Source organism: Cryobacterium algoricola (assembly GCF_004402485.1).
GTDB classification, from domain to species: domain Bacteria; phylum Actinomycetota; class Actinomycetes; order Actinomycetales; family Microbacteriaceae; genus Cryobacterium; species Cryobacterium algoricola.
The window spans coordinates 796,196-911,057 of the sequence record NZ_SOFG01000011.1; the positions used below are offsets into that span (position 1 = coordinate 796,196).

At 67.8% G+C, this 114,862-nt stretch carries 107 protein-coding genes and 1 tRNA gene (2 of these 108 cut by a window edge); 49 read left to right on the forward strand and 59 right to left on the reverse strand.

All coding sequences use genetic code 11. From position 1 onward, the window contains the following. Both E3O44_RS10420 and E3O44_RS10425 read right to left on the reverse strand, forming a co-directional pair. Positions 1–407, reverse strand: partial view of a cytochrome P450 gene (locus E3O44_RS10420; protein ID WP_241976238.1) — the 5' portion only. It extends 940 nt beyond the left edge of the window; 407 of the gene's 1,347 nt are visible here — the first part of the coding sequence; it begins with the start codon at positions 405–407; its stop codon lies off the left edge, out of view. Between the two features lie 139 nt (positions 408–546). Continuing rightward, positions 547–1,353, reverse strand: a complete 807-nt coding sequence (locus E3O44_RS10425) for an IclR family transcriptional regulator (RefSeq protein WP_134534656.1) — start codon at positions 1,351–1,353, stop codon at positions 547–549. A gap of 110 nt (positions 1,354–1,463) precedes the next feature. Between E3O44_RS10425 and E3O44_RS10430 the strand changes: the two genes are divergently transcribed. From E3O44_RS10430 to E3O44_RS10450, 5 genes are all read left to right on the forward strand, one after another. Next, on the forward strand, positions 1,464–2,732 hold the full coding sequence (locus tag E3O44_RS10430; RefSeq protein WP_134534657.1) for an MFS transporter: 1,269 nt from the start codon (positions 1,464–1,466) through the stop codon (positions 2,730–2,732). 163 nt (positions 2,733–2,895) lie between these two features. Next, entirely contained in the window at positions 2,896–3,768 is an 873-nt protein-coding gene (locus E3O44_RS10435; RefSeq protein WP_134534658.1) for a CPBP family intramembrane glutamic endopeptidase, read from the forward strand. A gap of 9 nt (positions 3,769–3,777) precedes the next feature. Further along, positions 3,778–4,473: an endonuclease NucS gene (gene nucS / locus E3O44_RS10440; protein WP_134534659.1), complete on the forward strand. Its 696-nt coding sequence runs from the start codon at positions 3,778–3,780 to the stop codon at positions 4,471–4,473. Positions 4,474–4,617: 144 nt separating this feature from the next. Then, positions 4,618–5,286: an HAD hydrolase-like protein gene (locus E3O44_RS10445; protein WP_241976240.1), complete on the forward strand. Its 669-nt coding sequence runs from the start codon at positions 4,618–4,620 to the stop codon at positions 5,284–5,286. Positions 5,287–5,387: 101 nt separating this feature from the next. After that, complete coding sequence (locus E3O44_RS10450; RefSeq protein ID WP_134534660.1) at positions 5,388–5,876, forward strand: hypothetical protein; 489 nt, start codon at positions 5,388–5,390, stop codon at positions 5,874–5,876. Positions 5,877–5,934: 58 nt separating this feature from the next. Here E3O44_RS10450 and E3O44_RS19865 read toward each other — a convergent pair whose 3' ends face one another. Then, positions 5,935–8,094 (reverse strand): glycosyltransferase family 39 protein, encoded by a 2,160-nt coding sequence (locus E3O44_RS19865; protein ID WP_134534661.1) that lies wholly within the window; start codon positions 8,092–8,094, stop codon positions 5,935–5,937. Then, on the reverse strand, positions 8,091–9,380 hold the full coding sequence (locus tag E3O44_RS10460; protein ID WP_134534662.1) for a bifunctional glycosyltransferase family 2/GtrA family protein: 1,290 nt from the start codon (positions 9,378–9,380) through the stop codon (positions 8,091–8,093). Before E3O44_RS10460 ends, E3O44_RS19865 begins: the two co-directional genes overlap by 4 nt. 159 nt (positions 9,381–9,539) lie before the next feature. On the opposite strand from E3O44_RS10460, the gene E3O44_RS10465 reads away from it, so the two are divergent. Continuing rightward, on the forward strand, positions 9,540–10,376 hold the full coding sequence (locus E3O44_RS10465) for a CPBP family glutamic-type intramembrane protease (RefSeq protein ID WP_134534663.1): 837 nt from the start codon (positions 9,540–9,542) through the stop codon (positions 10,374–10,376). Then, positions 10,373–10,900 carry a universal stress protein gene (locus E3O44_RS19220; RefSeq protein ID WP_166792610.1) on the forward strand — a complete coding sequence of 176 codons (528 nt, stop codon included), beginning with the start codon at positions 10,373–10,375 and terminating at the stop codon, positions 10,898–10,900. Before E3O44_RS10465 ends, E3O44_RS19220 begins: the two co-directional genes overlap by 4 nt. Before the next feature lie 44 nt (positions 10,901–10,944). Here the strand turns inward: E3O44_RS19220 and E3O44_RS10475 are convergent, their stop codons facing one another. Genes E3O44_RS10475 through E3O44_RS10485 form a run of 3 tightly spaced genes read right to left on the reverse strand, consistent with a single transcriptional unit; the run spans position 10,945 to position 15,163 of the window. Beyond that, entirely contained in the window at positions 10,945–11,547 is a 603-nt protein-coding gene (locus E3O44_RS10475) for a hypothetical protein (protein WP_134534665.1), read from the reverse strand. 18 nt (positions 11,548–11,565) lie between these two features. Further along, on the reverse strand, positions 11,566–13,620 hold the full coding sequence (locus E3O44_RS10480) for a primary-amine oxidase (protein WP_134534666.1): 2,055 nt from the start codon (positions 13,618–13,620) through the stop codon (positions 11,566–11,568). A gap of 58 nt (positions 13,621–13,678) precedes the next feature. After that, positions 13,679–15,163: an APC family permease gene (locus tag E3O44_RS10485; protein WP_134534667.1), complete on the reverse strand. Its 1,485-nt coding sequence runs from the start codon at positions 15,161–15,163 to the stop codon at positions 13,679–13,681. Positions 15,164–15,481: 318 nt separating this feature from the next. On the opposite strand from E3O44_RS10485, the gene E3O44_RS10490 reads away from it, so the two are divergent. Both E3O44_RS10490 and E3O44_RS10495 read left to right on the forward strand, forming a co-directional pair. After that, on the forward strand, positions 15,482–17,005 hold the full coding sequence (locus E3O44_RS10490) for an APC family permease (protein WP_134534668.1): 1,524 nt from the start codon (positions 15,482–15,484) through the stop codon (positions 17,003–17,005). After that, the gene (locus E3O44_RS10495; RefSeq protein WP_134534669.1) at positions 17,002–17,715 is read left to right on the forward strand and encodes an IclR family transcriptional regulator; all 714 of its coding nucleotides are present in this window, start codon (positions 17,002–17,004) and stop codon (positions 17,713–17,715) included. Before E3O44_RS10490 ends, E3O44_RS10495 begins: the two co-directional genes overlap by 4 nt. Before the next feature lie 6 nt (positions 17,716–17,721). Here the strand turns inward: E3O44_RS10495 and E3O44_RS10500 are convergent, their stop codons facing one another. Beyond that, complete coding sequence (locus E3O44_RS10500) at positions 17,722–17,940, reverse strand: three-helix bundle dimerization domain-containing protein (protein WP_134534670.1); 219 nt, start codon at positions 17,938–17,940, stop codon at positions 17,722–17,724. Between the two features lie 146 nt (positions 17,941–18,086). Here E3O44_RS10500 and E3O44_RS10505 point away from each other — a divergent pair, with 146 nt between their 5' ends. Next, on the forward strand, positions 18,087–18,614 hold the full coding sequence (locus tag E3O44_RS10505) for a heme-degrading domain-containing protein (RefSeq protein WP_241976242.1): 528 nt from the start codon (positions 18,087–18,089) through the stop codon (positions 18,612–18,614). Here E3O44_RS10505 and E3O44_RS10510 read toward each other — a convergent pair. The 3 genes from E3O44_RS10510 to E3O44_RS19775 form a co-directional block, all read right to left on the reverse strand. Beyond that, positions 18,601–21,453, reverse strand: coding sequence for a putative bifunctional diguanylate cyclase/phosphodiesterase (locus E3O44_RS10510; protein ID WP_134534671.1), 2,853 nt, complete (start codon positions 21,451–21,453; stop codon positions 18,601–18,603). The genes E3O44_RS10505 and E3O44_RS10510 overlap by 14 nt on opposite strands. Before the next feature lie 122 nt (positions 21,454–21,575). After that, positions 21,576–21,749, reverse strand: coding sequence for a hypothetical protein (locus E3O44_RS19225; RefSeq protein WP_166792611.1), 174 nt, complete (start codon positions 21,747–21,749; stop codon positions 21,576–21,578). Positions 21,750–21,754: 5 nt separating this feature from the next. After that, positions 21,755–21,880 (reverse strand): hypothetical protein, encoded by a 126-nt coding sequence (locus tag E3O44_RS19775; RefSeq protein ID WP_255454363.1) that lies wholly within the window; start codon positions 21,878–21,880, stop codon positions 21,755–21,757. A gap of 302 nt (positions 21,881–22,182) precedes the next feature. Between E3O44_RS19775 and E3O44_RS10515 the strand changes: the two genes are divergently transcribed. Further along, positions 22,183–22,557 carry a hypothetical protein gene (locus tag E3O44_RS10515; protein WP_134534672.1) on the forward strand — a complete coding sequence of 125 codons (375 nt, stop codon included), beginning with the start codon at positions 22,183–22,185 and terminating at the stop codon, positions 22,555–22,557. 72 nt (positions 22,558–22,629) lie between these two features. On the opposite strand, the gene E3O44_RS10520 is transcribed toward E3O44_RS10515, so the two are convergent. Beyond that, the gene (locus E3O44_RS10520) at positions 22,630–23,124 is read right to left on the reverse strand and encodes a four-helix bundle copper-binding protein (RefSeq protein ID WP_241976243.1); all 495 of its coding nucleotides are present in this window, start codon (positions 23,122–23,124) and stop codon (positions 22,630–22,632) included. 90 nt (positions 23,125–23,214) lie between these two features. On the opposite strand from E3O44_RS10520, the gene E3O44_RS10525 reads away from it, so the two are divergent. Continuing rightward, positions 23,215–24,507 (forward strand): ATP-binding protein, encoded by a 1,293-nt coding sequence (locus E3O44_RS10525; protein WP_134534673.1) that lies wholly within the window; start codon positions 23,215–23,217, stop codon positions 24,505–24,507. 38 nt (positions 24,508–24,545) lie between these two features. Here E3O44_RS10525 and E3O44_RS10530 read toward each other — a convergent pair whose 3' ends face one another. Continuing rightward, positions 24,546–26,144, reverse strand: a complete 1,599-nt coding sequence (locus tag E3O44_RS10530) for an HNH endonuclease signature motif containing protein (RefSeq protein WP_134534674.1) — start codon at positions 26,142–26,144, stop codon at positions 24,546–24,548. A 95-nt stretch (positions 26,145–26,239) separates the two neighbouring features. After that, positions 26,240–26,974, reverse strand: coding sequence for a FadR/GntR family transcriptional regulator (locus E3O44_RS10535; RefSeq protein WP_134534675.1), 735 nt, complete (start codon positions 26,972–26,974; stop codon positions 26,240–26,242). A gap of 202 nt (positions 26,975–27,176) precedes the next feature. Here E3O44_RS10535 and E3O44_RS10540 point away from each other — a divergent pair, with 202 nt between their 5' ends. The 5 genes from E3O44_RS10540 to E3O44_RS10560 all read left to right on the forward strand — a co-directional run bounded on the left by E3O44_RS10540 (position 27,177) and on the right by E3O44_RS10560 (position 32,464). Continuing rightward, positions 27,177–28,607 carry a GntP family permease gene (locus E3O44_RS10540; protein WP_134534676.1) on the forward strand — a complete coding sequence of 477 codons (1,431 nt, stop codon included), beginning with the start codon at positions 27,177–27,179 and terminating at the stop codon, positions 28,605–28,607. A gap of 1 nt (position 28,608) precedes the next feature. Further along, entirely contained in the window at positions 28,609–29,226 is a 618-nt protein-coding gene (locus tag E3O44_RS10545) for a gluconokinase (protein WP_134534677.1), read from the forward strand. 186 nt (positions 29,227–29,412) lie between these two features. Next, positions 29,413–29,994, forward strand: a complete 582-nt coding sequence (locus E3O44_RS10550) for a hypothetical protein (RefSeq protein ID WP_134534678.1) — start codon at positions 29,413–29,415, stop codon at positions 29,992–29,994. Positions 29,995–30,109: 115 nt separating this feature from the next. Continuing rightward, positions 30,110–31,402: an aminotransferase class V-fold PLP-dependent enzyme gene (locus E3O44_RS10555; RefSeq protein ID WP_134534679.1), complete on the forward strand. Its 1,293-nt coding sequence runs from the start codon at positions 30,110–30,112 to the stop codon at positions 31,400–31,402. Further along, positions 31,403–32,464 carry a DsbA family protein gene (locus E3O44_RS10560; RefSeq protein WP_134534680.1) on the forward strand — a complete coding sequence of 354 codons (1,062 nt, stop codon included), beginning with the start codon at positions 31,403–31,405 and terminating at the stop codon, positions 32,462–32,464. It abuts the gene before it with no gap. A gap of 104 nt (positions 32,465–32,568) precedes the next feature. On the opposite strand, the gene E3O44_RS10565 is transcribed toward E3O44_RS10560, so the two are convergent. The 9 genes from E3O44_RS10565 to E3O44_RS10605 form a co-directional block, all read right to left on the reverse strand. Next, complete coding sequence (locus E3O44_RS10565) at positions 32,569–33,009, reverse strand: DUF2269 family protein (RefSeq protein WP_134534681.1); 441 nt, start codon at positions 33,007–33,009, stop codon at positions 32,569–32,571. Between the two features lie 24 nt (positions 33,010–33,033). Continuing rightward, positions 33,034–33,672 (reverse strand): hypothetical protein, encoded by a 639-nt coding sequence (locus E3O44_RS10570; protein ID WP_134534682.1) that lies wholly within the window; start codon positions 33,670–33,672, stop codon positions 33,034–33,036. After that, a complete protein-coding gene (locus E3O44_RS10575; protein ID WP_255454364.1) occupies positions 33,669–34,580 on the reverse strand; it encodes an ABC transporter permease in 912 nt (303 codons plus the stop codon). The genes E3O44_RS10570 and E3O44_RS10575 overlap by 4 nt, the downstream gene beginning before the upstream one ends. A 16-nt stretch (positions 34,581–34,596) precedes the next feature. Next, on the reverse strand, positions 34,597–35,580 hold the full coding sequence (locus E3O44_RS10580) for an ABC transporter ATP-binding protein (RefSeq protein WP_134534684.1): 984 nt from the start codon (positions 35,578–35,580) through the stop codon (positions 34,597–34,599). After that, positions 35,577–36,689 carry a LolA family protein gene (locus E3O44_RS10585; protein WP_134534685.1) on the reverse strand — a complete coding sequence of 371 codons (1,113 nt, stop codon included), beginning with the start codon at positions 36,687–36,689 and terminating at the stop codon, positions 35,577–35,579. Before E3O44_RS10585 ends, E3O44_RS10580 begins: the two co-directional genes overlap by 4 nt. 120 nt (positions 36,690–36,809) lie before the next feature. Continuing rightward, positions 36,810–38,396: an AMP-binding protein gene (locus E3O44_RS10590; RefSeq protein WP_198415903.1), complete on the reverse strand. Its 1,587-nt coding sequence runs from the start codon at positions 38,394–38,396 to the stop codon at positions 36,810–36,812. A gap of 112 nt (positions 38,397–38,508) precedes the next feature. After that, positions 38,509–40,260: an aldehyde dehydrogenase family protein gene (locus E3O44_RS10595; protein WP_134534687.1), complete on the reverse strand. Its 1,752-nt coding sequence runs from the start codon at positions 40,258–40,260 to the stop codon at positions 38,509–38,511. A gap of 765 nt (positions 40,261–41,025) precedes the next feature. Further along, entirely contained in the window at positions 41,026–42,501 is a 1,476-nt protein-coding gene (locus tag E3O44_RS10600) for a sensor histidine kinase (protein WP_134534688.1), read from the reverse strand. Next, positions 42,498–43,223, reverse strand: coding sequence for a response regulator transcription factor (locus tag E3O44_RS10605; protein ID WP_134534689.1), 726 nt, complete (start codon positions 43,221–43,223; stop codon positions 42,498–42,500). Before E3O44_RS10605 ends, E3O44_RS10600 begins: the two co-directional genes overlap by 4 nt. Before the next feature lie 175 nt (positions 43,224–43,398). Here E3O44_RS10605 and E3O44_RS10610 point away from each other — a divergent pair, with 175 nt between their 5' ends. Further along, positions 43,399–44,235 (forward strand): undecaprenyl-diphosphate phosphatase, encoded by an 837-nt coding sequence (locus E3O44_RS10610; protein ID WP_134534690.1) that lies wholly within the window; start codon positions 43,399–43,401, stop codon positions 44,233–44,235. 133 nt (positions 44,236–44,368) lie between these two features. Here the strand turns inward: E3O44_RS10610 and E3O44_RS10615 are convergent, their stop codons facing one another. From E3O44_RS10615 to E3O44_RS10655, 9 genes are all read right to left on the reverse strand, one after another. Continuing rightward, positions 44,369–45,874 carry a rhamnulokinase gene (locus E3O44_RS10615; RefSeq protein ID WP_134534691.1) on the reverse strand — a complete coding sequence of 502 codons (1,506 nt, stop codon included), beginning with the start codon at positions 45,872–45,874 and terminating at the stop codon, positions 44,369–44,371. Positions 45,875–46,031: 157 nt separating this feature from the next. Further along, positions 46,032–48,071 (reverse strand): bifunctional aldolase/short-chain dehydrogenase, encoded by a 2,040-nt coding sequence (locus E3O44_RS10620; protein ID WP_134534692.1) that lies wholly within the window; start codon positions 48,069–48,071, stop codon positions 46,032–46,034. 208 nt (positions 48,072–48,279) lie between these two features. After that, positions 48,280–49,446 (reverse strand): L-rhamnose isomerase, encoded by a 1,167-nt coding sequence (gene rhaI / locus E3O44_RS10625; RefSeq protein WP_174775066.1) that lies wholly within the window; start codon positions 49,444–49,446, stop codon positions 48,280–48,282. After that, entirely contained in the window at positions 49,443–49,835 is a 393-nt protein-coding gene (locus E3O44_RS10630) for an L-rhamnose mutarotase (RefSeq protein ID WP_134534693.1), read from the reverse strand. Before E3O44_RS10630 ends, rhaI (E3O44_RS10625) begins: the two co-directional genes overlap by 4 nt. Before the next feature lie 77 nt (positions 49,836–49,912). Then, positions 49,913–51,367 carry an L-fucose/L-arabinose isomerase family protein gene (locus tag E3O44_RS10635; protein ID WP_134534694.1) on the reverse strand — a complete coding sequence of 485 codons (1,455 nt, stop codon included), beginning with the start codon at positions 51,365–51,367 and terminating at the stop codon, positions 49,913–49,915. A gap of 125 nt (positions 51,368–51,492) precedes the next feature. After that, complete coding sequence (gene rhaS, locus E3O44_RS10640; RefSeq protein WP_134534695.1) at positions 51,493–52,566, reverse strand: rhamnose ABC transporter substrate-binding protein; 1,074 nt, start codon at positions 52,564–52,566, stop codon at positions 51,493–51,495. A gap of 2 nt (positions 52,567–52,568) precedes the next feature. Beyond that, entirely contained in the window at positions 52,569–53,723 is a 1,155-nt protein-coding gene (locus tag E3O44_RS10645) for an ABC transporter permease (protein WP_134534696.1), read from the reverse strand. Next, the gene (locus E3O44_RS10650; RefSeq protein ID WP_134534697.1) at positions 53,716–54,762 is read right to left on the reverse strand and encodes an ABC transporter permease; all 1,047 of its coding nucleotides are present in this window, start codon (positions 54,760–54,762) and stop codon (positions 53,716–53,718) included. The genes E3O44_RS10645 and E3O44_RS10650 overlap by 8 nt, the downstream gene beginning before the upstream one ends. Further along, positions 54,759–56,300, reverse strand: coding sequence for a sugar ABC transporter ATP-binding protein (locus E3O44_RS10655; RefSeq protein WP_420897925.1), 1,542 nt, complete (start codon positions 56,298–56,300; stop codon positions 54,759–54,761). The genes E3O44_RS10650 and E3O44_RS10655 overlap by 4 nt, the downstream gene beginning before the upstream one ends. A 227-nt stretch (positions 56,301–56,527) precedes the next feature. Between E3O44_RS10655 and E3O44_RS10660 the strand changes: the two genes are divergently transcribed. Next, positions 56,528–57,538: a LacI family DNA-binding transcriptional regulator gene (locus E3O44_RS10660; protein ID WP_134534699.1), complete on the forward strand. Its 1,011-nt coding sequence runs from the start codon at positions 56,528–56,530 to the stop codon at positions 57,536–57,538. Between the two features lie 93 nt (positions 57,539–57,631). On the opposite strand, the gene E3O44_RS10665 is transcribed toward E3O44_RS10660, so the two are convergent. Further along, the gene (locus E3O44_RS10665) at positions 57,632–58,966 is read right to left on the reverse strand and encodes an MFS transporter (protein ID WP_134534700.1); all 1,335 of its coding nucleotides are present in this window, start codon (positions 58,964–58,966) and stop codon (positions 57,632–57,634) included. A 316-nt stretch (positions 58,967–59,282) separates the two neighbouring features. Here E3O44_RS10665 and E3O44_RS10670 point away from each other — a divergent pair, with 316 nt between their 5' ends. The 3 genes from E3O44_RS10670 (at position 59,283) to E3O44_RS10680 (ending at position 62,852) form a co-directional block, all read left to right on the forward strand. Next, positions 59,283–59,924: a class II aldolase/adducin family protein gene (locus tag E3O44_RS10670; RefSeq protein ID WP_134534701.1), complete on the forward strand. Its 642-nt coding sequence runs from the start codon at positions 59,283–59,285 to the stop codon at positions 59,922–59,924. A 107-nt stretch (positions 59,925–60,031) separates the two neighbouring features. Further along, positions 60,032–61,198 carry an L-rhamnose isomerase gene (gene rhaI, locus E3O44_RS10675; RefSeq protein ID WP_134534702.1) on the forward strand — a complete coding sequence of 389 codons (1,167 nt, stop codon included), beginning with the start codon at positions 60,032–60,034 and terminating at the stop codon, positions 61,196–61,198. Between the two features lie 193 nt (positions 61,199–61,391). After that, positions 61,392–62,852 (forward strand): rhamnulokinase, encoded by a 1,461-nt coding sequence (locus E3O44_RS10680; RefSeq protein ID WP_134534703.1) that lies wholly within the window; start codon positions 61,392–61,394, stop codon positions 62,850–62,852. 167 nt (positions 62,853–63,019) lie between these two features. Here the strand turns inward: E3O44_RS10680 and fucO are convergent, their stop codons facing one another. After that, positions 63,020–64,159 (reverse strand): lactaldehyde reductase, encoded by a 1,140-nt coding sequence (gene fucO, locus E3O44_RS10685; protein ID WP_241976245.1) that lies wholly within the window; start codon positions 64,157–64,159, stop codon positions 63,020–63,022. Positions 64,160–64,408: 249 nt separating this feature from the next. On the opposite strand from fucO, the gene E3O44_RS10690 reads away from it, so the two are divergent. Further along, entirely contained in the window at positions 64,409–65,218 is an 810-nt protein-coding gene (locus tag E3O44_RS10690) for an HAD family hydrolase (RefSeq protein ID WP_134534705.1), read from the forward strand. Next, entirely contained in the window at positions 65,215–67,734 is a 2,520-nt protein-coding gene (locus E3O44_RS10695; protein WP_134534706.1) for a glycoside hydrolase family 65 protein, read from the forward strand. The genes E3O44_RS10690 and E3O44_RS10695 overlap by 4 nt, the downstream gene beginning before the upstream one ends. An 18-nt stretch (positions 67,735–67,752) precedes the next feature. Here the strand turns inward: E3O44_RS10695 and E3O44_RS10700 are convergent, their stop codons facing one another. The 3 genes from E3O44_RS10700 to E3O44_RS10710 form a co-directional block, all read right to left on the reverse strand. Then, complete coding sequence (locus tag E3O44_RS10700) at positions 67,753–69,312, reverse strand: SLC13 family permease (RefSeq protein ID WP_134534707.1); 1,560 nt, start codon at positions 69,310–69,312, stop codon at positions 67,753–67,755. Between the two features lie 12 nt (positions 69,313–69,324). After that, positions 69,325–70,980, reverse strand: a complete 1,656-nt coding sequence (locus E3O44_RS10705; protein WP_134534708.1) for an MFS transporter — start codon at positions 70,978–70,980, stop codon at positions 69,325–69,327. Between the two features lie 98 nt (positions 70,981–71,078). After that, on the reverse strand, positions 71,079–72,104 hold the full coding sequence (locus E3O44_RS10710) for an SDR family oxidoreductase (RefSeq protein WP_134534709.1): 1,026 nt from the start codon (positions 72,102–72,104) through the stop codon (positions 71,079–71,081). A gap of 60 nt (positions 72,105–72,164) precedes the next feature. Here E3O44_RS10710 and E3O44_RS10715 point away from each other — a divergent pair, with 60 nt between their 5' ends. After that, a complete protein-coding gene (locus tag E3O44_RS10715; RefSeq protein WP_134534710.1) occupies positions 72,165–72,575 on the forward strand; it encodes a nitroreductase/quinone reductase family protein in 411 nt (136 codons plus the stop codon). 7 nt (positions 72,576–72,582) lie between these two features. Here the strand turns inward: E3O44_RS10715 and E3O44_RS10720 are convergent, their stop codons facing one another. The 6 genes from E3O44_RS10720 to E3O44_RS10745 form a co-directional block, all read right to left on the reverse strand. Next, positions 72,583–74,994 (reverse strand): ATP-binding cassette domain-containing protein, encoded by a 2,412-nt coding sequence (locus E3O44_RS10720; protein WP_134534711.1) that lies wholly within the window; start codon positions 74,992–74,994, stop codon positions 72,583–72,585. 96 nt (positions 74,995–75,090) lie between these two features. Then, the gene (locus E3O44_RS10725) at positions 75,091–76,152 is read right to left on the reverse strand and encodes a D-2-hydroxyacid dehydrogenase (RefSeq protein ID WP_134534712.1); all 1,062 of its coding nucleotides are present in this window, start codon (positions 76,150–76,152) and stop codon (positions 75,091–75,093) included. A gap of 17 nt (positions 76,153–76,169) precedes the next feature. Then, positions 76,170–77,147, reverse strand: coding sequence for a sugar kinase (locus E3O44_RS10730; RefSeq protein ID WP_134534713.1), 978 nt, complete (start codon positions 77,145–77,147; stop codon positions 76,170–76,172). Positions 77,148–77,157: 10 nt separating this feature from the next. Next, positions 77,158–77,934: a sugar phosphate isomerase/epimerase family protein gene (locus tag E3O44_RS10735; RefSeq protein ID WP_134534714.1), complete on the reverse strand. Its 777-nt coding sequence runs from the start codon at positions 77,932–77,934 to the stop codon at positions 77,158–77,160. Continuing rightward, on the reverse strand, positions 77,931–79,235 hold the full coding sequence (locus tag E3O44_RS10740) for an MFS transporter (protein WP_134534715.1): 1,305 nt from the start codon (positions 79,233–79,235) through the stop codon (positions 77,931–77,933). The genes E3O44_RS10735 and E3O44_RS10740 overlap by 4 nt, the downstream gene beginning before the upstream one ends. A gap of 86 nt (positions 79,236–79,321) precedes the next feature. Continuing rightward, the gene (locus tag E3O44_RS10745) at positions 79,322–80,275 is read right to left on the reverse strand and encodes a LysR family transcriptional regulator (RefSeq protein ID WP_134534716.1); all 954 of its coding nucleotides are present in this window, start codon (positions 80,273–80,275) and stop codon (positions 79,322–79,324) included. A 114-nt stretch (positions 80,276–80,389) separates the two neighbouring features. Between E3O44_RS10745 and E3O44_RS10750 the strand changes: the two genes are divergently transcribed. From E3O44_RS10750 to E3O44_RS10795, 10 genes are read left to right on the forward strand one after another with little or no spacing between them, the layout of a single operon-like run. Further along, positions 80,390–81,343 carry an AEC family transporter gene (locus E3O44_RS10750; RefSeq protein WP_134534717.1) on the forward strand — a complete coding sequence of 318 codons (954 nt, stop codon included), beginning with the start codon at positions 80,390–80,392 and terminating at the stop codon, positions 81,341–81,343. 23 nt (positions 81,344–81,366) lie between these two features. Next, the gene (gene mdcA / locus E3O44_RS10755; protein WP_241976247.1) at positions 81,367–83,028 is read left to right on the forward strand and encodes a malonate decarboxylase subunit alpha; all 1,662 of its coding nucleotides are present in this window, start codon (positions 81,367–81,369) and stop codon (positions 83,026–83,028) included. Next, positions 83,028–83,948, forward strand: a complete 921-nt coding sequence (locus E3O44_RS10760; RefSeq protein WP_134534718.1) for a triphosphoribosyl-dephospho-CoA synthase — start codon at positions 83,028–83,030, stop codon at positions 83,946–83,948. Before mdcA ends, E3O44_RS10760 begins: the two co-directional genes overlap by 1 nt. Continuing rightward, a complete protein-coding gene (gene mdcC, locus E3O44_RS10765; RefSeq protein ID WP_134534719.1) occupies positions 83,948–84,286 on the forward strand; it encodes a malonate decarboxylase acyl carrier protein in 339 nt (112 codons plus the stop codon). Before E3O44_RS10760 ends, mdcC begins: the two co-directional genes overlap by 1 nt. Further along, positions 84,283–85,128: a biotin-independent malonate decarboxylase subunit beta gene (locus tag E3O44_RS10770; protein ID WP_134534720.1), complete on the forward strand. Its 846-nt coding sequence runs from the start codon at positions 84,283–84,285 to the stop codon at positions 85,126–85,128. Before mdcC ends, E3O44_RS10770 begins: the two co-directional genes overlap by 4 nt. Further along, a complete protein-coding gene (mdcE, locus tag E3O44_RS10775) occupies positions 85,125–85,955 on the forward strand; it encodes a biotin-independent malonate decarboxylase subunit gamma (protein WP_134534721.1) in 831 nt (276 codons plus the stop codon). The genes E3O44_RS10770 and mdcE overlap by 4 nt, the downstream gene beginning before the upstream one ends. A gap of 3 nt (positions 85,956–85,958) precedes the next feature. Beyond that, the gene (locus E3O44_RS10780) at positions 85,959–86,627 is read left to right on the forward strand and encodes a malonate decarboxylase holo-ACP synthase (RefSeq protein ID WP_134534722.1); all 669 of its coding nucleotides are present in this window, start codon (positions 85,959–85,961) and stop codon (positions 86,625–86,627) included. After that, positions 86,624–87,529 (forward strand): ACP S-malonyltransferase, encoded by a 906-nt coding sequence (locus E3O44_RS10785; protein ID WP_166792613.1) that lies wholly within the window; start codon positions 86,624–86,626, stop codon positions 87,527–87,529. The genes E3O44_RS10780 and E3O44_RS10785 overlap by 4 nt, the downstream gene beginning before the upstream one ends. 53 nt (positions 87,530–87,582) lie before the next feature. Continuing rightward, the gene (locus E3O44_RS10790; RefSeq protein WP_134534724.1) at positions 87,583–88,152 is read left to right on the forward strand and encodes a PadR family transcriptional regulator; all 570 of its coding nucleotides are present in this window, start codon (positions 87,583–87,585) and stop codon (positions 88,150–88,152) included. A 55-nt stretch (positions 88,153–88,207) separates the two neighbouring features. Further along, positions 88,208–89,905 (forward strand): ABC1 kinase family protein, encoded by a 1,698-nt coding sequence (locus E3O44_RS10795; protein ID WP_134534725.1) that lies wholly within the window; start codon positions 88,208–88,210, stop codon positions 89,903–89,905. A 25-nt stretch (positions 89,906–89,930) separates the two neighbouring features. Here E3O44_RS10795 and E3O44_RS10800 read toward each other — a convergent pair whose 3' ends face one another. Beyond that, a complete protein-coding gene (locus tag E3O44_RS10800; protein ID WP_134534726.1) occupies positions 89,931–90,479 on the reverse strand; it encodes a DUF6611 family protein in 549 nt (182 codons plus the stop codon). Between the two features lie 319 nt (positions 90,480–90,798). Between E3O44_RS10800 and E3O44_RS10805 the strand changes: the two genes are divergently transcribed. The 3 genes from E3O44_RS10805 to E3O44_RS10815 all read left to right on the forward strand — a co-directional run bounded on the left by E3O44_RS10805 (position 90,799) and on the right by E3O44_RS10815 (position 92,946). Then, positions 90,799–91,212 carry a hypothetical protein gene (locus tag E3O44_RS10805; protein ID WP_134534727.1) on the forward strand — a complete coding sequence of 138 codons (414 nt, stop codon included), beginning with the start codon at positions 90,799–90,801 and terminating at the stop codon, positions 91,210–91,212. Positions 91,213–91,405: 193 nt separating this feature from the next. Then, a complete protein-coding gene (locus E3O44_RS10810) occupies positions 91,406–91,624 on the forward strand; it encodes a hypothetical protein (protein WP_134534728.1) in 219 nt (72 codons plus the stop codon). A gap of 59 nt (positions 91,625–91,683) precedes the next feature. After that, positions 91,684–92,946, forward strand: coding sequence for a ferredoxin reductase family protein (locus E3O44_RS10815; protein ID WP_134534729.1), 1,263 nt, complete (start codon positions 91,684–91,686; stop codon positions 92,944–92,946). A 1,019-nt stretch (positions 92,947–93,965) separates the two neighbouring features. On the opposite strand, the gene E3O44_RS10820 is transcribed toward E3O44_RS10815, so the two are convergent. Next, complete coding sequence (locus E3O44_RS10820; protein ID WP_166792614.1) at positions 93,966–94,412, reverse strand: amidase domain-containing protein; 447 nt, start codon at positions 94,410–94,412, stop codon at positions 93,966–93,968. Then, entirely contained in the window at positions 94,409–95,107 is a 699-nt protein-coding gene (locus tag E3O44_RS10825) for a hypothetical protein (RefSeq protein WP_134534731.1), read from the reverse strand. Before E3O44_RS10825 ends, E3O44_RS10820 begins: the two co-directional genes overlap by 4 nt. A 214-nt stretch (positions 95,108–95,321) precedes the next feature. On the opposite strand from E3O44_RS10825, the gene E3O44_RS10830 reads away from it, so the two are divergent. Next, a complete protein-coding gene (locus tag E3O44_RS10830; RefSeq protein WP_134534732.1) occupies positions 95,322–96,110 on the forward strand; it encodes a hypothetical protein in 789 nt (262 codons plus the stop codon). A gap of 476 nt (positions 96,111–96,586) precedes the next feature. Further along, positions 96,587–97,006, forward strand: a complete 420-nt coding sequence (locus E3O44_RS19980; RefSeq protein ID WP_134534733.1) for a DUF805 domain-containing protein — start codon at positions 96,587–96,589, stop codon at positions 97,004–97,006. A gap of 123 nt (positions 97,007–97,129) precedes the next feature. Here the strand turns inward: E3O44_RS19980 and E3O44_RS10840 are convergent, their stop codons facing one another. The 12 genes from E3O44_RS10840 to E3O44_RS10895 all read right to left on the reverse strand — a co-directional run bounded on the left by E3O44_RS10840 (position 97,130) and on the right by E3O44_RS10895 (position 104,657). Beyond that, positions 97,130–97,483, reverse strand: a complete 354-nt coding sequence (locus E3O44_RS10840; protein WP_198415893.1) for a hypothetical protein — start codon at positions 97,481–97,483, stop codon at positions 97,130–97,132. Positions 97,484–97,780: 297 nt separating this feature from the next. Beyond that, positions 97,781–98,125, reverse strand: a complete 345-nt coding sequence (locus tag E3O44_RS10845) for a hypothetical protein (protein WP_134534735.1) — start codon at positions 98,123–98,125, stop codon at positions 97,781–97,783. A 474-nt stretch (positions 98,126–98,599) separates the two neighbouring features. Then, positions 98,600–99,022, reverse strand: a complete 423-nt coding sequence (locus E3O44_RS10850; protein ID WP_420897926.1) for a barstar family protein — start codon at positions 99,020–99,022, stop codon at positions 98,600–98,602. Continuing rightward, entirely contained in the window at positions 99,016–99,252 is a 237-nt protein-coding gene (locus E3O44_RS19985; protein ID WP_420897927.1) for a ribonuclease domain-containing protein, read from the reverse strand. Before E3O44_RS19985 ends, E3O44_RS10850 begins: the two co-directional genes overlap by 7 nt. A gap of 115 nt (positions 99,253–99,367) precedes the next feature. After that, on the reverse strand, positions 99,368–99,619 hold the full coding sequence (locus tag E3O44_RS10860) for a hypothetical protein (protein WP_134534738.1): 252 nt from the start codon (positions 99,617–99,619) through the stop codon (positions 99,368–99,370). A gap of 169 nt (positions 99,620–99,788) precedes the next feature. Then, positions 99,789–99,998 carry a hypothetical protein gene (locus E3O44_RS10865; RefSeq protein ID WP_134534739.1) on the reverse strand — a complete coding sequence of 70 codons (210 nt, stop codon included), beginning with the start codon at positions 99,996–99,998 and terminating at the stop codon, positions 99,789–99,791. Between the two features lie 486 nt (positions 99,999–100,484). Continuing rightward, the gene (locus E3O44_RS10870; RefSeq protein ID WP_174775067.1) at positions 100,485–100,943 is read right to left on the reverse strand and encodes a hypothetical protein; all 459 of its coding nucleotides are present in this window, start codon (positions 100,941–100,943) and stop codon (positions 100,485–100,487) included. A 106-nt stretch (positions 100,944–101,049) separates the two neighbouring features. Beyond that, positions 101,050–101,595 (reverse strand): DUF2247 family protein, encoded by a 546-nt coding sequence (locus E3O44_RS10875; protein ID WP_134534740.1) that lies wholly within the window; start codon positions 101,593–101,595, stop codon positions 101,050–101,052. A gap of 116 nt (positions 101,596–101,711) precedes the next feature. Further along, a complete protein-coding gene (locus E3O44_RS10880) occupies positions 101,712–102,134 on the reverse strand; it encodes a hypothetical protein (RefSeq protein ID WP_134534741.1) in 423 nt (140 codons plus the stop codon). Positions 102,135–102,244: 110 nt separating this feature from the next. Then, the gene (locus E3O44_RS10885; RefSeq protein WP_134534742.1) at positions 102,245–102,604 is read right to left on the reverse strand and encodes a hypothetical protein; all 360 of its coding nucleotides are present in this window, start codon (positions 102,602–102,604) and stop codon (positions 102,245–102,247) included. 137 nt (positions 102,605–102,741) lie between these two features. Beyond that, a complete protein-coding gene (locus E3O44_RS10890; protein WP_166792616.1) occupies positions 102,742–103,191 on the reverse strand; it encodes a barstar family protein in 450 nt (149 codons plus the stop codon). Positions 103,192–103,265: 74 nt separating this feature from the next. Beyond that, a complete protein-coding gene (locus E3O44_RS10895; RefSeq protein WP_134534744.1) occupies positions 103,266–104,657 on the reverse strand; it encodes an RHS repeat-associated core domain-containing protein in 1,392 nt (463 codons plus the stop codon). A 111-nt stretch (positions 104,658–104,768) separates the two neighbouring features. On the opposite strand from E3O44_RS10895, the gene E3O44_RS19230 reads away from it, so the two are divergent. After that, positions 104,769–104,906, forward strand: a complete 138-nt coding sequence (locus E3O44_RS19230; protein ID WP_166792617.1) for a hypothetical protein — start codon at positions 104,769–104,771, stop codon at positions 104,904–104,906. A gap of 234 nt (positions 104,907–105,140) precedes the next feature. Here E3O44_RS19230 and E3O44_RS10900 read toward each other — a convergent pair. Beyond that, a tRNA-Leu gene (locus E3O44_RS10900) sits at positions 105,141–105,224 on the reverse strand. A gap of 281 nt (positions 105,225–105,505) precedes the next feature. On the opposite strand from E3O44_RS10900, the gene E3O44_RS10905 reads away from it, so the two are divergent. From E3O44_RS10905 to E3O44_RS10940, 8 genes are all read left to right on the forward strand, one after another. After that, entirely contained in the window at positions 105,506–106,264 is a 759-nt protein-coding gene (locus E3O44_RS10905) for an FhaA domain-containing protein (protein ID WP_134534745.1), read from the forward strand. Next, entirely contained in the window at positions 106,261–106,878 is a 618-nt protein-coding gene (locus E3O44_RS10910; protein WP_134534746.1) for an FHA domain-containing protein FhaB/FipA, read from the forward strand. The genes E3O44_RS10905 and E3O44_RS10910 overlap by 4 nt, the downstream gene beginning before the upstream one ends. A 4-nt stretch (positions 106,879–106,882) precedes the next feature. Beyond that, positions 106,883–108,112, forward strand: coding sequence for a PP2C family protein-serine/threonine phosphatase (locus tag E3O44_RS10915; RefSeq protein ID WP_134534747.1), 1,230 nt, complete (start codon positions 106,883–106,885; stop codon positions 108,110–108,112). Beyond that, positions 108,105–109,505, forward strand: a complete 1,401-nt coding sequence (locus tag E3O44_RS10920) for an FtsW/RodA/SpoVE family cell cycle protein (protein ID WP_134534748.1) — start codon at positions 108,105–108,107, stop codon at positions 109,503–109,505. Before E3O44_RS10915 ends, E3O44_RS10920 begins: the two co-directional genes overlap by 8 nt. Continuing rightward, positions 109,505–110,956 carry a peptidoglycan D,D-transpeptidase FtsI family protein gene (locus E3O44_RS10925; protein ID WP_134534749.1) on the forward strand — a complete coding sequence of 484 codons (1,452 nt, stop codon included), beginning with the start codon at positions 109,505–109,507 and terminating at the stop codon, positions 110,954–110,956. The genes E3O44_RS10920 and E3O44_RS10925 overlap by 1 nt, the downstream gene beginning before the upstream one ends. After that, the gene (locus E3O44_RS10930; protein ID WP_134534750.1) at positions 110,953–112,680 is read left to right on the forward strand and encodes a serine/threonine-protein kinase; all 1,728 of its coding nucleotides are present in this window, start codon (positions 110,953–110,955) and stop codon (positions 112,678–112,680) included. Before E3O44_RS10925 ends, E3O44_RS10930 begins: the two co-directional genes overlap by 4 nt. A 53-nt stretch (positions 112,681–112,733) precedes the next feature. Further along, positions 112,734–114,458, forward strand: a complete 1,725-nt coding sequence (pknB, locus tag E3O44_RS10935; protein WP_134534751.1) for a Stk1 family PASTA domain-containing Ser/Thr kinase — start codon at positions 112,734–112,736, stop codon at positions 114,456–114,458. A gap of 393 nt (positions 114,459–114,851) precedes the next feature. Then, positions 114,852–114,862, forward strand: partial view of an HNH endonuclease signature motif containing protein gene (locus E3O44_RS10940; RefSeq protein ID WP_134534752.1) — the beginning only. It continues 1,684 nt past the right edge of the window; the window shows 11 of its 1,695 coding nt (coding positions 1–11); its start codon is at positions 114,852–114,854; its stop codon lies off the right edge, out of view.

The following is a 114,862-nucleotide window of genomic DNA, read 5'->3' on the forward strand; positions in this document are numbered from 1 at the left end:
ACGATCGTGCGCATCCGGGTGTGTTCGGGGGGAACGCGGGCAGAGAGGCCGGAGTATGCGGTGAAACCGCCGTCCGCCATGATCTTCGTCGCGGCGGCGCCGCGCGGCCGCACGGGGGCTTGGGCGTTCTCACTGCTGAAGACGACCCAGTTGTCGAAGACGGCCTTGATGTCCGCGTACCGGGAGACGACGTAGTAGCCGATGCGCTCGTCGAACATCACCGGCTCCTCCTCGCGGAGTTCGGCGTATGCCGGGAACGGGTCGTTCATGTCGAACGGTGAATAGCCGTGGTGGCCGGCGGTGCTCTCCGCGGCGGCGGCTGCGGCGAGCGCGCGGTGGTCGACCGGGCACTGCCCTGCGGCGGGCTGGGCTGCGACGGGCTGTGCCGTCACGGGCTGAGCGTTCACGAGTGCTCCTTCTGTCCACGTCTGCGGGGACTGTCCACTTCTGCGGGGATCTGGATCCATCTAATGCTCCCGTGGCTGGGAAACGCAGGGCTTGTCCCACTGGGCGGAAGTGGGGTTGGGTGGGCCCGCTCTGGCCGGTTCAGGGCTGCTGCGGCTTGCGGGCACGAGCGGCCGGTTGCAGTGCGGCTTTCGGCAGGTGCGCGATCCCCGCCTGGATGCGCTCGGCCGTGCCGAGCAGGATGGGCAGGTTGCGTTCGAGCTGGTGCGCCCGCGAGGTCGGCAGCACGATCCCGAGGCCGCCGAAGATGCGCCCGTCGGCCTGGAACACCGGGACGGCGAGCGAGCACGATCCGAGCCGCACTTCCTCGGAGGCGACGGCGAAGCCCTGGCCGCGTACCTTGTCGAGTTCCTTGCGGAGCTGCTCCGGGTCGGCCTTCGTGAACGGGGTGCGCTGCACGAGTGCCGCGCCGAGCACGGCGTCACGCACCCAGCCCTCCTCGAAGGCGAGGATCGCCCGGCCGACCGCGGTCGCGTGCATCGGAAGGCGCCCGCCCACCCGGGAGGCCTGCGGGACTCTCCTGCTCCCGTAGACCCGGTCGATGTAGAGCACGTCCGCGCCGTCGCGGATGGCGAAGTGGGCGGTCTCCTGGGTGAGGCCGAACAGGTCCTGCAGGTACGGGCGCACGACGTCGCGTAGCTGCCGTCCGGCATGCTGGCCGAGTTCCCAGAGCCGGAGGCCGATCTGGTACCGGCCGCGGGCATCACGCTGCACGGCGCCCCACTCCTCGAGCTCGCCGAGCAGCCGGTGCACGGTGCTCTGGGGAAGGCCGCTCTCGGCGCAGATCTCGGAGAGGGTCCGTGCGGAGGGGCTGGACTCGAAGACGGCGAGGATGCTCAGCACGCGCGAGGTGACCGTCTGCCCCGGTGAGGTGGTTCGTCCTGCCACGATTCCCCCCCTCGCGCCCCGATGCGCTCCTAACGAGCCCATCGTACGTCGCCGAAGATCGACTAGCGTTGACGGGACCCACCCCTGTTCGAGTCCGAGAAGGAATTGCCATGACCGCGCCCTCCGAATCCACGGCCGCGGCCGGCGCTCGGCCGGGTGCGACCGATCGCGCGGGAGCCCTCGCCGCGCGGAACGCGGTCTTCGCGGTCTTCTTCGTCAGCGGGCTCGGGCTCGCGAGCTGGGTCGCCCGGATCCCCGCGGTCCGCGACAGCCTCCGGCTCGACACCGCTCTCGTCGGCGTCCTGATCTTCGGCCTCTCCGCCGGCTCGGTGCTCGGCCTCGGCGCGGCGGTGCGCCTGCTCGACCGTTTCGGCACCCCTCGGGCGATGACGATCAGCATCAGCACCTCCGCGATCGGTCTCGTGCTCGTCGGCTTCGGCGCGACCCTGCTCCTCTCGGCCCCGCTGGTGTTCGCCGGGCTGGCCCTGGTCGGGCTCGGGATGGGCTCGCTCGACGTCATGATGAACGTCGAGGGCGCCGCGGTCGAACGCACCATCGGCAGGACCCTGATGCCGCTCATGCACGCGTGCTTCAGCCTCGGCACCGTGGTCGGCGCGCTCATCGGTGCCGCGGCATCCGCCCTGTCGGTGTCGGTCTTCTGGCACCTGCTCGTGATCGCATTTCTCGCGGTCGCGACGGTGGTCGTCGCCGTTCGCTCCCTTCCCCAGGCCCAGGTCACGCTTGCAGCGGGGCCTGCCCACTCGTCCGGCGGCCAGGGTGCCCCGCGCTCGACCTGGCGGACCCGCCTGGCGGCGTCCCTCTCGGTCTGGACCGACGGCAAGATCCTGCTGATCGGTGCGATCGTGCTCGGAATGACGTTCGCGGAGGGTTCGGCGAACGACTGGATCGCCCTCGCCTCGGTCGACGGCCACGGCCTCAGCAACACCGGTGGCGCGATCGTCTTCGGCGTCTTCGTCGCAGCGATGACCGTGGGCCGGGTGCTCGGCGGACCCGTCATCGACCGGTTCGGCAGGGTACCCGTGCTGCGCGCGTGCGCGGTCGTCGGCGTGCTGGGCCTGCTGCTGTTCATCCTCGCGACGGGCCCGTGGATGCTCTACGGAGGCGCCGTGCTCTGGGGCATCGGAGCCTCCCTCGGGTTCCCGGTCGGGATGTCCGCGGCGGCGGACGACACCGAGAACGCCGCTGCCCGGGTGAGTGCCGTCGCCATGATCGGCTACTTCGCGTTCCTCGTCGGGCCGCCGGTCCTCGGCATCCTCGGCCAGGCCTGGGGCATCCTCAACGCCCTGTACCTGATCCTCGGGCTGATGGCCCTGGCCGGCCTCGCCGCGCCGGCCGCCCGTGAGCGCCTCCGGCGCTGACCCCTCCCTGTTGAGCGGACGTTCCAGACCGGCTGATATCGATGCCCTTCCGGCGCAGCCGGTGGGTTGAAGGCACGTTCGCACGGATCATCACCACGGGTGCGGCATACTGAGACCGCCCTCCTCCGGACCTCGTCCGGGTTGGTGCCACTGCCGCACTGCAATGACCTACGTCCTCCTCCCCTCATCGGAAGTGAAGTGCATGAGAAACCGGCGCATTGTTCTAGTACTCGTGACGTTCCTCGTAAGCTCGGCGGTCGCGTCGCCCCTACTATCCCTCCTACAGGTGACAACCGGGGCCGATCCGGAAGTGCTCCGTTTCCCGACGTTTGCTACGGCTGTTGGCGCAGCCGTTGTCTGGCTCATCTGGCGGAAGACCTTCACGTTCCCCCCACAGCCGGTTCGAAGTGAATTTCTCGCTGTAGTGCTCTCCGTGTTCCTGGCCGCCATGACGGCCGCGGTCTTGTTCGCACTCAACGCGACGGAAGGCGACTTGTGGCCTCCGCTCGACTCGTCATCCGTTCCCATTTCATTGGCTGTCATTCTCTTTCTGCAATTACTGGGTGCGGTCGGCGAAGAAGTCGGCTGGAGAGGCGTGGTCCAGCCCCTTCTTGAGAATCGCTTCTCGGTAGTGTGGTCCGGTATCTTCACGGGCCTTCTCTTCGGACTCGGGCACTTTTACGTCCTGTTCGCTGCAGGCCCTATCGTCTACCTCACGTTTGCAGTCGCGGCGATAGGCCTGTCAGTTACGTTGGCCGTATTGACCGCCGGCCGCTCGCTCACTTCTCGAGTTCTCGTGGCGTCCTTCTTCCACTGGCTGGTGAACTCAGCGATGCTCGTGTTCTTCTCAGGTGGCGACGAGTCTCTGCTTTGGACGATCAATACTGCGATCGCCACAGTCGTCGTCGCCATCGCGGCGGTCCTTCTACTCCGCCGAGTGGGCCAGAGGAATACTGCGAAGAATTCCTCAGTGGGCGAGCCACGCGGAACCGCAACTGAGCCCGCCCCAACTTTCAGGGTTGAGCCGACCCCGTAGTCTGAATGGGTGAGACTTGTTATCGCCCGCTGCTCAGTGGACTACGCCGGACGCCTGAACGCTCACTTGCCACTGGCCACCAGGCTCCTGATGCTCAAGGCCGACGGCTCAGTGCTCGTTCACAGCGATGCCCTCTCGTACAAACCCTTGAACTGGATGAGCCCGCCGTGCTCCCTCGTCGAGCAGGTCCCCGACGAGGAACAGACGGATGCCGGCATCACGCAGGTCTGGACCGTCACCCACGCGAAGACGGAAGACCAGCTCGTCGTCAGCATCCACGAGGTCCTGCACGACTCCGCCCACGATCTCGGCATCGACCCCGGCCTGATCAAGGACGGCGTCGAAGCGCACCTGCAGAAACTCCTCGCCGAGCACATCCACCTGCTCGGGGACGGCCACACCCTCGTCCGCCGCGAGTACATGACGGCGATCGGCCCCGTCGACATCCTCGCGAGGGACGCCGCCGGACACTCCGTCGCGGTCGAGCTCAAGCGCCGCGGCGACATCGACGGGGTCGAGCAGCTCACCCGGTACCTCGAGTTGATGAACCGCGACCCGCACCTGGCGCCGGTGGCCGGGGTCTTCGCCGCACAGGTCATCAAGCCGCAGGCCCGGATGCTCGCGGAGGACCGTGGCATCCGATGCCTCGTGCTCGACTATGACGCGATGCGCGGCCTCGACGACACGCAGTCCCGCCTGTTCTGAGCCGCCAGGGAGGGCCCTGATGAGTGTTTTCTTTCGAGGGAGCGCTCTCACGACGGCAGGGGTAGCAGCCCCTGGGATTCCGGCATAAAGTAGAAAATTACCCATTTCGTGGGAAATCGGGGCTCTGGCCTCTAGGATTAGCGAGTGAATTCGACATTGACTCGCACCTGGAGTGCAATACTTTTTGACCTCGACGGAACCATCACCGATTCCGCCCCGGCCATCACCAACTCCCTCGCCCGGACCTTCGCCCTTCTCGGCCGACCGGTTCCGACCGACGCCGAGTTGCTCGCCTACGTCGGCCCGCCCCTCTTCGCCGCCTTCCGTGAGTACGCCGGCATGACGGAAGAGGAGGCAACGGAGGCCGTCGCGGTCTACCGCGCCGACTATCACGGCGAAGCCATGCTCGACACGGCCGTCTACCCGGGCGTCGCCGGTCTGCTCCAGCGCGTGCACGAGGCCGGGATCCCCCTCGCCCTCGCCACGAGCAAGCCGGAGCATGCCGCGATCACCATCCTCGAGCACTTCGACCTGGCCCGGTTCTTCACCGTCATCGTCGGGGCGAGTGATGCGGAGACCCGCAGCGCCAAGGCCGACATCGTCGAAGAGGCGCTGAACCGCCTCGCCGCCGTCGGCACGAGCCTCAGCACCCCCGTCATGGTCGGCGACCGCAGCTACGACGCGGAGGGCGCCGCAGCCCACGGCGTGCCGACGATCCTCGTCGAGTGGGGCTACGGCTCTCCCGCGGAGGCGGCAGCCGCGACCGCGACCGTCTACTCCGTCGACCAGCTCGCCAAGCTCCTCCTCGGCTGACCCGCAGCGGATGCCGCGGCGCGCACCCGACGCTCCGCTCCGGCATTCTGGGCGATCCTGCATACCGGCCGAATGTCGGTGGTCCCTGCGACCCTGTCGCCATGAATACGACTCAGCCCCACATCGACGAAATCCTCCGGGCGTTCTTCGAGCATGAGCTCGCCGGGCGCCGCGGTCCCGTCACGCGCCAGCGCATCACGCGCGTGTACCAGCGCCTCCTGGAGTGCCTGGAAACCGAAGCCGAAGCCATCCTGGCTGACGACGACCGCGTGTTGCTCGCTGCCGAGCGCGAGTTCCAGTCCGTTGGCGCGATGGCCAGAACCATGCACGCCGAAAACCTGTTTGACTGGCTTTTCCTGTTCCTGCTCGAGCCCTGGCTCGATCCCTACAAGCAGGATCGACAGGACCAGCGGGTCCAGTTGCGATTGACCTCCGCGCTGATCGACATGCTGGTGTCTAACCAGCTCATCGATTGGAGCCGGCGCGCACGACTGCTGGCCGAGCTGCGAGCGGCCATCCGCTCCGCCTCGAGAACGCTCAACGCGCGACAGTTGCCGCAGCGGATCCCGGGACAGGATCCGTGGCGCTGACGGGACCAACCTGCCGCCGAGAATCTCGTCAGGGGCAGTGACGGGCCGGCGCCGGATGTCACGAGGAGGCAGAGGCCGCCGCTGTCGTTCCCGCCGACAGGTCGTAGAGCGTGACGCTGTCGACGGTCTCCGCGGTGAAGTTCTCGGCGACCCAGGCCGCGATCTCACTCGAGGCACTCGATCCGCCGTTGGCCTGGCCGGTCCGTCCACCGATGAAGTAGTGGATCTTCCCTGCGTCCACATCGGCCTGGAACTCGGCGAGGGTCGGGGCGGGGTCACTCCCGTTGAAGCCGCCGATCGCCATCACCGGCAGCTGGGTCGCGAGCTGGTAGCCGGCGGCAGAGTCCGACCCGACGGCCGCGGCGATCCAGGTGTAGTCACCGGAATCCACCGAGAGCAGTGCGGCGAGGCTGGCACTCACGCTCGCTGAGCCCATGAGCCCAGCGGGCCCGCCGGTGCCCCCACCCGGTCGCCCACCGGTCGGCAGCGTCCCGGTGGTGCCGTTCGGGACAGTGCCGTTCGGGACAGTGCCATTCGGGACAGTGCCGTTTCCGCCCGTCCCGCCGGCCGGCGGAGTACCGCCGCCGGCGAATCCGCCGGCGTTGCCGCCCGGGAAGCCGGCCCGTCCGCCGGGCATTCCACCGCCGCCCATCCCGCCCATACCGCCGGATACGGTCGGTCCGGCCGTGACGATCGAACCGGTGTGAGCGGTCGACACGGTGTCGATCGTGTAGGCAACCGGCGCGAGCAGTGCGCCGGTGAGGGCGATCGCGACCGTCGTCCGGCGCCCCCACTTCCCCGACAGTCGCCCGAGCCAGGCCGCGCGCGGCGGCACCATCAGCAGTGCTGCCGCGACGAGGCCGAACGCGACGACGACGAACTTCAACCACGGCAGCCAGTCGGCGGCGCGGTCGAGCAGCACCCACGCCCAGGCGCTCGTCGCAAGCATCGCGACGGCCGCCGTGATCCGGGCCCAGAGCGCCGTGCGTTTCATCCAGACGAGACTCGCGCCGATCGCGACGGTTCCGGCGAGCGCGGGTGCGAGGGCCACGGTGTAGTAAGCGTGGAAGATCCCGGCCATGAAACTGAAGGCCAGCGCGGTCAGGATCAGGTAGCCGGCGAAGAGGAGCAGGGTGGCCCTCCGGAGCGAGATCCGCGGGGCGCGACGGAGCACGACGAGGGCAGCGACGACGAGCAGCAGTGCGGCGGGCAGCAGCCAGGTGATCTGGCCGCCGAACTCGCCGAGGAAGAGCCGGAAGATCCCGGTCTCGCCCCACATGCCGCCGGTCGCCGCAGCCCCCGCGCCGCCCGCCCCTCCCGTGACGCTCCCGGTCTCGCTCCCGGTGAGTCGGCCGAATCCGTTGTAGCCGAAGGTCAGTTCCAGGAAGCTGTTCGTCTGCGAGCCTCCGATGTACGGGCGCCAGCTCGTCGGGACGAGTTCGACGATGGCGACCCACCAGCCGGCGGAGACGATCACGGCGCCGAGCGCCGCGAACGAGTGCCAGAGCCGGGTGCGGAACCGGTGCGGGGCCGCGTACAGGTACACGCCCGCGAGCGGCGGCAGGATCAGGAACGCCTGCAGCTGCTTCGTCAGGAACCCGAAGCTGACCATCGCACCCGCCCAGAGCACCCATTTCAGCCGACCGGTCTCGATGCCGCGCAGCGTGAAGTACGTGGCGAGGCTGAGGAGGAGGACCAGCAAGGCATCCGGATTGTTGAACCGGAACATCAGCGCGGCGACCGGGGTCACCGCGAGCGTGGCGCCGGCGAGCAGCGCGGTGCCTGCCGAGAAGCGGCGGCGCACGGTCGCGACGAGCACGCCGACCGAGGCGACGCCCATCAGGGCCTCCGGCACGAGGATGCTCCACGAACTGAGTCCGAACAGGCGCACCGAGAGGGCCATCAGCCACAGGCTCGCCGGCGGCTTGTCGACGGTGATCGCGTTCGCGGCGTCGGAGGATCCGTAGAAGAACGCGGTCCAGTCGACCGATCCTGCCTGCACGGCGGCGGAGTAGAACGAGTTCGCCCACCCGCTCGCGCCGAGGTCCCAGAGATAGAGCACCGCCGTCGCGAGCAGGAGGCCCAGCAGGGCGGGGCGTTCCCAGCGCGCGGAGCCGGCCCTGCCGCGCACGAGGGTGCGCGGCAGGGCGGTGAGACGGGCCACGAAGCGGGCGCCGAGCGGGGAGAGGGCGGGGCGCGGGGAGACCTGGGTCGTCATGAACTGGTTACTTCCTGTCGGGTGGGAGCGTCAGTGCGGGATCCTGCATCGCGTGAGGTCACTTCGTCGCGGGAGGTGCGGGGTTCGATCCGGGTCGGGGCCGGCGTCCGCTGGCTCCGGAAGACCCAGAGCCGCAGCAGCACGAACCGCATCACGGTCGCGAGGAGGTTTGCGGCCGTGAGCACGATGATCTCGGCCTGAGGCCCGGCATCCGCCCGCACCAGATGTAGCACGAGGAGGGAACCGCTCGTCACGAGCCAGGCCAGGCCGAAGATCACGAGCCCCTGCGCCTGGTGCTTGACCGCGCCTCTCCGCCCGCGCACGCCGAAGGTGAGACGCCGGTTGGCCCAGGTGTTCGCGATCGCGGTGATGAGCAGGGAGAGGAAGTTGGCCAGCTGGGCCGGCATCACGTACTGGAGCACGAGGTAGAGCAACGCGAACGCGACGGTCGAGAGCACCCCGATCACGCCGAAGCGCAGCACCTGGCCGAGGAACGTCGGCGGGTTCGGCGGCTCATAGGGCGGCCGGCCGAGTTCGGCGTAGATCTCGTCGACGGGGATCCTGCCGGTCACGAGTGAGTGCGCCACCCGCACGAGCCCCTTGAGATCATCGGCGGCCGTGCCGACCACGTCGACGCGACTGTCGGGGTCGTCGATCCAGTCGACGGGCACCTCGTGGATCCGGAGCCCGGCACGCTCGGCGATGATGAGCATCTCGGTGTCGAAGAACCAGCCGTTGTCCTCCACCAGTGGGAGCACGCGCTGGGCGACGTCGCGGCGCATCGCCTTGAAGCCGCACTGGGCGTCGCTGAATTCGACGCCCATCGTCGTGCGGACGAGGGCGTTGTAGCTGCGGGAGATGAACTCGCGCTTGCCGCCGCGGGTGACGCGGGAGCCGCGCGACAGCCGGCTGCCGATGGCGACATCGGAGTGTCCGGAGAGCAGCGGGGCGACGAGCGGAGGGAGGGCGCGGAGGTCGGTCGAGAGGTCCACGTCGACGTAGGCGACGACCGCGGCCGGCGAGGCGAGCCAGACCCGCTTGAGCGCCCGGCCCCTGCCCTTCTCGACGAGGTGCACGGCGTGGACGCCGGGGAGCTCGGCCGTGAGCGCATCGGCGATCGCGGCGGTGTTGTCCGTGCTCGCGTTGTTCGCGATGGTGATCCGCCAGGGCTCGTCGAACTGGTCGGTCAGGTACGCGTGCAGCACACGGATGCTGCGCGCGAGCGTCTGCTGTTCGTTGTACACAGGCACGACGACGTCGAGGGCGAGAGCTGCTGATCGGGTCATGGTGGCCACTCTCCGCCGCGGGCCTATGCCGGAGCACTGTCCCGGTTATGAGTGCGGCAAGGAGAAACTGTGAAGCGCCTGTGACGTCCTTCCGGACTAGGGTGGGGCCATCCACGGAGATCAGCCGGCGAGAGCGTGCGCGGAGAGGCAGGCCAGATCATGACACCGGAACCGGCCCGCTCGTGGGTGCGCCGGCATCCGCTCGCGGTGTTCTTCGGCCTCGCCTACCTGTTCTCCTGGTCCTGCTGGATCCCGATTCTCGTGTCCGGCGGTACCGTGCGACCGGGAGTCGGCTGGCCGACCGACCTGCCGGGACTCGCCGGTCCCCTGCTCGCCGCGGTCGTCACGACCGCGGTGGTCGACGGCCGGCCCGGCCTCGCGGCGTTCTGGCGTGGCGTCTTCCGCTGGCGGATCGGCTGGTGGTGGCTCACAGTCCCGGTCGTGCTCGCCGCGGGTGCGATTGGAATGCTGGCGACGGGCGCGCCCGTTTCGGCGGCCGGGCTGAGCGAGTACCCCGGCGTGCCGGTCGCCCTCGGCCCCGTGCTCACAGTGGCCGTGGTCTTCGTGTTCAACGGCGTCGGCGAAGAGGCGGGCTGGCGGGGCTTCGCCACCCGGCGGATGCTGCGCGACCGGTCGCTGACGGAGACCGCGCTCCTTCTCGCCCTGGCCTGGATCCCGTGGCACCTCCCGCTGTTCTTCATCATGTCGACCTTTCGGGGTTTCAGCCCCGGCGCGCTGGCCGGCTGGTCGCTGGGCCTGGTCTCCGGGTCGATCGTGCTGGCCTGGCTGTTCCGGGGATCGCGGGGAAGCGTGCTGCTCGTGGCGGCCTGGCACACCGCGTACAACTTCACCTCGGCGACTCCGGCCGCTTCCGGGGTGCCCGCGGCGGTCACGTCGACGCTCGTCATGGTCGCCGCAGCCGTCATCCTCATTCGCGAGTGGAGCATCCGCCGTCGCGTCGTACCTGCAGCACTTCGCCGAGGGAGCCCATCGTGACCACCGGACAACCGAATGACCGCCAGCACCGCGCGCGGATCGTGGTCGGGGTCGACACCGGCCAGCCGGACGCCGTCGTGCAGCAGGCCGCCGTCTTCGCGGAGCACTTCGGCGCTGAGCTCGTCTGCGCCTGGGTCGACACCGGGCGCTACGTGATCGAGGAACACCCGGACGGCACCGTGAGCTCGCTCTCGTTCGATCCCGATGTCGTCGACCTCGCCGACGAGTCGCTCCCGCCACGGCTACTCGCGCGACTCGCGGTGGCGCTCGACGGCAGCCCGGTCGTCTGGAGCACCCGGGCATTGGCCGGGGACCCCGCACTGGCGATCGGCCGGCTCGCCGACACCCTCGGGGCCGCCATGATCGTCGTCGGCACCCGGGAGTCGAGTGTCCGGGCGGGCCTGCAGGCATTCTTCAGCGGGTCGATCGCCGTGCGCCTCGCGCATCGCCAGCACCGGCCGGTCGTGATGATCCCGCTCGCGCCGGTGCCCTTCGAGGAACGCCTCCCCTGGGAGCCCGCCTGACGCCCAGCCCTGCCCCGGCGTTGGTCGGGCGAACCCGGCGTCGGTCAGGCGAAGGGCATCACGGCCATCGCCGCCGTCATCGCCGACATGCCGAGCAGGTTCCCGCGTTCGAGCCGGGTTCGGCTCTCGGTCACGAGCAGCACGAGGGACCAGACCACGAACGCCGCGCCGGCCACGCAGACCAGCGGCAGCAGGAGCGAATCCGAGTGCGTGTGCCCCGCCCCGCCCGCACCGGATCCCGGAGACATCACCGTGTGCGCCATCAGCTGGCCCGCCGTGACCACGAGACCGAGCGGGTGGTGCAGCAGCATGGTCTGCCCGCCCCGGTGCGCCGCGGCCCGTACCGCCCCGCCCTGAGGTGTCGCGAATCGAGGTTCCCGGGCCTCGTGAACGTCGATTCGCGCCCCCTCAGCGAAGACGGCATCGCGGCGGAGCAGCGCCGAACAGGTCAGCCCCCATGCGATCAGGATCGCCGCCCAGGGCAAGGGCCCGAGGCCGAAGACGCCGAACGCGGAGTCCGTCATCGCCGCGAGCATCACGAGGGTGGAGACGACCGCGAGGCCAGACCGGGAGCGCCGGCTGCCGAGCACGCAGCAGAGGTTGAGTGACGCGCCGGCCACCATGATTCCGTGCAGTGCCCAGGTCACCAGCGCTCTCCTCTCGTCCTAGTGGTGCGTGTGCTCGTGGGCCGCGCCGTCGTGCCCGTGCGAGCAGTGCGACACCGGTTCGTTGGCCGGCACGTTCATCGCGGGGTTCGCGCCGAAGAAGCCGTAGGGCTTGAGCGTGAACTTCGCGTAGTCGACCGGCATCACCGGCCAGTCCTCGATCCGCGGGAAGTGGGTCGGCCCGAAGGTGTGCCAGAGCACGATGTCCTCACCGTCGATCGGCCGGTCCCCCGCGATGTACTTCGTGATGCCGTCTCCGCCCGGGTTCTGGTGCACGAAGTCGCCGGCCGCGAACTGCTCTGCCGGGTCGTACTGGGTGACGAAGAGGTGCTTCGTGGCGAATTCGGCGCGCTTCGCGATCGACGATCCCGGGTCGGCCATCAGCGTCGGAGACTGTTCCGGCTGCAGCACGTACCCGGTCGGGCGTCCGAGCCGGTTGGTCTTCTCGGTGTTGATGATGTGCCAGGCCCTCGCGACGGATGCGTCGGCGAGCCGCCCGGAGGAGGCCTCGCCGGTCAGCCGGGTCGTCTTCTTGGTGAAGGCGTTGCCGTGCGGGTTGCCCGGGCCCATCGGCAGCCGCACCCCGTCGATCTCGTCGACGGCGTTGGACAGCCCGTCGACCATCATGTCGAGCCGCGCGCTGAAGAGGTGCTGGTGGTACGGGGCGCCGAGCCCGGGAGCGACCTCGCTGGCATACGCGTAGTCTCCCTCGATCGCGGTCTCTCCGATAGGCTCCCCGATCCCCGGGTACGCGGAGGTGAAGAGGATGCCGGTGAGCTTGGCCTCGCACTCGATGGTGCCGTCGAGGGAGAGGTACCAGTAGAAGCCGTAGTCGTAGTTGCCGACCGTGGTGAAGAAGCTGATCACGAGGCGGCGCTGCCGGCGCACCTCGTTGGAGCCGGTGAACATGTCGCCGTGCTTCCAGAGCGTTCCGACGTCCTCCTCGTGCATGCAGATGCCGTTCTTGATCGTGAACGGGTTGCCGAGTTCGTCGGCGAGGACGGCGTCGAAATACTTGATCTCGCCGACGCAGTCGCAGCCGAGCGCCAGGGAGTTGGTGAACCGGCCGAACAGGTATTCTCCGGTGTCGAAGTAGTTCTGCCAGAACCGCACCGGCGAGGGGTCGCCGTACGGCACGAGCATCTCGTTGATCGAGGCCCGGTAGATGATCGGGCGCTCTTCGCCCGCATCGGTGAACGACAGCTGGCGCAGCACGAGGCCCTCGCGGGTGTCGAAGCCGACCTGGAACTTCCAGTTCGCCCAGCTGACCCACTCGCCGTCGACCGTGAAGCTCGGTCCCTCCGGCTGCGAGATCACGATCGGCTTGAGGGTCGTGAGCGGGGCGCCCTGCACGGCCGGGTCGTCGAAGTTGCCGCCCTCGGCCGGGATGTCCAGGGTGCCGACGTCGATGAGCCGGGTGATGGTGCGGGACGCCGTGTCGACATAGGCGGAGAGCCCGTCGACCGGGTGCGCCCAGGGGTGGTCCTCCGGGTAGTCCTGGCGGAAGGCGAGCACCCGCACGATCCGGCGGCCGACCTCTTCCGGGTAGTCGTAGTGCCCGGCCGAGAGCGGCACCACCACGACCTCGTCGATCGTGGTGCCCCGCGCGGCGAGCGCGGCCACCCAGCGCGGGTCCTCGGCGACGATCCCGGCGATCGCATCGAACTCGGCGAGCAGCACCGGCAGCTGGCCGGCCGAGCCGTCGAGCACGCTCGTCGTGAGCACCGTGCGGCCGGTGATGGAGACGATGTTGTCCGTCGACCGGCCGGTTTCCATGTCGAGCAGCATCACCCGGGCCTGCCGGTCCGGAAGCGGCCCGGTGCCGTCCTGCCAGGCGAGGACCTCACGCTTGTGCGGTTCCCACAGCCCGACATAGGCGAAGCGGGTGGTCGCGTTCCAGTCTGCGCCCGCCGTGACGACGTCGCGCACGGTCTCGAACTCTGCGGCGGTGAGGCTGCCCACCGGGTGGCTCTGTGCCGCCTCCGCGTCCTGGCCGTGCTGAGGGTCGCCGTGTTCGTGGTGGCCGTGCGGGGTGTCGAGATCGGTGATGGTCATGGTTCTCCAGTCGAAGGGTGGTGAGAGGTGAGCGGATGCTGCGGGCGGGGTCAGCGGGTCACCCGCCGATGGCATCCGTGATCTGGTCGTATGCGATCCGGTTGGTGCGCTTGAGGATGAGCGCCTGCACGAGGCCGCCGAGCGGGAAGAGCACGACCAGGCCGAGCAGGACCGCGCTCACGACGCCGAAGACGGGCGCGCCGTCGGCGTCGACGTCGCCGACGAGGAAGGGGAAGTTCGTGGCGATGAGCACCGCGGCGCCGAGCAGCCCGAGCAGCCCGAGGACCGGCGCGATCACCGTGTTCCAGAGCCGCCTGTCCTGCTTGGTGCGGGCGAAGTAGACGACGACCGCGATGCTCGTGACGGCCATCAGGATGGCGATCGCGAGGGTCGCGACGCCGGAGAGCCACGTGAAGACCTGAAGCACCGGGTCGAGGCCGAGCACGGCGAAGACGACGATGAGGATTCCGGCGGTCGCGGTCTGCACGATCGAGGACAGGTGCGGTGCGGAGTGCTTCGTGTGCACCCGGCCGAGGAAGTCGGGCAGGACCCGGGCGTTGGACATCGAGTGCTGGTAGCGGGTGATCACGTTGTGGAACGACAGCACGCACGCGAACATGCTCGTGATGAGCAGCACGTTCATCACGACCTGCCCGATCGGACCGAGGTAGGCGAGGGTCGTGATCAGGATCATCGCGCCCGGGTTCTCCGCGGCCTGGGCGACGACGCTGCCGGGTCCCCACGCCATCACGAGCGCCCAGGAGGCGAGCGTGTAGAAGACGCCGATGCCGATCACGGCGACGTAGGTGGCCCGCGGGATGGTGCGGCCGGGGTCCTTCGCCTCGTCGCGGAAGATCGCGGTGGACTCGAAGCCGATGAAGGCGGCGATCGCGAACATCAGGCCGATCGCCGGGGAGCCGGTGAGCACGTTGTTCGGTTCGAAGGGCGCCAGCGAGAGGCCCTCTGGCCCGCCATTGACGACCACGGCGACGACGAGCGCGAGCACGACGCCGACCTCGCCGAGGAGAAGCACCCCGAGCACCTTTGAGCTCAGGTCGATGTGCCGGTAGCCGAGGAAACCGACGAGGGCGACGGCCGCGAGCGCGTAGAGGTACCAGGGCAGGTCCGGCGCGCCGAGGCCGGTGAGAGTGACGCTCAGGATGTACCCGACGTACCCGTAGACCGCGACCTGGATGGTCGTGTACGTGAGCAGGGCGAGAAACGCCGTGGCGAGGCCGGCCGGTTTGCCGAGCCCGTAGTTGACGAAGGTGAAGAACGCACCGGGCTTGGGTACGTGCCGGGTCATCGCGGCGAGGCCGACAGAGAAGAAGAGCAGGACGATCGCCGCGACGGCGAACATCGAGGGGAAGCCGACGCCGTTGCCGAGCAGGATGCCGAGCGGCGCGGAGCCGCCGATCACCGTGAGCGGCGCCGCGGCGGCGACGACCATCAGCACGATCGACGTGACGCCGAGGGACCCGGTCAGGGACCGCTCGGCGGGGGCGGTGCCCACGGATGCCGTGGGCTCTTTCGTTACGGTCATGTCATCTCCAGCTCGGGCGGGTTCGTCAGGGGAAGTCGGGGGAAGCGGGGGAAAGCGGATCGGGAGGTCTGCGGCCAGCCTGTCCGACCGCTGTTGCCGACCGGTCTCGCCGGGGTAAACGTCCGGGCGGCCCGAATGAGACGCGCGCCGCCCGTCGTCTCACTCGGCGGTCACGCGACCGAAACACGCCCGAAGCACGGTCGCAACGCCGGCTGGTTAGCCTGAGGCTCCGCACCGCCGCCGACCGTGAGACCGCCGCAGGCCATGAGACCGCCGCCGACCGTGAGCATGTGAACGAGAGAGAACGAGGCCGGACCGATGACCGCACTGGCCAGGGCCATCAACGATCCGCAGCCGGTCGACGGCATCGGAACCCGCTCGCCCGTCGATGGCCTCGACCGGCGCAGCGTCGGATTCCTCGACGTGCTCGCGCAGTCCGTGTCCGCGGTCGCCCCCTCGGCGGCTGCCACCACGATCCCGCTCCTCGTCGCCGTCGTAGCGGGCGGCGCGACCGTGTGGTCGCTCGCGACGGCGATGCTCCTCGCGTTCCTCGTTGCGACGACGATCAACCAGTTCACCCGGCGCATCGCGGCGGCCGGGTCGATCTATACCTTCGTCTCTCGTGGGCTCGGCACCGCTGCGTCGTTCGTCGCCGGTGTCGGCCTGCTCGTCGGCTACGGCTTCATCTCGATGTTCGCCCTCGGCGGCGCCGGGTACTATCTCACGATCGTGGTTGCCCGGTTCTGGCCGGCGCTCACCGGGTCCGTCTTCGTCGCGGGCCTGCTCATCATCGTCATGGCGGCCCTGTGCCTGCTCGTGCTGGCCCGCGGCATCCGCCTCTCGACCAGGATCACCCTGCTCGTCGAGGCAGTTTCGGTGCTCATCATCGTCGTGCTCGTCGTCGCGCTGCTCGTGCGGCTCTGGCCGGTGCTCGACTGGTCCCAGCTCGCGCCCGGCGGCATCGACCCCGCCAACTTCGCGGTCGGGTCCGCCCTCGCCCTCACGGCCTTCGTCGGTTTCGAGAGCGCATCGACCCTCGGTGTCGAGGCGAAGCGCCCGTACGCGAGCATCCCGCGCGCGATCGTGTTCACCGTGCTCGGGTCGGGGATGCTCTACCTGCTCGCCTCGTTCAGCCAGCTCGTCGGCTTCTCGGCCCTCGGCGGCACGATCGCGGCGAGCGCATCCCCGGTGAACGATCTCGCCGCCGCATACGGGATCGACGCGATCGGCCTGCTCCTCGACGTCAGCATCGCTACGTCGTTCCTGGCCTGCGCGATCGCCTCGACGACCGCCCTCGTGCGGGTGCTCTTCACTATGGGCAGGGAGGGCCTGCTGCCCAGCAGGTTCGGGCGCACTCACCCGCGGTATCGCACGCCCTTCGGCGCGGCGCTCGTCGCGATGACCGTGATCACGGTCGTGCTGCTCACGACGATCGCGTTGTCCGGCAGCGTCTGGCAGACCATGGAGGTGCTCATCGTCGGGGCCGCAGGCGGCTACATGATCGCCTACCTGCTCGTCTGCGTCGCAGCGCCCGTCTTCCTCAGGCGGATCGGCGAGTCCACCTTCTGGCCGGTGCTGTTCGCGGTGCTCGCCGCCGTGCTGCTCGGGGCCGTGCTCATCACCTACCTCGTCGTCGAGAGCGGCTCGGCCAGGGCGCTCGGGGTCTGGGTCTTTCTCGGCGTGATGGCTCTCGGCCTCGCCTGGTGCGGCCTGCGACTGCGCGGGCGGCCCTGGCTGCGGGACACGATCGGGGTGTACGACGTGCCCGTGACGGGCGACGTTCTCGGCGGGCCGGCCCCGGCGGATGCCGCGGCGCGGGAATCGGACCGGGCCGGCCCGTGACGGGCGCCGCGCACCTCGGTGCCCGCCAGCCGAAGGCGATCCAGAGTGCCCTGACGGTGCTCGAGGAGGTCGCCCGTTGCGGGTCGGGGGTCACCGCGCGGGAAATCTCGGACAGCCTCGGACTCCCGAAGGCGACGGCGTACCGGCTCCTCAACCTCCTGGTCCAGGACGAGTATCTCGTGCGGATGCCGGACCTGCGCGGGTTCGCCCTCGGGCGCAAGGTCGTCGAACTCGCCCGCCTGGTCGCGCCCGCCCAGCCGCCGGAGGCGGTGCGTGAGGTCGTCGACCGGCTGCGGTCCCGCATCCGTGGGGGCATTCACCTCGTCCGCTACGACAGTGAGGGCGTCCGGGTGATCGATCCGGACCCCGACTACCCGCCGAGCGTGTCCGTCAGGAGCGCCCGGGCGCTCGAGACGAGTGCGATGGGTCGGCTGCTGCTCGCCGAGCGCGGTGCGGCCGACTCGGTGGTGCTCGGCGAGGACCCGGAACTGGCCGGGCAGCTCGCCACGATCCGGTCCGACGGCTACGCGCATTTCCTGAGGCCGGGGGCGCCGGGGACCGGCTGTCTCGCGATCCCGATCCGGAACCGGGAGGGATTGCTCGTCGCAGGGCTGTGCCTGTCGGCCCCGGCAGCACGGATCGACGAGCCCGCCGAATTCCTCGCCCTGCTCAGGATGGGCGCGCGGGAACTCGCGCCCCTGCTCGCCTGAGGGTGATCAGGCCGCGGTCGGGAGGTGCAGTGCGGCCCGGCGCAACCGTTCCTTGACCGCGTGCTCGATCAGCACGGGGATGTAGTCCCGCAATGGATTCCGGGCAAGCGCGAGTTGCTGCTCGCGCACGGTCTTCTCAATACTCGTCGGTGGTTCGTTGGGAAACTTCTCTTCCAGTCGGACAATGATCTGCTCGACCGCGCGGTCTTCCTCTTTTCGATTCACTCCTTCAGTCTCTGCCTGCTGCGGCGCTGGGTCAAACGCGGGCACCGGCCCTGGCCGGAATCCCGCCGCGCCCCCAGGATCCATTCCGGGCGACGACTCGGCAGTGGACAGACGGCTCGGCAGTGGAAGACTGTCCGAGGCGGCGCATGCCGCACTTCCTGGAAGGGCTCGAGATGACCGACGCACCGACACTGTCCGCAGAGGACCAGAAGCTGGAGATTCTCCTCGAGCAGGAGCGCAGCATCCAGTTCGATTCCTTCGGCTTCGCGGATGCCTGGGCGGTGGGCTCCCTGCTCGTGGAGCTCGGACTCGAGCGGGATCACCCGATCGCCATCGCGATCATGTTCGGGGACCAGCGGGTCTTCCACGCGTCCCTGCCGGGGGCGAGCGCGGACAATGACGGCTGGCTCGAGAACAAGTTCCGCGTCGTCCGCCGGTTTGCGAGCTCCTCGCTCGCCGTCGGCACCCGCTTCCGCGCAGCGGGCCGCGACTTCGACACCTCCTCCCGGCTCGACCCACGAACGCACGCCGCGCACGGCGGCGCCTTTCCACTGCGGGTGCGCGGGGCGCTGATGGGTGTCGTCGGTGTCTCCGGTCTCGCCCAGCAGCTCGATCACGACCTCGTCGTCGAAGCACTCACGGCGCACCGGGCCCAGCAGCTCACGCGCGGCTGAGCGTCGCCTGCGCGACGGACGCGAATCGGGGCGTCGGCCGGCCGAGCAGGTACCCCTGGGCGAAGGCGCAGCCGGCTTCCCGGAGCGCGGCGAACTGCTCCTCGGTCTCCACTCCTTCGGCGACCACGTCGATGTCGAGCTTCCGCGCGAGCGCGATGATCCCCTCGACCAGGGCGACGGATGCGGGCTCCGGCAGGTTCGCGGTGAAGGTCCTGTCGATCTTGATCTGGTCGACGGGCAGGGTGTTGAGCCAGGCCAGGGTCGAGAACCCGGTCCCGAAGTCGTCGAGCGAGATGCTCACACCGAGCCGCCGGAGTTCCGTGAGCCGTTCCACGACGCCGGGGAGATCGATGAGCGCCCTGCTCTCGACGATCTCGAGCACCAGCCGATCCGGACGGAGCCGGTTGCGGTTGAGGGCTGCGCGCACGGTCGGTATCAGCCGCGGGTCGACCAGGGTGGCACTCGCGAGGTTCACCGCGACGTGCAGGGGCGCCTCCCCGACCGCGGCGAGGTCGGCGGCGGCGCCGAGGGCCGCGAGGTCGGCGAGGGCCTCCCCGAGCACCCAGAGGTCGAGGTCGGCGACGAGGCCGGTCTCCTCTGCGAGCGGGAGGAAGGCTGCGGGGGCCAGCAGGCCCAGGCGGGGATGATCCCAGCGGATCAGGGCTTCGGCACCCAGGACCCGGTCAGGTGAGGACAGCGCGACGATGGGCTGGTAGTGCAGTCGCATCTGGGACCGCCCGAGCGCCTCGGCAAGCTCGCTGTGAAGTGAGGTCGCCGGGTCGGTCCGGTTGCTGTCGTCCGCGAAGGCGACCTGGTTCCGGCCGGTCCGTTTCGCGTCATACATCGCGGTGTCCGCGGCGGCGAGCAGGCGTTCTCCACCGTCCCCCGGGCCGTTGTGCACCGCGACCCCGACACTGGCGGTGATGCGCAGGTCGTGGCCGGAGACGTGGAACGGCCGATTGAGGCTGTCAACGACCCGGTGGGCGAGGTGGACGGCCTCCTCGTGGCCCGGAAGCTCACGAGCCAGGACCGCGAATTCGTCGCCGCCGAGACGTCCGATGGTGGCCTCGGCACCCAGGCACCCGCGAAGCCGAACGGCGATCTGGCGGAGGAGTTCGTCGCCGGCGCCGTGGCCGAGCACGTCATTGACCTGTTTGAAGTTGTCCAGGTCGCAGAACATCACGGCGGTGCACGAGCCCTCCGCACAGGTCGACACGGCGGAATCGAGCTCACTCGCGAACAGCATCCGGTTGGCGAGGCCGGTCAGCGGGTCGTGCAGGGACTGGTGACGGACCGTGGCGAGGAGCCGGGCGTTCTGCAAGGCGATGGCGCCCTGGTGGCTGACGCCCTCGATGCGGGCGAGTGTGCTCGGGGAGATGCCCGACTCGGGTGCGGAACGCCACCCGCCCGCCACGACGCCCATCAGCACGTCGCCGGCGAGCAGCGGCACGATGATCGCCGCGGCCATCCCGCATTCCGCGAGGAGGCCGGCGAGTTGCGGGCTCGCGGTCAGCGTCGAAAGCGGGACCGGCCGCTGGTGGGCGAGGAGCTCGACGAGTTCGGGCGTCTGCGCGGCGAGAATCGGCGACGCGAGCATCCGCTCCCTTCGGGGCGCATCGAGGCCGGCCGTCGCGACCGCCTGCATCACGCCGGGTCCGGCGTCCCAGAGCAGCACCGCGGCGGCATCGCAGCCGGCGATCGCCGGTACCGCGAGGGCGACCGCGTCGGCGACGGCCTCGCTGCCGTTGCTCGTTGCGAGCTCATGGGCGAGCACCAGCATGGCGGCCGCCCTGCTCTCTTCCCGCCTGCTGTCGTCGAGGGCCGTGAACAGGTCGAGCGCCGCGGCGGCGTGGCCGGCGTAGGCCTCGAGCAGGGTCCTGTCACCGTCCATCGAGGTGTGGCCGAGGGAATACAGCGCGGCGAGGCGCCCGTAGGTGCGCCGGCTCGAGGCCACGTCCACGATCACCGCCCGGTCGCCGAGGGCGTCGCCGTGAAGGATTCGCGCGGCGATCCTGGCCGCCTTGGGGGCATCGAGCCCCTGGAAGCGAAGCACGGGCTCGCCGTGGTCGGACGTCATGATGAGCAGGTACGCCGGCGCAAGCACCGCAGACGACGCACGGGCGACGATGCGGGCGAGAACGTCGTCGACATCGTCGCTTCCGACGAGGTCTGCTGCGGCGAGCTGGACCTCCTTGACCTTCTCCCGCAGGAGCACAAGGGACCGGTTGGTGGGATGGGTCCATGACCGCAACGACCACCAGCGGCGCCGGGTCGACCAGGTCACTTCGTAGATGCAGCACTCGTATCCGTCGCACTGGCACTCCGGGTGGACCACGATCGCGGCATTGAGTCCGAACATCGACGGCAGCGCGGCGAACAGGCCCTGGGCGTACTGGCAGTCGAGGCGCGACGGGCGATAGCCCTCGTGCAGCCGGTAGCGGAGGGTTGCCGACGTCCGCCGCACGGAAACGGATTCCATTGTCGACGTGGTCGTGAACTTGGGAATCAATCGTGGCAACTGGCGGTAGACCGCCGCGGGCGACGCGAAGGCGCTCAGGAGCTGCACGAGCACCGGATGCAGCCCGTCGGTGACGACCGTCGAGCCCACCGTGTACATCGTGCGCGGGTCGTCGAGCACGATCGTCGCGGCCTCGAAAAGCCGGATCCTGGTGTCGTAGCTCACCCAGGTGGCCGTGTCCTCGAGCCAGTCGACCGACTCAGTCACTCCGGCCCTGGCGAGGACCTCGGCGACGGCAGCGTCCCCGCCGTGTGCGCGCACATGGCCGAGGAGGAGGGAAATCGTCGTACTCGACGTCTCCCGCAGCTCCAGTGTCATCATCGCCCCCCTGGTTGCATACTATCGACTGCACCCACCGGTGACGGGGGTCTGGAACGGGCGGCTCAGCGGACGACGGCCGAGCATCCGGTCATCCGGCGACCGGTCGATCAGCGAGCACCGGTTCAGCCGGCGGTGTCGTCCGGACTCTTCGCCGCATCCGCAGCGGGAGCGGAGTACCGCATCAGCGACTTGTGCCGCAGGTTGTACTCGCGCTTGAGTTCATTCCAGCGCGGCAGCGAGACCTGGTTGGCCGGCGACGCCGGGTTCGGTTCGCCTGACGACGATGCCTGGGACACGGTCGTCAGTCCTGGTCGTCGTCGTGCGTCGTCGAGACCGGGCCGCGACGCGCAGCGAATTCACGCTTGAGCGCCGACCAGCGCACAGCGGACACGTAGTGGATGGTGGAATTCTTCGTCACGTCGGCCATGGGTTCTCTCAGTCTCAAACGGTTGATGAACGGCGCGCCGCTGAGCCTGGTTCAATGTGTGAGCGATCGAGATTGACACGGTTTCGCATCCGTGGATGGAAACCCGACCCATCACTATCGGTGGACGGGATCGCACTTTCATGGTACATCTGCCGCTCGGAATCCGGTCATCGAGCCAGTCCCGCGCGGCGGCGCGCCATTGTTTCCTTGCGTGACGGATGCCGGGACATCCGCCGGACACCGACCTAGGCTTGCTCTCAACACCGACCGCCGCACCGCGACACGAAGGGACCGAGACCGCGATGACCCAGCAGCACCCCACTCTCCGGAAGGCCCCGCGTCCCGAGTGCTCGCAGGGTCACACCTGCTCCGGCAGCGCCCCGGGTCATGCCCTTCCCTTGATCCAGCAGCGCGTGTCCGCGGCGACGCCGAGCAAGTGGCGGGACGCGATCGTGACCGCGGTCACCCACACGGGCTGGGTCGCCATCACGACCCTCGACGACCATGCCACGGTGTGGGTGTGGAATCATGCGGATCTCGGCTCGTCGGCCTCTGTCGGCGACCCGGTCGCACTGCACGGCGTCTATCACGTGCTCGCGATCGGCGCCGAGCGCGTGAACGTGCTGCTGGCCCCGGCCGAGCTGTCGGGTTTCTCCGGCCTCGCGGACCTGTTCTAGGCGACCTGTCCTCGGCCGTGTCTCCTCGGCCGTGTCTCCTCGGCCGTATGTCTGTCCTACGCCATCGGCGTTCTATGCCATCGGCATCATGGACTTCATGGCGGACATCATCCGCTCGCACGCGGCCGCGCACTGACGGCAGGCCTCAGCGCACATTGTGCACTCTTCGCTCATGTCGGCGTGCATCATGCACTCGTCGGCGCAGGCCAGGCACATCTTCATGCAGGAGTCCATCTGGGCCATCATGACTGTCATGTCGTAACCGGAGGGGCGCAGCATCATGCGCATCATGGTGTGGGTCATGTCGGCGCAGTCGAGGCACATACTCATGCACTTCGACATGCCGGTCATGCCCATGGCCATCATGTCGTCCGCGCAGACCGTACAGGCCTGCTCGCACGCGCTGCAACATTCGATCAGGTCCTGCATCGCCGCCCTGTCGAGGCCGCTCATGCTCTTCATCGCCATCGAGGAGTCCATCATCTGCGCCGTCATGCTCATCATTTCAGTCAACCCACTCCGGAAGCCCGGCGTCGGTCTCTGCCGGCTGATGACCGTGGCGTCCACGTTACGAAATGTTACGCCGCACGCCCGACTCGTCGAAAGGGCCGGTGCCCTAGATTGTGGGGACAGGTTTCCCACGTGCGAAGGAGCACCATGACCGGCTGGCGGATCCGCGACTTCCACGCTGACGACCTCGATGGGATCCTCCGGCTCTGGCAGGAGGTCACCGCGACCAAGACCGAACCGGTCTACGGCCTGTCCGAGGTGCTCGCCTCCTGCCAGAAGGATCACGCCGTCGTCGCCATGCACGGCGACGACGTCATCGGGGCCGCGGTCGGCCGTGCTGCGCATGCCCAGGGCTGGATCGTGTTCCTCGCGACCGCGCAGTCCTGGCAAAGCCAGGGCATCGGCACGGCCATGCTCGCGGCACTCGAATCGAAGATGGCCCCGCACGGCCTGACCAAGCTTTCCGCGCTGATGCCGGAGACCGAGAGCCGCGTCGACGCCTTCCTCAACCGCGGCTTCGTCGTCAAGAAGCAGCTGAGTTACTTCGAGCGCGAGATCCCGGTGCAGCGCGAGGGACTGAAGGCGCTCGGCGAGCTCGGCGGGCGGGTCCTGCCACGCGACCTCTGGGCGGGCGTCGGCGGCATGCGCGCCGAGAAGGAGCTCCTCGAGCGTCGGCTCGTGATGCCGCTCGCCGAACCGGATCTCGCCGAGCAGTTTGGAGTCGTTCCCCCCAAGGCCGTCGTGCTCTTCGGCCCTCCCGGAACGGGCAAGACCACCTTCGCCAAGGCGATCGCCTCCCGGCTCGAGTGGCCGTTCGTCGAGGTATTCCCCTCCCGCCTGGCCGGAGATCCGAAGGGTCTCGCCGGAGCGCTGCGGGAGACATTCCTGAAAATCTCAGAACTCGAGCACGCCGTGGTCTTCATCGACGAGGTCGAGGAGATCGCGGCCCAGCGCGGCGGCGAACCGCCATCCCCACTGCAGGGTGTGACCAATGAGCTGCTCAAGATCATCCCGGCGTTCCGCGAGCGGCCGGGGCGCCTCCTGGTCTGCGCGACCAACTTCATCCGCGCCCTCGACTCCGCGCTGCTCCGGCACGGCCGGTTCGACTACGTCATCCCGATCGGGCTTCCGGATGCCGCGGCGCGCGCCGCTATCTGGGCCGGTTACGTGCCGGCGCCCGTGGCCGGCACGGTCGACTTCGGTGAACTCGTCGCCGCGAGCGAGGGGTTCTCGCCCGCCGATATCGAGTACGCGGCCCGTCGCGCGTCGCAGGAGGCACTCGAACGGGCACTCTTCAACGCGGACACGGTCCACGTGGATGCGCCGAGCGGCCCCCGGACCGAGGACTACCTCGAGGCGATCCGCGCCACCCGCACCACGGTCTCGCCGCAGGTCGCAGCGGAGTTCCTCGAGGACATCGAGCGGCTGGCCCGCCTCTGACCGGTACCGGCAATCGGTCCGGATACCGCCCGACCTCGTCAGGCGTCGCGGAGGATCGGGTTCTTGCTGGTGAGGAGGATGGGTCGCTGTTCGGGGTCGAGTCCGGGTGGCGGGGTGAGCCAGTATCGGCTGGCGTCGTCCCGGGTAATGCGCCAGTGCTCGTTGTGGAGCCGCAGGTGGTCGGACCGGCAGAGCAGGATCCCCTCGTCGAGGTTGGTCTCGCCGGTGTCGTCTTTCCAGTGCTCGATGTGATGGGCTTCGGTCCAGGAAGGTGGTCGGTCGCAGCCTGGCCACATGCACCCGCCGTCACGGATGGCGAGGGCGGCCCGTTGGTCGGGACTGAAGGTGCGTTGCTCCCGTCCGAGGTCGAGGCCGTGGCCGTGGTCGTCGAAGGTGACGTCGAGGAGACCGCTGTCGCACAGGTTTCGCTCCATGGTTTCGGCCGAGACCGTGACCGCAGTCCCCTCGATCACGCCCGCTTGGAGCTGGGGCGCCTCCATACCGGGGCCCGACTCGGTGTCGGCGGTGGGTATCGGGGCCTCGGGGGCTGCAGTCCCGGGTGCACCGCCAGCGGGTGAGGTGCTGGTGGGGCGGATGGTGACCATGCGGACGGCGGGGTTGCGGCCGCCGGCGATGCGTTTCGGGTCGGCTTTCACGCCGAGTTTGGTCAGGGCGAGGAATGCGTCCGCGGTGAGCTGCTCGGTCGTGCGCGGGTCGTCCTGCACCCGTTTCGCCCACGCCGCCTGCGCCTTGTCCACGAATCGGACCCCGCCGCGGCGGGGGCTTGTGATGGCGTCGTAGGTGCTCATCAGGTATTCGCCGTCTTCCGGTGCGAACAGGCCGATCAGGCGTACCTGGCCGGTGTGGAGGCGGTAGAACCGCAGGGACCGGTCGTCGTAGGCAGCCTTCTCCCGGGCGGCGATGCCGGCCTCATCGAGCACGTCCCGCATCCGGCGGGCCCGCTTGAACAGTTGGTCGGCGTTCAGGGTTCGTGCTTCGGTGAGGAGCCGGGCGAGGGCGGTGGCGAGTTTCTCCGGGGTGATCGCCCGGTCCAGGTCGCCCAGGCCCTTGCGGAGCGCGTCGGCCTTCTCCACGCTGAGCCAGCCCTCCCCGAGGGCCCGGCCGATCGGGGCGTGCCACGGCGGCACCGCGGCCGAAGGAATCGGCGGTTGCACCGGCGGCAGGTCTCGAGCAGCCCCATCGAGCGGCGGAGTCTCGTCGAGCAGCTTCTGCGCTTCCGCGGCCTCCCGGGCGGCCTTCTCGGCGGCGTCGGTCTCGGCCACCAGCCGGCCCACTCCGAGGAGCTTGACTGCGTCGCCCTTGCTCGACCCGGAGATCGACTGCAGCAGGTCCTCCGGGCTGCGGAACCCCTTCCGGGCCGCGAGGCCCTTCCCGCCGAGTTCGGGACGAGACCGGCGGGCCAGGGTTGCGGCGAACCACGCCGCCTGGGTATCCAACGCCCGCCGCGCTCCCGCGATCAACGCGTGACCTTCGAGCACCGCTTGGTCGCTGAGCGTGTCGACGGAGGCGGACGACCCGCCCAGCCGCGTGACGACATCCGCCAACGAGCGCAACCCGCCGAGCACGTCGCCGAGCGGCTGATCGGGTGGAATATGCGACTCCGGGAGGTTGGTCATGCCCCCACGTTACGACCGACCACCGACATTCTTCGAGGATGGCTCAGCTCTGTGGAAACGCACTCTGATCAGGCACCTGGCGAGGAGCCACTAGATCAGACCTGACGGGGCGTCTCCGCCATGAACTCGGCGAGGGTCGCCTCGATCGTGGCGAACGACCACCGATAGGCGGCCTCCCCGTCGCGCACTGCGAGCGCATGCGCGAGCTCGTGGTGGCGGTGCGCCGACGGCGGCGTATACGCGGTGATCGTGAACCGTTTTTCCTCTTCGCGGGTACGGAGCAACGCGGCAACGGTGCTCGCGAAGTGCCCCATCACGGCATTCCCGGAGCCGCGCAGGATCAGGGTGTGGAAGTCGATGTCAGCCTCGAGGAAGCCACGACCGTCCCCGGCCTGGTCTGCGACGACCATCGCGTCCGCGGCCGCCGAAACGGCAGCGAGCTGCTCCGGTGTCATCGCCTGTGCGCTCAATCGGGCCGCGACCGGCTCGATTCCGAGGCGCATTTCGAGCATCTCTCGCATCTGGGTGAAGTATTCGGGTCCGCGGCCACGCCAGACGATGATCTGCGGGTTCATCAGCTCCCAGGAGGTACGGGGCAGAACCTGCGTTCCGACCCGCTGCCGTGGCTCGATCATTCCCAGTGACTGCAGCACGCGCATCGCCTCGCGCAGCACCGACCGGGAGACCGCGAAGCTCACACTGAGCTCGTCGAGGTTCAGGATGTCACCGGCTGCGTAGTGCCCGTCGACGATCGACTGGCCGACGGCGTTCACGACCCGGGCGTGCAGGCCACCCACGCGCAAGGAATCCGTGACGGTGCCGCTCTGCATCTGCACTTCTTTCCTTAGGCGGTGCTGGGCGGCCTCGGGCGGACCCCCCACCGAGATCGTACCCACCCAATCGGTACGGCCGCGATTCGGGGGGTGGCGCGTGCGCACATCCTGTGCAACACTCAATTATCTGATTTATCAGACTATTGCTAATTTTTTGACGATGGGGTCGCAGGGACGCGGCCTCAGAATGGAATCTGAGATGAATCTCGCCCTTGCGGTTCAGGCGGCCACACAGTCGACGGTCCAGTTGGTCGTACACGCGGCCGACCCGATCAAACCGGCCAGCAGTGACGCCCAGTTGATCATCGCGGCCGTCGTCGGCATCGCGGTCATCATCACCCTCATCACCTGGTTGCGCGTGCACCCGTTCCTCGCCCTCGCGATCGGCGCCGTCGGCGTCGGCGTCGGCGCGGGACTCGCGCCGAGTGCCGCCGTGACGAGCTTCAGTACCGGCTTCGGTGCGACCATGGCGAGCGTCGGCATCCTCGTCGGCTTCGGCGCCATGTTCGGCAAGCTGCTCGCCGACTCCGGTGGAGCCGACCGCATCGTCGACTCCCTCGTGAGCCGTTCGACGACCCGCACCCTGCCCTGGGTGATGGCGCTCATCGGTGGACTGATCGGTCTGCCGATGTTCTTCGAGGTCGGCCTCGTGCTGCTGATCCCGGTCATCATCCTCGTCGCCCGCCGCAGCGGACTCTCGCTGATCCGCATCGCGATCCCGGCCCTCGCCGGACTGTCCGTCATGCACGGCCTGGTGCCGCCGCACCCCGGACCCCTCGTCGCGGTGACGACCCTGGGCGCCAACCTCGGCCTGACCCTCGCGATCGGCGTGCTCATCGCCATCCCGACCGTCATCATCGCCGGCCCGGTCTTCAGCAAGTTCGCGGCCCGCTGGGTCGACGTGCCCGTACCGGCACTGTTCCTCACCACCGCCGACACCGGCGAAGTGACCCACACCAAGCGCCCGAGCTTCTTCGTGACCCTGTGCGGCATCCTGCTGCCCGTCGTTCTGATGCTCGCCCGCTCGATCGCAGACGCCCTCGCCCCCGGCTCCACCGCACCGCTGAACGCCGCACTCGACTTCCTCGGCACCCCGATGATCGCCCTCGGCCTCGCCGTGATCTACGCGATGATCTTCTTCGCCCGTGGCGGTGGCATGACCCGTGCCGCCGTCTCCACGTCACTCTCCGCTTCCCTCCCCCCGATCGCCGGCATCCTGCTCATCGTCGGCGCGGGTGGTGGCTTCAAGCAGGTACTGATCGACACCGGGATCGGAACCGTCATCGCGAACGCCGTCGCGGGCAGCAGCGTCTCGATCCTGCTCCTGGCCTGGTTCGTCGCCGCACTCATCCGCGTCGCAACGGGTTCGGCCACGGTCGCGACAGTGACCGCAGCCGGCATCCTCGCCCCGGTCGCCGCAACGCTCGGCGCAACGGATGTCTCGCTCATGGTTCTCGCCATCGGCGCCGGTTCGCTGTTCCTCTCGCACGTCAACGACGCCGGGTTCTGGCTCGTGAAGGAATACCTCGGCACCACCGTCGGGCAGACCCTGAAGACCTGGACCATCATGGAGTGCCTCATCTCCGTGACCGGCCTCGCGGGCGTGCTCCTGCTGAACATCGTGATCTAGCATGAGCGACACCGAACAGCTCTTCGAGAACCAGCAGCCCGTACTCGTCATCATGGGCGTCTCCGGCTCCGGCAAGTCCACCGTCGCCGGCCTCCTCGCCGGCCAGCTCGGCTGGGACCTGGAGGAGGGCGACGACCTGCACCCGCAGGAGAACATCGACAAGATGTCGGCCGGGCATCCGCTCGACGACGACGACCGTGCGCCCTGGCTCGAGACGATCTCCTCCTGGATCATCGAGCACACCATGGCCGGCGTGCCGGGGATCATCACCTGTTCGGCGCTCAAGCGCAAGTATCGCGACGTGCTCCGCGAGCACAACGTGATCTTCGTGCACCTGACCCTGTCGACGGACCTGATCCTGCGCCGCCTCGCCACCCGGCAGGACCACTACATGCCGGTCTCGCTGCTCGACTCCCAGGTCGCGACCCTCGAGGCGCCCGGCGCCGACGAACGCGCCATCACAATCGACGCGGGCCGTGCTCCGGCCGCCGAGGCCGCGGAAATCGTGCGGCGCCTCGGCCTGACCCCGCGTCCAGGGTCGTCGAGCCTCGGGGCTCCCGCTCCCGGGCAGTCGTCCGTGCACCCGGTTGCGGCGGCAGCCCAGGCGGCGAAGCCCTAACCGGCTCGCACCGACCGCACGGCCTTCTCCACGCGAACGACCCCCGCTCACCCGGGGGTCGTTTGTGCGTATGGGCGACGTTTGTCAGGTTATTCGCCCCGGCATCCGGTACGGTATGCGTGTATCGATACGGACGTAGCGATTCAGCGCATCCGCTTCGACCGGATGCCGACACCGGGAGGCGAGATGAGGCTGGCAGGCTTCTCCGCCGCGTCGCACCCACACCCTGCGCTCCGCAGCGCTGGTCTCCGTACCGCCCTCCTCGCGACCCTCGCACTCATCGCGGTCCTCGCGTGCGTTCTCTTCGCCCACGCCGGCGCCGACGGCCAGGACGTGAATGTGCCTGCTGCGGTCAGCCCGATGACGATGTCCGCGACCGGCTCAGCATCGGCGTCCGCCACCACCGCCCTCTCCGGAGCAGTCCACTCCGGCGCCGCCCTCTCCGGCACCGTCGCGCAGGCCGTGGCACTCTCCGCCTCCGTCGCCGTGTCCGCAGCGGCGGCGGCGACCGGGATGGCCCGCACGATCGCGGCATCCGTCGGCCAGCGGGTGCTGTGCTTCGAGGGCAACTCCCTCGGCGGCGGCGCCATGGCCGCGATGTCGTGCTCCATCCTCCTCGTCCTCGGCAGCCTCCTGCTGATCGCGGGCGGCCCGTCGGCCCTCGGCCTTCTGTTCGTCGCCGGCGGCTTCGTGGTCGGCACCTTCCGCGCCATCGCCCCGCACCTGCACCGCCCGAACCTCACCCAGCTTTCCGTCAGCCGCATTTAGGCCGAAACCCGCTCCCGCGCCCTCCCGGCCCTCCCGCCGAACGGATGCGCCCCCCTGCCGTTTCTACCGGCACCCGCGGTTTTCGACCCAGTGACCTGAATGGACTACTGAACATGTGCACATCTTCCTGCCCGACGCTCCCGGACCGGACGGGGTCGGCGTCGTGAAACGCGCCGGACTCTTCGGCAGGGGCGCGGCCCGTGAGGCGTCGGCTCCCGTCGACGCCGCGAGCCGACTCGCCGACTTCGGCTACCTCGAACCACGCGAGGTCTACCTCGACGCCGCCTGCCAGAGCCTGCGCCCGCAGCCGGTGATCGACGCCGTGGACGAGTACTACACGAGCTACAACGCCTGCGGCGGCCGCGTGAAATACGCCTGGGGCAAGCGGGTCGACGAGGAGGTCGCGGCGACGCGGTCCGCCGTCCTCGACCGGCTCGGCCTGTCCGCGCGCAGCCACGCGGTTTCGTTCACCCTCAATACGACCTACGGGATCAACCTGCTGCTCCAGCAACTCCCCCAGGGCCGCTTCGGCCGGATCGTCACGAGCCACGCCGAACACAACTCCGTCTTCCTCCCGACGATGACCGCCGCGAAACGTCTCGGTCTGCCGAGGCTCGTGCTCGACCGGGCCCCCGACGGCGCCCTCATCTTCGATCCCGCGCAGCTCGAACGCGCCGTCGTCGTCGTGAACGCCGCCTCGAACATCGACGGCAGCACCCTGACGAACCTCGCGGACCTCGTCAGAGAGACCCACGCCCGCGGCGGCATCGTCATCCTCGACGCCGCCCAGGCCATGGCCCACGAGCACGCGCTGCTGCGGGGAACCGACGCCGACGCCATCTGCTTCTCGGCGCACAAGACCTACGGAGCGAGCCTCGGGGTCATCGTCACCCGGCTCGAGCTGCTGCGCTCCCTCGAGATCGGTTTCGTCGGCGGCGGCATGGTGACGGATGTCCTCGAAGACTCCTTCGACCTCGTCACGGACGACCCCGGCGCACTCCTCGAACCGGGCCTGCAGGCCTGGGGCGAGATCATCGCGCTCGGCCGCGCGCTCGACTGGCTCGGGCACGTCCGCCCAGGCGGCCTGTCCCCGCGCGACCACATCGAGAGCCTCTCCGGCCGCCTCTTCGAGGGTCTCAGCGCCATCCCCGGTCTCGTCGTGCTCAATCACGGCGCGAGCCCGGTGATCAGCGTCTACGCCCCGAAGCAGGATTCGCACCGCCTCGCGGTCTTCCTCTCCCAGCAGCACATCATGGTGCGCAGCGGCTACTTCTGCGCCCACCACGAACTCAAGGAACGGCTGGGACTTCCCCCGCTCCTGCGGTTCTCTCTCGGACTCCACTCCACTTCGGCGGACATCGATCGCGCTCACGACGCCCTCGCCCGCCTCTTGAAAGGTCTTTCCTAAGTGTTCTGCATCGCAGCATTCATCGTCCTCCTGTTCATGGCGGCCATCTCGGCCCGATATCGCAAGTACCTCGCCAAGGCGTGGAACTGCACGTTCCGCCGGATCACCTTCCGCCCCTGCGACACCACCTTCAAACAGGATATGAAGGACCACATGCTCGCCCCGCTCGCCGCGCGCAGGCCCGGCCTGGTCAAGCCCGCGAGCATCGGCCTCGAGGTCGTCGCCGTCCTGATCATCCTGACGACCATCTGGAGCGGGTACGAGGTCGTCAAGAGCGGCGTCAACCTCTACGTCTACGGGACCTGCAACAAGCAGGACTCGGCGTCGTGCAGCCTCGGCGCCGAGGCCTGCTCCATCCCGGACCAGACCCCGGGCTTCGGCGATTCCCTCGCTGCGTGGGACGTGGTCGGCGCCTTCGGCAACGAGTTCGCGAGCCTCGGCGAGACCTTCTCCGCCATCCCGAGCCGGATGCAGAACTGGGATGCCACGGCCTACCTGCCCGCGGACGCGACCTACCTGAACCCGTACGACGCGAGCAAGAAGACCGCGCTCGAGGTCGTCGACCCCGGCTGCACCTACTGCTCGCAGCTCTTCCAGAACATCGAGGAAGCCGGGTTCGGTGACACGCAGAACCTGAGCTACATCGCGTATCCGATCCAATCGGCCACGGGGTACAAGTTCCCCAATTCGCTGATGATCACCGAGCAGCTCGAGGCCCTGCGCCTCAACCGGCTCGAGGGGGCTACCACGCCCGTCGACTGGCAGATCCTCAAGCGCATCTACGCCGACAAGAACGACGCGGGAGTGGCGTGGCAGGCCGCGATCAACGGCATGAAGTCGGCCGACGCCAGCGCGCTGATCCAGGGCTGGGAGCTCGAGTTCGGGCTGACCCAGGCCCAGATCGACCACGTGGCCGAGGTCGCGGCATCCGACCAGGTCACCCAGGTCATCGCAGCCAACAAGAAGACGGTCGAGGAGAGCATCCACACCGTGAAGATCCCGACGATCATCTTCGACGGCCGTCGCCACGACGGCCTCGTCTCGGTCGGCGACCTCGGCTAGCCCGGGCGGACCCGACCCGGTCAATCCACTCAGTTACGGAAAGAGCACCCTCCCGCACGCGGTGAGGGTGCTCTTTCCGTGATTCAGACTGCGGATGCCGCGGGTCAGGGCTTCCAGACCATCAGCACGACCACCGCGACGAGCAGCAGGCTCGAGACACCGGAGCCCGCGGCGATCCGCGGGTAGCCGGCGGCCTTGGCGCCGGCGGCGTCCGTCGCGAGGGACTCCGCGGCGGCCTTGAGCGCGGGCACGACGAGGAAGAGGTTGATCGCAAGGGCGACGACGTAGAGCACGAGGGACAGCCATACCCAGGTGGACCCGAAGGTCCAGGCGTCGTCGGCCTCCTTGAGCCCGAGCGCCCCGAAACCGAAGAACGCCACCACGATCGAGAGCAGCGTGAAGATGTTCACCGACTTCGCGAGGGTCGCGACGGGACCAGCCTGCCCCGCCCGGATGGAGCGCATGGCGGTCATCGGGAGGATGGCCATCGGCCCGACGATGAAGACGGCGGCGACGATGTGCAGGATGTTGATCAGAATATGCATGCCTACAGGGTAGAGCGGTTCAGGTCAGGCCGGTTGCACGACACCGGGGTGGTCCGCGGGCAGGCCGTGGCGCTTGCCGGCGTGCAGCATCCGCAGGTTCTTCGTCTGCCAGTCGTGCACGGCCTGGTGCTGCGGCTCGAGCGCGCGTAGTTCGGCGCAGGCGGTGACCTGGCGGCCGCAGGAGCAGAGCCGCGGCGTCGTCTCATCCGCGTGGTGCAGCGTGCCGAGGCGCCAGAGCACGGCCATCGCCCAGTCGATCTGGTGCTGGGCGAGCTCGGCCCTCCGCTCGGCGCGCTTGACGAGGTCGGTCTCGAGGATGCCGCGGAGTTCCGTGCCCGGCGCGTGCTCGAAGTCACGCGCCGCGATCCGGCGGAGGTCATCGACCTGGCCGGTCAGCCGGGCGATGTCGGCGTCCTTCTCCGTGTCGCTCGCCTGCGCCTTCTCGGCGAAGCGCCGGTGCTTCTCCTGCTGCTCGGCGAACTGGCCGAGCCAGAGCTCGACGTGCTCGGCGTCGCGTCGCTCGGCCTTCTCCGCACCGAGATGGTGCAGGCACAGCGCGCAGACCACCTGGTCGCTCGCCGAACCGAAGGTGAACGGCTGCAGCGACCGACAGCAGAAGCACTGGGCGAGCACGGGCACGTACAGGGGATACGAGTGGGTCACGAGAGGATGTCCTTGGTCACGAATCGGCCGTAGGCGAGTGCCCCGAACACGAGGATGTAGCCGCCCTGCAGCAGCGCATTGGCCCCGAACGACGTCCAGTCGATCGGCTGCCTCAAAAGGTCGGCGAAGTCGAGCCAGTAGTGGCTGAAGAGCCACGGATGCAGCCAGTCCAGTTGCGGGAGCGCGTCGAGCACCTGGGCGGTCACCGAGAGCACGATCGTCGCCGCCATCGCGCCGACGGGCACCTCGGTCAGGGTCGAGATGAACAGGCCGATCGCCGAGAGGCCGAGCAGCGATACCGTGACGTACGCCGCGATCAGCAGTGAGCGCAGCACGGACTCGCCGACCCCGATGGTGTCGCCGGAGAGCAGGGTGACCGGGCCGATCGGGAACAGGGCCGCGCCGATGAGGGCGCCGGAGACCGCGACGGTCAGGGTCGCGGCGACGCAGAAGGCCGCGGCGCCCGCGTACTTGACCAGCAGCAGGCGCACCCGTCCGGCCGGGGCGACGAGCAGGTAGCGCAGGGTGCCGAGGTTCGCCTCGCCCGCGACGGTGTCGCCGGCGACGACCCCGACGGTCAGCGGCAGGAACAGCGGGATCGAGACGATCAGGGCGGTGATCGCGACGAAGAGGCCGTTCTGGGTGATCCGGTCGAGGAAGGCCGGGCCGCGTCCCGGCGTGACCGGGCTACTGGTGAGCCGGACGGCGATAGCGATGAGCACCGGGATCGCGGCGAGCGCCGCGAGCATCGCCCAGGTGCGGCGGCGGCGGAAGAGCACGGTGAGTTCGGAGCCGAGGAGCGCGGCAGCGGATGCCCCGCGCGGCCTGGCAACGGCGGTCGCGGTCGCCGCGGGCCCGCTCGGGTCTGGGCCGGTCACGGCAGGCCCGGTCGCTGCCGGTCCGGTCACGGCCGGTTCCCTGGGGTCACTGGGCGACATCGAAACCCTCTCCGGTGAGTGCGACGAAGCGTTCTTCGAGGCTCGCACCCACGACAGTGAAGCCGCGCACGCGGACTCCGGCGGTGACGAGGGCCGCGACGATGTCTTCCGGCGCGGGCGCGCCAGCGGTCAGGGCAGCGCTCAGGACCGCGCTGAGGTGGCCGGGCGCACCCGCCGCCGCTCCGGCGGTCACGGGAGTGAGCCCCAGCCGTTCGAGTACCTGCGCGGCCGCAGCGGCGTCCGGCGTGTCGAGGCGCGCGTGGGCCTCGCCCGCGCCGCGCAGCTCGTCGAGGGTGCCCTGGGCGACGAGGGTGCCGGCGCGCATCACGGCGACGTGGCTGCACATCTGCTCGACCTCGGCGAGCAGATGGCTCGACACGAACACGGTCGTGCCCTCGGCGGCGAGCGAGCGCACGAGGCTGCGCACCTCGCGGGTGCCCTGGGGGTCGAGACCGTTGGTGGGTTCGTCGAGCACGAGCAGTTCACGCGGCATCAGGAGCGCGTTGGCGATGCCGAGCCGTTGCTTCATTCCGAGCGAGTACGCGTGCACCTTCTTGCCTGCCGCATGGGTCAGGCCGACGCGCTCGAGGGCCTGTTGCACCCGCGCGCCGCGGGTCGCCGAGGGAGCGCCGGGGTCCGCGGTATCGAGCCGACGCAAGTTGGCGGTGCCGGACAGGAACGGGTAGAACGCGGGCCCCTCGACGAGGGCGCCCACGCGCGGGAGCACCGCGCGGAACGACCCGGGCATCGCTCGGCCGAGCAGGCTGATCTCCCCGCTCGTCGCGCTCGCGAGACCGAGCATCATGCGGATGGTCGTCGTCTTCCCCGAGCCGTTCGGCCCGAGGAAACCGAAGACGGATCCGGTGGGCACGGCAAGATCGATGCCGGCGACGGCAATCTGGCGGCCGAACTGTTTGGTGAGACCGTGGGTTTCGATGGCCAGTTCGACGGAGGCGATGGCGGGGCTCACCCTCCCACGGCGGCGGCCTGGAGCCGCTCACCCGGAACGGCGCCGGCGAAGACCCGCCCGTCGTCGGTAAGCAGCACGCTCACGAGGGCGGTCGAGATCACGCGTCCGCCGGTGACGGCGGTCGTGAGCTGGCCGAGCAGCGGCGAGGAGGACAGGTCGGCAGGGACGGAACCGGCCGGGAGCTCCACGACGGCATCCCAGCCGGTCCCGGAGATCGTGACGCCGGCGAGGAACTTCTCCGCCTCGGCCTTCTGTGTCGCGTGGTCTGCGGGGTCTGCGGGGTCCTTCTGGGCGAGTGCCGCGGCATCCGGAAGGGCCTGCTCGGTCACGCTCGCACCGGCGGGCGGGGAGAACGTGAAGAGGGAGGCATCCGGTGCGCCCAGGCTGATCTCGGTGAAGGCGAGCCGGAACGCCGGCTTCTCCTGCCCGCGGGCGGTGACCTCGACGGCGAGCGGCAGCCCGGTCTGGGAGTCGACCGAGATCGACACCGCCCCGACCAGGGTGCCGGTGGTCTTCGGGGTGAGCACGAGGTCGTAGACGCTGCGCCCGGCGACGCTGCCGTCGGTGCCGACGGAAACCGTCGTGCTCGGGTCGACGGCGGAGAGGAACTTCGCGGCGAGCTGCTCCGGCGTGGCCATGCCGCCCTCGGTGGTCGCGTCCGGGCCCTCGGCGTCCTTCGCCGGCAGGGTCAGGTGCGCTGCGGAGTTGTCCTTCGAGTTGTAGAGCCAGACGTCGCTGCCGTTGCGCACGAGGTCGCGTTCGGCGAGGTTGTCGAGCACCTGAAGGCGGATGTTGTCCGGCCCGTTCAGGTAGACCCGCCCGGTGTGCGACCCGGTCAGGAGTTCGAGGGCGGAGGCGGCGCCGGTGTTCGCGCTCGCGCTCGGCCCCGTCGTCGGGAGCTCAGGCAGGCCGAGCTCCGAGGTCTGTTCGATGGTTCCGGAGAGCGCGTCGACGGTGCTGGTGCCGACGAGGGCGAGCACCTGCTCGGGCGTCTTGTCGGGAAGGTCGACGGCCGCCCCTGCTGTCAGGGGGACGGCAAGCGCGCCGACGGCGATGACGGCGGGGATGACGATGGCGGGAAGCCACTTCGTGAAGGTTCGGGGAGTCATGAGAACGACCCCTGAGTGTCGCGATTCATAGTGAGATCCTACGTCCGACCGGGTGCCTCCGCACGGTCGCCTGCGGGCAATCCCGGCGTGCTGGGCGAACTCCCAGCACGCCGGACCCGCTCACGGTGTGGGGGCGAGGGCGCGCAGGTCTTTCCGCAGGATCTTGCCGGAGGTGGACTTGGGAATGACGTCGATGAACGCCACCTGCCGCACCTTCTTGTGCGGCGCCACCCGCTCGGCGACGAAGGCCATCACATCCCCGGGCAGGAGCACCTGGCCGGGAAGCACGACGACGAAGGCCTTCGGCACCTCCTGGCCATCGGCATCCGCTGCTCCGACGACCGCGGCGTCGGCGATCGCCGGGTGGCTGAGCAACAGGGCTTCGAGTTCGGCCGGCGCGACCTGGTAGCCCTTGTACTTGATCAGTTCCTTGAGGCGGTCGATGATCGTCACGTATCCCTCAGCACTGACGGTCGCGATGTCGCCGGTGTGCAGGAAGCCGTCCGCCTCGAGGATCTCCCGGGTCGCCTGCTCGTTGCCGAGGTAGCCGAGCATCACGTTCGGACCGCGCACGAGCAGTTCGCCCGGTTCGCTCACCCCGACATCGGGAATGACGATGTCGCGCCCGGTCTCGGGGTCGACGAGCTTGCACTCGATGTTCGGGAGGGCGAGGCCGACGACGCCGTGCGGGATGTCGTCGCGGCCGCGCGGCATCGCGTGTGAGATCGGGCTCAGCTCGCTCATGCCATAGCCCTGGCGCACCTGGCAGCCGAGCCGGTCGGCCACGGCGTGGGCGAGCACGGCGTCGAGGGGCGCCGCACCGGAGAACAGGGTGCGCAGGCTCGAGAGGTCGTAGGCGTCCACGAGCGGATGCTTCGCGAGGGCCACGGCGATCGGCGGCGCGATGAACACGTAGGTGGCCCGGTAGTCCTGGATCAGCCGGAGGAATTCCGGCAGGTCGAAGCGGGCCATCGTGATCACCGTCGCCCGCACCGCGAGGGCGATGTTGAGCAGCACCGTCATCCCGTAGATGTGGAAGAACGGCAGCACGGCGAGAACCCGGTCGTCGGCGGTGCCCTCGAGCACCGGAATCGCCTGGGCGACGTTGGCCACGAGGTTGCGGTGCGTGAGAATCACGCCCTTGGGCCTGCCGGTGGTTCCGGAGGAATAGGGCAGCACGGCGACGTGGGTGGCCGGGTCGAAGGCGACCACCGGTGCGGGACGACCCTCGAGGATGAGGTCGGCGAGGGACAGGCGCGAGCCGTCGTCGTCGAGCAGGGCGACGGCATCCGCCGCCAGGCCGGCGAGCGCGGCTGCCTCGCTCGCCTGCGGCAGGAACGGCGCGACCGTGAAGAGCAGCCTCGCCTCCGAGTCGCGCAGCTGGGAGGCGATCTCGGCGGCGCCGTAGAGCGAGTTGATCGTCGTCGCGGTCGCACCGGAACGGAGGATGCCGTGGAAGGCGATCGCGAAGGCGGTCGAGTTGGGGGCGTGCACCGCGACGACGTCTCCGACGCCGATCCCCCGGGCGGACAGGGCTCCGGCCACGGCGTCGATGCCGGCGACCAGTTCACGGTAGCTCGTCGAGGTACCGGTCGCGGCGTCGATCAGTGCCGTGTGTGAGAGGTCCTCCTCGGTGATCGAACCGAACAGGAAGTCATAGACGCTCAGGTCGGGAATGTCGACGTCGGGGTGCTGGCTGGCGATGATCATCGGTATCTCCTTCGATACGGTGTGCGAGCGGGGCAGGGTGCTGGATGGGTCAGTATCGGGGCCGGCGGGGAGCAACTCAGGTCGATCGACGTGCGGGCGGAGAACCGAGTCACGCCCGGAAGGCGGAGAGGAAGATCGCCGGCGCCTTCCACCACGACGGGTGGCTGACGAATTCGGTCATGAGCCGGGTGGTCTTCGCGGCGCTCCGCGCGCTGACGAACCACGGCGGCTTGGGGAAGAGCGCGAATTCGCCGTGCCAGACCGACCGGGGAAAGGGCCGGAACGGCCCGCGGACGATGGTGCGTTCGGTGTCGGCGAGGAGGAACGCGTTGTGCACGACGCCGATGCCGCTCTGGACGTCGGCCGTGGTGTGGCCGGGGAACGCGCCCCACGGCGCTGCTGCGGTGAGGAAGCCCATGGCCGTCCAGGCGTTGACGGCGATCGTGCCGTAACGGAGGCGCTCGAGAGCCGCGGCGAAGCCCGGGCCGAGCCGGCGGATCGTGGCCGGGGTGCCGAGGATGTTCGCGCCGAGGGTGCCGAGGAAGTCCTCGTTCGCCACCGTGACCGCGGCGTCGAGGAAGGCCTGCCCGGTCCCGGGGAGTTCGATGACGCCGAGCACGGGAGCGAACGCCTCGACGCCGATGAGCGCGGCGGGGTCTGCCGTGCCGGCTTCGATCAGGAGACGACCGCCGTCCGGGCCGAGCCGGGTGGCCCCGGGGTAGGCGGCGAGCGCGTCGCGCACCCGGGCGTCGCTGCCCGGGTACCACGGCGGCCGGGCGGGTGCTGCGGTCAGGGCCACCCGCAGCGCTGCCAGGAAGGCCGCCTTCTGCGGCCAGTCGCGGCTGAGCACCACGACCTGCCCGGCGATGCAGTTGTAGCCGCCGTTGTGCAGGCGCTGGGTGGCCACGTGCTCGGCCTGGAAGGTCAGATCACGGCTGGTCCATTTCCCGGGGAGCACGATGATCGGCGCGACCCCGCCGAGCTCGCTCGTGATGGACTTCCGCAGCAGCGGAGTGCCTGCTGCGCGGCGCGCGCGGCCCTCAGCGCCCGGGCCGAAGACGACGACGTCGTGGGTCGCGGCACTTCCGGTGATGTGCACGTGGCTGACGCCCTCGTGGTGCGCGAGGTACCCGCCGACCGCCGCGCCGCCGGACACGATGGCGAGCAGGCCCGCCTCGATCAGGGGGGCGAAGGCATCCGTGTAGACCGGAGCGAGGGCGTCGAGCACGGGGTTGAGCTTGAGCACCGAGACCCGGTTGTGTGCGATGAGCTCGTAGAGCACGTCGAGCGGCGGGATCGCACTGATGTTGCCCGCTCCCAGCACGAGACCGACTCCCCCGGTGCGCGACGGATGCCGCTGGCCGAGCCCGGCGCGCGACCGCGCCTCCTCCTCGGTGACGCCCGGCTCGAGCCAGGCCTCGGCCGAGAACCCGTGCAGCAGGAGCGCCTCGAACGGAGTGCCGGGGAGCACGGGGACCGTGACCCGGCCGCCGGGGGCGCGCCCGAACCGGGTGTTCCGGAGCGGGCTCTCCCCGCGGTCGATGGCCGCGATCGAGCCCCGCAGGGTGGCGAGGTTGGTCAGTACGACGTAGGGACCGGAGAGCCATTCCTCGCCGACGAGCGGGGAATCCCGGTCGAGCCCCTTCGCGAGGGCGGCGACCTGCACCCAGCGCTCGGCCTGGGCCGCGACCGTGACGGCGACGGCCCCGAGGAGTGCGGAGCGCGAGGTGAGACTCAGGGTCGCCCAGTGGGTCTCACCCGCGGCGAGGTCGGAGACGACCGTGTCGAGGGCCGCGCGTTCGGTCGCGGACAGCGCGTCGGCGGGACGTTCGTTGACGGCGGTCGGTTCGGTCGAGGTCATCAATCTCCCTTGATTGCTGCCGATGGCTCTGCCAGCAGGAACCGGACCGCGGCTGCGGCCTGCGCGTGCTGCTCAGCAGAGTACCGCACGCCCCTCGACGGGTCCCCACCCCAGTGCGCGGCACGGCCGCGAGCGAGCGGATGCCGGCGGCGAGTGTCGCTCCCTGTGCCGGGAATCGCCGTTCCGCCGGGCGATCTCGGCGCAGACGGCGACAGTCGACGGATGTGCGGCGGGCAGGGCACAGGAGGAGACCGCGGGTTCGGACCACCGAGCTTTCGGGACGATCAGTGATCCGGACCACGGAGGGCATCGAACCCTGGCGGCCTCGGGCGGCCACTGACCGGTTCGTTTCTGGTTTTGATCAGCGCCTGCGTCGGACGGGGCAGCACGTTGATCTCCTGAAAACGTATGACCTACGCCCCGGGATCGCAACCGGTGCCCGGCACGGCGCCCGAGACGGGTGCACGCCTCGGGAGAGACGACGCCCGGGAGGGAGTCCGTCGGCAGAAACAGGTCTCGATCAGGTATTTATTGTGAATGAATGCCTGCGGCACTCGGCAACCTCGTGCACGCGTTGCATGCAGGATGTGGTCAGGATGCGCTGATCCGGCGCAAATCCGAGGGAAAAACGAGGGAAATCCGTGGGAAGTCCGTGGGGTTCGCGGATCGATCAGGCGGGAGGACGAACCGTGCGGGCGAGCACCGTCGTCCTCGGGCGACGACGGTGCTCCCCTGGGTGCGACCCGTCCGAGCGCCCCGCCCGCGTCAGCAGACGGCGCCGGTGTCCGCGCCGGCCGGCGGGATACCCGGGAGTGTCAGCACGAATCGTCCATGGCCGGTATCCGCGTCAGACCCGGAGCCTGCGCCGCCTGCGCGTGCGCCGACGGAACCCCCCGCTGCGTGGGCGACCCGACGGGCCAGGGCCAGGCCGAGGCCCGCTCCCGGGCTGTCCGGCGTGCGGAATCCCGGCGTGAAGAGCAGCTCCGGGTCGGTGCCGCCGAAGCCGGGTCCGTCGTCGATGACGACGATGTCGACGGCTCCTCCACGCGCATCCGCCCGGACGGTGACCCGGGTGCTCGCGTACCGCACCGCGTTCTCCAGCAGCGGGGCGAGAGCGCGGAGGGCGACGGCCTGCGGGACGCCGAGTTCGAGGCCGGGGGCCGGAACCACGACGATCTCGATCGCACCGCCGTTCGCGCCGTCGGCCGTTGCGGCGGCCAGTGCCGCCGCCGACGCGGTCTGCAGCAGCGCGGTCACAGACGCCCGCTCGTCCCGGTTCACCTGGCCCCGCGACACGGCGAGCAGCGTACCGATCACCTCGGTGAGCTCGTCGACGGATGTCGTGATCCGGCCGAGCCGCTCGGCCTGCGCCGGCGAGAGCGCAGGATCGAGCCCCGCGAGCTCGGCTTCGGCCCGGATCACCGTCAGGGGCGTGCGCAGTTCGTGGGCGAGTTCCGCCGTCAGTCGCTGCTCCGCGAGGATCGTGCGGGACACCCGGGCGAGGAGTCCGTCGAGTACCTGGCCGAGGCGGGTGAGTTCGTCGTGGGGCTCGCCGAGGTCGAACCGACGGTCGAGGTCGGCCGCGCTCCACTCCGAGGCGCGACGCGCCATCACCTCGACCGGCCGCAGCGCACGACGCACGGTCCAGGCCGCCAGTCCGCTGACGCCGAGGACGACGAGCGCCGCGAGGCCGATCCCGGCGAGCAGGGTGCGGGTCTCCGTGCGCTGATAGGGAGCGAGCGGGACACCGACGACGGCGGCGCCGACCTGCTCGGTCTCGCCCGGCAGCACCACGGGAACCGCCCGGAGCCGCCAGTCGCCGGTCTCCCGCTCGGTCGGCTCGCTGACAGAGCTCAACGCGGCGAGCTGAGCCTCGAGTTCGGGGGCTCCCGCGACCGCGCCAGCGCCGGCGGTCCCTGCGACGAGCGTCCCTGAGGCGGCGTAGATCCAGGTCACCTCGCCGAGGTTCCCCGCGGCAGTCGTCGCGACTCCGATCCCGTCGCCCTCCCGCACGACCGACGACGCAGCGGATGCCGCCCGCTGGGTCAGGAGGGCGTCGATGTCCTCGCTCACGACGTGGGTGAGCACGGCGACGGTCAGGGAGAGGAGTGCCGCCATTCCGAGGGTCGTGAGCAGCGCCGTCGCAAGCACCAGGCGCCGCCGGAGCGAGCGCACCCGCGGGAGGGCGGGCCGGTGAAGCCGCCGCGCCGTGCCGACAGGGGAGGTCGGGGTCCCGGTCATCGGAGGGCGTACCCGACGCCGCGCACCGTCTCGATCCGGAGGCCGGACGGAGTCTCGCGGACGGCATCCGCCCCCGGCAGGGCGGCGTCGACCGCGACCGCATCACCGTCAAGGCGTTCGAGCTTGCGACGGAGCCTGCGCACGTAGGAGTCGACGGTGTTCTCGGCGACGATCGCCCCGTGCGGCCACGCGGCCGCGACGAGGTCGCGCCGGCGGACGACTTCGCCGGGTCGGGCGAGCAGCGCGGCGAGCATCCGGAATTCGGTCGGCGTGACGGCGATCTCGAGGTCGCCGCGGGCCACCGTGAATCGCTGCGGGTCGAGGCGGAGGCCGGCCGGCTGCCGGAAGGGTTCCGGCCTGCCCCGGCGGGCCAGGGCGCCGACCCGCACGAGCACCTCGGCGAGCGCGAACGGCTTGCCGAGGTAGTCGTCCCCGCCGGCGTGGAAGCCCGTGACGATGTCCTGTACTCCCGTCCGAGCGGTCAGGAAGAGCACGGGTGCGAGCTGCCCGGCAGCCCGGAGGGCCTGGCAGACGTCTCGACCGTCGGAGTCGGGCAGGCCGATATCGAGCACGATCACGTCGACGGACTGGCCGGGGCCGAACAACGCGACCGCCTCGGCGCCGGTGTGCGCGAGCAGGAGGGTGTAGCCGGCGCCGCCGAGGGCCTCGGCGAGCACCCGGCGGATCTGGGGGTCGTCTTCGCAGACTCCGACCGTGGGCATGGGGTAATCGTACGCAGCCCGGCACAGCGGATGCGTGGTTCGTCGCCACAGACCGCGCGCCGGTCAGGCGGTGGGCAGGTTCGGCGGCATACCCTGCTGCTGCACGAGGTCTTCGGCACGGCCAGCGCCGCACGGCGCCGATTTCCTGTTCGCCCTTCCATCCAAAGGCACCAGCATGAACCTGATCCAAGCGCTGATCCTCGGCATCGTCGAGGGAATCACCGAATTCCTCCCGGTCTCGAGCACGGGACACCTCACCCTCACCGAGAAGCTCCTCGGGCTGAAGCTCGACGACCCGGGGGTGACCGCGTTCACCGCGATCATCCAGTTCGGTGCGATCGTCGCGGTGATCCTGTATTTCCGGGCCGACATCATCCGCCTGGCCGTGGCCTGGTGGCGGGGCCTCTTCCACCGCGAGGCCCGGCTCGCGCACGACTACCGCTTCGCCTGGTATGTCATCGCCGGGTCGGTGCCGATCGGCATCGTCGGCTTCCTCGGCAAGGGCCTGATCGGCGGGCCGCTGCGCAACCTGTGGGTGGTCGTGGCCGGGTTGATCGGCTGGAGTGTCGTGATGTTCATCGCCGAGCGCGTCGGCAAGCGCAACCGCCCGGAGGAGTCGACGACCCTGAAGGACGCGCTCGTCATCGGCGTCATGCAGTGCGTCGCGCTGATCCCCGGGGTGTCCCGGTCCGGTGCGACCATCAGTGCCGGCCTGTTCCGCAATCTCGACCGGGTCGCCGCGACCCGGCTGTCCTTCTTCCTCGCCATCCCCGCGCTCACCGCGGCGGGGGCATATGAGGGTCTCTCCTCGGCGAGCGACATCTCGGCCTCGGTCGGCTGGGTGCCCACGATCGTCGCGACCGTGGTCAGTTTCCTCGTCGCCTATGCGACGATCGCGTGGCTTCTGCGACTCGTCGCGAAGCACAGCATCGCCGTGTTCATCGGGTACCGGGTCGCCCTCGGCGTCGTGATCGCCGGCCTCCTCGTCACCGGGGTCGTCGCCGCCACCTGACCCGCCCCCAGCCCGCCCCGTTCCTTCCGCGAGAGTACGAATTGGGCCCTTAAACCACTCGCTTAAGGGCCAAATTCGTACTCTCGCGGCAGGGGCGAGCGAGGTCTACGGGATGGGGAAGGGCGGAAAGCGGTCAGGCGCGGGGTTCGTAGTGCCGGGGCGAGTAGGCCTGGGCGACGAGCATCCGGAGGGCCTCGAGGCTGCCGTGGGCGAGGCCCTGGGCGCGGGCCTGGATCAGCACGTTCCCGATCGCGGTCGCCTCGACGGGCCCCGCGAGCACGGGCAGACCGGTGAGGTTCGCGGTCAGCTGGCAGAGCAGCTCGTTCTGCGAGCCGCCACCGACGATGTGCACCGTGCGAATGCTCGTGCCCGAGAGTTCGCCCGCCGCGCGCAGCGTGCTGGCGTACTTCGTCGCGAGGCTCTCGATGATGCTGCGCACGAGATCGACGGGGGTCGCGGGCACCGCGAGCCCGTGTCCGGCACAGTGCTCGCGGATCCGATCCGGCATATCCCCCGGCGCGAGGAAGGCCGGGTCGTCGACGTCGAAGACCGTCACCGGCCCGGTCACCTGCGCGGCCTGCGCGAGCAGGAACGGCAACTCGAACGCGACACCCTCGAGGTCCCAGCTGCGCATCGACTCGCTCAGCAGCCAGAGTCCCATCACGTTGCGCAGGTAGCGCACGCGCCCGTCGACGCCGCCTTCGTTGGTGAAGTTCGCGGCCCGGCTCTCCTCGGTGAGCACGGGAGAATTCAGCTCGACGCCGACGAGCGACCAGGTCCCCGACGAGATGTATGCGGCATTCTCGTCCCGCATCGGCACGGCGACGACAGCGGATGCCGTGTCGTGCGACCCGACGGCGACGAGGTCCAGTCGAGAGACGGCCCCGATCTCGTGAGCCACCCCGGGCAGCAGGGACCCGATCCGGGATCCCGGATCGACCAGCCGCGGGAAGATCGAACGCGGCAGGCCGAGCCGGGCGATGAGGGTCTCGTCCCACTCCCCATGCCCCGACCCGTGTCCGCGCCCGGTCCCGCGCCCGGTCCCGCGCCCGGTCCCGCGCCCGGTCCCGTGCCCGGTCCCGGCCGACACGGTCAGCAGCCCGGTCGTCGAGGCGTTCGTGCGCTCGGCGACCCGCTCCCCGGTCAGCCAGAAGCCGAGTAGGTCGGGGATCAGCATCATCGTGTCCGCGCCGTCGAGGCCGCCGGCCAGCCGCTCGGCGGCCAGCTGGTACAGCGTGTTGAAGGGCAGGAACTGCAGCCCGTTTCCGGCATAGAGCTCGGCGTGCGGCACCAGGACGTGGGTCGCGTCGACGCCCGCCGCGGTGCGCTCGTCCCGGTAGTGGAACGGGTTCCCGAGCATCCGCTGCCCGGAGAGGAGCGCGTAGTCGACCGCCCAGGAGTCGACGGCGGCGCTCCGCAGCCCCGGCTCCTCCCGCACGGCCGAGTGCAGCCCGGCGAGCACGTTGCGGTACAGGTCGAGGATGTCCCAGTGCAACCCGTCGATCGTGCGCACCGGCAGGTTCGGGAACCGGGCGACCGGGCGGAGCCGCAACTCGTTGTGGCCGACGTGCCCGAGCATGACCCGCCCGCTCGACGCGCCGAGGTCGATCGCCGCGACCGTCCCCGCGCTCCTCACCATGACGCCACCCCCACGAGAGTCACCTTTCCGGTCGAGAGTGCCCGGCAGAGCGGCGACTCTCGACCGGAAAGGTGACTCTCGGGCACCGACCGGATGACGGCATCCGCTCGCCCGGGCGAAGCCGGGAGCCCTGCCATGCGCACGCGGATGCCGCAGCTCATCGCAGGAAGGCGGCCGCGACGCCGGCGTCGACCGGGATGTGCAGCCCGGTGGTGTGGCTGAGGTCGCTCGTGCACAGCACGAAGACCGCGTTGGCGACGTTCTCGGGGAGCACCTCGCGCTTGAGCAGGGTGCGCTGGGCGTAGTACTTGCCGAGCTCCTCCTCCGGTACCCCGTAGACGGCGGCGCGCTTGGCGCCCCAACCGCCGGCGAAGATGCCGGAGCCGCGCACGACGCCGTCGGGGTTGATGCCGTTGACCTTGACACCGTACTCGCCGAGCTCAGCGGCGAGCAGGCGCACCTGGTGGGCCTGGTCCGCCTTCGTCGCCGAGTAGGCGATGTTGTTCGGACCGGCGAAGACCGAGTTCTTGCTCGAGATGTAGATGATGTCGCCGCCGAGCTTCTGGTCGATCAGCACCCGGGCCGCGGCGCGGGAGACGAGGAAGGAGCCCTTCGCCATCACGTTGTGCTGCAGGTCCCAGTCAGCGACCGTGGTCTCGAGAAGCGACTTGGAGAGCGACAGGCCTGCGTTGTTCACGACGAGGTCGAGGCCGCCGAACGCGAGCACGGCGGCGTCGACGCCCGCCTGCACCTGCGTCTCATCGGTGACGTTCGCCTGCACGCCGATCGCGACGTCCGTGCCGCCGATCACCGCAGCGGCCTCCTGCGCCGTGGCCAGATCGAGGTCCGCGATCACGACGCAGGCTCCCTCGGCGGCGAGCCGGGTCGCGATCGCCTTGCCGATGCCGCTGGCGGCACCCGTCACGAGCGCGATGCGCCCGGCGAGCGGCTTGGGCTTCGGCATCCGCTGCAGCTTGGCCTCTTCGAGGGCCCAGTACTCGATGTTGAACTTCTCGGCCTCGTCGATCGGGGCGTAGCTCGAGAGTCCCTCTGCTCCCCGCATCACGTGGATGGCGTTGATGTAGAACTCACCGGCGACGCGCGCGGTCTGCTTGTTCGCGCCGTAGCTGAACATGCCGACGCCCGGGATCAGCACGATCAGCGGGTCCGCGCCGCGGATGGCGGGCGACTCGGGCGTGGCGTGCCGGTCGTAGTAGGCCTGATAGTCGAGGCGGTACTGCTCGTGGAGTTCGTGGAGACGGGCGAGGGACTCCTCGACCGAGGCATCCGCCGGCAGGTCGAGGAGCAGCGGCGTGACCTTGGTGCGCAGGAAGTGGTCGGGGCAGCTCGTGCCGAGGGCGGCGAGGCGCGGGTGCTCGGCGCTGGCGAGGAAGTCGAGCACCTCGGGCGCGTCGGTGAAGTGGCCGACCTTGGCGCTGTCGGTCGAGACCAGGCCGCGGAGGGTCGGCGCGAGAGCGGCGGCCTTGGCGCGGCGTTCGGCCGCCGACAGCGGGCCGAAACCCTCGAGCGGGGCGCCGAAGGGTTCGGGCCTGGAGTGCTCCTCGATGTAGGCGGTGGCGGTCTCGATGATCCAGAGCGAGTTCGTCTCGGCTTCCTCGCTCGTGTCGCCCCAGGCGGTGATGCCGTGGCCGCCGAGGATGGCGCCGATCGCGCCGGGGTGGGCCTCCTTGATCGCGGCGATGTCGAGGCCGAGCTGGAAGCCGGGCCGGCGCCACGGCACCCAGATCACCTTGTGGCCGAAGATCGAGTCGGTGAGTTCTTCACCTTCGACGGCCGTCGCGATCGCGATGCCGGCATCCGGGTGCAGGTGGTCGACGTGGGCGGCGTCGACGAGGCCGTGCATCGCGGTGTCGATCGAGGGAACGGCGCCGCCACGCCCGTGCAGGGCGAAGTCGAGGGCGCCGACCATCTCGTCCTCGCGGGCGAGGCCGGGGTAGACATCCACCATCTCGCGCAGCCGGTCGAGGCGCAGCACGGCGAGGCCGGACTCGGTGAGGGTGCCGAGGTCGCCGCCGGAGCCCTTCACCCAGAGCAGTTCGACGGTCCTGCCGGTGACCGGGTCGATCTCGGTGCCCTTGGCAGAGGTGTTGCCGCCGGCGTAGTTCGTGTTCTTGGGGTTCGCGCCGAGGCGGTTGGAGCGGGCGATGAGCGCCGCGGCCGTGGGATTGGTGGTCATGATCTGCTTTCCAGGGGCTGGGAGAGGAGCTAGAGGGCACAGGACGAGCGGAGGGCAAGCACGGGCGGTGCGGGCACATATTCGGGCGGGTGTTCGGTTGCGAATTCGGTCGGGTGTTCGGTCGAATGTCACCGTTTGTGCCGACATCGCCCGGCGCAACAGGTGATCTCGGCGCCAACGGCGACTCTCGGAGGTGTTGCCCGGGGGTCTAGGCGCCCCAGCCGGCCTGGGTGCCGCCGACGCGGTCGGCGGCGATCTTCGCCTGGTAACCGGATGCCGCGAACGCCTTCATCGGGTCGGCCGGAAGTCCGCGGGACTCGCGCCACGCGGCGAGGTCGGTGCGGACGTCGCTGTAGAAGGCGTCCATCATGATGCCGTTGGCGCCGAGGACGTCGCCGGCTTCCTGCGCCGCCGTCAGGGCGGTCCGGTCGACGGAGAGGGCGCGGGCGGTCATTTCCTGCACGTTGAGCACGGAACGGATCTGCCCGGGGATCTTCTCTTCGACGTTGTGGCACTGGTCGAGCATGAACGCGACGGTCGAGTCTGGTCCGTAGCCGCCGCCGCGGATGACTTCGTAGAGGATCCGGAACAGCTGGAACGGGTCCGCCGCACCGACGATGAGGTCGTCGTCGGCATAGAAGCGGGAGTTGAAGTCGAAGGAACCGAGCTTGCCGAGGCGGAGCAGCTGGGCGACGATGAACTCGATGTTCGTGCCCGGCGCGTGGTGACCGGTGTCGAGGCACACCATGGCGCGGTCGCCGAGGGCGGCGACCTGGGCGTAGCTGGTTCCCCAGTCGGGGACGTCGGTGTGATAGAACGCGGGCTCGAAGAACTTGTACTCGAGCACGAGGCGCTGGTTCTCGCCGATGCGGGCGTAGATCTTCGCGAGGGAGTCCGCGAGGCGGTCCTGTCGGCCGCGGATGTCGCCCTGGCCGGGATAGTTGGTGCCGTCCGCGAGCCAGATCTTCAGGTCTTCCGACCCGGTCTGGTTCATCACGTCGATGCACTCGAAGTGGTGGTCGATCGCCATCTGACGCACCTTCGGATCGAGGTGGGTCAGGCTGCCGAACTTGTAGGCATCGTCCTGGAAGGTGTTCGAATTGACGGTGCCGAGCGCGAGGCCCTTGTCGCCCGCGAACTCGCGCAGCGCGGAGTAGTCCTCGACCTTGTCCCACGGGATGTGCAGGGCCACCTTCGGCGACAGGCCCGTGACCTGGTGCACCTGGGCGGCGTCGGAGATCTTCTCCTGGATGGTGCGCGGCGTCCCGGGGGTGCCGAACACCTTGAACCGGGTACCGGAATTGCCGAACGCCCAGGAGGGCAGTTCGATGACCTGCCCCTCGAGCTGGGCCAGGACGGAGGGGCTGATGCTCACGATGTGCTTCTTTCGGTCGGGGCAGCGGCTGCCGCGGCGAGGGAGTCGAGTTGGTCTTCCAGGTTGAAGATCTCGGTCAGTTGAAGGAATCCGGTGTCCGGAGCGCCGTCGAGGGCGACGAAGAAGTCGCCCATCTCGGCCTGCCAGCGGGCGTTGACCTCGGTCGCGGCCATGCCGGCCTGCGCCGCCGCGAGACTCGCGGTTTCGAAGTAGCCGATCAGGAGGCCGTCGTCGCGCAGAAAAATGGAGTAGTTGTTCCAGCCGGTGCTCTTGAGGGCCAGCAGCATGTCCGGCCAGACGGCGGCGTGGCGACGTCGATATTCGGGGATCAGCTCCGGCTTGACCTGGAGCTGGAAGCACACGCGGTGCTGGGTGTCGCTGCTCGACATTGAGGTTCCTTGCTGGTTGGGAATTCGTAAATGAATCGATTCAATGTATCCGATTCGGGCCGACCGACACAAGACGATCAGGACAACGCCACGTGGCGATGTTCGATGCCGAGCAGATTCGCGGCGGCCTTGATATCGGCCGCCCGGTGTCCGACACACAGGGCCCAGTGATGACCGATCCCGGTCTGGGACCACTCGTCGACCCACCGGCCGGGGTCCCCGCCGAAGTCCACACGGGAGGTCGTGTTTCCGATGGCGAGGAGCGGGCCGGGCTTCACCTCCCCCTCACTCGTGATGAAGACGAAGCTCCCGTCCGGGTCCTGGCCAAGGCCGAAGGTCGTGACCGGGCCGGCCTTCACATCGAATTCAACCGAGACACCCCAGCCGCGTTTGCCGTGATAGATGCCCAGCCCTCTCAAGAGGGGCACGGCCGAGCTCACCGCGAGGTGCGCCGGACCGTCATGCCCCATTTCCACGACGTTGTCGAAGAAGTTGAGCGCCTGGATCTCGGTGAACGAGCCTCCGGCTCCGATCGCGTGAGCGGCCAGTTGCGCGATCGACGTGCGGAGTTCGTACTCTCCCGCCATCGGGATGCCCCGCGCCGTCAGGATCGAGGAGCCCAGGATCATGCCCGCGCCGAGCCGCTCGTGCAGTTCGCCGGCCAGGCCGCGGTGGTAGTAGGCGATGGTGTCGAGGTCGAAGTCGTCGACGAGCCGATCCAGCCCGACGGACACCCGGGCACCCCACGCGAAGTCCTCGTCCTGCACGGACTCGTCGATGTCGAACAGCTTCCTGGCCAGGTCCATCCGGTCGGCGACCTGGGTGTCGGTCACCTGGTTCACCCGCTCGCGCAGGTCATCGAACTCGAGCACCTCGACGTGGGACCCGAACGTGGTCGACACCCGGGTCAGGTCGGTCGATACGTCCAGCATCCCCGGATACAAGTGCCCCATCAGGCCGTGCCGGGCGTTCCGCAGCAGGGAGCGCACTCCGGCGGCGTGCACCCATTGGTCGATCCGCGCCCAGGCCGATTCCTGGGTGAGATAACCGGAGACAGACCGGAACGGTATGCCCGCCCGACGGAAGACGTTGGCGACCTCCGGCACCGGACACTGCCCGCAATACGCGAGCCATTTCCCGGTGTCGAACGTGGCATGGTCCATCGCTTCGGTCGGTTGCAGGTCGATCACGAGCACGGGTGTTTTGGCCTTCTGCGCGATCGGCAACACCATCGACGACGTCAGGTAGGTCGCGAGGAAGACCACGATCAGGTCGCAATCCGCCAGGCGCAGCTTCTCCGCCGCGATGCCGGCGTCCTGCGCATCGGACACGAATCCGGCATCGATGACTTCGGCATCGAGCCGGTTGAACCGCTCGGTCACGTACCGGGCGGATACCTGCAATTGCGGGAGCAGATCGGGGAACTGGGGCCAGTATGCGCCCAGGCCACCCGACACCAGACCGATACGCGTGGGCTTGCGCTGCTTCGGCTCGAGCAGCGCGGCGGCCGAGGGACCGAGATTCTGAATCATGGGCAAAGACTCCTGCGTCTGGCCGGGCCCGGCCGAAGGGTGGGGGTGGGGCGGATGCCGGGCATCCGCCCCACGTTTGCATTGCGTGTCTTGCTGGTACTGCTGGTACTGCTGGTACTGCTGGCCTAGAAGTCGTACTCGTCGATGTTGTCCTTGGTGAAGGTGGTCGGGGGGCCGACGACAACGAGGCCGTCTGCACCGACCGTCTTCTCACCCAGTGCGCCGGCGGTGAACTTGTCGCCTTCCTTGCCGGTGATCGTGCCGTCGACGAGCGCCTTTCCGGCGAACGCCGCGACGTAGCCCAGCTGCGCCGGGTCCCAGAGCGCGAACGCGGTGACGGTGCCGTCCTTGACGAACGGGCGCATTTCATTCGGCAGGCCGAGTCCGGTCAGCGCGACCTTGCCCTTGTACTCCGACGTGGAGAGATAGCGGGCCGTGGCGGCGATGCCGACCGTCGTGGGCGAGATGATGCCCTTCAGGTTCGGGTGCGCCTGGAGCAGGCCCTGGGCTTCCTGGAACGACTTGGTGTCATCGTCATCGCCGTAAACCTTGGCGACGAGCTTGATGTCCTTGTATGCGGGGTTGGAGGCGAGTTCTTCTTCCATGAACTTGATCCAACCGTTCTGGTTGGTCGCGTTCGCGGTCGCGGAGAGGATCGCGATCTCACCCGAGCCGCCGATCTGGTCGGAGATCAGCTTGGTCTGGATGAGTGCGACGTCCTTGGCCACGACCTGGCTGATGAACACGTCGCGATACTTGGGGTTCGTGTCGGAGTCGAATGCCACGATCTTCGCACCGCCGGCGCGAGCCTCGGTGAGTGCCGGGCCGACGGCATCCGGGTCGTTCGCCGCGATGACGATGACCTTCGTGCCGGCCTGGGTCTCCGCGTTGATGAACGAGACCTGGCTGGACGCGCTGGCCTCGAGCGGGCCGACGACCTGGGTGGCCCCGAATCCCGCTTCCGTCGCTCCCTTCTTGCCTCCGCCGAGCACGACGTCGGTGTACGGGTTGTTGAGCTGCTTGGGGATGAACGTGATGCTGAGATCGCCGGCGGCCGCGCCGTCGGTGCCCGTGCTGGTCGAGCTGCTACCGGAGGCGCAGCCCGTCGCGAGGAGTGCGACAGTCGCGGCAACTGCCGCGACCGAGACGAGGCGACGGGCCGCTATGCCTTTTCTCCCGTGATTGCGAATGAACTCCATTGTCATTTCCTTTCCGGAACGCCGGATGCTGTGGCGTTGGTTGCTCCCGAGGCGGGTACCTGGGGAAGTGTGTTGTGCAGCCGTCTCGACTGCCGCCAGGCCTTGATGGCCGCGTAGACATTCGGTGTGACGACGGATGCGATGAGCAGCGTTCCCGTGACGATGATCAGGACCACGTCGGAGATCCGCTCGAGGCGCAGCGAGAAGTTGATGGTGCCGATGAGGAGCACGCCGGCGATCACGCCCGGTATCGAGCCCTTGCCGCCGAAGATCGACACCCCGCCGAGCAGCACGGCGGCGATCACCGTGAGCTCGAGACCGGTCGCGTTGTCGCTGCGGGCGCTCGAGTAGCGGAGCGTCCAGAAGATCCCGGCGAGCGCGGAGACCGTTCCGGTGCCGACGTAGAGCCAGAACTTGGCCCTGGCCACCCGGATGCCGACGAACGTCGCGGCCTCCGTGCTGAAGCCGAGGGCGTACAGTCCGCGGCCGAAGGGAGTCAGGTGCAGGAGCACCCCGAAGAACAGGGCGACCACGGCGACGGGGATCATCATGGTGGGGATGCCCGTGCCGCCGAGCTTCGAGGTGAAGAACGCCGTGAGTTCCGGTGGGAAGTTCGCAATGGCATTGTCGCCGATCACGACGAGTGCGAGGCCGCGGTAGAGCGCCAGGGTGCCGATCGTCACCGCGAGCGAGGGCAGCCCGACCACCGCGATCAGGAAACCGTTGAACGCACCTGCGGCCACTCCGGCGACCACGCAGACGACCAGGACCACCTCGATCGGGAGGCCGGCAGCCCAGAGCACGCCCATCAGCGCGCTCGTCAGGCCCGCGATGCTCGCGACGGAGAGGTCGATCTCGCCGGTGATGATGACGAGGGTCATCGGCATCGCGATCAGGAGCACCGGGATCACGTCGAGCAGCAGGAAGCCGACCGTGACCGGTGTCGCGAAGCGCGGAATGGCGATGCTCGCGTAGAGCACGAAGACGATGAGCGCGTAGATCATGATCGCGTCGCGGCCCAGGAGCACCCGGGCGGCACCCGTTCGCCCCTTCGGAACGGACGCCAGGGTCTTGTCCGTCGAGATCAGCCGGGTGTCGAGGGCGGTGATCCGGTCGGGGCCGGCCGGTGCCGGGGACTGCTTGGTGTGGTTAGACATCGCGGGCCTCACTGATTCGGAGCTTTCGGGCCGTCCGCACGCTGGCGATCCGGTCGATGATGACAGCACTGAGGATGAGCATGCCGACGATGGCCTGCTGCCAGAACTTGTCGACCCGCACGGCCGTGAGCGCGCTCGTGATCGTCGTGAGGAGCAGGGCGCCGATTGCCGCCCCGACCACTGATCCACTGCCGCCCGAGATCGCGACCCCGCCGACGACCGCGGCCGCGACGACCGAAAGCTCGAGGCCGGTTCCCGTTGTCGCGCCGACCGAGTTGAAGCGGCTCGCGTAGAGCACTCCGGCGAGACCGGCCAGAACGCCGTTGAAGAGGAAGGCCAGCAACACGCGCCGGCTCACCGGGATGCCGAAGAGGAGCGCTGCGTCCGGGTCTGAGCCGATTGCGTAGAGGTCGCGGCCCGCGCGGACCCCGTTCAGGTAGATCGCGACGATGGCAATGACGACGACCGCGATGAGGGTGATCAGGGGAAAGCCGAAGACGGTGTCCACGGAGAGCGATCCGAAGGCTTCCGGACGGTCGCCGGCGAAGTACTGGGTGCCGCCGGCCCAGGAGTTGTTGATGCCCCGGTAGATATAGAGGGTGCCGAGCGTGATCACGAGCGCAGGCACTTTGGCCACCGTGACCAGGATGCCGTTGATCGCCCCGAGGAAGGCGCCGAGGAGCATACCCACGACGAAGACCACGACAATGGGGATCCCTGGAACATTCGCGAACAGGGTTCCGGTCCCGAAGGCGACGAGGCCGAGGATGGAACCGACCGAGAGATCGACGTTTCGGGTGATGATGACGAGGGCCTGGCCGACCGCGAGGATCATCACGATGGTGGCGTTCAGGAGCAGGTCCTTCATACCCTGGGGGCTGAGGAACAAGGGGTTCGCGATCGTCGTGATGACGACGAGGGCGATCAGGGCGAGTGTGACGGGCAGTTCACGCAGGCGGAGGAGGGCGCCGAGGCGGCCGGACCTCGCGCCGTCGGTGCGCTCGCTCTGGCCGGGGGGCACGGTCGGGGCAATGGTCATTGTGTGCGCTCCAGTGACGCGGTGGCCGCGTGCATGATCGATTCGGGGGTGGCTTCCGCGCGGCTCAACTCGGCCGTGATCCGGCCCTCGTGCATGACGAGAACACGGTCGGCCATACCGAGCACCTCGGGCAGTTCGCTCGAGATCATCAGGATCGCGATGCCGCGACCGGCGAGGTCGGAGATGAGCCGATGGACCTCGCTCTTGGTGCCCACGTCGATGCCGCGGGTCGGCTCGTCGACGATCAGGAACTTCGGGTCGGTGGCGAGCCATTTGGCGAGCACGACCTTCTGCTGGTTTCCGCCCGAGAGGGTGGAGACCGCATATTCCTGGGAGGTCGTCTTCACGTGCAGGCGCGCACTCCACTCGGCGGCGGCCGTGCGTTCGGCCCGGACATCGATGATTCCGAACCGGGCGAGCCGGTCGCGCAGGGTGAGCGCCGTGTTGCGAGCGACCGAGAGGTCCATCACGAGCCCCTGCTTGCGTCGGTCCTCCGGGACGAACCCCATGCCGGCGTCGGTCGAGGCCTTGGGGTTGTGCGGCTTGAGGCGTGTCCCCAGGAACTCGACGGAGCCGCGGTCGTACGGATCGATCCCGAAGACCGCCCGCGCCACCTCGGTGCGGCCGGCGCCGACGAGGCCGGCGAGGCCGACGACTTCGCCGGCCTTCACCTCGAAGCTGATGTCCGAGAAGACTCCCGCGCGCCCGAGTCCCCGGACGGTCAGTACGGTATCGCCGACCGGGGCGACCTCCTTGGGAAAGAGAGCGCCCACGTCGCGGCCGACCATTTCGCGCACGATGGCGTCCACCGTGACGTCCGTGGTGACGTGGGTGGCGATGTACCGGCCGTCGCGCATCACCGTGATCCGGTCGCAGAGGTCGAAGACCTCGTCGAAGCGGTGCGAGATGAACAGGATGCCCGCGCCATTGGCTCGCAGGTTGCGGGCGACCTGGAACAGCCGCTCGACCTCGACACCGGACAGCGCCGCAGTCGGCTCGTCCATGATGAGGATCTTGGCGTCCAGGGAGATGGCCTTGGCGATCTCGATGATCTGCTGGTCGGCGATCGAGAGCCCCTCTGCGACCCGGTCGGGGTCGATCCGGACACCGAGCTGGTCGAAGAGCCTGCGCGCGGCCGACCGCATCGCGGCCCGGCTGATCAGCCCGAGGCGGCCTTTCGGCTGTCGCCCGATGAAGATGTTCTCGCCGACCGTGATGTCGGGGAAAAGGGTGGGCTCCTGGTAGATGACGGAGATGCCGACCGCCTTGCTGTCTGCGACATTCCTGAACACGACCGGCCGACCATCGACCCGGAACTCGCCGGCATCGAGGTGGTACAGCCCCGCGAGAATCTTCACGAGGGTGGACTTGCCAGCCCCGTTTTCGCCGACTAACGCGTGGATCTCGCCGGGAAGGATCTCGATCGTGCCTTCGGCCAGGGCGACGACCGGGCCGAAGGCCTTGACCGCGCCGCGCAGGGCGAGTCTCGGTTCAGGCGCCTCGCCGGAGGGTGTGCTGGTTTCACTTGGGCTGGCGATGTTCGTGCCTCCACATTGAGGGTGAATCGTTTCAGGACCGTGCAGAGTTGAATATAGAACGAGTTCCGAGCATCCGTCAATGTCCAAAATGCAGCGGTACCGGAACGTGATTGAAACGAGACACTCCCACTCGTCGCCCCGATGAGTCGTTTCAAACCCTCGCGCCCGGTGTCCTAGACTGCTGTCAAGCGCAATGGTGCGCAACATATTTGAGCGAAAGAGTGCACGTGGCAGCGATCAGCGTACGAGACGTGGCCGCCACCGCCGGCGTATCCGTCGGCACGGTGTCGAACGTGCTCAATCGCCCGGACAAGGTCTCGGCAAGCACCGTCGAGCGCGTCCAGGCGGCGATCACCGAGCTCGGATTCGTGCGCAACGACGCCGCCCGTCAACTCCGCGCCGGTCGCAGCCGGAGCATCGGCCTCATCGTCCTCGACGTCGCCAACCCGTTCTTCACGGATGTCGCACGCGGCGCAGAGGACCGCGCGGCCGAAGAGGGCCTCACGGTACTCCTGGGCAACAGCGACGAGAACCCGGGACGCCAGAGCGCCTACCTCGACCTCTTCGAGGAACAGCGGGTGCACGGCGTGCTGATCTCGCCCCTCGGAGACGTCGGCGACCGACTCTCACGGCTCCGCGCCCGGGGGACCCCGACCGTGCTCGTGGACCGGGAGATCGCCGATCGGAGCTTCTCGTCCGTCGCCGTCGACGACGTGGCCGGCGGATATCTCGCGGTGAGCCACCTCGCCGCCATCGGGCGCACCCGGATCGCCTTCGTCGGCGGACCCCACAGCATCCGCCAGGTCGTCGACCGGCTCGAGGGCGCCCGCAAGGCCGTCGCCGAGCACCCGGGAGTCGTCCTCGAGACGATCGACACGGACTCGCTCTCGGTGCTGCAAGGACGCACTGTCGGCGAGCAACTGCTCACCCGGCCAGCGGCCGAACGCCCGGACGCCGTGTTCGCGGCGAACGACCTGCTCGCGATCGGCGTACTCCAGGCACTGAATATGCTCGGAGACGTACGTGTCCCTCGCGATATTGCCCTGATCGGATACGACGACATCGCCTTCGCGGCCGCCGCCGTCGTTCCGCTCTCCTCGATCCGGCAGCCGAGCGCCCTGATCGGCTACACGGCCGTCGACCTGCTCCTGCGCGAGGCGGAGGGCGGCGAGGACTTCGAGCACGAGCAGATCCAGTTCCAGCCCGAGCTCATCGTCCGCGAGTCGACCGCGGGCTGAGCCCGCCCCGCGCCGGTTTCCGCAGGCCGCGCCCGCCCTTTCGGGTGCGGGCTGCGCAAACGGGCGCGGCGGCGGCCGGGGCGCTCGAGCCGGCTAGAAGTGCATGTTCATGGCGACCGGTTCCTCGACGTCACGCGCCTCGAGACCAGACGCGTCGAGGCCAGACGCGTCGAGGACGGGCTCCCCGGCGACGACGTCTTCCGGGTAGCGTTCGGCTTCGATCTGCTGGAGGGTCTTGCCCTGGGTGTGCGGCGCCCAGACGGCCCCGACGACGAGCGAGACGGCGAGGAAGCCGATCAGGATGAGTCCGAGCCAGGACAGGCCGATCGAGGTCAGCAGGATCGGGAAGACCATGCTCAGCAGGCCGACCATGATCCGGGCGACGAAGAAGAGGATGCCCTGGGCGCTCGCCCGGTACTCGGTCGCGAAGAGCTCACTGGCCCAGAGGCCGTAGAACGCCTGTGCACCGATGCCCGCTGCGACGCCCCAGAGCACGGCGAAGGAGAGCAGCGCCGGCATGGTGGGTTCGGCGAAGACAAGGACGGCCCAGGCCGCGATGCCGAGCAGCGAACCAACGATGTAGAGGATGCGGCGGTTGAACCTGTCGGCGAGACGCATGAAGCCGAAGTAGGTCGTGGCAACGGTGAGGCCCCAGACGAGCGCCTGCAGTAGGTACTGCTCGGTCGCGCTCTCGACGCCCGCGGCCGCGTACACCCGGGGCATGAAGATTCCGGCCTGTCCTGCGACTATATTCCAGAACGAGTACACACCGATCAGGAAGAAGATCGCGGTGATGTTCGCCTTCTTGCTGAAGAGCGCCCTGACGCCGTGGAAGACATTGGTCGATGTGGCCTTCGCGTTGGATTCCTTCCAGATGGCCGTCTCCGGCAGTCCCTGCCGCATGTACCAGGTGATGAAGGCAACGACGAAGAGCTCGGCGAAGATGAGCCGGCTGCCGAGGAGGCCGAGGGGCTCGACCGCGACCGCGAGCAGAAAGCCGATCAGCGGGCCGCAGGACCAGGCGAGCTGGGCGGCGCCGACGTGCTTGGCGCGCTGTCCCGCCGGCGCCTGCTCGGAGAGGTAGGTCCAGGAGGCCGGAACGCCGGCGCCGACGGCGATACCGGTGATGATGAAGGCGAGCAGCAGCATCCCGTAGCTCATCGCGAAGACCGCGAGTGCGACGCCGATCATGTACACGATGAGGTCGTAGGTATAGATGAACTTGCGACCGTACTTGTCGCACAGCGGGCCGCCGATGAGCGCACCGGCCGCAGCGCCGAACGCGTTCGCGCTCAGGGCCGCGAGTAACCCGACCGCGAAGTCGTCGATCCCGAATTCCTTCTGCCAGAGCGACAGGCTGGTTGCGATCGCGATGATCGATCCCGCTTCGATGTAATTCGACATCGCCACCGAAATGGTGGCCTTCATTCCCGTTGTGCTTTTGTTTCCAATTCGGACCACGAATGGTCCTCCTTTGCTCTCGTCATTGATGCAGAGGCTCGTGGCCTCGGCTTCGAGGACGCGATGCGGTGGCGCCGGTGGCGCCGTGCCCGTCGTTGAATGAAACGATTCAACGTGGCACGTCAGCAGACTACGTCACAATCGTGTGCCTGCCTAACCTTTTCGGGTGCGCCTCGGACGGGGTCGGAATCCGGGGGATCCGGTGAGTTGACGTGCCGCGGTTTCCGGAGTTATAGTCGTGATAGTTGAAACGATTCAATACCCACGAAGACGAGGACACCCCATGAGCTTTGCCCGTCGCGAACTCCGCGAAGAAATCCTGTACTGGTGCAAGGAGTCGGTGCGCACCGGACTCAACTTCAACACCCAGGGCAACATTTCCATTCGCCTTCCCGAGCATGATGCGATCGTCATTACGCCGTCCGGCATCCGTTACGACGTCCTGACGATCGACGAGATGGTCGTCGTCGGTTATGACGGCGTCGTCATCGAGGGGGACCTGTTCCCCTCGACCGAGACGGATGTCCACCTCGCCCATTACCGTCGCCGCCCCGACATCAACGCGATCGTGCACACCGAGTCGCCGTACGCGAACATGTTCGGCGCCGTCGGCAAGACCATCGACCCCGTGCTGCTGAACATGGTGCTCTACGCCAAGGGTGCCGTACGCATCATGCCGTTCGAGTTCTCCACCAACAAGGACTTCGGCGAACTCAGCGCCGCGCTCATGGGCGACGACACGAACGCCGTCGTCTGGGGCAACCACGGGATGATCTCGGTCGGCGAAGACGTCGCCGGGGCATTCAAGGTCGCCGTCGCCGTCGAGGCCAACGCGCAGGTGCTCTACGGGGCCCTCCAGCTCGGTACCCCGAACATTCTCCAGCTCGACAAGATCGTCATCCCCGAGGGCGCCCGCCTGCCCTAACCGGCAGTCGGCACCCCGTGCGGCGGCCCAGAGTGGGCCGCCGCCGAGCGCAACCTCAGCAGTATCCACAGCCACACCCACAGATATCCCCACAGAGAAGTGACCCCATGACGGTATCCACCGAAACCCTTCGCCTCCTGGAAAGCCAGGCCATCGAGCTCCCGTCGTGGGCGTTCGGCAACTCGGGCACCCGGTTCAAGGTCTTCTCGACCCCCGGCACCCCGCGCACCCCAGAGGAGAAGATCGCCGATGCCGCGCAGGTCAACAAGTTCACCGCGCTTTCCCCGAGCGTCGCGATCCACATCCCGTGGGACAAGGTCGATGACTACGCCGCGCTCGGCAGGTACGCCGAAGACCTCGGCGTCACGCTCGGCACGGTCAACTCGAACACCTTCCAGGACGATGCCTACAAGTTCGGCAGCCTGACCCACATTGACCCGAAGGTGCGCCAGATGGCGATCGACCACCACTTCGAGTGCATCGACGTGATGAACCAGACCGGGTCGGAAGACCTGAAGATCTGGCTCGCGGACGGCACCAACTATCCCGGCCAGGGCGACATCCGCGGCCGACAGGACCGCCTCGCGGACTCCCTCGCCGCGATCTACGCCCGTCTCGGCGAGAACCAGCGCCTCGTGCTGGAGTACAAGTTCTTCGAGCCGGCGTTCTATCACACCGATGTGCCCGACTGGGGAACCAGCTACGCCCAGGTCGCGGCGCTCGGCGACCGCGCCATGGTCTGCCTCGACACCGGGCACCACGCCCCGGGCACGAACATCGAGTTCATCGTCGCCCAGCTGCTCCGCCTCGGCAAGCTCGGTTCCTTCGACTTCAACTCCCGCTTCTACGCCGACGACGACCTCATCGTCGGTGCCGCGGACCCGTTCCAGCTGTTCCGGATCCTCTACGAGGTCATCCGCGGCGGCGGCTACGGACCAGACTCGACCGTCGCGTTCATGCTCGACCAGTGCCACAACGTCGAGGAGAAGATCCCCGGCCAGATCCGTTCCGTGCTCAACGTGCAGGAGATGACCGCCCGCGCCCTCTCCGTCGACCGGACCGCCCTGACGGCGGCGCAGGAGGCCGGCGACGTCCTCGGCGCCAACGGCATCATGATGGATGCCTTCTACAGCGACGTCCGCGCGGACCTCGCCGCGTGGCGCGAGTCCCGCGGGCTGCCGGCCGACCCGATGAAGGCGTTCGCGGCATCCGGTTACCAGGCGAAGATCGCCGCCGACCGCGTCGGCGGCACCCAGGCCGGCTGGGGCGCCTAGACCCCGCCCACCCACCGCGCAACACCTCCGAGAGTCGCCGTTCCCGCCCAGATCACCCGTTANGCCCACCCACCGCGCAACACCTCCGAGAGTCGCCGTTCCCGCCCAGATCACCCGTTACACCGGGCGATCTCGGCGACAACGGCGACTCTCGCTGCACCACCCCCACACGTCGACTACAGAGAGTACGAAGATGACCACCACAACGGATGCCGCAGTCGTCGCGGCCGTCGACCTCGGCGCCACGAGCGGCCGGGTCATGCTCGGCCACGTCGGACGCGCGGGCATCAGCCTCCGCCCCGTGGCCCGGTTCCCGAACGGGCCGATCCGCCTCAACGAGGACGGCCATCCGTCGCTGCACTGGAACATCGTCGAGCTCTACCGCAGCGTGCTCGCCGGCCTCACCGTCGCCGCCGCCGAAGAACCCGGACTCGCGAGCATCGGCGTCGATTCCTGGGCGGTCGACTACGCACTGCTGCGCCAGGGGCGGATGCTGCAGCTCCCGTACCACTACCGCGACGCGCGCACCCTGCCCGCCGTCGACCTCACCCACGGCGTCGCCGGCCCCGCCGAACTGTATGCCGCCAACGGACTCCAGTTCCTGCCGTTCAACACGCTCTACCAGCTCACCGCTGACGTCACGGCCGGTTCGCTCGACCAGGCCGACCGGATGCTGCTGGTTCCGGACCTCCTCAACTACTGGCTCACCGGCGTGGCCGTCGCCGAACGCACCAACGCATCGACCACCGGCCTCCTCAACGTGCGCACCCGCGAGTGGGACGAACCACTCATCGACCGGCTCGGCTTCGACCGACGGATCTTCCCGCCCCTCATCCACGCAGGCACCCGGATCGGCTCCCTGCTGCCTGGCGTCACTGACGAGATCGGGGCCCGCGCGTCGATCGACGTGACGGCCATCGGATCGCACGACACGGCATCCGCCGTCGTGGCCGTGCCGGCCCTGACCGAAGACTTCGCCTACATCTCCTGCGGCACCTGGGGGCTCGTCGGCGTCGAGCTCGAGGCCCCCGTGCTCAGTGAGGCCGGCCGCGCGGCCAACTTCACGAACGAGGGCGGCGTCGACGGCCGGGTGCGCTACCTGCACAACGTGATGGGCCTCTGGCTGCTCAGCGAGTCGATCCGCACCTGGGAGCACGCCGGCGAGACGATCGTCCTCGCCGACCTGCTGCGTGCGGCCGGCGAGGTCACCGCGCCCGTCGCCGTGTTCGACGCCGACGACGAGCGCTTCCTCGCCCCCGGGGACCTGCCCGCGCGCATCCGCGACTACTGTCGCGAGCACGACCTGCGCATTCCGCGCTCGAACGCCGAACTGGTGCGCTCGATCCTCGACAGCCTCGCGGATGCCTTCGCGCGCGGCGTCGAACAGGCCAGCCTGCTCTCGGGCAAGAACGTCCGGGTCGTGCACCTCGTCGGCGGCGGCTCGCAGAACCGCCTGCTCTGCCAGCTCACGGCCGACCGGCTCGGCCTGCCCGTTCTCGCCGGCCCCGTCGAGGCGACCGCGATCGGCAACGTGCTCGTGCAGGCGCGGGCCCAGGGCCTCGTCACGGGCTCACTCGAGGAGTTGCGCGCCCTCGTCGCCCGCAGCTTCGTGCCCGAGCGGTACACGCCGGCCCGGACTCTCGTCAACCGGTAGCCGGCCCGGACTCTCGTCAACCGGTAGCCGGCCCGGACTCTCGTCAACCGGTAGCCGGCCCGGGGAAGAGGGAAAACCGAGAGCCCGGCCGATGCACCTGAGGTGCACCTTTCCGGTCGAGAGTGCCCGGTATACGGGTCACTCTCGACCGGAAAGGTATGGGTCGGCTAGTAGATCGAGGTGTACAGCGCGAGGATCTGCTCGACGGACACGTCGCGCGGGTTGCCGCCGGTGCAGACATCGTCGAAGGCGGCCTGGGCGAGGGCGGGGAGGTCCTCTTCCTTCGCGCCGATCTCGCGCAGCGTCGTCGGGTTTCCGAGGGCACGGGCAAGGTCGGTGACGGCGGCGACGGCCGCGTCCCGCGCATCCTCGAGGGAGAGCTCCGCGGCGCCGGGAACCTTGAAGGCCACGGCGATGTCGCGGAAGCGCTCACCGGTCGAGTCCGCGTTGAACGCCATCACGGGGGCGAGCAGGATGCCGTTCGCGACGCCGTGCGGGGCGTTGTAGAACGCTCCGAGGGGGTGGGCCATGCCGTGCACGAGGCCGAGGCCCACGTTGGAGTAGCCCATGCCCGCGATGTACTGGGCGAGGGCCATCCGGTCCGCGGCGACCGGGTCGCCGTCCGCGGCCGCGGTGAGCGATTCGGCGATCATCGTGATCGCCTTGAGGTGGAACAGGTCGGACAGTTCCCAGGCGCCCTTGGTCGTGTAGCCCTCGATGGCGTGGGTGAGCGCGTCGAGCCCCGTGGCGACCTTGAGAGAGCGCGGGGCCGAGGACATCATTTCGGAGTCGACGACCGCGACGACCGGAATCGCGTGCGGGTCGACGCAGACGAACTTTCGTTCACGTTCGACGTCGGTGATCACGTAGTTGATCGTGGTTTCGGATGCCGTGCCGGCGGTCGTCGGAACGGCGATCATCGGAACCGCAGGGCGCTTGGTGGCCGCCACGCCCTCGAGGGAGCGCACGTCGGCGAACTCCGGGTTGTTCGTGATGATGCCGATGGCCTTGCAGGTGTCCTGCGGAGAGCCGCCGCCGATGCCGATCAGCACGTCGGCGCCGGAAGCAGCGAAGGCCGCGACGCCGCGCTTGACCGCGTCGATCGGCGGGTTCGGGGTGACGTCCGAATAAACCTCATACGGGATTCCGGCATCGTCGAGGAGTGACGTGACCTTGCCCGTGACACCGGTCGCGACGAGCACCTTGTCCGAGACCACAAAGGCCTTGACGAAGCCGCGGGCGGCTATTTCACCGGGGATGACGCTGATGGCCCCTGCGCCGAAATGTGCCGTTTGGTTCCAGATCATGCGAGTGATCATTGTCTGACTTCTCTCTGTGTGCGTTCAACGTTGAATCGTTTCACTTATAGAAAGTCTACTCGCCGGAGGGCATAGGGTTGTTGTGTACTCAGGCGCAGGCCCACCCCGGACCCGGTGGACACGCGTCGCTCGCGATCCTCGTCACCGCCGCCGAGATGTCGACACCCGGGCGAATACATCCCCCACCATTCCCCGGCGCCTCCATTTTCAGGCATCTATCGAGAAGAGCTCCCGTCTATGACTTCTCCGACCATTCCCCTTTCGCCCGCCCAGGCCCGCGACCGACTCCTCGGCCTGCGCGGCGTGCTCTTCGACCTCGACGGCGTGCTGACTCCCACCGCCGACGTGCACATGGTCGCGTGGTCCCGGCTCTTCACCCCGTTCCTCGAGGACCAGGGCGTGAGTCCCTCCTATAGTGACGCCGACTACTTCAAGTACATCGACGGCAAACCCCGCTATGACGGCGTGCGCAGTCTCCTCGCCTCGCGCGGCATCACCCTGCCAGACGGCGACCCCACGGATGCCCCCACGCAGGACACCGTGTGCGGCCTCGGCAACCGCAAGAACGCGGCTTTCAACGAAACCCTTGCGGAAGAGGGAGTGACGCCGTACCCGGGCTCGATCGCGTTCCTCGACTACGTGGTCGCCGCGGGGCTGCAGGTCGCCGTGGTCACGAGCTCGCGCAACGGCGAGCTCACCCTCGCGGCAGCGGGCATCCGTGGACGCTTCGAGACCCTGGTCGACGGCAACCTCGCCGCTGAACGCGGACTCGCCGGGAAGCCCGCACCGGACACCTACCGGCTCGGCGCCGAGCTCCTCGGCCTCACGGTCGCGGAGTGCGTCGTGGTCGAGGACGCTGAGTCCGGCGTGCAGGCCGGCCGCGCCGGTGATTTCGGACTCGTCCTCGGTGTCGACCGCGGCGTCGGTGCGCATATCCTCCTGGACGCCGGAGCCGATATTGTCGTCTCAGACCTCGATGAGCTGGTGCCTCAGCCTCCCGAGCTCAGCCCGTCACCCGAAACCGCACCGCAGGAGGCCACCGCATGAACGTGACTGACGAGGCCATCCTGGACCCTCTCGACCGCAATCGTTTCCCGGTCGACGAGTGGGCGCTCGTCGAGACGGCGTTCACCGGAGCGGACATCGGTCGCACCGAGACGCTCTTCGCGGTCGGCAACGGCTACCTCGGCCTGCGCGGCAACGTCGACGAAGGCCGGGACGGCCACGTGCAGGGCACCTACATCAACGGTTTCCACGAGACCTGGCCGATCCGGCACGCGGAGGAGGCCTTCGGTTTCGCCCGCGTCGGCCAGACGATCGTCAACGCACCCGACGCCAAGATGATCCGCGTCTACGTCGACGACGAACCACTCGTGCTGACCCTCGCCGAGCTGCTCAGCTACGAGCGCCGGCTCGACTTCACCACCGGCATCCTCTCGCGCTCGCTCGTCTGGCGCACGCCGTCGGGCAAGCGCGTACTGATCCGGTCCCGCCGGATGGTGTCGTTCACCGACCGGCACCTCGCGGTCATCGACTACGAGGTCACCATGCTCGACGCGGATGCCTCCGTCGTGATCTCGAGCCAGATCCTGAACCGTCAGGACGGGATCAGCGAGTACGACCGGCCCAAGGGCTCGACGACGACCGACTGGGACCCGCGCAAGGCGGAATCCTTCACCGACCGGGTGCTGCAGCCGCGCTTCAAGCGTGCATCCGGCGGCCGGTACATCCTCGGCTTCCGCTGCACGAACTCCGCGATGACGATCGCGTGCGCCGCCGACCACGAGATCGAGACCGCCAACGAGTACGTCGAGTCTTCGGCGATCGGAGACGACCTCGCCAAGCACGTGTACACGATCAAGGCCAAGCAGGGCAATTCGATCCACATCACGAAGACGCTCAGCTACCACACCTCTGCCGGCGTGCCCACGCACGAGCTCGCCGACCGCTGCGACCGCACCCTCGACCGGGCGCGGGACGAGGGCGTCGAATCGTTCATCGCCCGTCAGCAGGAATGGCTGACCGACTTCTGGGCGCGCACCGACGTGCAGCTGCCCGGGCAGCCCGTGCTGCAGCAGGCCGTGCGCTGGAACCTGTTCCAGCTCGCCCAGGCCTCGATGCGCGCCGACGGCCAGGGCGTCTCCGCGAAGGGTGTATCCGGGTCCGGCTACGGCGGCCACTATTTCTGGGACACCGAGGTCTACGTACTGCCGTTCCTCACATACACCTCGCCGAACGCAGCCCGCAATGCGCTGCGCTTCCGGCACGGGATGCTCGACAAGGCCAGGGACCGCGCGACGGAGCTCAACCAGCTCGGCGCCCTGTTCCCGTGGCGCACGATCAACGGGCTCGAGTCCTCCGCCTACTACGCGGCGGGCACGGCCCAGTATCACATCGACGCCGACATCGCCTATGCGCTCAGCCAGTATGTGGCCGCGACCGGCGACGAGGACTTCCTCGCGCGCGAGGCCATCGACATCCTCGTCGAGACGAGCCGGATGTGGGCGGACCTCGGCTTCTGGCGCGGCAACGGGCACGGCAACGACGTGTTCCACATCCACGGCGTCACCGGGCCGGACGAATACACGACCGTCGTCAACGACAACCTGTACACGAACATCATGGCGCGCTCGAACCTGCGGAACGCCGTGACCGCGGTCCGCCGGCTGCGCTACATCGACCGCGACGCCTACGATGCCATGGTTGCCCGGCTGAACCTCCTCGACACCGAGGTCGCCGAGTGGGCATTCGCCGCGGAGGCGATGCACATTCCCTACGACAAGGGCCTCGCCATCCACCCGCAGGACGCGCAGTTCCTCGAGAAGGAACGCTGGGACCTGTCGCAGACGCCGCCGCAGAACCGGCCGCTGCTGCTGCACTACCACCCGCTCGTGATCTACCGCTTCCAGGTGCTCAAGCAAGCGGATGTCGTCCTCGCGCTGCTCCTGCAGGGGGACCAGTTCACCCCGGAGGAGAAGCTCGCCGACTTCGATTACTACGACCCGCTCACGACCGGTGACTCGACCCTGTCCGACGTCGTCCAGTCGATCATCGCCGCCGAGGTCGGGTACCACGAGCTCGCGCTCCGGTATTTCACCTCCGGCCTGTTCGTCGACCTCGCCGACCTGCACCACAACGCGGCCGATGGCGTTCACGTCGCATCCGCCGGCGGTGTCTGGAGCGCCCTCGTCTACGGATTCGGCGGCCTGCGCGACCACAACGGCCGGGTCACCCTCGACCCGCGACTGCCGGAAGGCTGGGACGGGCTCACCTTCCGGATCACGCTCAAGGGCACCCGGCTCCGGATCGACCTCAGGCAGGGCGAGGTCGAAGTGACCGTCGAGGCCGGTGTCGAAGCGAAGCTCGCCGTGCGCGGTGCGCCGGCGTTCACCGTCCGTCTCGGCCAGCCCGTCATCGTTCCGCTCGAGCACCAGGGTGCCCGCACGCCAGGGGCACCATCGCCGGCCGCGATCGAGGGCGGGCGTCGCGACGACGGCACCGTGATCACCTCGTCGATCCCGACGATCGCCCACCTGACCGACTTCATGGACCAGGTCGACTGACCCGAACTGGCGGATAGGTCAGTGGAAGGGCCAGAAGACGGGCACGAGCAGTGTCGCCACGAGCAGGAAGAGCACGACGAGCGGTAGCCCGAGCTTCCAGTAATCGCCGAACCGGTACGCCCCGGGGCCCAGCACCATCGTGTTGGCCGGGGTCGCCACCGGCGTGAGGAATGATGCGGCCGCGGCCACGGCGACGGCCATCAGGAGCGGCAGGGGGGAGATGCCGGTCTCGCCGGCGATCGCGATCGCGATGGGGGCGATGATCAGCGCCGTTGCCATGTTGCTGATCAGCTGGCCGAGCACGACGGTCACGCCTGCGATGCCGAGCACGAGCAGGTACGGGCTCGCACCGCCGACGGCGGACACCAGGCCGCCCGCGATGAGGTCCGCGGCCCCGCTGACCTGGATCGCCGTCGACAGCGGGATCATCCCGCCGACGAGGATGAGCGTCGTCCACGAGATCGCGCGGTGCGCCTGCCCGATCGTCAGCACCCGGAACAGCACCATCGCGGCTGCTGCCGCCAGGGCGGCGAGCGCGGCGGGCACGATGCCGGTCGCGAGCAGGATCACCATCCCGAGCAGCACGACGAGCGCCGTCCGTGCCCGCGGGCCCATCGGGACTGCCTGCCGGCGCACGCTCTGCGGGGAGTCGACGACGACGACGCCGGGGTCGGCGGAGTTCTTGTCGAGGGCGTCCCAGGTGCCGCGGAGCAGCATCACGTCGCCGGCGACGAGGGTCGCCTCGGTGAGGTCTTCGCCGGCTCGCTGGATGGCGATGACGACGAGCTGTCCGCTCGAGGTCACCATGCCGGTGAACACCGTCGCCCCGACGAACGACGACCGCGGCGGGACGACGATCTCCGTGACGCCCTTCTCCCGGCTGAACAGCGACTCGGGATCGTCGAGCGAGTACTGGGCGGCCAGGGTGTGCGCGTGTTCGCTGAGGTCCCGCGGTGCGAGCTTCGCGGCTCGTTTCGGCAGGAGCTTCGGTCCGAGCAGCACCGTCACCAGGATGGTCCCGACGACGAGGGGGACGCCGACGAGGCCGAATTCGAAGAACCCGATCGGGCGCTGGCCCGCAGAGACCGCGAGTTCGGCGATCAGCACGTTCACCGGGGTCCCGGTCAGCACGAGGAGCGATCCGGCATGCGCGCCGAAGGCGAGCGGCATCAGCAACTGCGAGGGCGGCTCGCCGATCCGCATCGCGAGCACGACGACCATCGGCAGTAGGGCGGCGACGGCCCCGTTGACGCTGATCAGGGCCGTCACGAGGGCGACGAGCACCATCACGAGTGTCACGATCCGCCAGCGCCGGGTGCCCGCCCGCCGCACGAGCTGCTGGCCGGCCCAGGTCGTCACTCCGGTCGCATCGAGGGCCTCGCTCACGACGAACAGCGCCGCGATGAACACGATCACGGGGTCGCCGAAACCGGCGAGGGTCTGCTCGGCGGAAAGCACGCCGGTGACGACGAGGGCGAGGGCAACGCCGATCGCGACGAGTTCGACCGGCAGCCGGTTCCAGACGAACAGCACGACCGCGGCGAGCAGAACGACGAGGGTGACGACGATGGGATCCACGGGTACCCGCGCTCAGCTCGCCGGCTCGGTTTCCGTCCCGCTCGAGAGCGCAGCGGGGATGTCCCCGGGAACGTAGTCGGGCATCCGCCCCGCTGGGATGATCGCGAGGAGTGCGATTCCGGCGAGCCCGAGCAGCGACACCTGCAGGGCGCGCAACCGGGCGTCCTCGTTGATCGCGATACCCTCCGCGATCTGGTCCGGGGTGGCGGATGTCTGGCCGAGGACCGCCTCGAGCTGGTCGTTCGTGACGAAGTTGACACTGTCGAGGGGGACCTGCGCGGTCAGTTCCGGCGGCAGGTTCTGGCTGCTCGCGACGCTGGACGCGACGATCGTGCTGAGGATGCCGACGGCGAAGACGCTGGCGACGGCGATGCCCACGCTCCCGGAGATGTTGTGGACGAGGCCGCGCCAGGCGCCCACGTCGCCGGCGAGGCGTTTCGGGGCCGCGGAGAGCAGGGTGTTGAACACGAGGGCGACGATCGCCCCCTGCCCGAGTCCGAGGACGATCAGCCCGATCACGACCGCGAACTGCTCCCATTCGTTCCGGATCGTGAAGGCGAGCAGGGTGAGCCCCGCCGCGACGACGACGAAGCCCACCCGGCCGATCTGGTGCGGCGGGTACCGCTTGTACAGGGTGGCCACGACGGAGCTGGCGATGAAGATCGAGAGGGTATACGGGATGATCGAGATCGAGGTCTGGAAACTGGACCGACCCTGCACGATCTGGATGTACAGCGGGATCAGGAAGTTCGCTGCGGTCCCCACGAAGAGCATCGCGGCCATCGCGAAGGTCGTCGCCTTCTCGGACCCGGACTTCAGCACCTCGAGGTCGAAGATCTGCGGCAGGTGCGCGGCCTTCCGCCGACGCAACCACACGAAGAAGGCCTGGCCGCCGATCGCACCGAGCAGGATCAGGATCGGTGCGGGCGAGACCCCGAGGACGGTGAACGGCGCACTCGGCGTGGCCAGGATCACACCCCAGGAGTTCAGGCCGCTGAACCCGAAGCTGAGCAGGATGATGGATCCTGCCGCGAGGACGGCCCCGACCCAGTCGATGACGACAGCGGGCTGGGGCGGCACGACCTTCAACCGGAAACTCAGCAGCAGGTTCACGGCGGCGAGCACCACGATCAGGGCGAAGGAATACCGCCAGCCGATCGTGGACGCGAAGGTTCCCGCGATGAGGAGCGCGAGCACACCGGCCGCGGGAATGGCCGCCGCGAGGAACCCGATCGAGCGGGCCTGCTGCTCACCGGAATAGTTGGCCGCGATGAACACCACGAGCGCCGGCGCGATCAGTGCGATCACCGCACCGGACGCGGCCTGCGCGATGAACAGCATCGCAGGGCTCACGCTCAACGCCACGGCCGCCATCGCGAGACCGTGGATCACGACCGCGATCTGGAACACCCGGCGGGAGCCGAACTTCGCGCCCAGCTTCGCGCCGAGCAGGATGAACGCCGCCATCGCGAACGTGCCCGCGGTGATCGCCGTCCCCACGCTCGTCGCCGGAGTACTCAGATCCGTCGTGATGCCCTGCATCGAAACCGTCAGCGCATTCACCGCGAACGACGCCTGGATCTGGGTGAGCACCACTACGACCAACGGCAACCACGACGCTGCGAGCGCCGGCGGGGCGGCGGCTTCCGGTTCGATTCCTGCGGACATCGTGAAGGCTCCTCGCTACTCCGTCTGCGTTCGACAACACATTAGGGGGTGTCGCGCGCGGGCGAAAGGGCCAGGTGATGCCCGTCAGTACGATCCGCTCAGAGGAGCCGAAGTGCGAGGAGGCTCTCCGCGGTGGCGAGGACGGCCTCCTCGTTGGATCGAGGCTCCCAGCCGAGCATCCGCCTGGCCTTGTCATTCGAGGCGTTCCGTGTCATGCCGAGTTGCGGGGCGACCTGACGGAGCGGGGCGCTGAACGGGGCGAGCACCCGGACGAGCCAGGACGGCAGCACCCGGCGGGGCACCCGCCGGGCGACATCGCCGAGGTTCGACCTCAGCAGCGCGGCGATCTCGGGAAAGGTCATCGGGGGTCCGGCGACGGCGAGGAACCGTTCGCCGGGTGCGAGCGGGCTCGTCATAGCGAGCACGTGCAGGTCGGCGACGTCGCGCACGTCGACGACGTTGGTCTGGATCCGCGGCACCGCAGGCACCGCGCCCGTCAAGAGCCCGCGGAGGAGTTCGACGGAACTGGAGAGGTCCGTGCCGAGCACGGGCCCGAAGATCCCGACGGGGTTGATCACCGTGAGTTCGAGCGCGCCACCCTCCCTCGCGACGAAATCCCAGGCCGCACGTTCGGCGATGGTCTTGGACTTGACGTATGCGCTCACTGCACCGGTCGGGTCCGTCCAGTCGTCTTCGGTGAACGGGCGGTCCGGATGCTGGGCGCCATAACCGACGGTGGCGAACGAGGAAGTCAGCACGACCCGCCGCACGCCGGCATCCCGTGCGGCCCGGAGCACCCGGAGCGCTCCGTCCCTGGCGGGGACGATGAGCTCGTCCTCGTCCGCCGGCTCACGCGCGGGGAAGGGCGAGGCGACGTGCAGGACGAAGGCGCAGCCGTTCACGGCCTCCGCCCACCCGGCGTCGGAGAGCAGGTCCGCGACGGTGAAGGAGAGGGCGCTGCCGGCATCCGCCCCGCCGTCAGCGACCATGGCGCGCACCTCCGGCTCGCGGCCGAGGGAGCGCACCGTCGTGCGCACCCGGTAGCCCGCGTCGAGGAGCCGCACGATGCAGTGCGCGCCGACGAAGCCAGACCCTCCGGTCACCAGAACCAGTTCGCCCGTCATGAGTTCCTCTTCCCGTTGTACTATCCCTGCACCGGCGGCGCGTCGACGAGAGGCAGTCTAGTGAGCGACTTCAATGAACAGATCATCTCGGAGTTCCGGGAGAACAACGGCCACGTCACCACGGCCGGGTTCGGGTCGAATCTCGTGCTCCTCCATACGACGGGAGCACGCACGGGCGTCGAGCACGTCAGTCCGGTGATGTCCATCCGAGACGGGGACGCCTGGCTCGTGGTCGCCTCCGCCGGCGGCCGGCCCCGGCATCCGGCCTGGTATTTCAACCTGCTCCAGCAGCCGGAGACCTCTATCGAGACCCCGGAAGGAACGGTCGCGGTCACCGCGACCGATTTGGACGGCGAGGAACACGCCAGAGCCTGGGCGAAGATCATCGCCCGCGCGCCGGGCTTCGCCGGGTACCAGGAGCGCGCCGTCGAACGGCGGATTCCGGTGCTCCGGCTGGTCCGAAACCCCTGAGCTACGCCTATTCCTGCAGTCGCCGTGCGAGATAGGGGGCCGTCCGGCTGCCGTCGTGGGCTGCGACGACCTCAGGCGGACCGGCCACGAGGATGAGCCCGCCCGCGTCGCCTCCGGACGGGCCGAGGTCTATCACCCAGTCCGCCGCCGCGATGACGTCGAGGTTGTGTTCGACCACGATGACGGTGTTGCCCGCGTCGACCAGGCGGTTCAACTGGGCGAGCAGGAGCTGGACATCCGCCGGGTGCAGGCCCGTTGTGGGCTCGTCGAGCAGGTACAGCGTGTGGCCGCGGCGGGCGCGCTGGAGTTCGGATGCGAGTTTGATGCGCTGGGCCTCGCCACCGGAGAGCTCCGTGGCGGGCTGGCCGAGGCGGAGGTAGCCGAGTCCGACCTCGCGGAGGGTCTCGAGGCTGCGGGCGGCGGCAGGCACGTCCGCGAGGAACCCGGCCGCGTCGTCGACGCTGAGGCCGAGGACGTTGGCGATGGTCTTGCCGCGGTAGCGGATCTCGAGGGTCTCCGGGTTGTACCGGGAACCGTGGCAGGCCGGGCACAGGGCGTAGCTGCCGGGGAGGAAGAGGAGTTCGACCGTGACGGAGCCCTCACCCAGGCAGGTCTCGCAGCGGCCGCCGGCGACGTTGAAGGAGAAGCGCCCGGCCCCGAAACCGCGGCTGCGTGCTGCGGGGGTCGCCGCGAAGGTCGTGCGGACCGCGTCGAACAGGCCGGTGTAGGTGGCGAGGTTCGAGCGGGGGGTGCGGCCGATCGGCTTCTGGTCGACGGTGACAAGGCGGTCGACGGGGCCGTCGGCGACGATCTGACTGATCAGGGTCGATTTTCCGGAACCCGATACTCCGGTGATCGCGGTGAGCAGCCCGAGCGGGAACTCGGCGTCGAGCTTCTGCAGGTTGTGCACGCTGACCCCGTGCAGGCCGAGCCAGGCGTGCGGTTCCCTCCGCGCCGGCACCGGGAGCACGGCATCCGCCGGGTCTTCCGGATCTGCACCGGGGAAGAGGAAGCGCCGGGTCACCGACTCCGGGACCCCGGCGAGCCCGGCGATGGGGCCGCTGTAGAGCACGTCACCGCCACCGGTCCCGGCGTGGGGCCCGACGTCGACGACCCAGTCGGCGGCGCGCACGACATCCATGTTGTGTTCGACGACGAAGACGGAGTTGCCGGAGGACTTGAGTTGCTCGAGCACGACGAGCAGGGGTTCGGCGTCGGCGGGGTGGAGGCCTGCAGACGGTTCGTCGAGCACGTAGACCACGCCGAAGAGTCCCGACCGCAACTGGGTCGCGATCCGAAGACGCTGCATCTCGCCGGGCGAAAGCGTCGGGGTGGGGCGCGAGAGGCTGAGGTAGCCGAGTCCGAGGCCGACCAGGACCTCGATGCGCGCGAGCAGGTCGCGGCTGATCGTGGCTTCGACCCCCGCGGATGCCTCGCGCCGTTCGGCGGAAGCGGCCTGCGTGAGCGGGCGCAGGGTCTCGGCAACGTCGGTGAGCGGCAGCCCGGCCAACCGGGCGATGGAGAGCCCAGCCACCGTCACGGCAAGGGCGGCGGGCGTGAGTCCGGTCCCGTCGCAGACCGGACACGGCCCGGACTCCACGAACCGGAGCGCGCGCTCCCGCTGGCTCTGGCTCTGCGAGTCGGCGAGGGTGTGCAGAATGTAGCTCCGGGCGCTCCAGAACCGGCCCTGGTACGGCTTGGCGATCCGGTCGCGCTGCGGCGTGATCTCCACGACGGGCTGCTCCTCGGTGAAGAGGATCCAGTCCCTCGCCTCGGCCGGCAGGTCGTTCCACGGCACATCGACGTCGTAGCCGAGGGTGATCAGGATGTCACGAAGGTTCTTGCCCTGCCAGGCCCCCGGCCAGGCCGCGACGGCGCCCTCGCGGATGCTGAGGGTCCCGTCCGGCACGAGGCTCGCGCTGGTCGGAATGTGCGCGATTCCGAGCCCGTGGCAGCGCGGGCAGGCCCCGGCCACGGTATTGGGCGAGAAGGAGTCGGATTCGAGTCTGGGCGCATCCGCCGGGTATGTGCCCGCACGGGAATACATCATGCGCACGGAATTCGACAGAGTGGTCAGGGTCCCGACCGTCGACCGTGAGCTCGGGGTGCCGCGCCGTTGCTGCAGCGCGACGGCGGGTGGCAGGCCGGTGATCTCGTCCACCTGCGGGGTGTGGCCCTGCTGGATCAGCCGGCGGGCGTAGGGGGCCACCGATTCGAGGAACCGGCGCTGGGCCTCCGCGAAGATCGTGCCGAAGGCGAGCGAGGACTTGCCTGAGCCGGAGACGCCCGTGAAGGCCACGATCGCGTCGCGGGGAACGTCGACGTCAACATCCCTCAGGTTGTTCTCCCTGGCGCCCCGCACCCGCACGAAGCCGGAGGCTGGAGAGACGGACGGGAGTGAAGGGGTCGCAGTACGCATTCGTCCGACCCTAGTCGCCGCACCTGACTGCTCGCCGGGTCGGGCGACCTGTCGGGCAACCCGTCGGGCAGCAGGTCGGGCAGGTGACCAGTCGGCTCAGTAGAACTCGACGGTGTTCACGACATTGCGGAGGGGGAGGCCGTCGAGGAAGCGGGTCGCGTTGTCGGCGAAGAGTTCGGCGATCCGGCGTTCCTCGCCGGCGTCGAGCGCTGCGGTGTGCGGGCTGATCACGACGTTCGGGAAGTCCCAGAGCGGGCTGGCCGGGTCGAGGGGTTCCTTCGCGAACACGTCGAGGGCCGCGAACCCGATCCGGCCGGACTCGAGGGCGCGGATGAGGGCGTCCTCGTCCACGACCGTCCCGCGGCCGATGTTGACGAGGGTCGTTCCCGGTCGGACGGCGGCGAAGACGTTGTCGCCGACGAGTTTCAGGGTCGCGGCCGTTCCCGGCAGGGCGACGACGATCGCGTCGGCACGGGCGGCGGCGGCCGCGAGGTCGTCGGTGTGGACCAGTTCGTCGACGAAGGGAACGGGAAGGTCGTCCCTGCTGGTTCCGATGGTGCGCATCCCGAGCGCCTTCGCGAGCCGGGCGACCTCGCGGCCCACTCCGCCGAGCCCGACGACGAGCACGGTCTGGGCGCGCACCTGGCCGAGGGCCCTGCGCTCGGGCCACAAGTGCGCGCGCTGATCGCGCTGGAGCACGGGCAGTTGCTTGGCTCCGGCCATGATGCCGAAGATCGCGAATTCGGCGAGCGGGCCACCGTGCACCCCCGCGGAGGTCGTGAAGACGACCCGGTCGAGATCGGCCTGGCCGAGGCAGGCGGCCTTGACCTGCGAGCCGCCGCCGGCCGCCATCACCTGCACCCAGCGGAGTCCCGGATTCGCCTCCACGGTTCGATGGAGTGCGGCCGGGTTCACGTCGGGGATGCCGAAGAGCACGTCCGCCGAGTCGAGCATCCGCTCGAAGTCGGCCTGCTGTTCGGCCGTGCGCCGGAAGGCAGGGTCGCCGCGGTAGTCGGCAGGGCGCCGCATCGGCGGCAGCAGCGTCTGGTCGCGCACGAGCTCGACGCGCGGCTCAGTCCGCTCGATCAGCAGGCAGAGTTCCTCGCTGAGCGGTGTCGCGACGACGACGCGGAGGAGTGCGGGTGTTGTGGTGGTCATTCTGTCAGTCTCCCTGATCACACGGATGTCGGCGCATGCGCCTCGAGGAATGTAGCGAGTCCGGCCCGATCGGGCAGGCCCTCCTGGTCACCGCGCGACGTCGTGGCGAGCGCACCGACCGCGCCGGCGCGGTAGACCCACTCGGCGGGCGGGAGCCCGTCGAGTGCCGCGCTGAGCAGCCCGGCGGAGAAGCCGTCGCCGGCGCCGACCGTGTCGACGACCGAGACCGCGAAGGGCGGGCAGCTCGCGTGCGTCCCGTCGGCGGCGAAGAGTTCGGCGCCGCGGGACCCGGCCTTGACCGCGACGACCGTGACGCCGCGATCGAGGTACCAGCGGGCGATTCCCGCCGGGGTGGTCTCTCCGGTGAGGATGCGCCCCTCGCTCATGCCGGGCAGCACCCAGTCCGCCTGCACGGCGATCGTGTTGATCGTGCGCACCATGTCGTCGGAGTCGGCCCAGAGGCTGGGGCGCAGGTTCGGGTCGAAGCTCACGGTCGCTCCGGTTTCACGTGCAACATCGACGGCCTGGGCCGCGAGACCACGTGGTCCGGCGCCGAGAGCGAGCGGGATCCCGGTCAGGTGCACGTGCCCGGCGCGGCGCACGTAGGCGGCCGTCGCGTCCGTCGGCGCGAGCGTGCGTGCCGCGGAGTGCGACCGGAAGTAGACGACGAGCGGATCCTCGTCCTCGCCCGGCCGGTTCTTCAGCTGGAACCCGGTCGGTTCGATCGCGTGCAGGTCGACCTCGCCGACATCGATGCCGTTCGCCTCGAGCTGCTGCAGGGTGAATTCGCCGAATGGGTCGGTGCCGAGCCGGGTGACGAACCCGACGCTGTGGCCGAGCCGCCGCAATCCGACGGCGACGTTGAATTCCGCGCCCGCGAGCCTCCGGACGAAGTGGTCGACCCGCGAGAGCGGCCCGGATTCCTCGGCGACGAACATCGCCATGATCTCGCCGAAGGTGACGACGTCGAAGTCCCGCTGGACAGTGTTGGACATGGGGTTCCGTTCAGTCGTGTGTCAGTTCGGCGAGGACCCGGCGGACCTTCGCCAGTTCGCTCACCGCGGTGGCCCGATCGGGGATCGGGTATTCGAGAACGACGGGAACGTGGCTTCCGATCTCGCCGAGCACGGTGCGCCAGTCGACCTCGCCCTCGTCGAGCAGCACGGAGTGCAGCCCGTCGAGGCTGTCGATGTCCTTCAGGTGGAAGACCGTCGCGTATCGGCCGAGCTCCCGGGCGGCGGCGACGGGATCCACGCCGGCCCAGAGCCAGTTCCCGGCATCGAACGTGTACCCGATCGGCACGTTCCTGGTCTGCAGGTCGAGCAGGAGCGCCGACACGATATCCAGTCGTCCGTTCCGTTCGGTCTGGTCGTTCTCGATCGTGACCCGGGCGGATGCTGCGCGCAGGACCTCGGCGAGGCTCGCGGTGTCCTGCAACTCGTCTCCGGGCTCTCCGATGTTCAGCTTGACGCTGAGGGCACCGAGCGCCTCCGCTTCGGCGAGGTACCCGTCCAGCAGGGACGACGCCTCTCCGTCGACGAAGAGCGATTCGGGGACGGAATAGTAGACCTCGAGTCCGGCCGCTGCCGCCAGACCGGCGATCGAGAGCAGTTCCTCGTGCCTGGCCGTCGGCTCGGACGCGAGGTACTCGCGACGGATCTCGATTCCGGCAGCCCCGAGGTCCCGCACCTCGGCGACGAGGTCGGCCTGAACGGTGCCGGCCGCGTCCAGCGCATCCTTGTAGACCATGGTGTTGACGAATACCCGCCGTGAGCCGGTCACTGGAGGGCCGGTGCGCTGGGCGAGGCGGCAGGGATCGTGCCGTGCGGCGTGAAGTCCGGCGTCCTGACGGCCTTCACCAGGATCGTGAGCACGACCGCGATGATCAGCGACAGGGCCATGAAGATGTACGACGCATCGTTCGACCCGGTGACGTTGTTGAGGAAGCCGACGAAGTAGGCGCCCGCGAACGATCCGAGTGCGCCGAAGCTGTTGACGAGCGCCATCGCACCGCCCGCGACGTTCTTCGGCAGGATCTCGGGGACGATCGCGAAGAACGGCCCGTACGGGGCGTACATCGCACCGCCGGCGATCACGAGCAGGATGAACGAGAGCCAGAAGTTGGACGTTCCGACGAGGTAGGAGGCGTAGAAGGCGACCGCCGCCACCAGGAGGAACGGCCAGATGAAGAGCTTCCGCTTCAGGAGGCGGTCGGAGAAGAACGAGGCGACGACCATCAGCACGGTCGCGAGCAGGTACGGGATCGCCGTGAGCCAGCCGATGACCACGATGTCGAAGGACGAGGCGGTCTTGATGATCGAGGGGAGCCACATCACGAAGCCGTAGACGCCGATGCTCCAGAAGAAGTACTGGATGCAGAGCTGGATGACGGCCTTCTGCTTGAATGCCTCACGGTAGTTGGGCACCGCGTGCAGTCCGACCTGTTCCCTGGCGAATTCGTCGTTGATGTCCTTCTTCTGGCCTGCGGACAGCCATTTTGCGTCGTTCGGGGAGTTGTCGATCATCCGCAGCCAGACAAACGCCCAGATGATCGAGGGGAGACCCTCGATGATGAACATCCAGCGCCACCCGACGCTGTTGACGAGGTAGGCCGAGACGACGGACATCCACAAGACGGTGACCGGGTTGCCGAGGATCAGGAAGGTGTTGGCCTTGGAGCGTTCACTGCTGGTGAACCAGTTGCTGAGCAGGATGAGCATCGCGGGCATGATGGCCGCCTCGACGATACCGATCGCGAACCGGATGACGAAGAGCACCCAGATGTTCGTGACGATGCCGATGCAGCTGGCCAGGATGCCCCACAGGATCAGCGCGTAGAAGATGAGTTTCTTGGCGCTCCGTCGCTGGGCGTAACTCGCGCTCGGCACCTGGAAGAAGAAGTAGCCGAGGAAGAACAGCGCCGCCAGGAAGGCCGAAGCGCTGGCCGTGATGTTGAGGTCTTTCGCCATTCCCGCTGCGGCGCCCAGGCTGTAGTTCGACCGGTCCAGGTACGCGAGGCTGTACGTGATGAAGATGACCGGCATGAGCCGTGACCATCGGGATGATGCGAGTTTCTCGCCCATGACTGAATCTCTTCCTTGAGAAGTACCGCAGGGCACACGTTCCGCTGGATGGAACATTATTTACTCTGACGGAATTCAGCCTACGCTCAGGAATCGAGCAGGTCGGCCACACCGGGATATCGGGCCACGAGTTCCTCGGCGTTGTCGCGGAAGGATGCGCCGACGGGGCCGAGCCTGCGATGCAGGTCCCAGGCGATGCCGATCTCCCGCGAGGCGTTCGGAGACGCGATCGGCACGTTCACCACCCGCGGGTTGACCGAGGTGTCCGTGGGCAGGATCGCGATGCCCAGGCCGCCGGCGACGTAGTCCCGCACCGTGCGTGCGTCGTCTGCCTCGAGCAGGATCCGGGGAACGAATCCGGCCTCGTGACAGAGCGCGTCCGCCTGCTGCCTGGTCGAGTAGCGGGAGTCGAGCGACAGGAAGCTCTCCTCGGCCGCATCGGCCAGATCCACCGCGTCGAGCCCCGCCAGCCGGTGATGCGCAGGCACGACCAGGCTGAGGGTCTGCCGCCCCAGCCGAAGCCAGCCATACCGGGCGGCGGGGCGTGGCCCCACGACCACGATATCGAGCCGGCCGGCTTCGAGGTCGTCGAGGAGTTCCGAGCTCGCGCCTTCCCGGTGACTGACCAGGACTCCGGGCGCCTGGGCGTGGAAGGAGGACACCAGCTCCCCGACGATGGTGGGACCCAACGACCGCAGGAATCCGAGAGCGAGCGACTGCGGACGCGCCTCGCTTCTCAGGTCTTCGAGGGCGGATTCCAGGAACGTCGCCGCTCGCGTTGCCGCTGTGGCCAGCGCTACCCCGTCCGGCGTGAGGCTGATCTCGCGACCGACCCGGCTGAAGAGAACGATGCCCAGGTCGCGCTCCCAGCGCGCCATCGTCCGGCTCAGGGTGGGCTGGCTGACCCCGCTGGCGGCGGCGGCACGCGTGACATTGGTGTCGGCAAGCAGGGCGGCGAGCTGGGCGAGGGCGGGAGCCAAGCGTGCGACCGGCCCCGGCGGGACATCCGCTGGGGACGAGGCCTCACGATTCTCATTCATTTCTGCATGAATGCTAACACCCGCGCATTGGATCGGCCGCTACGGGTCGGAGGAGTGTTGCACCAGTCAGTTTCATGAGAGCTGTCGAAGCATGTTTCTCGAAAGGTACTTCCTATGGCCCTCACCATTGCCGGCGCGCTGCTGCCGGTCTTCTTCGTCATGGCCCTCGGCTATTTCGCCGGCAAGCGCCGCATCGTCGACAACAGCAACGTCACCAGCATCAATCACCTGGTGATGCTCTTCGCCCTTCCGATCTCCCTGTTCACTTCCATCGCGTCGACCAAGCGCGAGGTGATCCTGGACAACTGGTGGCTCGCCCTCGTGCTGCTGGTCGTGATGGTCATCACATACGCCATCGTCTACTGGCTCCAGATCAGGTTCTACAAGGTCAGCCCGAGCACCGCCGCCGTGCAGTCCCTCACCACCGCCTTCCCGAACTACGCCTCGATCGGGCTCCCGCTCACCGCCGTTGTCTTCGGCCCCTCGGCAGCCCTCGCCGTTGCCGTCGCCATCGCCGTCGGTTCGGTGACGATCTCGCCGTTCACCCTGGCACTCCTCGAGAATGCCCGCGCGACCGCCTCAGGCGAGACCGGATCGACGGGACGCCGGTTCCTCAAGGCCCTCGGAACGTCCGTGCGCAAGCCCATCTTCGTCGGACCGGTGCTCGGCCTGATCTGGGCGCTGATTGCACTCCCGATGCCAGACCTCTTCTCGACCACGCTCCGTGAGATCGGTGGGGTCGCCGCCGGCGTCGCCCTCTTCCTCACCGGCCTCATCCTGTCCGCACAGGCCATCCGCGTCACGGGCAACGCCGTCGTGTCCACCCTCATCAAGAACGTGGCCCAGCCCCTGATCGGCCTGGGCGTCGTGCTGCTGCTGCACGTCCCCGAGCCGTTCGCCTCGCAGGCCCTGTTGCTCCTCGCCATCCCGAGCGGGTTCTTCGGAATCCTGTTCGGCATCGGCTACAAGGAGCGCCCGGCGGTCTCGGGCTCAACACTCGTGCTCAGCAGCCTGCTGTCCATCGTCACCCTGTCCATCGCCATCCTGTTGCTCGCGCCCGGCGCGTAGCAGCCAGAACCTAAGGAGAAATCGTGAATTCCACCAACGATATGCGCTGGCAGATGCGCCGCGCGCGCAAGCTCGAACGGCTGGCTTCTGTCGGCTCCCTCGCGAACGGCCGCGTCGTCGAGACCGGCAACCTCGTCGCGTTCCTCGAGGCGGTCCTCCGCCCCGGCGATACCGTCGCCCTCGAGGGCAACAACCAGAAGCAGGCCGACTTCCTGTCCAGGGGGCTTGCCGAGGTCGACCCCGGCCGCATCAACGACCTGCACATGCTGATCTCGTCGATCTCGCGCCCGGAGCACCTCGACCTCTTCGAAAAGGGCATCGCGTCCCTCGTCGACTTCTCCTATGCCGGAGCCCAGTCGACCCGGGTCGCCACCCTCCTCGCCGACGGAACGATGAAGGTCGGCGCGATCCACACCTATCTGGAGCTCTACGCCCGGCTCTTCGTCGACCTGATCCCCGACATCGCCCTCGTCGCGGCGGACAAGGCCGACCGGAACGGCAACCTGTACACCGGACCGAACACTGAGGACACCCCGACCATCGTCGAGGCCGCCGCCTTCCGCAGCGGAATCGTGATCGCCCAGGTCAACGAACTCGTCGACGGCGTCGACGATCTGCCCCGCGTCGACATCCCCGGGTCCTGGGTCGACTTCGTCATCCCGGCCGACCGGCCCTTCCAGATCGAGCCGCTCTTCACCCGCGACCCCAGGAAGATCACCGACGTGCACGTGCTTCTCGCGATGCTCTCCATCCGCGGAATCTACGAACGCCACCAGGTCACCACGCTCAACCACGGGATCGGCTTCGACACCGCCGCGATCGAGCTCCTGCTGCCGACCTATGGCGAGAAGCTCGGGCTGCGCGGAAAGATCGCCCGCAACTGGGCGCTCAACCCGCACCCGACCCTGATCCCCGCCATCGAATCCGGCTGGGTCGACAGCATCACCTCCTTCGGCGGCGAGGTCGGCATGGAGCGCTACACCGCGGCCCGGTCCGACATCTTCGCGACCGGCCACGACGGCTCCCTGCGATCGAACCGGATGATCTCGCAAGTGGCCGGCCTGTACGCCACGGACATGTTCATCGGGTCCACCCTTCAGCTCGACCCGCTCGCCAACTCGTCCACCGTGACCCGCGGGCGCCTCTCGGGCTTCGGGGGCGCCCCGAACCTCGGCAGCGACCCGCACGGACGCCGGCACTCCTCTCCCGCCTGGCTGAGCCTGAGCGAGGGCGAAGGTCAGCTCGGCGTGAAACGCGGCCAGAAGCTCGTCGTGCAGATCGCCGAAACCTACGGCGCCGGAGCCACTCCGCGCTTCGTCGAGCATCTCGATGCCGTCGAAGTCGGCACCGCGGCCGGAATGCCGATCGCCCCCGTGATGATCTACGGAGACGACGTCACCCACGTGGTCAGCGAAGAGGGCGTCGCCTACCTCTACAAGGCCCGCGATCTCGAGGAGCGCCGCCAGGCCGTGACCGCCCTGGCCGGAGCCGGTCCGGTCGGGTCAGAGTCCACGCCGGAACAGCGCGCCCAGTTGCGCCGCGACGGCATCCTCGCCCTGCCGGAAGACCTCGGCGTTCGTCGCTCCGATGCGAGCCGCTCACTCCTGGCCGCCAAGAGCATCGAAGACCTCGTCACCTGGTCAGGCGGCCTCTACGATCCCCCCGCAAAGTTCCGGAGCTGGTGATGTCCGGGTTCCTCCAGGCACCGGTCCTCACCGCTCCGGGAACGACCGGCACCGTCGACCCGGTCGGCCCGGCACATCTGGCCGACTTGGCTGACCTGGCCGTCGACGCGCTCGTCGCGGAGGCCACGCTGACCCCCAAGCCAGGTCTCGTCGACCTGCGCGGCGGCGGCGCCCACCACGACATGGACGTGGGCACCATGGTCCGCTCGGCGGAAGCCCTGCGAGACACCTTCGCAGCGATGGCCGGCGCCGGGCGCGACGGTGTGTTCGACCAGCCGCTGCGTGAACGCCTCGCCGCGCTCGGTCGTGAGGGTGAGCAGCGGATGCTCGACGCCACCAACGGCGTCAACACCCACCGCGGCGCCATCTGGGCTCTCGGCCTCGTCAGTGCGGCCGCCGCCGCAGACCCGGCCGCGGGCAGCGCGCGGATCCTCGACCGTGCGGCGACCATCGCCCGGTTCGCGGACCGCTTCGCCCCCGACCCGAGTACGCCCGGTTCTCGGGTGCGCAGTCACTACCGCGTGCCCGGCGCCATCGGTGAAGCGAGGGCGGCATTTCCGCACGCAGCCCTCGCGCTCTCGACGCTGCGCGCGGGTCAGGCCGTCGGTGCGAGCGAGCCGACGACACGACTGGATGCCCTCAGCACGATCATCGCTCGGCTCGACGACACCTGCCTCCTGCACCGGGGCGGCCTCGCCGGGCTGCGCACCGCCCAAGCCGGCGCTGCGGCCGTTCTCCGAGCGGGCGGAGTCGCCACCACCGCCGGATCGCACGCGCTCAGACTCCTCGACGACCGGCTCCGCAGGGATCACCTCTCGCCCGGCGGCAGCGCCGACCTCCTCGCCCTCGCGCTCTTCCTCGAGGCCATCGAGGACGCTTCCCCATCCACTCATCCCACCCATTCCCGGAAGGAATCCTGATGCAAACCATCAGCATCGATTACCCGGCCGCTGAGAAGCTCTCACGTCCGGTCCATGTGGGCGCCGTCTCATCCGGCGACCTCGAGATCATCATGATCCCCCTGCCCGGCGGCAGCACCGCCACCGTCGCACTGCGCACGAGCGTCGACGGCTTCGACACCATCTGGCGCCGCGTCCTCGACCGCTTCTTCGCCGAGTCCGCGCTCGTCGCACACTACGAAATCAACGACTTCGGGGCAACGCCCGGGATGGTCTCCCTCCGCCTGGCCCAGGCCCTGGAGATCGCCCGCGAGGATCCGGACGCCGGCCAGACCACGACCACCGGAGGTGCACGATGACCCGCCCCGTAGCCCAGCCCTTCACCGAATTCCGCGCCCGCGACCGGGTGCGTGCACTGCTGGATCCCGGAACATTCCGGGAGATCCTCGACCCGTTCGCCCGGGTGGAATCGCCGCACCTCGCCCTGCAGGGCATCGTCCCGCAGGGTGATGACGGGGCCGTCATCGGCCGCGGAACCATCGACGGCGTCTCCGCCGTCGTGGTCGCCCTCGACGGCGCCTTCCAGGGCGGCGGCATCGGCGAGGTTTCGGGCGCCAAGCTCGCCTCGTCCCTCGAACAGGCCGTCAACGACAACCGCAACGGCACGCCCACCCGCGCCGTCATCCTGCTGGAGACCGGCGGCATCCGCCTGCAGGAGGCCAACCTCGGCCTCCTCGCCATCTCCGAGATCCATTCGGCGATCGTGGAACTGCGTTCCTTCGGACCGGTCGTCGGAGTCGTCGTCGGCACCGTCGGCTGCTTCGGCGGCATGGGTATCGCAGCAGGGCTCACCAGCCACCTGATCATGACCCGCGGAGGGCGCCTGAGCCTCAACGGACCGGAGGTCATCGAGACCGAAGCCGGCATCGAGGAACTCGATTCCTCCGACCGGGCCGGAATCTGGGCCATGATCGGCGGCGCCCAGCGCGTCGCCATCGGCCAGGCCGAAACCCTCGTGGACGATGACGCCGATGCGGTCGCCGCCGCGGTTCGCGACGTCTACCGCACGGCACCTGCGACGGCCGTTCCCGCGCGCTCGACCCGGATCGCCGCCGGACGCCGCCTCCTCGCCGCGGTCGACCCCACCGGTCGACCAACACCCACCGACATCCGAAACCTCAGCACGGGAGGCTCCCTGTGAGCACCGCATCAGCATCTCCGTTCGGCACCGCCTGGTTCGGCGCCCTCGCCAGCTCGTCGACCGCCGTTCCGGGGCTCCCCGGGTCGCTCCGGGTGGGCATGATCGCACTCGACGGCGGCGAGACGGCCGTTCTCCTCGCGGTCGTCCCCGACGCGGATGCCCGTTTCCCTCGGGCGCGTTCCGGTGAAGTCGGTCTCGAAGAGGGTTACGCCCTCGCCGAGGTGGTCACCGGAATCGTCGCCGCCGATGCGGGGACGGACTCGCGTCGCCCCATCGTCACGGTCATCGACGTGCCGGGACAGGCATACGGCTACGTGGAGGAGCTCGTCGGTATCCACCAGTCGCTCGCCGCATCGACGAACGCCTTCGCAACGGCGCGCCTCGCCGGCCACCCGATCGTGAGCCTCATGGTCGGCAACGCCATCTCGGGAGCCTTCCTCGCGACCGGGCTGCAGGCCAACCGCCTGGTGGCGCTCGACCACGACGGCATCGCCGTGCAGGTCATGAGCAAGCAGTCCTCGGGGCGCATCACGCGCCGGTCCATCGCCGAGCTCGACGCGGTCGCGGAGAAGTTCCCGGCCACCGCGTACGACGGCGCCTCCTTCGCCAAGCTCGGAGCGCTGCACGACCTGGTGCACGTCGAGTCGCCTGCCGCTCCCACCGCCGCGGACGTCGCACTAGTCACGACCTCGGTCTCGCTCGCCGTCGCATCCGTGCGTTCCGGCTCGAGTGATCTGCGGTCGCGTCTCTCGTCACCGGAGGCCCGAACGGTTCGGGCCTCCTCGGTTCTCGTGCGCCAGCGCGTCGCCGAGGCTTGGGACATCTGACCCGTGCCGCTTCTCCGCCTCCCGTCGTCGCCGCGCACACATGATCTTGTGCGCGTAGCGACGACGGCCGCGCTCACGAGCTGCCCGGCGGATGCGCCCAGGCCCGGCTGGGTCGACGCTGCGCTCGGCGGTCCCGGCGGCGGGTGGGCGGTCGTTCGCCGAAGCCCCGCCGACGGGGATCTCGTTCCCGTCGGCATCCGCGGCGACACCCGCGACAAGCGTTGGCCCGCCCTCGTCCCGAGCTCCGACATCGTGGAGCTGGTGCGCCCGCAGGGCGTCCCGCGGTCACCACGCCCTGGTCGCGCGGGGCTCCGGCCGTTCCTCGGCCTACAGCGCGCGGGCGCGATTCTCGACGAGTTCTTTCCCGACGCCTGGGGGGTGACGGGAAGCCTCGCCTTCGAGCTGGTCACCGGCGCCGAAACGGCACGGAACGACAGCGATATCGACATCACGATCCTGGCGCCGCAGCCCCTCGACCGGTGCGCCGCCGCGGACGCCGCCGCCGGAGTGCTGTCTGCCGCCGCTGTCCCCGTCGATCTGCAGGTGGAGACGCCGCTGGGCGCCGTCGCCCTCGACGAGTGGATTCGCGAGGCCGGGTTGCACCCGGTCGCCCTCAGAACCATCGACGGGCCCCGGCTCGTCCTCAATCCCTGGAGCCTCTCATGCCGATGACCGCCGTCATTTTTCCCGGGCAAGGCGAACAGATCCCCGGGATGCTGCATTCGCTGCCTGCGACCGGCGTCGAGGTGCTCGACTGCGCTCGGGGAGCGCTCCCCGAGGACCCCCTGGACCTGGACAGCGCCGAGAGGCTCGACGATACCCGCGCCACCCAGCTGTGTCTGCTGCTGGCCGGTACGGCCTGGTACCGCGCCGCGGTCGACGTCGGACTGAAGGCCGACTATCTGGCCGGCCACTCGATCGGCCTCTGGGCCGCGGCCGTGGCGGCCGGCAGCCTCGATCTCACGGATGCCGTCCGGCTGGTCGACCTGCGCGCCACAGCAATGCGAGCCGCAAGCCCGCCGCACTCCGGCATGATCGTGGTGCAGGGACTGGCCGAACAAGCCGTCGAGAATGCCGCGGAGCAGGCCCGCGCCGAGGGCCTCGAGGTCTGGAGCAGCAACGTCAACTCCGCCGCCCAGATCGCCGCCTCGGGGACGAATCCCGGGCTCGACCGGGTTGCCGAGCTCGTGCGCGCCGCAGGTGCGCAGCGCGTCGTGCGCCTCAACGTGCTGGTCCCCGCTCATTCCAGCCTGATGACTCCCGCGGCCGATGCCGTCCGCGAGGCCCTGGCCGATACCGAGGTCGACCGGCCGCGGATTCCGCTCGCCGGCAACGTGACCGGGCAGACCCTCTTCACCGCCGCCGCGGTGCGCCGCGAACTATGGCTCGGGATCGACCACCCGGTCCGCTGGCGCGATGCCACGAGCATCCTGTCCGAGCGCGGTGTGACGCGGTGGCTGCAGGTACCCCCTGGACATGCACTCGCGCGACTCGCGGCCGGCCTGCCCGATTCGCGCGCCCTCGCCATGGACGAAGTCGGGCTCGCCGAATCCGTCCAACGAATTCAGCGCTGAACGTTATATCGTTAGCTATCGTCGAGCTTTGGTACGGCGCTGAGGAGGTCATCATGAGTGGTTCATTTATGGGAGACGGATTTCCGGGACGCAAGGGCGGACCCGGCGAAGGCTGGGCCGGCAACGCCATCTGGGAAGCGATGGAGCAGTTGCGCGGCCAGTTCGAGCAGAAGGTCGGCACGAGGGTCGGGCGCGGCGACGTCCGTGCCGCGGTGCTCGCACTCCTCCTGGAGCAGCCGATGCACGGCTACCAGATCATCCACGAGATCGAGGAGCGCAGCAATGGCGCCTGGAAGCCGAGCCCCGGCTCGGTCTATCCGGCGCTTCAGCTGCTCGCCGACGAGGGCTTCATCACGGCCGAGGAGGCCAACGGTCGCAAGACCTACGCTCTCACCGACGAGGGTCGCGCGGTGGCGGATGCCGCCGCAGAGACCTCCGCCCCCTGGGAGGCCCCGGGTGCCCGCGACAGCGGCCGGGCAACGGCACTGCCCAAGGCCGGCATCGGCCTGGCCCAGGCGGCCGCGCAGGTCGGGCGCTCCGGCAGTCCGGAACAGGTGGACAAGGCCGTGGCCGTGCTCGACGAAGCGCGTCGCCAGTTGTACTCCATCCTCGCCCAGGACTGAACGGGTGCCCGAAGAACGCCGACGTCCAGGAGCTCAGATCACCGACGATCGGGTCATGCGCGCCCGCTACCGCAGGATCCTGCGTTTCGCCGCGCGCTACCTGGTGCAGACCTGGTGGTACGAGCTGTTCCTGCCCCGGATCGGCCTCGCCCGGCTCTCGGCGCGCAATCGTTCGGCGCGGCTCCAGCGCATCGCGCAGCGCTTCCACGTGCTCGCGGTCGACCTGGGCGGCCTGATGATCAAGGTCGGCCAGTTCATGTCGTCCCGGCTCGATGTGCTGCCGCCGGAGATCACCAAGGAACTCGAGGGCCTGCAGGACGAGGTCCCCGCCGTGCCCTTCCCGGCCATCCGGGCCCTCGCCGAAGCCGAACTGGGTGTGACACTCGAGCGGGCGTACTCGTTCGTCGATCCGATCCCGCTCGCCGCGGCATCCCTCGGTCAGGTCCACCGGGCGCGGCTCTCGGCGCTCGATGCTGAAGAGACCGGCCTGCTCGACGTCGTCGTGAAGATTCAGCGGCCGGGCATCGGCGCGATCGTCGACGTCGACCTCCGGGCACTGCGCCGCGTCGCCGGCTGGCTCAGCCACATTCGCCTCGTCTCGGACCGGGTCGACATGCCTGTCCTCGTCGAGGAGTTCGCGGTGACGAGCCTCGAGGAGATCGACTACCTGCACGAGGCCGCGAGCGCCGAACGCTTCGCGGGGAACTTTGCGGACGACGCCCGCGTCAGCGTTCCCGACCTCGTGTGGGAGCGCACCACCCGGCGGGTACTGACCCTGCAGGACGTCACCGCCATCAAGATCAACGACGTCGACGGGCTCAGGGCTGCGGGCATCGACCCGGCCGAAGTCGCCACCGAGTTCGCGGCCGTCATGTTCGACCAGCTCTTCGTCAACGGCTACTTCCACGCCGACCCGCACCCGGGCAACATCTTCGTCACCCCGCTCGCATCCGCGGATGTCGCCACAACAGCGGATGCCCCCGGCCGGGCCTGGAAATTCACGTTCATCGACTTCGGCATGATGGGCGAGGTACCCGATGCCCTGCGCCGGGGACTCCGGAACCTGCTCATCGCCGCCGCGTCCCGCAATGGCAAGGGCATGGTGGACGGCATTCGCGAGGTGGGTGTGCTCCTGCCCTCCGCGGACACCGCGGAGCTCGAACGGGCCCTGACGGCACTGTTCGCCCGGTTCGGCGGGATGGGTTTCGCCGAGCTTCAGGACGTCGATCCGCGTGAGTTCCGTGCTTTCGCGAACGAGTTCGGTGATGTCGTGCGCACCCTGCCGGTCCAGCTCCCGGAGAACTTCCTTCTCATCGTGCGCGCCATGTCGCTGACCAGCGGGATGTGCAGTTCCCTCGACCCGGCCTTCAACATCTGGAACGCCGTCGAGCCGTACTCCGCCCAGCTGATCCGGGCCGAGGGCGGAAACCTCGTGCAAGACATCGCGAAGCGCACGGCGTCGGCCGCCGGCATCATCGCCCGGCTGCCTGGACGCCTCGACGCCCTGATCACGCGGGTCGAAGAGGGTAATCTCACGGTGCAGACGCCGCGGATCGAGCGTCGGCTCGGCAGTCTCGAGCGAACAGGGCGACGGATCATCTCTGCGGTCCTCTTCACCGCCTTACTGATCGGCGGCATCCTGCTCCGTGCCGACGATGTCGTCTTCGGCACGGTGCTCATGGGTGTGTCCGTGCTACCACTGCTGCACGCCATGCTCGCCGGCGCCGTCGCCCGCCGAGGCCCCCTGCCCTAAGAAGCTGTCGACGTCCCGGCCGCTATCAGCGCCCGGCGCCGAGGTGGTGCTGGGCGTCGGCATACGCGGACGACCACACCAGTTCGTGATCCGCGGGAGACGACGCTCCGCAGGCGAGTGACTCTTCGGCCATCAGCAATGTCGAGGCGAGCCCCGCCAGATAACGGGATTCGGCGGAGAGCCCCGTGTCGGGGGTGAGGCTGGAGCTCACGACCGTCAGCTCGAGAACGCACCGACGAATCGATCCGGCCGCGCGGGCGACGGCGACCGTGCTCGCGACGTAAAACCCGATGCAGGCTGTGATCACGAGGAGTCTCGGTGCACCCGCCTCAACGAGCGCTGCGAACACGCCGAACGTGGCCACCAGGCCGAGCACCAGCCAGCCCCGCCACACACGAACGCGTCGGCGCTGCCGTGCGGAGATCCCCGCTGGATACAACACGAGCCGCTGACTCGTGCTGCCGTAGCGACCCGCCGAAACCGTGTAGCTGCCCCATCGGCAACGCCCGTCGAGGAGCGGCGAGAGCCACCGACTGAGCGTGAGTTCCGAGAGGTCCATTCGAGCGCTGTTCACCCATCCAGCGTCATCCCGGAGCTATACGGCCGCCGCTGTCCTTACGGAATCCATGCGCAGAAACGCGCCTTACCTACGAATTCACTACGCCGGGAGTACTCCCATGTGGGTAAGCAGCCGGTAGGAGGCAAGGGCGAGCCTGATGGCGGTGAACCCGTAGACGGCAAGTGGGACACTCGATCTAAGTTGCTGGTCGAACCGACAATATCGGCCGCTGACATGCTAGATTTCCCACGAAGACGTACAGCGTGGTTCAAGCGGGCGGGGGCTAGCCGTGATTCATGTCAGAGCGACCAGAAGGGTATGGATCGCGGCAGCAATGGTCTCTGCGTCGTGCCTCGGCCTGACAAGCTGTGTGGCCAATGACTCCACAACGGAGATCCGTCTGTTCCTGGCCCAGAAACCCGGTCCCGAAGACGCGCTCCCTTCGGTGCTCAAGGCCGCGAGTACCGGGATCGACGCTGCATCCGGTCGGTTCGTCGGCAGCAACAGGGATGTGAACTACTTCGTCTCCAAGTACACGGATCCGCAACGAGGCACCCCGGGCTTCTGCTTGATGGTCGTCAAGCTACCGGACGGTCCTTCGAATTCTTCCTGCGGTTCCGCGGACGGGATGTGGACGTCAGGAAGCGGAACCGGCGGAGCACGGGTCGTCGAGAGCAACGATGACGTTCCAGAAGGATGGACCCGGTTGAGCGACTTCCTGATCGTCAACCCGGACGCTACACCGTAGAAATCATCTGAGTTGAGCAATCCTCACGAACCTGTGGATCTCGTGTGGATCTCACCGGTGACTGCCGGAATTTCGGGTTGCGGACCACAATTGAACCCAGTTTTGTCACAAGACGCATCGCAGCACCGTCATCACCTTCGGTCGCACGATGAGGAAACTTCCGCTCGTCTAGTCACACCCTGGAGGAAGGACCATGACCTCAGTTCCGGCCCACCGGCGCACCCGCGGACCGGCTGCACCCCACCACCGAGTGACCGACTCCCGCGTTTCCCGTAGCGCGTGGACCGCGATGAACTGGCTCACGTCCGTGGCCGTCGTTGTCGTGATGACCGCTTCAGCGGCGGCAATGGTGGCGGCAGCTCCGGAGGTTTCCCCGGCCGCTCCTGCGATCGTGCCGGACAGCCATCCGTGACGGGTCATCGACAATCGCAGCGGCCGCTCGGTGCGGCCGCGCTCATCAAAACACTGATCATGATCGGTGCCGGCCTCGCGGCGGCACTCGCCTTCGTCGACCTACGCCCGCCCGTCCAGTTCGGCTCGGCCATCGTCGCTCACACCACGGGATTCCTGGCCGGATATGTCGTCACGGTGATGGTGGTCCTAATGTCGCGCGCACCGTTTCTCGAACGCTCGATCGGGGCCGACCGGCTCGCTCGCTGGCACGCCGTGGGCGGTCGCGTCTTCATCGTCCTCCTGTTGGTTCATGCGGTCGCAGCCGTGCATTCCTGGATGCTCAGCCACTGGGAGGATGCCTTCACGGCGACCCTTGCCGTCCTGGGCATGCCCGGACTGGTGGCGGCCTCCGTCGGAACGGTCCTGTTCGGCGTGATCGCGGTCATGTCGGTCCGGGCAGCCCGGCGCTCGGTCTCCTACGAGACGTGGCACGGCATCCACCTGCTCAGCTATCTCGCCCTGGCGCTTTCGTTTGCGCATGAACTGGCCGGTCCCGACCTCGCGGGCAGGCCAGGGCTCCAAGTCGCCTGGACTCTACTGTTCGTGTTCGCCCTGGGGCTTGTGCTTCGCTACCGCGTTCTCAAGCCACTCGAGCACGCCTGGCGGCACCGGCTGCGGATCGAACGTCTGGTTCCCGAGGCGAGCGGCGTCGTGAGTGTCATTTTGCGCGGGCGGCACATCGACGAGCTGCGCGTCGAAGCCGGCCAGTTCTTCCGCTGGCGTTTTCTGGCGCCGGGGGTCTGGCGCTCCGCTCACCCCTTCTCCCTGTCTGCACCTCCCGGCAATGACCTGCTTCGGATCACTGTGAAGGCCCTCGGGAACGGCAGCCACTCGCTTCACTCCCTCCGTCCGGGCACGCGCGTGCTTGCCGAGGGGCCCTACGGGGCCATGACGCAACGCAAACGCACGCGTGAATCCGTTCTGCTCATCGCCGGCGGCGTGGGAATCACTCCCATGCGCGCCCTCTTCGAAGAGCTCGAGGTCGGTGACGGCTCGCTGAGCCTTCTCTACCGGGCTTCCCACGAAGACGATGTGATCTTCCGCGACGAGCTCGAGGAAATCGCCCGGATGCGCGGTGCCTCGATCGTGTGGATGATCGGGCCGTCCGCCGATCCCGAAAACAAGATGACCGCCGCGAACCTGACGCGGCTCGTGCCCGATGTTGCCGCCCGAGACGTCTACGTGTGTGCGTCGCGCGGCCTGTCCAGGTCGGTCCGGGCGGCGCTGAAGTACGCCGGACATCCGCCCGCGCGCCTGCACGAGGAAGTCTTCGCCTTCTGAAATGACGAAAGGCCCCCGATTCCTCGGGGGCCTTTCTTGTCCGACCGGGATGTGCATTGCTGCAATCAACCCACTGTGGGTTGATTGCCTTTCTCGAAAGAACCCCTGTATCCCCGCTGCCTACGGGCCGATTTCAGACCGCGCCTGAGCGGATCCTCCGCCAGCCTCTCGAAAATCCTCTACTTTCAAATTCCATCAACTTTGCAAACTAGATGCTTCGCGTGCCGAAGCTGCTTCACGTGCCACATCCAAATGCCGACTCGCTACCAGTATCCGGATTCGGTAAAGAGCGGGTTGAACTTCCATCGTGAGGCTCGGGCAAGTGCCAGCGCCAGGATGGAGGCCAGCCCGATGAAGACGCCCAGAAGTGGTGCTGAGTTTGGCCCCCAGCTCGAATAGCCGACGCCGATTGCGAGCAGTACCGTGAGCGCGACCGCGGGACCGCGGGCAACAACACCTCATACATATGGCGCATTTAGCTGCGGACGCCTACCGGTGTTCACTTCGCTCTGCAAGACTCGCCCAGCGCGACATCCCACACTAACGTCACGCACTCGGAGGAGGGCTGCCGATTTCGAGATCCCACGGGCCCGCACCCGTCCAGATCAATGCAAACGAGCACGATTGTCCCGACGCTGACCCTTGCTTCGCCTTACCCACCAATTGGACTGTCATCACCTTCGGGGTGACGTCGGTATCGCTGCTCATTTCGCGTCCATCGGGAGAGATCTTGGAGCACTCGTCGAAGACCATGGCCGCGTGTTCGGCAGAGGGTGACGGTGCGGACGCGAAGAGATCTGCAAGCGCCCGTTCGTCCCCGCCGTCAATGGCCGCGATCACCTGCTGACGGAGTTCCGTAGCGGATCCGTCTGGGGGCAACAATCCCTCTGGGGGCAAGAAGAACGTCGTCGGATCATCGAATGCAGTGCACCCGGAGAGTACCAATCCTGCTACCGCTAGGACCACGCACGCACGCACTCGCTGCGCCTGTCGACGATGCACTCCGGATGTGATCTTCATTAGATATCGTAAGCTGACCACACGTCGTTTATTGGGTGTTCAGCCAGCATGGCAGCGCTCGACTTGTTGACGTGGTCATTGGAGTTCTCGGTGAAGTAGGGCATCCCTGAGGCATCGACCCATGTGATCACGGCTGCATGATCCATTCGGTCGGACTGTTCCGTGTACCACTGGAAGAATGCAATGTCCCCGGCAAGATAAGGCTCGAGATAGTCGGTCCTGTGAAACCTATTCGCATTGACGTTTCCAAACTGATAAAGATCCTCAGCATTGACCCACGTGTAAGTCTGAATCGGCAGAATGGCGTCGTACCACCACGCGTTGTTTTGAGTGTAGTAGCCATCGACCTGCGACCATCCTCCGGCCGCCAGTGCCTGCGAGACGACGTTGGTGCAGTTGTCGGGAATCGACCGATACGCGGGATTGTGATTTTCCCAATATGTCAACGCGTAATTTGCGACCGCGGTCCGACTTGCTCCAAGCGACACCGGGGTCGAAGTATCTCCGAGCGACTGGGGCTCATCGAACGGGCTGACATCCGCGCTGCCACGTCAGCTTTTTGCTTGTTTAGTTTCTTCTCGATTGAACCGTCTGCCCGTGCGGCCAGAACGGCCTGGCTGGGAAGCACCGTTTCTGGCAGGTCGTTAGTGGTGTCGTCGTGGCTGACACTTGCCACCAGCCACGCGCCACCTTGCTTCTCCAGAACGGCGGTCGCATGGAAGACGTATCCGTAGTCAGGGCGAGCTTGGCCGCTGGAATCTGCGGTTCGTTGCATCATGGTAGTTTCCGTGAATTGCACCGTACTAGAAGTGCCACTCGAACTCACGGAATCCAGGGCAACGGCCGAGCTGAATTGGGTGAAATCTTCATCGAAGCGCGAAAGGAGGTCCCGCTGCTCACGAAGCTGGCCGTCCTCAACGGCAACCTTCTTGGACTGTTCGGAAGTACGGAATGTCTTGGCTTTGGATAGCTCCAGCAGTTGAGGGCTTGAAGTCGAAAGGGCCTGTGCATTCCGGTGTTCCACCTCAGAAGTGATCGCCGCTTGGAGCTGCTCCTGCACGGCCACTTTGGTCCCAGCAACTTCGACACCCACGGCCGGCGTGGCAGCTACCGTTCCAATCAGAACGGCTCCTAGTGCCATGGCAGATACTCGACGGACAACCTAAAAACACGACCCCAAAACCCTCCCCGGATACCCGCTCCTGGTCGCGGGCATCGGCTCTAACATCCCGGGGACAGCGCTCATCCGCACCGCGCGCCACATCTTCGAGAGCGTCGCCGAGCGCGGGCACCCCGCCGGCCGCGCCACCGGCGACCGCGGGTACCACGTCGCCGCCCTCCCCGAAGAGTTCCAGATGCCCCTCCGGATGCTCGGCTACACCGTCGTCACCGACTACCTCGACCTCCAGCTTGGTCTCAAGGACGGCTATGCCGGTTCCATCCAGGGCGAAGGAGCGCTTTATTGCCCGTCGATGCCCGAAGGCCTCATCAACGCGACCGTCCTCTCCCGCGCGAAGGAAATCAACGCCGCCACCTGGCGAAAACGCATCGTCGAACGCCGCCAGTACATGCTGCGCCCCAAAGAGAAGCCCGACGCCAAGGGACGCGTCCCGATGATGTGCCCCGCCCGCGGACCCGGCGCGACCGTCAGGTGCCCGCTCGTCGAGAACGGCTGCACAAAGGTCGACGACGCCCTGACGACCATCTACAACCCGCCTGCTAAGCCGGACAGAATCTGCACCAACGCCTCCTCGGTGAGCGTCCCACTCGACGCAGGAGCGAAGCTCGCCCAGCACTACCAGTACGGCAGCAACGAGTGGCAGGAAATCTACTCCCACGACCGCAACACCATCGAAGGCGCCAACGGCTTCCTCAAAGACAGCTCCCACGAAGCCATCGGCGACTCCAGCCGGCGACGCGTCCGCGGCTCCACCGCCCAGTACCTGCTCGTGAGCATCCTCGTCGTCGCCGGCAACCTCCGGAAGCTGCAGAAGTTCCGCGACGACATGCTTCGGCCAGAGACCGACGACGAACGCGCCGACCGCAAGGCACGCAAGCTCCTGCTCCGGAAGACGCGCAAGAACCGCAAGGACAAGCGCGTCGCCGCCTGGGACGACTTCCAGACGTCGCCAGCCAAAACCTAGGCCTGGCCCGGGTCCACCGACACTTTCACTCGCACTACACGGCGCTCCAGCACGCTCGAAAACACCACTTCGAGTCCGCTGGGGCGCTTTTTCATGCCCGGAAGAGGCGTCCCAACGGAGTCGGCCTCGCGGAGAGACAACGTAAGCGCCGAGAATGACGAAAGGCCCCCGATTTCTCGGGGGCCTTTCTTGTCCGAACCGGGTTTCGCAAATAGATTCAACCTATTTGGCAATCAACCCACTGTGGGTTGATTGCCTTTCTCAAAGACCTCCATGCAGCCCTTACGCCCCGGGGGCGCTTTCGGACCGTGTTCACGCGGATCCTCCGCCGGTTTGCCGAAAATCCTCCACTTTCGCGGCCCAGACCCGCGACTCGGCCGACGTCCCTCGAACTGGGGTTGACCGCGCCGAGTTCAGAACGCGCCCCCGTCGATACTCTGGCAGCGGGGGTCGTGCGACATTGCAGCTTCCTTGGAATGCGCCCGCAGAGTGGGGAAATACACGTGAACTTGGGTCAGGCAGTTTCCACAGTGTTCAAGAAGTACGCCCAGTTTCACGGCGTCGCCAGTCGATCCGAGTACTGGTGGTGGACTCTCTTCGCTACGGTCGTCGGATACTCCATCGTCGGACTCGACATGGCAATCAACGGACGAAGCACCAACTTCCCGCTCGTTTGGTCACTAGGTACCCTCCTCCCCTCACTTGCCGTGACCGTCCGCCGATTTCGAGATGCTGGCTACGGATGGGCCTCCCTCTTTCTCGCACTGCTCCCCGTCCTCGGGGCAATCATCATCATTGTCATGCTCTGCCAACCGAGCGAAACCAAAGCGCCCGCTGACTCAGCACCGGACTCTGCGACCCCCGATGACCTTCTGGCGCCACCGCATTCGGTCTGAGCCAGCGCGACCTCGACGAGTTGTTCCACGCAGACGCTCAGCTCGGCTCCCTCGTCCGGCTCCGGCTCCGGCTCGTACAGTCACAGATCATGCCGAAGACCGTAAGGCACCGCCCGGTTTCGGTCACTCAAAGCCGATGAGGTCTTCGATGGCCTGGCGCAGCCAAGCGTAGAAGTCGGGGTACTCGCCCCGGTCTTCCCAACCTGGGGACGCGAAATCGTGAATCACGACAACGCGGTCTCCGCCACGGGCAAGGTCCCAGCAGGCCACGTCGTCGTTGTCCTGGCGCACCGCGAATGGGACGAGTTCCCGATCCGGGAACCGTCGCGCCACGCCCCTGTTGCGCTCGCGCAGCCGAGCACCGTCCAAGAGATGCCACGGTTCGAGATTGGTAAGCCCCAACTCCACCACCGTGACGAAGGAGGAGGGGTAAGAGAAGCCGGGCGGGAGGTCCTCCACCGGGAGGAGATCAGCCACTAGTTCCCTCTCCATTTGCAGCCACCGAATCGTTCGAATAGGCCAGCAACCACGCCGTTCTCTGCCCGCCCATTCTCCAATGAGACTCGGTCTGAAACTTGGGGTGCTGTCAAGACGGATTCAAACATGTAATTCGCCTCCAGATTCATCATCCGAACCAGTTCGTATCCGTCATCAGGATCACGCGGCGCGCCAAGGTCCGAAGCCGTGCCGAGCGCGCAGGCATCTCAATACCGACGGGTGACAAGAAGGACCTAGCGGGCACAGAAGCGCCTTCATCCGCGTTCTGATTCGGCCTCACTTGGCGAGGGAAGCAGCGGCGACTTCGAATCCACGAGGAGTGAGCCTGAGCCATATCCATCCCCACCGCTCGATTTCCCCGAACTGAACCTCAGCTCGTATCCGTTCGGGCCAGCTTTCGGGTGGCCCATCCCAGGTAGCAAAGCCCACGTGCTCCCTGACGCTGCCCGCGTCCACCAAACCCTGACCAATTAGTGATGAAGCAGCCGACACAACTGTCCGCTCAATTTCTGCGTTGTCAGCAGTCGGATAGAGGAACCGGGCCCTTCCTTCGATGGAATCCAGGGGAACCCAATCGTCGAGACCTTCGGCGAGCACCCATGCTTCAAGCTCTGTGGTCATGGAAGGTGAACCTTTACAGTCGTACCATCGGGCATTCGGACGTCAATCGTCTCGCCACCGGAAGCACTCGCGTCTCGGAACCCGACGCGGGTGCCGTCTTTGTGTAGCACCGCTCTCCCCGGATAGCCCGACTGAACTGGGGTTCCTCCTCTGGCCAGTTCACTGTACACCTGCCGCATTTCCTCGGGGGTATCAACCTCCAGGTGAGGAGTAGTTCGTCCTGCTCGAAGTCCAGACAAGACCTCAGAAACTGACCCTGTCGCCAGACCGCGTGATCCCGAACCCGTCTCGATAGCAACAGCATCGCCGCCGACTTCGACAGATTGTCCGCAAGAATTCGATCCGTGATGTCATACATCGTCAAGAAATCTTCAAACACTGAAGCTACCTCCCGATTGAGATGTCAAGCACGCTGGTTCCGGCCGCTGGCCCTCGAAACTGGACGAGTTGTTGCACCCTGTGCGACCGCAGCCCTCAAGGCCAGAGGTCGACGTAGACCACGGTTAGCTGATCCCCAGCAACTGAAAAGGCGTGACACAGCTCGCTGAGGCGGAGGACGACCTCCAGACCTACGTGCGGCCTTTTCTCCAGCGTCGAGCGCAGCCCTTGGACTGTGACAACCAGCGGGAAGCTCCAACTCTGACGGATCTCCTCAAAGGCATCCTCCATCGAATCCCAACTCGAGGCGCACCAATCAGGAAACGGAAGGCGGCTCTTCAACGCGTCGATCACGGCGCCTGTGCCATCGACACTCGCGATGTCAACCGTTACCCACGTCGCGCCAGCAGCGGTCACGAAGTCGCGAAGCTCTGAGAGTCGCACCTCGTTAACTAGATACGGCTCCGCCGGTCCCCCGACCAGCAACGGGCGAGGCAGATTGATCCACTGGGTCACCATGGCCACGACCGGAATGTCCCGTAGTGGTCAGGCGTGTACCAAACCTCGCCCGAACCTCCGGTCACCACTCGTTCAGTGCCACGCGAACCCGTCCCCGGCCAGACATCACTCTCGCTGTAGTACCCCTGTGGCTGGGCCGGGAGCGCCCCACTCCTATTGCCGTATACCCCGGGCTTACCCGGTAAACCACCTTGGCGAACACCCGGCGGCGGGGTACCTGTCGACTGCATGGACTCAACGATATCCCCGATCTGCCCCTGCAACGCTGACGCCTCGGTCTCGATAATTCCCTGCTTGCTGACGACAAATCGAGACGCGACCGACGCTTCAGCATCCGCCGCGCCCTCAGCTGCGCTCCCGCGCCAGGTCTAGTAGATCGAAGAACCGTTCGTCATCCCACAGGACCTCGAGCGCGTTGCCAATCGCCCAACGCAGACTCTGGCCTGCAGGACCTACTGGCTCTGGAATGGCCTTGAACTCGTCGACCAGAGGGCCCAGCGCCGCGTCACGCGCCCACGGCACTGACAGAGCGCGGACCAGCTCTTGCTTGCAGGTCACATCATCCGTGCTATCAAGCCAATGCAGAAGCACCGGCACAGCAGCTCGATACCGGAGACCAGACGTCCGCAACTCAGACACGGACTTCACGTTGAAACCGGCGACGCTGTACCGGCACCGAACAACGTGACCAGGACCGCGACGAGGGCGGCTAGGAGAAACCCCAGCGAGCCCCGGACCTGACCTACAAACCAGTGTCCACGCGCTTTCACAGGCGAGTGCGCGCTTCCGCCAAGAGCCATTCAATGGCAGCGAGCGGGACTGCCTGTTCACCGAAGATGGTTACGGTCCGTTCCTTCGTCTCGTCGTCTTCGAATACCTCGGCGACCTGCTCGCCACTGTCTTTGTCCAGTTCCAAAGCCATTCCGTCGCGGGAACCCACCGCACTCGCGAGAATCAATCGGTAGCCAGGGATCATCGTGGCTCCAGGAAGCCCATGAAGGAGCCGTCATTCCCGAATCGGACCCCACGACCATTGGAGTCCCAAATGTTTGTAACTCGGTCGAGCATCTCGGTCCGCCCACCAGTGTCACCCAATCCGAATTCGACGAGCTCCCCGTCGTGAAATTCCGAGAAAGGCGCGGGAATTTGCAGCATCTGCCCCGTCCCCGGCTCGAACATCACCACGCCGGGAGCCCCTCGGGAGCCCCGTTCAAAGTCCAGAGAGAACTGCCGGCCCAACCAATCGAAGCCAAAGCAAAGCACTGTGCCTCTAAAGTCCGGGAAAGCCTCCCTCACGGAGTCTGATGCGGCCGCCGATGACTTGGCAGAGTGAATCCGATAGATTCCTCCGTTGAAGCTGCACCCGCCAAATCTTTCAAAGAGGCCCTTTGCGCGGGAATCCCCACAACTCGTGTCGTCCGCAAGCAGTCGATCCGTGATCTCGAAGATCGTCAAGAACTCTTCAAACACCGAAGCTACCTCCCGATTGAAGTGGGAGCACAATACTTCCGGCGTCCAGATCTTGAATCTGATAGTTGACCTCGGCACCCACAAGCTCGAGAGACGGCGCGGCAGATGTCACCGTAATTCGACCGAAGTCCCCCTCTAGCACGTAGCCCTCGTCGCTCGCGTCGAGAGCGTCAATCGAGCCGTAGTCCGACTCGCCCGTTGCGTCAACCGCCGGCACCGCCCCTTGCCCTTTCCAATCCAGTGAGGAGACTGCGTCGAACCGGATAACCCCACGGCGATAGCAGTATTGCTCGCCAGTTTGAGGCGCTTCATAAGACGGGTGGGACTCCTGCAACACCAGATCCACGACGAATTCAAGGACGCCCGGCCGCGCAACGATGTCGAGAACCCAACTGTCTTCAAGGTAGAGCCCCGCAAATCCGGCGATGGTCCAATAGCCGCGCATCCCCATTACCGATCCCGCACGACCGGCACATTGTGGCATCGGACGCGACCAAGAAAGCCTCCCCTGCAACCCAGCCGAGCAGGCTGAGCTGAACTGCGAAAAGCAAGGACTCTCACAGGTGGCCTCGTTCGTTGTGACGCGCCAGGGCGGGCTGGGATCCTCGAGCCCGATACTGGGCGGACTTGCGACTCACGAAATCCTCCCACCTCTGCTCTATAGCGCCATACCCGCCCGCCGCACCCTGAGGCCGGGGCATGAAACGGACCAGTCCTTCAATCTCCTCCGGGTAGTTAAAGTCCGCGTACAGCATCTCGACCACCTGAAGCGGCTCCAAATACTCTGAGCAGTGCTCGCACACCCACGCAAGAGCCAGAAACAGCCACACTTCGCCAGGGTCCTGTTCATCGACGGAGGACCGAGCGAGATCCTCCACGAGCGCAGGCACCCGGCCGAGGTCGTCGGACAACAGGAACGCGAGTTCCTCCACCGCTGAAGGCAAGCTCGCGCCAGCCTCGAAGGTAGCCAAGGCCACGTCAACGACGGCTCGATCACTGAGCCACCCGTGACGGTAGCCATGAACTAACTCACCTGGCGTCACCAGAACCCGCGCCGTGACAAACTCCGCCGGGATCGCGAACTTCACCAAGTCATCGCTCATGGCTTGATCGTAAACCGTTGACCGTCCCGCCACACAAGAATTAGATGCGTCAGATTTGCCACTCTCGACGAGCCTTAGGACGGAAACTGCCACGCACACACCCTGCCCAACTCCGTCTACCAGCCCAGCTGGCGACTCCGTTCCTCGGCCGCTCTCGATTGGATTTCGCCGAGTTTGGTCTCCAGGACCCCGTTATCTTTTTCGTCCAGCATCGTCAGGAACTCGCCCAGGTATCGAACCACCTCGTTCGCCTGCTCCTCGACATTCAACGCTTGTGGCGTCGCCCAAGTGCCATCGACGAGGGCCGCGCAAACCTGCGGAGAGAACCAGGACCCTCGAACCATTCCGAGCTCGATCCACCACCGCCCGCGGTCCTTCACGAAACGAATCCGCGCACGTCCTTTGAGTGCCCACTCCAGTACCCCGTCCCCGAAGGAGATGGGCTCTTGGACGTCCTCGGTGAGGATGAAACCGTGCGCCTCCAGATGGCTGGCGAGATCATCGAGAGGGAGGGGCAAGTGGTCACGGATTGCGGTCATAAATTGCGAGTCCTTAGGAAGAACTTCTTGCCCATTGCTGGACACGCGGCAGACGCGTTTCCTTCTATTGTTGAGCACTCTTGCTCAAGGTCTGACCCTGCCCGACGTTTCTATGTAGCATCGCGCGTCGGAAGAAGCTCGGCAGCGACTTGTTCGCCAGCCTCGGTAAGCGTGAGCCAGATCCCCCACCCCCACGAATCAATATCACCGGATTCAATCTCGGCTCGTATCCGGTCTGACCAGCCTTCACGCGGCCCTTCCCAGGCTACAAAGCCCACGTGCTCCTGAACTGTGCCCGCATCCATGAGACCTTGGCTGACTAGCGACGAGGCTACACTGGCGACCTGTTGTTCACGCTGTCCATCGTCGGCCGACGGAGCCATACGTCGAGTCCTGGCGTCGATGAACGCGAGGCCGACCCAATCGTCGAGACCTTCGATGAGAGTCCAGTTCTCCAATTCAGTCATCACGGCTGGTGAACCTTCAACAGCACTCCATCAGGTACGAGATAGCCAATCGACAGACGCCCGGCCGGCCGGCCGCGAATTGTTGCCCCTGGTGTCGCCCCCTTCAAGCAGTTGATGCTTTTTCGGACGCGGGCAGTGTTCTATCGGATCTCCAGTTCGCGAAACGGGTTAATCGGAAGAACTTCACGACATCGACGCATGATTGAATCGCTCGCAGGCGTCGACTCCTGGAATATAACGTGTAGCGGGGTCGGCGGCTGCTCACGATAGGGGTCGGCCTCCGAAGCGCCCCTTCCCCACAAGTCAATTGCCGACACGAGGCCTTCAATAGCGATCTTCAAATCTCTGATCGTCGAGCCTGACAGAAACTCTCCCGATTCGGTGATCACCACTACGAAGCCGCGCGTCGGAGGGAACCAATCGAGGTCAGTCATACATTCCCACCATGCGTCCCAGTTGCCACCGAAATAGTCAGGGAACTCCAGCGCGTTAGAGAATTCCCTCAGCAGCGCACTCTTTGTTCGACATTCAGATCCGCGAACGACACGAGCGAGGAAGCCTTCTCCTTCAAGCGATTTCACAATTGACATCGCTGACTCCTCGGCACCCTCGAAATGCCACATGTGACCGGGGTTGGACCTAAGGGCCAACTCAATCTCAGATTTCATCGCATTCTCCAAAAACTTTCATAGTGATCGGAGGTGTACCACGCCGATTGGTCGTCTCCGGTAACGACACGATGAGAGTCCCGTCCTTGTCCCGGGATTCTCGGATTGACGTCCCACTCCTTGTAATTCGCACCGTCCGGCAATAGGCCATCCCGGTTAGCCCAAGCCCGACCGCCCTTCATGCCCGCAGGAGCAGGTATCCCGGCGTCAACGCGAGGCAGGACATCCCATGCTTCTTGCGGGATCTTTCCCGCAACTTCTTCGACGGCAAGCAATTCCGTTGAAGTAGAGACCGCTCCGACATCTGCAACCCCTTCTCCGACGAGCCCAGCCCTCAGCACGCCCACGCCTTCACCAAGAGCGCCGCCCCAGCAGAGAGGCTGTGCGAAGTCAGCCATGCATGTGGCAAGCAGGGGTGCGGAGACCGCTGCGACGCCGTCGAGGACTCGACCGGCGTAGAGACCGGGGTTCTTGCCGACGGGGTTGGCGGCCATGACGGCCATGCCGCCTTCGTAGCTCACCAGGTCGGCTGTGTGGTTCTTCGCGTAGCTCGGCGAGTAGCAGTGCGAGTCGTAGCCACAGTTGTTGGAGACGCGGACGTTGGGTGTGGAGTTCCCGGCCGCTGTCGGGGTTGTGTGGTGATTCTCGGTGCCACCGTCCGTAGTGCCTTTGTCGCACTCGCCCGGGTAGTAGTGGTCACCGTTGTTGCCCATGTAGCAGTTACCCGAGGGGTCTGACCTGGTGATGGGGTTGTTTCCCGCGTAGCTGTATCCGTTGTTCTGTTGCGGGTTCCCGGGCGCGAGTACAGCGTCGACGCTGATGAATCGGCCGAGGACGGGGTCGTATTCCCGGGCGCCCAGATGGGTGAGGCCGGTCACGGCAGATGTCGGTGCGTTCAAGTATCCGTGGTTGGAAGACCATGCGGCTCCGGCTCCACGGGCGTTTCCGAAGGGGTCCATATACCGGCGAGTGATCGCGCCGGTGAGAGCGTCAATCTTCATGACGGCGGTGTTGACCAAGTCCGCCGAGAGCCAGTTCAGGGTCGTCGAGGAGCCGCCCGATTGACTCGTTCGTTCCGCAATCGATACCCCATTCGCGTTGTAGGTGCGAACGCCGGTGACGATGGATGATCCTGCTGCCTGGTTGAGTTCCGTTTCCCCGAGGTAAAGGGTTGCGCCGGCCGCCGTGTCAATGCGCATCAGGAGTGCGCCAGACGCGTCGTAGACATTCTTTTGGGTGGTCGCGCCGACGGTCGTCTTCGACAACTTCCCCGACGCGTTGTATGCGAGGGTCTGAACGGGTCGCACCGTCGTGTTCCCTGACGCGTCGGATCCGTAGCTCATCATGGTCGGCGTCGCTGTTCCGACCTGCTTGACGACAGTGGACACAGCGTGTGGTTTCGGTCCAGCGGCGGCCGGGTAACTGTACGTGTATCTGGTCGAGACCCCCGCGGCCACAGTCGGCTTGGCAACCGATTCGGTGCGGTTTCCCGTCACGGAATGCTCCGGCCCGAGACCGACGACGAACGCGCCGACCGCAAGGCACGGAAACTCTTACTCCGAAAGAGGCGCAAGAACCGCAAGAACAAGCGCGTCGCCGCTTGGGACGACTTCCAGGCGTCGCCGACCAAGACCTAGGCCCGGCCCGGCCCGGGTCCACCGACACTTTCACCCGCAATACACGGCGCTCCAGCACGCTCGAAAACAACTCCTCGAGGCAGCTGGGGCGCTTTTTCGCGCCCATGGAGCCGACCCGGGCGAGATCGGCCTCGCTGTGAGGCGACGTAAGCGCCGGGAATGACGAAAGGCCCCCGATTTCTCGGGGGCCTTTCTTGTCCGACCGGGATGTGCATTACTGCAATCAACCCATTGTGCGCGAGGGGGGACTTGAACCCCCACGTCCTTTCGAACACTGGCACCTGAAGCCAGCGCGTCTGCCAATTCCGCCACTCGCGCGAACTTAGAGAGGCTAGCACTATTGAGGGTGCGAACGCCATTCGTCCAGCCGCCGGGCGAGGCGGAAAGAGGCGTGCGGCATCCACTCGGTTTACCGTCTCGTGACCCTCGGGGGCTCGAGGCGTGCGAGACTGCCTTCAGGCCGGACCGAAATCCGGCCGAACCTGTACCCGTAGCTGCCTCCCGTAGGATGACAATTCCCGCTCCATGTGCCCGGCGGGCGAGTTCACACGCGAGGCAAGTAACATGCTGATAGCCGAAAGGATCGGATCGGGAGACCTGTGGGCATTCTGGATAACTTTGAAAAGGGCCTTGAGCGCGCCGTAAACGGCGCATTCGCCAAGACCTTCAAGTCGGGACTTCAGCCGGTGGAAATCACCTCCGCGCTGCGTCGCGAACTCGACACCAAGGCAGCTGTGGTGTCCCGCGACCGCATCCTCGCGCCCAATCGCTTCACTGTCCGCATGAGCCACACCGACTTCCAGCGCATGACCAACCTCGGACCGGCGCTCATCGACGAGCTCACCGACCTGGTCCAGCAGCACGGCAACGAGCAGCGCTACCAGTTCGCCGGCGGCATCTCGATTAGCCTCTCCGACGACCGTGGCCTCAGCGAGGGCATGGTCCAGATCGACTCGTCCACCGTCAAGGGCAGCGTCACCTGGACGCCCGTCGTCGATGTCGGTGGTAAGCGATATCCGCTGCGCAAGTCGAGCACGGTGATCGGCCGCGGCACGGATGCCGACATCACCATCGACGACACCGGCACCTCCCGCCGCCACGTCGAGATCACCTGGGACGGCGCCCGTGCGCAGGTGCGCGACCTCGGCTCCACGAACGGTTCCCAGCTCAACGGAGTCCCCGTCAAACAGGCGATCCTCGAACCGGATTCGGTCATCACCATCGGCCGCACCCGCATCGTGTTCCGGGTACTCGCCCAGGCCCACGCGGATGCCCCCGCTGCCGACCAGCGTTCCGACCTGCCGGCCGCACCGCACGAACGCCACGACATGGGCGGATTCTGGGGGCCCTCCGCATGAATGTCAGCGAGCTGACCCTGCTCGTCCTGAGGCTCGGTTTCCTGCTAGTGCTCTGGCTCTTCATCTTCGGCATCGTCTACGCCCTCCGCAGCGACCTCTTCGGCCAGCGGGTCCGCAAACAGCCGAAGGATGGCGCCCCCGCCGTCGCGTCCGCGGGGCTCGCCGCCGCGTTCCCGTCTGCGATGCCCGCCGCGGCCCCGGTGATGCAGCCCGCCCCCGCCTTCGTCCAGCCGCCGCCGGCATCCGCTGCAGCCCCGACGGAACAGTTGTCGGCGCAGGCCGCGAAGATCGACCTCGGCCCCGGCGACAAGGCCACCGCCCAGAACGCGACCCGGCTCGTGATCACCTCCGGTCCGAAGGCCGGCACCGAATTCCCCTTGACCGTCGAATCGGTCACCATCGGGCGCTCCGCCGATTCGAGTCTTGTCATTCGCGACGACTACACGTCGACCCACCACGCCCGGCTGATGCTGTGGAACGACAAGTGGATGATCCAGGATCTCGATTCGACGAACGGCACTTTCCTCGCGGGCATACGCCTCGCGGTTCCGACTCCTGTCCCCTTGAACACCACCGTCAAGATCGGCGCGACCAGCTTCGAGCTTCGGCGGTAGGTCCATGGCGACAGTCAGTCACAGCGCGGCCGCGTCCCACGTTGGCAGGATCCGGTCCAACAACCAGGACTCCGGCTACTCCGGCCAGCACCTGTTCCTCGTCGCCGATGGCATGGGCGGGCACGCGGGCGGCGACGTCGCCTCCGCGATCGCCACCAAGCGCATCATCGAGGCCGACCGGGACTACCAGAGCCCGCAGGACGCCGAATTCGCGCTCCAGGCCGCGCTCATCGCGGCGAACTCGCTCCTCGCCGAGACGGTCTACGAACACACCGAGCTGACCGGAATGGGCACGACCGTCAGCGCCCTCGTCGTCCTCAACGACGAGGTTGCGATCGCCCACATCGGCGACTCGCGGATCTACCTTCTGCGTGAGGGCGAGCTCTCCCAGATCACGATCGACCACACCTTCGTGCAGCGTCTCGTCGACAGCGGCCGCATCACCGAGCAGGAGGCGATGGTGCACCCGCGCCGCTCGGTCCTGATGCGCGTACTCGGCGACGTCGAGGCGGCCCCCGAGATCGATACCTCGATCCTCGCGACCTTCGCAGGAGACCGCTGGCTGATCTGCTCCGACGGACTGAGTGGCGTCGTCTCCAACGCGAGCATCGCGGCCGCGCTCTCGACCGGCCTCGACCCGCAGGGCGTCGCCGATCGTCTCGTCAAGGAGAGCCTCGACGGCGGAGCCCCCGACAACGTCACGATCGTCGTCGTCGACATCGGTGCGCCGGACGAACGCGTCGACACCCCCGTCGTCGTCGGGTCGGCATCCGCCCCGCTGGCCTTCGGCGAAGAACCCGGACGCAGCCGGGCCCTGCGGATGTCGAGTCTGCGCCTGCACCCCGTTCGCGAGACCCACTTCGAGCCCGACTCCCAGGACTACCTCACCGAACTCATCGAGGAGGACGCCCGCCGCGCCCGCCGCCGCAAGGCCACCTGGCTCGCCGGCGTCATCCTGCTCATCGTCGCCCTCGTCGGGGGCGGAGTCCTCGGGTATCAGTGGACCCAGACCCGCTATTACGTCGGCGTCGAGGGCAGCACGGTCGCGATCTTCCGCGGCGTCCAACAGGACCTCGGGCCGATCTCACTCCACTCCGTCTACGAGGAGACCCCGCTCCAGGTCACCGACCTGCGGGTCTACGACCGGCAGCAGGTCGAGCAGACCATCAGCGCCTCCTCACTCGACGAGGCCCGCCTCGTGATCGAACGCCTGACCAAGGCTAAAAATGAGTAATTCACGGGCAGCGGATGCCCCCGCGCGCGCTCCGAAGTCCAAGCCGGGGAGTACCCGGAGACTGCATCTGCCGCAGAAGATGCGAAACGTCGAGCTCTTCCTGCTGCTCGTCGCCTGCGGGATCAACGCCGCGGCCGTCGTGCTCGTCCAGCTCGGTGCGCTCGGGCACATCGATACGACCCTCGTCGTGCTGGGCGCGGGCCTGTCCGGCCTCGTGCTCTGCCTGCACATCGTGCTGCGCTTCGTGGCGCGGGACGCCGACCCGTTCATCCTGCCGATCGCGACGCTCCTGAACGGCATCGGAATCGCGATGATCTACCGCATCGATATCGCAAACGGCGACGCCGGCTGGGACAGTGCGGCAGTGCGCCAGACCGTGTGGAGCGGCCTCGCGATCGCCTGTGCCATCACGGTCATGCTCGTCATCCGCAACCACCGGGTGCTCTTCCGCTATACGTACGTGTCCGGGTTCGTCGCGGTCATCCTGCTGCTCCTCCCGCTCGTCCCCGGACTCGGCCGCGAGGTGAGCGGCGCCAGGGTCTGGATCGGCATCGGCTCGTTCGCCACCTTCCAGCCCGGTGAGATCGCGAAGATCGCCCTCGCGATCTTCTTCGCCGGCTATCTGGTCCGCAACCGGGACAGCCTCTCCATGGTCGGCCGCAAGGTGCTGTGGATGAAGTTCCCACGACTGCGCGACCTCGGGCCGATCCTGGTGCTCTGGGCCCTCTCGATGTCGGTCATCATCTTCCAGCGCGACCTCGGAACGGCCCTGCTCTACTTCGGTCTGTTCCTCGTCATGCTCTACATCGCGACCGGCCGACTCAGCTGGGTCCTGCTCGGCATGACCCTCTTCATCGGCGGCGCGATCATCGCCAGCCAGACCCTCGACTATGTGCACGGCCGGTTCCAGAACTGGCTCGATGCGCTCAACCCCGACGTGTACGGCGCGGACGGCGGCAGCTACCAGCTCGTCCAGGGCCTGTTCGGGCTCGCCAAGGGCGGACTTCTCGGAACCGGCCTCGGCCAGGGGCGTCCCGAGATCACCCCGGTACCGCAGAGCGACTACATCATCGCGAGCCTCGGCGAGGAGCTCGGGCTCGCCGGGCTGTTCGCGATCCTGGCCCTGTACCTGCTCTTCGTCGCCCGCGGCTTCCGCATCGGCTTCGCCGGGCACGACGACTTCGGCAAGCTCCTCGGTGTCGGGCTCTCCTTCGTCGTCGCCCTGCAGTGCTTCATCGTCATCGGCGGTGTCACCAGGGTCATTCCACTCACGGGGCTCACGACACCCTTCCTCGCGGCCGGCGGATCCTCGCTCGTCGCCAACTGGATCATCGTCGCGCTCCTGCTGCGCCTGTCCGACACCGTCCGCAACCAACCCCGGCTGGTGGTCTGATGAATCGCGAACTCAAGCGCGTGAGCATCGTCGTGATGCTGATGTTCGTCGCCCTGCTGACCTCGACGACGGTCATCCAGGTCTTCCAGGCCGAGAGCCTGTCCGCGGACTCCCGCAATACCCGCACGCTCTACGACAGCTACATGGTCGAGCGCGGCGCCATCCTCGTTGCCGGCACCCCGATCGCCCAGTCGGTCCCGACCGAGGACAACTACAAGTACCTGCGCACGTACAGCAACGCCGCCCTCTACGCCCCTGTCACGGGCTTCCTGCCCGTCAACGGCGCGGCGACCGGGCTCGAGCGCGCGCTCAATGGCGAACTCAGCGGCACCTCGGATTCCCAGTTCTTCGACCAGATGAACTCCCTCGTCACCGGGCAGGCATCCAAGGGCGCATCCGTCGAGGTCACGATCGACCCCGTCGCCCAGCAGGCCGCCTGGGATGCCCTGGGGAACCTCACCGGTTCCGTCGTCGTCACCGAGCCGAAGACCGGCCGGATCCTGGCCATGGTGTCCAAGCCGAGTTATGACCCGAACCTGCTCTCCGTGCACGACGACCAGGCCGTCACCGACACTTACCAGGGCCTCGTGAACGACCCGGGCAACCCCCTGATCAACCGTTCGATCGATGCGCTCAACCCTCCCGGGTCCGTCTTCAAGCTCGTCGTCGCATCCGCTGCCATCGAATCGGGCAAGTTCACCCCGGACAGTGCCTTCCCGAACCTGCCGACCTTCACTCTGCCCGGCAGCTCCTCCGTCGTGATCAACTCCGGCGGCGGCACCTGCGGCAGCGGCGACACGGTCACGATCGCCACGGCGCTGCGCCTGTCGTGCAACATTCCCATGGCCGAGCTCGGGCTGCAGCTCGGTGCGACAGCCATCCGGGAGATGGCCGAGAAGTACGGGTTCAACACGAGCTATTCGGTTCCCCTCGATGTCGCGATGAGCGTGTACCCCACGGTCCTCGACGACGCACAGACCGCACTGTCGGCGTTCGGGCAGTACGAGGTGCGCGCAACGCCCATGCAGATGGCGATGGTGTCGGCGACGATCGCGAACGGCGGGGTGCAGATGGCGCCGAACCTCGTGGAGGAAATCATCGCCCCCAATCTGAGCCCGCTCGAAAGCTTCACGCCGAAGACGGTGAAACAGGTGATCAGCGCTGCAACCGCGGCCACGATGACCCAGATGATGGTCAATGACGTCGCGGATGGCGCGGCAAGCAATGCAAGAATAGACGGGGTCAACGTGGCGGGAAAAACGGGTACGGCCGAGAACGCAACTAACGAGCCATACACACTCTGGTTCACCGGTTTTGCTCCCGCAGAAGATCCAAAATACGCGATCACCGTCCTCGTTGAGGATGGCGGAGGTCTTGGCCAGAAGGGGTACGGCAATTTGCTCGCCGCACCCATTGCAAAGCAGGTACTAGAGGCGGTGCTGAACAAATGAGACCCACAGCAGGGCTCACCTTCGGGGGACGCTACGAACTGAAGTCCCGGATCGCCATCGGCGGGATGGGCGAGGTCTGGCAGTCCGTCGACCTCGTGATCGGTCGTACCGTCGCCATCAAGATCTTGAAGGACGAGTATCTCGGTGACCCGGGCTTCCTTGAGCGCTTCCGCGCCGAGGCCCGTCACGCCGCTCTCGTCAACCACGAAGGCATCGCCAATGTCTTCGACTACGGCGAAGAAGACGGCAGCGCCTTCCTCGTCATGGAACTCGTTCCCGGCGAAGCCCTGTCGACGATCCTCGAGCGCGAGCACGTCCTGCCGACCGACAAGGTCCTCGACATCGTCGCGCAGACGGCATCCGCCCTGCACGCCGCGCACGCCGCTGGACTCGTACACCGGGACATCAAGCCGGGGAACCTGCTGATCACCCCGGACGGCCGGGTCAAGATCACCGACTTCGGCATCGCCCGTATCGCCGACCAGGTTCCGCTCACCGCGACCGGTCAGGTGATGGGCACCGTGCAGTACCTCTCGCCCGAGCAGGCGAGCGGTCGCTCGGCGTCCCCGACGACCGACATCTACTCACTCGGCATCGTCGCATACGAGTGCCTCGCCGGACGCCGCCCGTTCACGGGAGAGTCTCAGGTGGCCATCGCGATGGCGCAGATCAACGAGATCGCTCCTGACCTGCCCGACACGATTTCCGAGCCGGTCCGCAACCTCGTCATCTCTTGCCTCGCCAAGAACCCGGCGGATCGCCCGGCGTCGGCGGCCCACCTCGCCAGGGCCGCAACCGCCCTGCGCCGCGGTGATGTCGCACTCGCGGCCGCTTCGGTTCCCGCCGTCATGAACGGGGTCACCCCCACCATGGCGACGATGCTGATGCCCGGTGCCGGCGCGAACGCACAGGCCACCACGCTGCTTCCCTCCGGCCTGCCGCCCGTCACTCGCGCGTCGACGGCAGCGGCCGAGGCCGCGGAAGCCAAGAAGAAGAAGCCCAGCCCGTGGACCTGGCCGCTCATCGCCCTGATCGCACTGCTGGCTCTGGTTCTCATCGGCGGCATCATCGCGTTCGTTTCCCAGCAGAACAGCGGAAGCACCCCGGTCACGACGTCGAGCACGTCGAGCACTCCCTCCTCGACGCCGTCCAAGACTCCATCGCCGAGTGCGACGCCGAGTCCGACGCCGAGTGCGACCCCGACGCCCACAACGGCGGAGGTGACCGAGTCCGAATTCATCGGCAAGACGAGCGGGGAAGCCCGCACCATGCTCCAGGGTTTGGGCTTCGTCGCCGACGTCGTCACGGGCAACGCCTCGGTCGACCCGGCCACTCAGGTCGTCGACACGGTCTACAAGGTCAACCCGACGGGCCCGGTCAAGAAGGGCGAGAAGATCACCGTCACGGTCTACGCGCCCGCCCTCGTGCCGGACACCCCGACCGCGGCTCCGAAGGCGGACAAGACGACTGTTGCCCCCGGCGGCACCGTCACCTACAACTGGACAGCCCAGTCCTGCCCTGCCGGTCAGACTCTGGCCGGGTACAAGCTCGAGGCCACCGGCGGCGCCGTAGCCTCAGCAAACCCGACCGCAGCCGGCGTCACCACGGCGACGGTCACCGCGGGAGCGGCGCCCGGGCCCGTGACGGTCAAGTTCCTGTACTACTGCGGCCAGGTCGCCTCCGGCTGGTCGCCCTCCTCGACGGATGTCGTGATCGCCCCGTAAGGAAGGCCGGGCACTTCAGGTAAAATAGCCAAGATCTGGGTGACCAGGGGACGATGGTCGACAAGAGTGGGAGTGAGTCTGTGAGTGATGAAGGCCGCCTGCTCGCAGGTCGCTATCGAGTGGGGGCACTCATTGGTCGCGGCGGCATGTCCGACGTACACATCGGCACCGACGCGCGGCTCGGCCGCACGGTGGCGATCAAACTCCTGAAGTCCTCCCTCGCGGCCGACCCCGCCTTCCGCACCCGTTTCCGCCAGGAGGCGCAGGCCGCGGCACGGATGGCGCACCCCACGATCGTGCGCGTCTTCGACGCAGGCGAGGAGACCGTCGGAGAACCCGGCGGCCTCGAGTCGCAGATTCCATTCATCGTGATGGAGTTCGTCGACGGACGCCTGCTCAAGGACATCATCCGCGAAGGACCCGTCCAGCCCACCGAAGCCGTGCGAATAATCGACGGCGTCCTGACGGCGCTCGAGTACTCGCACCGCGCGGGCGTCGTGCACCGCGATATCAAGCCCGGCAACATCATGATCACCAAGACCGGCCAGGTCAAGGTGATGGACTTCGGCATCGCGAGGGCCATCTCGGATTCCTCGACAACGGTCGCCCAGACCACAGCGATCCTCGGCACCGCCTCGTATTTCTCCCCGGAACAGGCCAAGGGCGAATCCGTCGACGCACGCACCGACCTGTACTCCACCGGCGTCGTCCTCTTCGAGATGCTCACCGGCCGCACCCCTTTCCGCGGCGACACCCCGGTCGCCGTCGCTTACCAGCACGTCAGCGAGACACCGGTCACCCCGAGTTCGATCAATCCCAAGATTTCTCCGGCGCTCGACGTCGTCGTGATGCGAGCCCTGGAAAAGGACCGTTTCGCCCGGTACCAGAGCGCCGTCGAATTCCGAACGGATGTCGAGATCGCCGGCTCCGGCGTGATCCCGCTGCACCGCCCCGTCGACGAAGCCTCCGCAAGCCTTTTCGGTACGCCGCCGACGGCAACCTCCGGATCGGAGCTCGCCCTCAAGCAGCTCGCCGAGGACGCCACGATGGTGCGCACCCAGCGACGCCCTCCGGTCATCTGGATCTGGGCCGGCATCCTCAGCGTCATCGTGATCGTGCTCTCCGTGATGATCTGGGCCTTCAGCCTCACCCCGAGCAGCGATCTCCCGGACAATTCCCGGAAGGTACCCTCACTGGTCGGTGAGAGCTACGAGGCCGCCCAGAACACCCTCATCGAGTCCGACCTCGCCGCCACGATGGCCCAGGAGGCCAGCGCGACGGTCCCCAAGGACAAGGTCACGCGTACGGACCCACCGGCCGGAACGATCGCCCAGCCGACCGATGTGATCAAGGTCTACGTGTCAACGGGTCCGCAGCCCGTGACCGTCCCGGACGTCACGAACCTGCCGATCGCCGATGCCCAGGCCGCGATCAGTGCTCTCGGGCTCGTGCCAGGTTCGATCACCAAGGAGAACTCGGCGACGATCGCACCCAACCTTGTGCTGCGTACCGACCCGGCGCTTCAGGCCAGCGCCCAGACCGGCGACACCATCAATCTCTTCATCTCCAGCGGCCTCGTCAGCCTGCCGAACCTCGTCGGCCAGTCGCTGACGGCGGCGAGTGAGCTCCTGCAGAGCCCGAGCGTGCAGCTCGTTCCGATGCCGACCCCGGACACCACCTGTGCGAGCCAGCCGGGCTCACCGGTCACCAAGCAATCCCAGGCCCCCGGCGACGTGCAACAGAAGTCCGAAGTCTCACTCACCTACTGCGCCAAGTAGCTCCCCGCCTTACCCTCCCCGGCCCGGCCCGGCCCGCGACAGCGGGTGACCGGCTGGCCTGAGCGGAGTGAACCGACGCCGCACCCGCTTTGGCAACGTGAGGGCGCGCACGGCGAATCAGGTCAGCAGGGTCAGGATGCAGGGGTGCACAAGGCTCCCGAGAGCATGCACCCCGCTGACCGCCGCCGCCGTGACTAACTCAGGAGATCCGTGCAGCCGGGGTGGATCGGCCGCACTGGTCGGCGGGCCGGCAGTGCCTGCCCGGGCAAATCTCCGGAGTTAGCCACCACCCGCGCAGGCTCACTCGTTTTCAGGTTTGAATTTCGGAGCGTGCAGACGGAAATCAAGTGAGGAAGTCTCGCATTCGTGTTCGATTTGGTCTAGAATCGGGGTATGGCAGGAGC

Coding starts and splice junctions, on each gene's coding strand:
- E3O44_RS10430 (WP_134534657.1), top strand. CDS start 1,464: ATGACCGCGCCCTCCGAATCCACGGCCGCGGCCGGCGCTCGGCCGGGT.
- E3O44_RS10435 (WP_134534658.1), top strand. CDS start 2,896: ATGACCTACGTCCTCCTCCCCTCATCGGAAGTGAAGTGCATGAGAAAC.
- E3O44_RS10450 (WP_134534660.1), top strand. CDS start 5,388: ATGAATACGACTCAGCCCCACATCGACGAAATCCTCCGGGCGTTCTTC.
- E3O44_RS19865 (WP_134534661.1), bottom strand. CDS start 8,094: ATGACGACCCAGGTCTCCCCGCGCCCCGCCCTCTCCCCGCTCGGCGCC.
- E3O44_RS10460 (WP_134534662.1), bottom strand. CDS start 9,380: ATGACCCGATCAGCAGCTCTCGCCCTCGACGTCGTCGTGCCTGTGTAC.
- E3O44_RS10465 (WP_134534663.1), top strand. CDS start 9,540: ATGACACCGGAACCGGCCCGCTCGTGGGTGCGCCGGCATCCGCTCGCG.
- E3O44_RS10480 (WP_134534666.1), bottom strand. CDS start 13,620: ATGACCATCACCGATCTCGACACCCCGCACGGCCACCACGAACACGGC.
- E3O44_RS10485 (WP_134534667.1), bottom strand. CDS start 15,163: ATGACCGTAACGAAAGAGCCCACGGCATCCGTGGGCACCGCCCCCGCC.
- E3O44_RS10490 (WP_134534668.1), top strand. CDS start 15,482: ATGACCGCACTGGCCAGGGCCATCAACGATCCGCAGCCGGTCGACGGC.
- E3O44_RS10505 (WP_241976242.1), top strand. CDS start 18,087: ATGCCGCACTTCCTGGAAGGGCTCGAGATGACCGACGCACCGACACTG.
- E3O44_RS10510 (WP_134534671.1), bottom strand. CDS start 21,453: ATGATGACACTGGAGCTGCGGGAGACGTCGAGTACGACGATTTCCCTC.
- E3O44_RS19775 (WP_255454363.1), bottom strand. CDS start 21,880: ATGGCCGACGTGACGAAGAATTCCACCATCCACTACGTGTCCGCTGTG.
- E3O44_RS10515 (WP_134534672.1), top strand. CDS start 22,183: ATGACCCAGCAGCACCCCACTCTCCGGAAGGCCCCGCGTCCCGAGTGC.
- E3O44_RS10525 (WP_134534673.1), top strand. CDS start 23,215: ATGACCGGCTGGCGGATCCGCGACTTCCACGCTGACGACCTCGATGGG.
- E3O44_RS10530 (WP_134534674.1), bottom strand. CDS start 26,144: ATGACCAACCTCCCGGAGTCGCATATTCCACCCGATCAGCCGCTCGGC.
- E3O44_RS10535 (WP_134534675.1), bottom strand. CDS start 26,974: ATGCAGAGCGGCACCGTCACGGATTCCTTGCGCGTGGGTGGCCTGCAC.
- E3O44_RS10540 (WP_134534676.1), top strand. CDS start 27,177: ATGAATCTCGCCCTTGCGGTTCAGGCGGCCACACAGTCGACGGTCCAG.
- E3O44_RS10545 (WP_134534677.1), top strand. CDS start 28,609: ATGAGCGACACCGAACAGCTCTTCGAGAACCAGCAGCCCGTACTCGTC.
- E3O44_RS10550 (WP_134534678.1), top strand. CDS start 29,413: ATGAGGCTGGCAGGCTTCTCCGCCGCGTCGCACCCACACCCTGCGCTC.
- E3O44_RS10565 (WP_134534681.1), bottom strand. CDS start 33,009: ATGCATATTCTGATCAACATCCTGCACATCGTCGCCGCCGTCTTCATC.
- E3O44_RS10585 (WP_134534685.1), bottom strand. CDS start 36,689: ATGACTCCCCGAACCTTCACGAAGTGGCTTCCCGCCATCGTCATCCCC.
- E3O44_RS10595 (WP_134534687.1), bottom strand. CDS start 40,260: ATGACCTCGACCGAACCGACCGCCGTCAACGAACGTCCCGCCGACGCG.
- E3O44_RS10600 (WP_134534688.1), bottom strand. CDS start 42,501: ATGACCGGGACCCCGACCTCCCCTGTCGGCACGGCGCGGCGGCTTCAC.
- E3O44_RS10605 (WP_134534689.1), bottom strand. CDS start 43,223: ATGCCCACGGTCGGAGTCTGCGAAGACGACCCCCAGATCCGCCGGGTG.
- E3O44_RS10610 (WP_134534690.1), top strand. CDS start 43,399: ATGAACCTGATCCAAGCGCTGATCCTCGGCATCGTCGAGGGAATCACC.
- E3O44_RS10615 (WP_134534691.1), bottom strand. CDS start 45,874: ATGGTGAGGAGCGCGGGGACGGTCGCGGCGATCGACCTCGGCGCGTCG.
- E3O44_RS10620 (WP_134534692.1), bottom strand. CDS start 48,071: ATGACCACCAATCCCACGGCCGCGGCGCTCATCGCCCGCTCCAACCGC.
- E3O44_RS10630 (WP_134534693.1), bottom strand. CDS start 49,835: ATGTCGAGCAGCGACACCCAGCACCGCGTGTGCTTCCAGCTCCAGGTC.
- E3O44_RS10635 (WP_134534694.1), bottom strand. CDS start 51,367: ATGATTCAGAATCTCGGTCCCTCGGCCGCCGCGCTGCTCGAGCCGAAG.
- rhaS (WP_134534695.1), bottom strand. CDS start 52,566: ATGGAGTTCATTCGCAATCACGGGAGAAAAGGCATAGCGGCCCGTCGC.
- E3O44_RS10645 (WP_134534696.1), bottom strand. CDS start 53,723: ATGTCTAACCACACCAAGCAGTCCCCGGCACCGGCCGGCCCCGACCGG.
- E3O44_RS10650 (WP_134534697.1), bottom strand. CDS start 54,762: ATGACCATTGCCCCGACCGTGCCCCCCGGCCAGAGCGAGCGCACCGAC.
- E3O44_RS10665 (WP_134534700.1), bottom strand. CDS start 58,966: ATGAAGGCCACCATTTCGGTGGCGATGTCGAATTACATCGAAGCGGGA.
- E3O44_RS10670 (WP_134534701.1), top strand. CDS start 59,283: ATGAGCTTTGCCCGTCGCGAACTCCGCGAAGAAATCCTGTACTGGTGC.
- rhaI (WP_134534702.1), top strand. CDS start 60,032: ATGACGGTATCCACCGAAACCCTTCGCCTCCTGGAAAGCCAGGCCATC.
- E3O44_RS10680 (WP_134534703.1), top strand. CDS start 61,392: ATGACCACCACAACGGATGCCGCAGTCGTCGCGGCCGTCGACCTCGGC.
- fucO (WP_241976245.1), bottom strand. CDS start 64,159: ATGATCTGGAACCAAACGGCACATTTCGGCGCAGGGGCCATCAGCGTC.
- E3O44_RS10690 (WP_134534705.1), top strand. CDS start 64,409: ATGACTTCTCCGACCATTCCCCTTTCGCCCGCCCAGGCCCGCGACCGA.
- E3O44_RS10695 (WP_134534706.1), top strand. CDS start 65,215: ATGAACGTGACTGACGAGGCCATCCTGGACCCTCTCGACCGCAATCGT.
- E3O44_RS10705 (WP_134534708.1), bottom strand. CDS start 70,980: ATGTCCGCAGGAATCGAACCGGAAGCCGCCGCCCCGCCGGCGCTCGCA.
- E3O44_RS10710 (WP_134534709.1), bottom strand. CDS start 72,104: ATGACGGGCGAACTGGTTCTGGTGACCGGAGGGTCTGGCTTCGTCGGC.
- E3O44_RS10720 (WP_134534711.1), bottom strand. CDS start 74,994: ATGCGTACTGCGACCCCTTCACTCCCGTCCGTCTCTCCAGCCTCCGGC.
- E3O44_RS10725 (WP_134534712.1), bottom strand. CDS start 76,152: ATGACCACCACAACACCCGCACTCCTCCGCGTCGTCGTCGCGACACCG.
- E3O44_RS10730 (WP_134534713.1), bottom strand. CDS start 77,147: ATGTCCAACACTGTCCAGCGGGACTTCGACGTCGTCACCTTCGGCGAG.
- E3O44_RS10740 (WP_134534715.1), bottom strand. CDS start 79,235: ATGGGCGAGAAACTCGCATCATCCCGATGGTCACGGCTCATGCCGGTC.
- E3O44_RS10745 (WP_134534716.1), bottom strand. CDS start 80,275: ATGAATGAGAATCGTGAGGCCTCGTCCCCAGCGGATGTCCCGCCGGGG.
- E3O44_RS10750 (WP_134534717.1), top strand. CDS start 80,390: ATGGCCCTCACCATTGCCGGCGCGCTGCTGCCGGTCTTCTTCGTCATG.
- E3O44_RS10760 (WP_134534718.1), top strand. CDS start 83,028: ATGTCCGGGTTCCTCCAGGCACCGGTCCTCACCGCTCCGGGAACGACC.
- mdcC (WP_134534719.1), top strand. CDS start 83,948: ATGCAAACCATCAGCATCGATTACCCGGCCGCTGAGAAGCTCTCACGT.
- E3O44_RS10770 (WP_134534720.1), top strand. CDS start 84,283: ATGACCCGCCCCGTAGCCCAGCCCTTCACCGAATTCCGCGCCCGCGAC.
- E3O44_RS10785 (WP_166792613.1), top strand. CDS start 86,624: ATGACCGCCGTCATTTTTCCCGGGCAAGGCGAACAGATCCCCGGGATG.
- E3O44_RS10790 (WP_134534724.1), top strand. CDS start 87,583: ATGAGTGGTTCATTTATGGGAGACGGATTTCCGGGACGCAAGGGCGGA.
- E3O44_RS10795 (WP_134534725.1), top strand. CDS start 88,208: ATGCGCGCCCGCTACCGCAGGATCCTGCGTTTCGCCGCGCGCTACCTG.
- E3O44_RS10805 (WP_134534727.1), top strand. CDS start 90,799: ATGGTCTCTGCGTCGTGCCTCGGCCTGACAAGCTGTGTGGCCAATGAC.
- E3O44_RS10810 (WP_134534728.1), top strand. CDS start 91,406: ATGACCTCAGTTCCGGCCCACCGGCGCACCCGCGGACCGGCTGCACCC.
- E3O44_RS10815 (WP_134534729.1), top strand. CDS start 91,684: ATGATCGGTGCCGGCCTCGCGGCGGCACTCGCCTTCGTCGACCTACGC.
- E3O44_RS10825 (WP_134534731.1), bottom strand. CDS start 95,107: ATGGCACTAGGAGCCGTTCTGATTGGAACGGTAGCTGCCACGCCGGCC.
- E3O44_RS10830 (WP_134534732.1), top strand. CDS start 95,322: ATGCCCCTCCGGATGCTCGGCTACACCGTCGTCACCGACTACCTCGAC.
- E3O44_RS19980 (WP_134534733.1), top strand. CDS start 96,587: ATGCGCCCGCAGAGTGGGGAAATACACGTGAACTTGGGTCAGGCAGTT.
- E3O44_RS10845 (WP_134534735.1), bottom strand. CDS start 98,125: ATGACCACAGAGCTTGAAGCATGGGTGCTCGCCGAAGGTCTCGACGAT.
- E3O44_RS10850 (WP_420897926.1), bottom strand. CDS start 99,022: ATGGTGACCCAGTGGATCAATCTGCCTCGCCCGTTGCTGGTCGGGGGA.
- E3O44_RS19985 (WP_420897927.1), bottom strand. CDS start 99,252: ATGCAGTCGACAGGTACCCCGCCGCCGGGTGTTCGCCAAGGTGGTTTA.
- E3O44_RS10865 (WP_134534739.1), bottom strand. CDS start 99,998: ATGATCCCTGGCTACCGATTGATTCTCGCGAGTGCGGTGGGTTCCCGC.
- E3O44_RS10870 (WP_174775067.1), bottom strand. CDS start 100,943: ATGGGGATGCGCGGCTATTGGACCATCGCCGGATTTGCGGGGCTCTAC.
- E3O44_RS10875 (WP_134534740.1), bottom strand. CDS start 101,595: ATGAGCGATGACTTGGTGAAGTTCGCGATCCCGGCGGAGTTTGTCACG.
- E3O44_RS10880 (WP_134534741.1), bottom strand. CDS start 102,134: ATGACCGCAATCCGTGACCACTTGCCCCTCCCTCTCGATGATCTCGCC.
- E3O44_RS10890 (WP_166792616.1), bottom strand. CDS start 103,191: ATGTCAATTGTGAAATCGCTTGAAGGAGAAGGCTTCCTCGCTCGTGTC.
- E3O44_RS19230 (WP_166792617.1), top strand. CDS start 104,769: ATGCTCCGGCCCGAGACCGACGACGAACGCGCCGACCGCAAGGCACGG.
- E3O44_RS10910 (WP_134534746.1), top strand. CDS start 106,261: ATGAATGTCAGCGAGCTGACCCTGCTCGTCCTGAGGCTCGGTTTCCTG.
- E3O44_RS10915 (WP_134534747.1), top strand. CDS start 106,883: ATGGCGACAGTCAGTCACAGCGCGGCCGCGTCCCACGTTGGCAGGATC.
- E3O44_RS10920 (WP_134534748.1), top strand. CDS start 108,105: ATGAGTAATTCACGGGCAGCGGATGCCCCCGCGCGCGCTCCGAAGTCC.
- E3O44_RS10925 (WP_134534749.1), top strand. CDS start 109,505: ATGAATCGCGAACTCAAGCGCGTGAGCATCGTCGTGATGCTGATGTTC.
- E3O44_RS10930 (WP_134534750.1), top strand. CDS start 110,953: ATGAGACCCACAGCAGGGCTCACCTTCGGGGGACGCTACGAACTGAAG.
- pknB (WP_134534751.1), top strand. CDS start 112,734: ATGGTCGACAAGAGTGGGAGTGAGTCTGTGAGTGATGAAGGCCGCCTG.